Annotated in this window: 105 protein-coding genes (2 of these 105 running past the window's edge); 38 read left to right on the top strand and 67 right to left on the bottom strand. The window is 55.9% G+C overall.

The genetic code is table 11. From position 1 onward, the window contains the following. The 4 genes from tusC to fkpA all read right to left on the bottom strand — a co-directional run. On the bottom strand, positions 1–87 hold the beginning of the coding sequence (gene tusC / locus ACVV26_RS01885) for a sulfurtransferase complex subunit TusC (protein ID WP_474799750.1). Its footprint begins 276 nt before the window's first position; the window shows 87 of its 363 coding nt (coding positions 1–87); it begins with the start codon at positions 85–87; its stop codon lies off the left edge, out of view. After that, positions 87–473, bottom strand: coding sequence for a sulfurtransferase complex subunit TusD (gene tusD, locus ACVV26_RS01880; RefSeq protein WP_474799749.1), 387 nt, complete (start codon positions 471–473; stop codon positions 87–89). Before tusD ends, tusC begins: the two co-directional genes overlap by 1 nt. After that, positions 473–1,201 carry a helix-turn-helix transcriptional regulator gene (locus ACVV26_RS01875; RefSeq protein WP_474799748.1) on the bottom strand — a complete coding sequence of 243 codons (729 nt, stop codon included), beginning with the start codon at positions 1,199–1,201 and terminating at the stop codon, positions 473–475. The genes tusD and ACVV26_RS01875 overlap by 1 nt, the downstream gene beginning before the upstream one ends. Before the next feature lie 230 nt (positions 1,202–1,431). After that, on the bottom strand, positions 1,432–2,253 hold the full coding sequence (fkpA, locus tag ACVV26_RS01870; protein WP_312981848.1) for an FKBP-type peptidyl-prolyl cis-trans isomerase: 822 nt from the start codon (positions 2,251–2,253) through the stop codon (positions 1,432–1,434). Between the two features lie 224 nt (positions 2,254–2,477). Between fkpA and ACVV26_RS01865 the strand changes: the two genes are divergently transcribed. Further along, the gene (locus ACVV26_RS01865; RefSeq protein ID WP_474799747.1) at positions 2,478–2,696 is read left to right on the top strand and encodes a protein SlyX; all 219 of its coding nucleotides are present in this window, start codon (positions 2,478–2,480) and stop codon (positions 2,694–2,696) included. A gap of 47 nt (positions 2,697–2,743) precedes the next feature. On the opposite strand, the gene slyD is transcribed toward ACVV26_RS01865, so the two are convergent. From slyD to kefG, 4 genes are all read right to left on the bottom strand, one after another. Next, complete coding sequence (gene slyD / locus ACVV26_RS01860) at positions 2,744–3,331, bottom strand: peptidylprolyl isomerase (RefSeq protein WP_144131595.1); 588 nt, start codon at positions 3,329–3,331, stop codon at positions 2,744–2,746. Between the two features lie 94 nt (positions 3,332–3,425). Then, complete coding sequence (locus tag ACVV26_RS01855; protein WP_312981853.1) at positions 3,426–3,620, bottom strand: YheV family putative zinc ribbon protein; 195 nt, start codon at positions 3,618–3,620, stop codon at positions 3,426–3,428. Positions 3,621–3,635: 15 nt separating this feature from the next. Further along, complete coding sequence (gene kefB, locus ACVV26_RS01850; RefSeq protein ID WP_474799746.1) at positions 3,636–5,441, bottom strand: glutathione-regulated potassium-efflux system protein KefB; 1,806 nt, start codon at positions 5,439–5,441, stop codon at positions 3,636–3,638. Then, positions 5,441–5,992: a glutathione-regulated potassium-efflux system ancillary protein KefG gene (gene kefG, locus ACVV26_RS01845; RefSeq protein WP_474801693.1), complete on the bottom strand. Its 552-nt coding sequence runs from the start codon at positions 5,990–5,992 to the stop codon at positions 5,441–5,443. Before kefG ends, kefB begins: the two co-directional genes overlap by 1 nt. Positions 5,993–6,198: 206 nt before the next feature. Here kefG and ACVV26_RS01840 point away from each other — a divergent pair, with 206 nt between their 5' ends. From ACVV26_RS01840 to ACVV26_RS01825, 4 genes are all read left to right on the top strand, one after another. Further along, positions 6,199–8,103, top strand: coding sequence for an ABC transporter ATP-binding protein (locus ACVV26_RS01840; RefSeq protein WP_474799745.1), 1,905 nt, complete (start codon positions 6,199–6,201; stop codon positions 8,101–8,103). Between the two features lie 63 nt (positions 8,104–8,166). Continuing rightward, positions 8,167–9,183: a hydrolase gene (locus ACVV26_RS01835; RefSeq protein WP_474799744.1), complete on the top strand. Its 1,017-nt coding sequence runs from the start codon at positions 8,167–8,169 to the stop codon at positions 9,181–9,183. Further along, complete coding sequence (locus ACVV26_RS01830; protein WP_125292526.1) at positions 9,180–9,398, top strand: YheU family protein; 219 nt, start codon at positions 9,180–9,182, stop codon at positions 9,396–9,398. The genes ACVV26_RS01835 and ACVV26_RS01830 overlap by 4 nt, the downstream gene beginning before the upstream one ends. 109 nt (positions 9,399–9,507) lie before the next feature. Continuing rightward, entirely contained in the window at positions 9,508–10,374 is an 867-nt protein-coding gene (locus tag ACVV26_RS01825; RefSeq protein ID WP_474799743.1) for a phosphoribulokinase, read from the top strand. A gap of 26 nt (positions 10,375–10,400) precedes the next feature. On the opposite strand, the gene ACVV26_RS01820 is transcribed toward ACVV26_RS01825, so the two are convergent. Beyond that, the gene (locus tag ACVV26_RS01820; RefSeq protein ID WP_161659793.1) at positions 10,401–10,805 is read right to left on the bottom strand and encodes an OsmC family protein; all 405 of its coding nucleotides are present in this window, start codon (positions 10,803–10,805) and stop codon (positions 10,401–10,403) included. Positions 10,806–11,108: 303 nt separating this feature from the next. Here ACVV26_RS01820 and crp point away from each other — a divergent pair, with 303 nt between their 5' ends. Continuing rightward, complete coding sequence (crp, locus tag ACVV26_RS01815) at positions 11,109–11,741, top strand: cAMP-activated global transcriptional regulator CRP (protein WP_000242758.1); 633 nt, start codon at positions 11,109–11,111, stop codon at positions 11,739–11,741. 47 nt (positions 11,742–11,788) lie between these two features. Further along, a complete protein-coding gene (locus ACVV26_RS01810) occupies positions 11,789–13,885 on the top strand; it encodes a YccS/YhfK family putative transporter (protein WP_474799742.1) in 2,097 nt (698 codons plus the stop codon). Here the strand turns inward: ACVV26_RS01810 and argD are convergent. The 5 genes from argD to ppiA form a co-directional block, all read right to left on the bottom strand. Further along, a complete protein-coding gene (gene argD, locus ACVV26_RS01805; RefSeq protein ID WP_474799741.1) occupies positions 13,875–15,092 on the bottom strand; it encodes a bifunctional acetylornithine/succinyldiaminopimelate transaminase in 1,218 nt (405 codons plus the stop codon). The genes ACVV26_RS01810 and argD overlap by 11 nt on opposite strands. A gap of 85 nt (positions 15,093–15,177) precedes the next feature. Continuing rightward, the gene (pabA, locus tag ACVV26_RS01800) at positions 15,178–15,741 is read right to left on the bottom strand and encodes an aminodeoxychorismate synthase component 2 (protein ID WP_474799740.1); all 564 of its coding nucleotides are present in this window, start codon (positions 15,739–15,741) and stop codon (positions 15,178–15,180) included. Positions 15,742–15,771: 30 nt separating this feature from the next. Next, the gene (locus tag ACVV26_RS01795) at positions 15,772–16,374 is read right to left on the bottom strand and encodes a putative adenosine monophosphate-protein transferase Fic (protein ID WP_474799739.1); all 603 of its coding nucleotides are present in this window, start codon (positions 16,372–16,374) and stop codon (positions 15,772–15,774) included. Beyond that, on the bottom strand, positions 16,364–16,534 hold the full coding sequence (locus tag ACVV26_RS01790; protein WP_312981870.1) for a YhfG family protein: 171 nt from the start codon (positions 16,532–16,534) through the stop codon (positions 16,364–16,366). The genes ACVV26_RS01795 and ACVV26_RS01790 overlap by 11 nt, the downstream gene beginning before the upstream one ends. Positions 16,535–16,639: 105 nt before the next feature. After that, positions 16,640–17,212 carry a peptidylprolyl isomerase A gene (gene ppiA, locus ACVV26_RS01785; RefSeq protein WP_312981872.1) on the bottom strand — a complete coding sequence of 191 codons (573 nt, stop codon included), beginning with the start codon at positions 17,210–17,212 and terminating at the stop codon, positions 16,640–16,642. Between the two features lie 277 nt (positions 17,213–17,489). Between ppiA and tsgA the strand changes: the two genes are divergently transcribed. Further along, positions 17,490–18,674 (top strand): MFS transporter TsgA, encoded by a 1,185-nt coding sequence (gene tsgA / locus ACVV26_RS01780; protein WP_474799738.1) that lies wholly within the window; start codon positions 17,490–17,492, stop codon positions 18,672–18,674. 15 nt (positions 18,675–18,689) lie between these two features. On the opposite strand, the gene ACVV26_RS01775 is transcribed toward tsgA, so the two are convergent. After that, a complete protein-coding gene (locus ACVV26_RS01775; RefSeq protein WP_474799737.1) occupies positions 18,690–19,988 on the bottom strand; it encodes a cytosine deaminase in 1,299 nt (432 codons plus the stop codon). 238 nt (positions 19,989–20,226) lie between these two features. Here ACVV26_RS01775 and nirB point away from each other — a divergent pair, with 238 nt between their 5' ends. The 9 genes from nirB to ACVV26_RS01730 all read left to right on the top strand — a co-directional run bounded on the left by nirB (position 20,227) and on the right by ACVV26_RS01730 (position 30,695). Next, the gene (gene nirB / locus ACVV26_RS01770) at positions 20,227–22,773 is read left to right on the top strand and encodes a nitrite reductase large subunit NirB (RefSeq protein WP_474799736.1); all 2,547 of its coding nucleotides are present in this window, start codon (positions 20,227–20,229) and stop codon (positions 22,771–22,773) included. Beyond that, positions 22,770–23,096: a nitrite reductase small subunit NirD gene (nirD, locus tag ACVV26_RS01765; RefSeq protein ID WP_474799735.1), complete on the top strand. Its 327-nt coding sequence runs from the start codon at positions 22,770–22,772 to the stop codon at positions 23,094–23,096. Before nirB ends, nirD begins: the two co-directional genes overlap by 4 nt. A gap of 190 nt (positions 23,097–23,286) precedes the next feature. Next, positions 23,287–24,096 (top strand): nitrite transporter NirC, encoded by an 810-nt coding sequence (gene nirC, locus ACVV26_RS01760; RefSeq protein ID WP_474799734.1) that lies wholly within the window; start codon positions 23,287–23,289, stop codon positions 24,094–24,096. 11 nt (positions 24,097–24,107) lie between these two features. After that, positions 24,108–25,472: a siroheme synthase CysG gene (gene cysG / locus ACVV26_RS01755; RefSeq protein WP_474799733.1), complete on the top strand. Its 1,365-nt coding sequence runs from the start codon at positions 24,108–24,110 to the stop codon at positions 25,470–25,472. A gap of 338 nt (positions 25,473–25,810) precedes the next feature. Then, positions 25,811–27,148: a fructoselysine/psicoselysine transporter FrlA gene (gene frlA / locus ACVV26_RS01750; RefSeq protein WP_474799732.1), complete on the top strand. Its 1,338-nt coding sequence runs from the start codon at positions 25,811–25,813 to the stop codon at positions 27,146–27,148. Between the two features lie 21 nt (positions 27,149–27,169). After that, positions 27,170–28,192: a fructoselysine 6-phosphate deglycase gene (gene frlB / locus ACVV26_RS01745; RefSeq protein WP_474799731.1), complete on the top strand. Its 1,023-nt coding sequence runs from the start codon at positions 27,170–27,172 to the stop codon at positions 28,190–28,192. Between the two features lie 54 nt (positions 28,193–28,246). Continuing rightward, positions 28,247–29,077, top strand: a complete 831-nt coding sequence (gene frlC / locus ACVV26_RS01740) for a fructoselysine 3-epimerase (RefSeq protein WP_474799730.1) — start codon at positions 28,247–28,249, stop codon at positions 29,075–29,077. Next, positions 29,074–29,859 carry a fructoselysine 6-kinase gene (frlD, locus tag ACVV26_RS01735; RefSeq protein ID WP_474799729.1) on the top strand — a complete coding sequence of 262 codons (786 nt, stop codon included), beginning with the start codon at positions 29,074–29,076 and terminating at the stop codon, positions 29,857–29,859. The genes frlC and frlD overlap by 4 nt, the downstream gene beginning before the upstream one ends. Before the next feature lie 101 nt (positions 29,860–29,960). Continuing rightward, positions 29,961–30,695, top strand: a complete 735-nt coding sequence (locus ACVV26_RS01730) for a GntR family transcriptional regulator (RefSeq protein ID WP_312981890.1) — start codon at positions 29,961–29,963, stop codon at positions 30,693–30,695. 42 nt (positions 30,696–30,737) lie between these two features. On the opposite strand, the gene trpS is transcribed toward ACVV26_RS01730, so the two are convergent. From trpS to ACVV26_RS01670, 12 genes are all read right to left on the bottom strand, one after another. Then, the gene (gene trpS / locus ACVV26_RS01725) at positions 30,738–31,742 is read right to left on the bottom strand and encodes a tryptophan--tRNA ligase (protein WP_312981892.1); all 1,005 of its coding nucleotides are present in this window, start codon (positions 31,740–31,742) and stop codon (positions 30,738–30,740) included. Then, on the bottom strand, positions 31,735–32,496 hold the full coding sequence (gene gph / locus ACVV26_RS01720; RefSeq protein ID WP_474799728.1) for a phosphoglycolate phosphatase: 762 nt from the start codon (positions 32,494–32,496) through the stop codon (positions 31,735–31,737). The genes trpS and gph overlap by 8 nt, the downstream gene beginning before the upstream one ends. Continuing rightward, complete coding sequence (rpe, locus tag ACVV26_RS01715) at positions 32,489–33,166, bottom strand: ribulose-phosphate 3-epimerase (protein WP_002436417.1); 678 nt, start codon at positions 33,164–33,166, stop codon at positions 32,489–32,491. The genes gph and rpe overlap by 8 nt, the downstream gene beginning before the upstream one ends. A 40-nt stretch (positions 33,167–33,206) precedes the next feature. Beyond that, the gene (dam, locus tag ACVV26_RS01710; protein WP_312981896.1) at positions 33,207–34,022 is read right to left on the bottom strand and encodes an adenine-specific DNA-methyltransferase; all 816 of its coding nucleotides are present in this window, start codon (positions 34,020–34,022) and stop codon (positions 33,207–33,209) included. 63 nt (positions 34,023–34,085) lie between these two features. After that, a complete protein-coding gene (gene damX / locus ACVV26_RS01705) occupies positions 34,086–35,375 on the bottom strand; it encodes a cell division protein DamX (RefSeq protein ID WP_474799727.1) in 1,290 nt (429 codons plus the stop codon). A gap of 88 nt (positions 35,376–35,463) precedes the next feature. Then, entirely contained in the window at positions 35,464–36,552 is a 1,089-nt protein-coding gene (gene aroB / locus ACVV26_RS01700; RefSeq protein WP_474799726.1) for a 3-dehydroquinate synthase, read from the bottom strand. A gap of 56 nt (positions 36,553–36,608) precedes the next feature. After that, positions 36,609–37,130, bottom strand: coding sequence for a shikimate kinase AroK (gene aroK / locus ACVV26_RS01695; protein ID WP_002436422.1), 522 nt, complete (start codon positions 37,128–37,130; stop codon positions 36,609–36,611). Positions 37,131–37,430: 300 nt separating this feature from the next. Further along, positions 37,431–38,681 carry a DNA uptake porin HofQ gene (gene hofQ, locus ACVV26_RS01690; RefSeq protein WP_474801691.1) on the bottom strand — a complete coding sequence of 417 codons (1,251 nt, stop codon included), beginning with the start codon at positions 38,679–38,681 and terminating at the stop codon, positions 37,431–37,433. Next, entirely contained in the window at positions 38,617–39,009 is a 393-nt protein-coding gene (locus tag ACVV26_RS01685) for a HofP DNA utilization family protein (RefSeq protein ID WP_474799725.1), read from the bottom strand. Before ACVV26_RS01685 ends, hofQ begins: the two co-directional genes overlap by 65 nt. Beyond that, positions 38,999–39,475 carry a HofO family protein gene (locus ACVV26_RS01680; protein ID WP_474799724.1) on the bottom strand — a complete coding sequence of 159 codons (477 nt, stop codon included), beginning with the start codon at positions 39,473–39,475 and terminating at the stop codon, positions 38,999–39,001. The genes ACVV26_RS01685 and ACVV26_RS01680 overlap by 11 nt, the downstream gene beginning before the upstream one ends. Then, a complete protein-coding gene (locus ACVV26_RS01675) occupies positions 39,459–40,007 on the bottom strand; it encodes a PilN domain-containing protein (RefSeq protein ID WP_474799723.1) in 549 nt (182 codons plus the stop codon). Before ACVV26_RS01675 ends, ACVV26_RS01680 begins: the two co-directional genes overlap by 17 nt. Beyond that, the gene (locus ACVV26_RS01670; protein WP_474799722.1) at positions 40,004–40,792 is read right to left on the bottom strand and encodes a hypothetical protein; all 789 of its coding nucleotides are present in this window, start codon (positions 40,790–40,792) and stop codon (positions 40,004–40,006) included. Before ACVV26_RS01670 ends, ACVV26_RS01675 begins: the two co-directional genes overlap by 4 nt. Positions 40,793–40,910: 118 nt before the next feature. Between ACVV26_RS01670 and mrcA the strand changes: the two genes are divergently transcribed. Next, entirely contained in the window at positions 40,911–43,463 is a 2,553-nt protein-coding gene (gene mrcA / locus ACVV26_RS01665) for a peptidoglycan glycosyltransferase/peptidoglycan DD-transpeptidase MrcA (RefSeq protein ID WP_474799720.1), read from the top strand. Between the two features lie 50 nt (positions 43,464–43,513). Here the strand turns inward: mrcA and nudE are convergent, their stop codons facing one another. Next, entirely contained in the window at positions 43,514–44,074 is a 561-nt protein-coding gene (gene nudE / locus ACVV26_RS01660; protein WP_312981911.1) for an ADP compounds hydrolase NudE, read from the bottom strand. A 321-nt stretch (positions 44,075–44,395) separates the two neighbouring features. Between nudE and ACVV26_RS01655 the strand changes: the two genes are divergently transcribed. The 5 genes from ACVV26_RS01655 (at position 44,396) to pckA (ending at position 50,569) form a co-directional block, all read left to right on the top strand. Further along, positions 44,396–46,534 (top strand): intracellular growth attenuator family protein, encoded by a 2,139-nt coding sequence (locus ACVV26_RS01655; RefSeq protein ID WP_474799719.1) that lies wholly within the window; start codon positions 44,396–44,398, stop codon positions 46,532–46,534. 63 nt (positions 46,535–46,597) lie between these two features. After that, positions 46,598–47,311 (top strand): GMP/IMP nucleotidase, encoded by a 714-nt coding sequence (gene yrfG / locus ACVV26_RS01650; protein ID WP_474799718.1) that lies wholly within the window; start codon positions 46,598–46,600, stop codon positions 47,309–47,311. Further along, entirely contained in the window at positions 47,289–47,690 is a 402-nt protein-coding gene (hslR, locus tag ACVV26_RS01645; RefSeq protein ID WP_474799717.1) for a ribosome-associated heat shock protein Hsp15, read from the top strand. Before yrfG ends, hslR begins: the two co-directional genes overlap by 23 nt. Before the next feature lie 24 nt (positions 47,691–47,714). After that, positions 47,715–48,593 carry an Hsp33 family molecular chaperone HslO gene (gene hslO / locus ACVV26_RS01640; protein ID WP_312981917.1) on the top strand — a complete coding sequence of 293 codons (879 nt, stop codon included), beginning with the start codon at positions 47,715–47,717 and terminating at the stop codon, positions 48,591–48,593. A gap of 356 nt (positions 48,594–48,949) precedes the next feature. Further along, on the top strand, positions 48,950–50,569 hold the full coding sequence (pckA, locus tag ACVV26_RS01635; RefSeq protein ID WP_474799716.1) for a phosphoenolpyruvate carboxykinase (ATP): 1,620 nt from the start codon (positions 48,950–48,952) through the stop codon (positions 50,567–50,569). 76 nt (positions 50,570–50,645) lie between these two features. Here the strand turns inward: pckA and envZ are convergent, their stop codons facing one another. Together envZ and ompR are read right to left on the bottom strand one after the other, a co-directional pair. Continuing rightward, positions 50,646–51,998, bottom strand: coding sequence for a two-component system sensor histidine kinase EnvZ (gene envZ, locus ACVV26_RS01630; protein WP_312981919.1), 1,353 nt, complete (start codon positions 51,996–51,998; stop codon positions 50,646–50,648). Then, positions 51,995–52,714 (bottom strand): osmolarity response regulator transcription factor OmpR, encoded by a 720-nt coding sequence (ompR, locus tag ACVV26_RS01625; RefSeq protein ID WP_006177890.1) that lies wholly within the window; start codon positions 52,712–52,714, stop codon positions 51,995–51,997. Before ompR ends, envZ begins: the two co-directional genes overlap by 4 nt. Before the next feature lie 548 nt (positions 52,715–53,262). Between ompR and uxuA the strand changes: the two genes are divergently transcribed. The 3 genes from uxuA (at position 53,263) to uxuR (ending at position 56,907) form a co-directional block, all read left to right on the top strand. Further along, a complete protein-coding gene (gene uxuA / locus ACVV26_RS01620) occupies positions 53,263–54,447 on the top strand; it encodes a mannonate dehydratase (RefSeq protein ID WP_474799715.1) in 1,185 nt (394 codons plus the stop codon). Between the two features lie 82 nt (positions 54,448–54,529). Beyond that, a complete protein-coding gene (locus ACVV26_RS01615) occupies positions 54,530–55,999 on the top strand; it encodes a fructuronate reductase (protein WP_474799714.1) in 1,470 nt (489 codons plus the stop codon). Between the two features lie 134 nt (positions 56,000–56,133). Further along, positions 56,134–56,907 (top strand): Uxu operon transcriptional regulator, encoded by a 774-nt coding sequence (gene uxuR / locus ACVV26_RS01610; RefSeq protein WP_474799712.1) that lies wholly within the window; start codon positions 56,134–56,136, stop codon positions 56,905–56,907. 36 nt (positions 56,908–56,943) lie between these two features. On the opposite strand, the gene greB is transcribed toward uxuR, so the two are convergent. Beyond that, positions 56,944–57,432, bottom strand: coding sequence for a transcription elongation factor GreB (gene greB, locus ACVV26_RS01605; RefSeq protein ID WP_474799711.1), 489 nt, complete (start codon positions 57,430–57,432; stop codon positions 56,944–56,946). Positions 57,433–57,567: 135 nt separating this feature from the next. On the opposite strand from greB, the gene ACVV26_RS01600 reads away from it, so the two are divergent. The 4 genes from ACVV26_RS01600 (at position 57,568) to feoC (ending at position 63,152) form a co-directional block, all read left to right on the top strand. Beyond that, positions 57,568–59,886, top strand: a complete 2,319-nt coding sequence (locus tag ACVV26_RS01600) for a Tex family protein (protein ID WP_474799710.1) — start codon at positions 57,568–57,570, stop codon at positions 59,884–59,886. Between the two features lie 452 nt (positions 59,887–60,338). After that, positions 60,339–60,563: a ferrous iron transporter A gene (feoA, locus tag ACVV26_RS01595; protein WP_312981931.1), complete on the top strand. Its 225-nt coding sequence runs from the start codon at positions 60,339–60,341 to the stop codon at positions 60,561–60,563. 24 nt (positions 60,564–60,587) lie between these two features. Continuing rightward, positions 60,588–62,906, top strand: coding sequence for a Fe(2+) transporter permease subunit FeoB (feoB, locus tag ACVV26_RS01590; protein ID WP_474799709.1), 2,319 nt, complete (start codon positions 60,588–60,590; stop codon positions 62,904–62,906). A 9-nt stretch (positions 62,907–62,915) separates the two neighbouring features. Beyond that, entirely contained in the window at positions 62,916–63,152 is a 237-nt protein-coding gene (gene feoC / locus ACVV26_RS01585) for a [Fe-S]-dependent transcriptional repressor FeoC (RefSeq protein WP_474799707.1), read from the top strand. A 57-nt stretch (positions 63,153–63,209) separates the two neighbouring features. Here feoC and ACVV26_RS01580 read toward each other — a convergent pair whose 3' ends face one another. Both ACVV26_RS01580 and bioH read right to left on the bottom strand, forming a co-directional pair. Beyond that, positions 63,210–63,479, bottom strand: a complete 270-nt coding sequence (locus ACVV26_RS01580; RefSeq protein WP_474799706.1) for a YdgH/BhsA/McbA-like domain containing protein — start codon at positions 63,477–63,479, stop codon at positions 63,210–63,212. A gap of 114 nt (positions 63,480–63,593) precedes the next feature. Then, positions 63,594–64,379 carry a pimeloyl-ACP methyl ester esterase BioH gene (gene bioH, locus ACVV26_RS01575; RefSeq protein ID WP_474799705.1) on the bottom strand — a complete coding sequence of 262 codons (786 nt, stop codon included), beginning with the start codon at positions 64,377–64,379 and terminating at the stop codon, positions 63,594–63,596. Positions 64,380–64,413: 34 nt separating this feature from the next. Between bioH and gntX the strand changes: the two genes are divergently transcribed. Then, positions 64,414–65,097 carry a DNA utilization protein GntX gene (gene gntX / locus ACVV26_RS01570; RefSeq protein WP_474801689.1) on the top strand — a complete coding sequence of 228 codons (684 nt, stop codon included), beginning with the start codon at positions 64,414–64,416 and terminating at the stop codon, positions 65,095–65,097. A 58-nt stretch (positions 65,098–65,155) separates the two neighbouring features. Next, positions 65,156–65,731, top strand: a complete 576-nt coding sequence (nfuA, locus tag ACVV26_RS01565) for a Fe-S biogenesis protein NfuA (RefSeq protein WP_002436473.1) — start codon at positions 65,156–65,158, stop codon at positions 65,729–65,731. 64 nt (positions 65,732–65,795) lie between these two features. Here the strand turns inward: nfuA and malQ are convergent, their stop codons facing one another. After that, entirely contained in the window at positions 65,796–67,904 is a 2,109-nt protein-coding gene (malQ, locus tag ACVV26_RS01560; RefSeq protein WP_474799704.1) for a 4-alpha-glucanotransferase, read from the bottom strand. Positions 67,905–67,913: 9 nt separating this feature from the next. Next, positions 67,914–70,316, bottom strand: coding sequence for a maltodextrin phosphorylase (gene malP, locus ACVV26_RS01555; protein ID WP_474799703.1), 2,403 nt, complete (start codon positions 70,314–70,316; stop codon positions 67,914–67,916). 492 nt (positions 70,317–70,808) lie between these two features. On the opposite strand from malP, the gene malT reads away from it, so the two are divergent. Beyond that, on the top strand, positions 70,809–73,514 hold the full coding sequence (malT, locus tag ACVV26_RS01550) for an HTH-type transcriptional regulator MalT (protein ID WP_312981946.1): 2,706 nt from the start codon (positions 70,809–70,811) through the stop codon (positions 73,512–73,514). Between the two features lie 24 nt (positions 73,515–73,538). Here the strand turns inward: malT and ACVV26_RS01545 are convergent, their stop codons facing one another. The 3 genes from ACVV26_RS01545 to glpE are packed head-to-tail and all read right to left on the bottom strand — an operon-like array spanning position 73,539 to position 75,528. Then, a complete protein-coding gene (locus tag ACVV26_RS01545; protein ID WP_313083664.1) occupies positions 73,539–74,297 on the bottom strand; it encodes a DeoR/GlpR family transcriptional regulator in 759 nt (252 codons plus the stop codon). Positions 74,298–74,321: 24 nt separating this feature from the next. Next, complete coding sequence (glpG, locus tag ACVV26_RS01540; protein ID WP_474799702.1) at positions 74,322–75,152, bottom strand: rhomboid family intramembrane serine protease GlpG; 831 nt, start codon at positions 75,150–75,152, stop codon at positions 74,322–74,324. A gap of 46 nt (positions 75,153–75,198) precedes the next feature. Then, a complete protein-coding gene (gene glpE, locus ACVV26_RS01535) occupies positions 75,199–75,528 on the bottom strand; it encodes a thiosulfate sulfurtransferase GlpE (protein ID WP_312981950.1) in 330 nt (109 codons plus the stop codon). A gap of 217 nt (positions 75,529–75,745) precedes the next feature. Here glpE and glpD point away from each other — a divergent pair, with 217 nt between their 5' ends. Further along, positions 75,746–77,251: a glycerol-3-phosphate dehydrogenase gene (glpD, locus tag ACVV26_RS01530; RefSeq protein ID WP_474799701.1), complete on the top strand. Its 1,506-nt coding sequence runs from the start codon at positions 75,746–75,748 to the stop codon at positions 77,249–77,251. Between the two features lie 43 nt (positions 77,252–77,294). On the opposite strand, the gene glgP is transcribed toward glpD, so the two are convergent. The 6 genes from glgP to asd all read right to left on the bottom strand — a co-directional run bounded on the left by glgP (position 77,295) and on the right by asd (position 88,116). Continuing rightward, positions 77,295–79,742 carry a glycogen phosphorylase gene (gene glgP / locus ACVV26_RS01525; RefSeq protein WP_474799700.1) on the bottom strand — a complete coding sequence of 816 codons (2,448 nt, stop codon included), beginning with the start codon at positions 79,740–79,742 and terminating at the stop codon, positions 77,295–77,297. A gap of 19 nt (positions 79,743–79,761) precedes the next feature. Next, positions 79,762–81,195 (bottom strand): glycogen synthase GlgA, encoded by a 1,434-nt coding sequence (glgA, locus tag ACVV26_RS01520; RefSeq protein ID WP_474799699.1) that lies wholly within the window; start codon positions 81,193–81,195, stop codon positions 79,762–79,764. A gap of 92 nt (positions 81,196–81,287) precedes the next feature. Then, entirely contained in the window at positions 81,288–82,571 is a 1,284-nt protein-coding gene (gene glgC, locus ACVV26_RS01515; RefSeq protein WP_474799698.1) for a glucose-1-phosphate adenylyltransferase, read from the bottom strand. Between the two features lie 15 nt (positions 82,572–82,586). Continuing rightward, positions 82,587–84,569, bottom strand: coding sequence for a glycogen debranching protein GlgX (glgX, locus tag ACVV26_RS01510; RefSeq protein ID WP_474799697.1), 1,983 nt, complete (start codon positions 84,567–84,569; stop codon positions 82,587–82,589). Further along, positions 84,566–86,752, bottom strand: a complete 2,187-nt coding sequence (gene glgB, locus ACVV26_RS01505) for a 1,4-alpha-glucan branching enzyme (RefSeq protein WP_474799696.1) — start codon at positions 86,750–86,752, stop codon at positions 84,566–84,568. The genes glgX and glgB overlap by 4 nt, the downstream gene beginning before the upstream one ends. 257 nt (positions 86,753–87,009) lie before the next feature. Beyond that, entirely contained in the window at positions 87,010–88,116 is a 1,107-nt protein-coding gene (gene asd / locus ACVV26_RS01500; RefSeq protein WP_312981963.1) for an aspartate-semialdehyde dehydrogenase, read from the bottom strand. 175 nt (positions 88,117–88,291) lie between these two features. Here asd and ACVV26_RS01495 point away from each other — a divergent pair, with 175 nt between their 5' ends. Further along, complete coding sequence (locus tag ACVV26_RS01495; RefSeq protein ID WP_002436499.1) at positions 88,292–88,885, top strand: YhgN family NAAT transporter; 594 nt, start codon at positions 88,292–88,294, stop codon at positions 88,883–88,885. Positions 88,886–88,931: 46 nt separating this feature from the next. Here the strand turns inward: ACVV26_RS01495 and gntU are convergent, their stop codons facing one another. The 4 genes from gntU to ACVV26_RS01475 form a co-directional block, all read right to left on the bottom strand. Beyond that, positions 88,932–90,272: a gluconate transporter gene (gene gntU / locus ACVV26_RS01490; protein ID WP_474799694.1), complete on the bottom strand. Its 1,341-nt coding sequence runs from the start codon at positions 90,270–90,272 to the stop codon at positions 88,932–88,934. Continuing rightward, positions 90,269–90,802 carry a gluconokinase gene (gene gntK, locus ACVV26_RS01485; protein WP_312981965.1) on the bottom strand — a complete coding sequence of 178 codons (534 nt, stop codon included), beginning with the start codon at positions 90,800–90,802 and terminating at the stop codon, positions 90,269–90,271. The genes gntU and gntK overlap by 4 nt, the downstream gene beginning before the upstream one ends. Before the next feature lie 145 nt (positions 90,803–90,947). Beyond that, positions 90,948–91,943 (bottom strand): gluconate operon transcriptional repressor GntR, encoded by a 996-nt coding sequence (gene gntR / locus ACVV26_RS01480; RefSeq protein ID WP_312981966.1) that lies wholly within the window; start codon positions 91,941–91,943, stop codon positions 90,948–90,950. A 144-nt stretch (positions 91,944–92,087) separates the two neighbouring features. Continuing rightward, on the bottom strand, positions 92,088–92,783 hold the full coding sequence (locus ACVV26_RS01475; protein WP_312981967.1) for a pirin family protein: 696 nt from the start codon (positions 92,781–92,783) through the stop codon (positions 92,088–92,090). Between the two features lie 342 nt (positions 92,784–93,125). Between ACVV26_RS01475 and yhhY the strand changes: the two genes are divergently transcribed. Further along, positions 93,126–93,626, top strand: a complete 501-nt coding sequence (yhhY, locus tag ACVV26_RS01470; RefSeq protein WP_474799693.1) for an N-acetyltransferase — start codon at positions 93,126–93,128, stop codon at positions 93,624–93,626. Positions 93,627–93,651: 25 nt separating this feature from the next. Here the strand turns inward: yhhY and ACVV26_RS01465 are convergent, their stop codons facing one another. Beyond that, on the bottom strand, positions 93,652–95,274 hold the full coding sequence (locus ACVV26_RS01465; protein WP_474799692.1) for a methyl-accepting chemotaxis protein: 1,623 nt from the start codon (positions 95,272–95,274) through the stop codon (positions 93,652–93,654). Positions 95,275–95,469: 195 nt separating this feature from the next. After that, positions 95,470–97,209 carry a gamma-glutamyltransferase gene (ggt, locus tag ACVV26_RS01460; RefSeq protein WP_474799691.1) on the bottom strand — a complete coding sequence of 580 codons (1,740 nt, stop codon included), beginning with the start codon at positions 97,207–97,209 and terminating at the stop codon, positions 95,470–95,472. A gap of 122 nt (positions 97,210–97,331) precedes the next feature. Between ggt and ACVV26_RS01455 the strand changes: the two genes are divergently transcribed. Then, complete coding sequence (locus ACVV26_RS01455; RefSeq protein WP_474801687.1) at positions 97,332–97,808, top strand: DUF2756 family protein; 477 nt, start codon at positions 97,332–97,334, stop codon at positions 97,806–97,808. On the opposite strand, the gene ugpQ is transcribed toward ACVV26_RS01455, so the two are convergent. The 12 genes from ugpQ to livK form a co-directional block, all read right to left on the bottom strand. After that, a complete protein-coding gene (gene ugpQ / locus ACVV26_RS01450) occupies positions 97,805–98,545 on the bottom strand; it encodes a glycerophosphodiester phosphodiesterase (protein ID WP_474799690.1) in 741 nt (246 codons plus the stop codon). The genes ACVV26_RS01455 and ugpQ overlap by 4 nt on opposite strands. After that, a complete protein-coding gene (locus ACVV26_RS01445; RefSeq protein WP_474799689.1) occupies positions 98,542–99,609 on the bottom strand; it encodes a sn-glycerol-3-phosphate import ATP-binding protein UgpC in 1,068 nt (355 codons plus the stop codon). Before ACVV26_RS01445 ends, ugpQ begins: the two co-directional genes overlap by 4 nt. A gap of 1 nt (position 99,610) precedes the next feature. Continuing rightward, the gene (ugpE, locus tag ACVV26_RS01440; protein WP_474799688.1) at positions 99,611–100,456 is read right to left on the bottom strand and encodes a sn-glycerol-3-phosphate ABC transporter permease UgpE; all 846 of its coding nucleotides are present in this window, start codon (positions 100,454–100,456) and stop codon (positions 99,611–99,613) included. Then, positions 100,453–101,340 carry a sn-glycerol-3-phosphate ABC transporter permease UgpA gene (gene ugpA, locus ACVV26_RS01435; RefSeq protein WP_474799687.1) on the bottom strand — a complete coding sequence of 296 codons (888 nt, stop codon included), beginning with the start codon at positions 101,338–101,340 and terminating at the stop codon, positions 100,453–100,455. Before ugpA ends, ugpE begins: the two co-directional genes overlap by 4 nt. Positions 101,341–101,400: 60 nt before the next feature. Beyond that, a complete protein-coding gene (gene ugpB / locus ACVV26_RS01430; RefSeq protein WP_474799686.1) occupies positions 101,401–102,714 on the bottom strand; it encodes a sn-glycerol-3-phosphate ABC transporter substrate-binding protein UgpB in 1,314 nt (437 codons plus the stop codon). A gap of 281 nt (positions 102,715–102,995) precedes the next feature. Next, positions 102,996–103,400, bottom strand: coding sequence for a type II toxin-antitoxin system death-on-curing family toxin (locus ACVV26_RS01425; RefSeq protein WP_474799685.1), 405 nt, complete (start codon positions 103,398–103,400; stop codon positions 102,996–102,998). Beyond that, positions 103,397–103,618 (bottom strand): type II toxin-antitoxin system Phd/YefM family antitoxin, encoded by a 222-nt coding sequence (locus ACVV26_RS01420; protein ID WP_474799684.1) that lies wholly within the window; start codon positions 103,616–103,618, stop codon positions 103,397–103,399. The genes ACVV26_RS01425 and ACVV26_RS01420 overlap by 4 nt, the downstream gene beginning before the upstream one ends. 88 nt (positions 103,619–103,706) lie before the next feature. Then, positions 103,707–104,420, bottom strand: a complete 714-nt coding sequence (gene livF / locus ACVV26_RS01415; RefSeq protein ID WP_161661104.1) for a high-affinity branched-chain amino acid ABC transporter ATP-binding protein LivF — start codon at positions 104,418–104,420, stop codon at positions 103,707–103,709. 1 nt (position 104,421) lies between these two features. Beyond that, a complete protein-coding gene (gene livG / locus ACVV26_RS01410) occupies positions 104,422–105,189 on the bottom strand; it encodes a high-affinity branched-chain amino acid ABC transporter ATP-binding protein LivG (RefSeq protein ID WP_474799683.1) in 768 nt (255 codons plus the stop codon). Continuing rightward, positions 105,186–106,463: a high-affinity branched-chain amino acid ABC transporter permease LivM gene (locus ACVV26_RS01405; protein ID WP_474799682.1), complete on the bottom strand. Its 1,278-nt coding sequence runs from the start codon at positions 106,461–106,463 to the stop codon at positions 105,186–105,188. The genes livG and ACVV26_RS01405 overlap by 4 nt, the downstream gene beginning before the upstream one ends. Beyond that, positions 106,460–107,386 carry a high-affinity branched-chain amino acid ABC transporter permease LivH gene (gene livH / locus ACVV26_RS01400; protein WP_125292609.1) on the bottom strand — a complete coding sequence of 309 codons (927 nt, stop codon included), beginning with the start codon at positions 107,384–107,386 and terminating at the stop codon, positions 106,460–106,462. The genes ACVV26_RS01405 and livH overlap by 4 nt, the downstream gene beginning before the upstream one ends. A 48-nt stretch (positions 107,387–107,434) precedes the next feature. Further along, positions 107,435–108,544 carry a high-affinity branched-chain amino acid ABC transporter substrate-binding protein LivK gene (gene livK, locus ACVV26_RS01395; protein ID WP_474799681.1) on the bottom strand — a complete coding sequence of 370 codons (1,110 nt, stop codon included), beginning with the start codon at positions 108,542–108,544 and terminating at the stop codon, positions 107,435–107,437. A gap of 418 nt (positions 108,545–108,962) precedes the next feature. On the opposite strand from livK, the gene panM reads away from it, so the two are divergent. Then, positions 108,963–109,346: an aspartate 1-decarboxylase autocleavage activator PanM gene (gene panM / locus ACVV26_RS01390; RefSeq protein ID WP_183170468.1), complete on the top strand. Its 384-nt coding sequence runs from the start codon at positions 108,963–108,965 to the stop codon at positions 109,344–109,346. A gap of 189 nt (positions 109,347–109,535) precedes the next feature. Here panM and ACVV26_RS01385 read toward each other — a convergent pair whose 3' ends face one another. The 5 genes from ACVV26_RS01385 to ftsE form a co-directional block, all read right to left on the bottom strand. Next, a complete protein-coding gene (locus ACVV26_RS01385) occupies positions 109,536–110,639 on the bottom strand; it encodes a branched-chain amino acid ABC transporter substrate-binding protein (protein WP_474799680.1) in 1,104 nt (367 codons plus the stop codon). A 259-nt stretch (positions 110,640–110,898) separates the two neighbouring features. Continuing rightward, positions 110,899–112,158, bottom strand: coding sequence for a 4-aminobutyrate--2-oxoglutarate transaminase (locus ACVV26_RS01380; RefSeq protein ID WP_474799679.1), 1,260 nt, complete (start codon positions 112,156–112,158; stop codon positions 110,899–110,901). A gap of 891 nt (positions 112,159–113,049) precedes the next feature. Next, the gene (rpoH, locus tag ACVV26_RS01375; RefSeq protein WP_125292615.1) at positions 113,050–113,907 is read right to left on the bottom strand and encodes an RNA polymerase sigma factor RpoH; all 858 of its coding nucleotides are present in this window, start codon (positions 113,905–113,907) and stop codon (positions 113,050–113,052) included. Positions 113,908–114,161: 254 nt separating this feature from the next. After that, positions 114,162–115,217 (bottom strand): permease-like cell division protein FtsX, encoded by a 1,056-nt coding sequence (ftsX, locus tag ACVV26_RS01370; protein WP_312981993.1) that lies wholly within the window; start codon positions 115,215–115,217, stop codon positions 114,162–114,164. Next, positions 115,210–115,343 carry the final stretch of a cell division ATP-binding protein FtsE gene (ftsE, locus tag ACVV26_RS01365; protein WP_125292617.1) on the bottom strand. Its footprint extends 535 nt past the window's final position, so only the last 134 of its 669 coding nucleotides appear in the window; the start codon falls outside the window, past its right edge — the gene reads right to left on this strand; the stop codon is at positions 115,210–115,212. The genes ftsX and ftsE overlap by 8 nt, the downstream gene beginning before the upstream one ends.

The following is a 115,343-nucleotide window of genomic DNA, read 5'->3' as shown; positions in this document are numbered from 1 at the left end:
CGATGTCGCTAACAGCGCATCCAGGCCTTCGCGCCCTGCTGAAGAGCCATGTGGGGCAGTGGCAAAAACAAACGCGACACGTTTCATTAGAATTGCACCATACGATCGCTGGTCAACGCCGCCTCAGCCAGTGCGCCAAGACCACTTAACCGAAACCCCGGCTGAAGGTTCGCGCCCGGCAAATTAAGCTGCTGCGCCTGTTCTTCGTCGGTAATGCCGCGCCGCAACGCCGCTGCGACGCAAATATGCAGCGCAACGCCGCGCTCTTCGCTTAAACGCTGCCAGGCGCGCACTATATCGAATTCGTCGCTGGCAGGAGACGTCAGTTGGTTCGCGTTGTATACGCCTTCCCGATAAAAGAAGACGCTTTCCACGCTGTGCCCTTCGTCGAACGCTGCCAGGGCAAACTGATAAGCGCTGCTGGCTTGCTGTGTGCCATACGCCGGGCCAGTGACCATAAGCGCAAAACGCATTAGCGGTCTTGCCCGGTAAAGTCGCCGCTCTTGAACTGGCGAATATAGAGGTAAACCGTGTGCTTGGAGATGTTCAACCGATCGGCGACCTGGTTGATGGCGTCTTTAATATCAAAAATGCCTTTCTCATAAAGGTTCAGCACAATCTGGCGGTTCTTGGCGTTGTTGGAGACGTTGCGATCGGCATTGACCTCTTCAATGGTGAACTCCAGCGTCTGCATCACAAGGTCTTCCACCGAGGAAGCGAAGTTAACCGAGGACGGCACTTCCTGGTCCTGGGTTTCCGGCGGCACAAAGGTACTCATAATCTGTGAGAACGGCACGTCAAGGTTCATATTGATGCACAACAGGCCAATCACCCGCTGATCGCGGTTACGAATAGCAATCGTCACCGACTTCATCAGTACGCCGCTTTTGGCGCGAGTGAAATAGCACTTCGACACGCTGCTGTCGGCGCCGGTCATATCATGCAGCATACGCAGCGCCAGATCGGTAATTGGCGATCCAATTTTTCGCCCGGTGTGTTCGCCATTGGCGATGCGGATGGCGGAGCATTTCAGGTCCTGCAATGAGTGCAACACGATTTCGCAATGTGAGCCAATCAGCATGGCTAACCCGTCCACTACCGCTTCGTAGGATTTAAGGATATCGAAATCAGTTTGATCAAAAGGACGCTGATCCAGTAAATCGAGTTCACTGGTCTCGTTGGTCAAAAGCGAATTGGACATGAAAGAATACCACCCTATACATAGAGCCTGTCGTATTTAGGTGTCAGGGCAGACTCATCACTCAGTTGTTACGCAAACAGATAAAGTAATACAGCGTCAGACGTGTTTGCCAGTTTTAATTATACCGTTATCTTTCAGGTTGCGTGCGCCCTGGTCCGAAACATAACGGACAGCTCCCGTCTGGCAAATAAAAAACCGCCGCCTGGCAGGCGGCGGTTTCAAACGGTTGCTTACTTCTTAGCGTCGTCGCCAGCAGCTGCTTTGCCCTCTGCCGCAGCTTCCGGCGCGGCATCCGCTTTCGAGGCCGGCTTGATATCCAGCAGTTCTACGTCAAAGACCAGCGTAGAGTTGGCAGGAATACCCGGTACGCCGTTTTTACCGTAAGCCAGCTCCGGTGGGATAACCAGCTTGATTTTACCGCCTTTCTTGATGTTTTTCAGGCCTTCAGTCCAGCCCGGGATCACACCGTCAAGACGGAAGGAGAGCGGTTCGCCACGGGTGTAAGAGTTATCAAACTCCTTTCCGTCGACCAGCGTGCCTTTATAGTTAACCACGACGGTATCGCTGTCTTTCGGCGCATCGCCAGTACCGGCTTTTTCTACTTTATACAGCAGGCCAGTAGAAGAGGTTTTCACGCCTTTCTCTTTGGCGAAAGTATCACGATAGGCTTTGCCTTTATCGGCATTTTCTTTCGCGTCTTTTTCCATCTTCTCTTGCGCGGATGCTTTCACACGGGCTTCAAACGCCTGGAGAGTCTGCTCGATTTCCTGATCGGAAAGTTTGCTCTTATCTGCAAATGCGTCTTGAACACCGGCAATCAGCTGTGCTTTATCTAATTTGATGCCCAGCTTTTCTTGTTCTTTTAAGGAGTTTTCCATGTAACGACCCAGCGAAGCACCCAGCGCATAAGCTGATTTCTGGTCGTCGTTTTGGAATGCTGATTTGCTCTCAGCAGTTGCAGCAGGCGCGGCCGCAGGAGCAGCAAACGCAGGTGCATTCAGAGCAACGGCCATGGTGGTCGCCAACAGCGTGACTTTAAACAGTGATTTCATCCATTTCTCCAGAACCGAGGCCTCTCACCCCGGTTTAATATCAGCAAAGAGGCTTACTATAACGTCGCGGAAGAAATCTACACAATCTTCGGGACCGTTATAGGATCAAAATGAGACTATTTTTGTGTGCAGAAGTTTCATCCGCGGCAAATCACCGCTGCAAGCGCTCTGTTTTTTCGCGTAAAATCACAAAATATGTTTAAACGCTGTCAGAGAGGGTAGTCATGCAGCATCAATCGACCGAACAACGGCTGGCAGAACTTGAAAGTCGTCTTGCATTTCAGGAAATTACCATCGAAGAGTTAAACCAGACGGTAACCGCGCACGAACTGGAAATGGTTAAGCTGCGCGAGCATTTACGGCTGTTAGTGGATAAGCTGAAAGCCACACAACCTTCGATGGTTGCGCCGCAGTCTGAAGAAACGCCCCCGCCGCACTATTAATTCCGACCAATAAAAAAGGCAGCCAGGCTGCCTTTTTCGTTTAGCGCTTAGTGGCAGCCGCAGCCGCCGTTGCCGCCGCAACCGCCTTTGCCATGCTCATGACCGTGGTCATGGCCGTGGCCACCGCAGCAGCCGTCGTGACCATGGTCGTGATCGTGGTCATGACCATGCGCACCGTGAACGTGGCCATGAGCCAGTTCTTCTTCGGTCGCTTCGCGGATCGCAACAACTTCCACATTGAATTTCAGATTCTGGCCAGCCAGCATGTGGTTGCCATCAACAACAACGTGGTCGTCTTCCACTTCAGTGATTTCAACCGGAACCGGGCCCTGGTCAGTTTCAGCCAGGAAACGCATGCCAACCTGCAGCTCGTCAACGCCCATGAACACGTCTTTCGGTACGCGCTGTACCAGATTTTCGTCATACTGACCGTAAGCGTCATTCGCGCCAACAGCAACGTCGAATTTATCGCCGACGTCATGGCCTTCCAGCGCATTTTCCAGACCGGAAATCAGTGAGCCATGACCATGAAGATAGTCCAGCGGTGCACTCACCGGAGACTCATCCACCAATACACCGTCTTCTGTACGTACCTGATAGGCCAGGCTGACCACCAGGTCTTTTGCTACTTTCATGATATCTCCTGAGCGTGGAAAAATTTCTGGCGCCGATTGTAACGGAAATCGACGCCTGTGTACCCCTAAGCTTAAAAAAAGCTGGTGGATCGCGCTAGTCGGGATGGAAAATCCCTATCACCTGTTCTTGCTCGCGCACATGCGGCTGGGCGGATTTATCCGCTTCGCGCATCTGATGCCCGCACTTAACGCATTCAACTATATCGACATTGTTTTCGCGCCACATCGCCAGCGAATCTTGCGCCTGGCAGGACGGGCAGACCGCCCCGGCTATAAATCTTTTTCGCACTGCGGTACCTCGTTGTTACTCAAACTCATCCCAACCATCAAACTGCCGCCGCTCCTGCTGCATTTCGCGCTGGAAGATCTCTTCCAGTTCGCGGCGGGCTTCGCGCACGCGGGATATCTGCGCGGTATCGGTATGGATCGGCATTAATTCCCGCAGCATCCGCATATCCAGCCGACGAAAATGAAGCTGCGCGCGCTGGGCCTGATGGGGATGCAGCCCCACCGATATTAACGCTTTGCGGCCAAGCTCAAGCGCACTGGAGAACGTCTCGCGAGAAAACTGCGTGACGCCCGCCTGCAACAGCTCATGCGCTTCAACGCGCCCCCGCGCACGGGCCAGAATCGCCAGATGAGGGAAATGCTGTTGGCAAAGGTGCACAATCTTTAGGGTATCTTCCGGCTCATTGCTGGTGATGACAATGGATTTTGCTTGTTCCGCCCCGGCAGAACGCAAAAGCTCGAGTTGTGTCGCATCCCCGTAGTAAACCTTATAGCCATATTTGCGCATCAAATTGACGCTGCTAATATCGCGCTCCAGCACCGTAATACGCATCTTATTGGCCATCAGCAAGCGTCCGATCACCTGACCGAAGCGCCCAAAGCCCACGACGATCACCTGCGGCTTATCATCCTCCACCCAAGGTTGCTCATCACCCTCCTCAGGTTCGTTGAACCGGCGTGCCAGATGCTTATCAATGCGCTTCATTAATAGCGGCGTCGTCATCATTGATAGCGTCACGGTGACCAGCAGCAGCGCCATTTGGTCCCCCTGAAACAGCCGTTGCGATGACGCCGTCGAAAACAGCACAAACGCGAATTCGCCGCCCTGGCTGAGCACGCCGGAAAACTGCAACCGTTCCGAATTACGCAACCCATAGAGATGGGCGAGGCCGTAAAGCACCGCCATTTTCACCGCCACCAGAATTGCGACGCCTGCCACCACCAGCAGAATATGGGTATAGAGCACGCCGAGATTAAGCGCCATGCCGACGGAGATAAAAAACAGTCCCAGCAATAAGCCTTTGAAGGGATCGATAGCGATTTCCAGCTCATGGCGGTACTCGCTTTCCGCCAACAGGATCCCGGCGATAAATGTCCCCAGCGCCATCGACAGGCCTAACGCGTCCATAAACAGCGCCGAACCCAGCACCAGCAGCAGCGTCGCGGCAGTAAATACCTCGCGGACGCCGGAGCTGGCAATAAAGCGAAACACCGGGCGCAGCAGATAGCGGCCGCCAATCAGCATCCCGGCGAACGCCAGCACCTTCAGGCCGACTTTAGCCCAGTCGAGATGCTCATCGGCATTGCCCGCCAGCAGCGGCACCAGGGCCAGCGCCGGGATCACCGCCAAATCCTGAAACAGCAGCACAGAAAAACCCAGTTGCCCGGACTCGCTACGGTTCATGCCTTTTTCACGCATTAGCTGTAGTGCCATGGCGGTAGAGGACATCGCCAGACCAATCCCGCCGACAATCGCCGCCTGCCAGGAGAATTTCGTCAGTATCAGTAACACCGCTAAGATACCTGCGCTGAGCAACACCTGCGCCGCGCCCACGCCGAATATCGAGCGCCGCAGTTGCCACAGTTTGGCCGGGTTCAGTTCCAGCCCGATGATAAACATCAGGAACACCACGCCCAGCTCAGAGAAGTGAAGGATCTCATCGACGTCGCTGATAAAACCCAGGCCCCACGGGCCGATGGCAATCCCCGCCAGCAAATAGCCTAACACCGCGCCAATGCCCAGCCGCGCCGCCAGCGGCACGGCCACCACCGCAGCGAATAAAAACAGCACGCCCGCTAACAACAGATCCGCGCCTTCCATTATCGGCCTCCCGGAATGCGCGGCGACGCCAGCCATTCGCCATAGGCTTTGGCGTGGTTTTCTAATTCCGCCAGCGCCTGGCGACGCGCCCAGTAGACGATCATCGGCGATAGCCACTGCATATGGCACATGGCCGCCGTCAGTTCGAAGGGACGAAGAATTTCATTGAGAGAGTAGCGATTAAAACCATCACCGCGATAAGCGCCTTCCGGCTCGCCGGTGGTGATCACGCTACGCCAGTACTTTCCCGCGAGCTGATTCCCTCCCGGTCCGCTGGCAAAGCCGCGGCTGAGTACCCGGTCGAGCCACTCTTTAAGTAATGCGGGGCAACTGTAGGTATAAAGCGGGTGTTGAAACACAATGACGTCGTGCGCCAACAGCAGTTCCTGTTCGCGGGGGATATCGATAAAAAAGTCTGGATAGTGTGCATAGAGATCGTGCACGGTAACATTTGCAAGTTGCGAAGCCGGCTTAAGCAGAACCCGGTTAGCCACCGAGTCCTGGGATTCCGGATGGGCATACAGCAGCAACACTTTCGCTGTGTCTGACATCATTCCCCTCCCGGGCGTATTACTTTTCTCTTTCTGACGGGCACGCAACAGCCTGCGCCGCCGATCTTCTTGCCGCGATGGCGCAGCCAGAATGATTTTGTGTATCGTCTTCTTTTTGGGCTACCATTGCGGCCCGGTGCGGCAAATCGCCCACACCTTACATTATCATAATGACAAATTAACATAGTCAGAACATACGGCGCTCTATGATTGTATTCTCCTCGTTGCAAATTCGTCGCGGCACACGCGTACTGCTGGATAACGCGACTGCTACCATCAACCCCGGCCAAAAAGTGGGGCTGGTGGGTAAAAACGGCTGTGGTAAATCCACCCTGCTGTCGCTGTTGAAAAGCGAAATCACCGCCGACGGGGGGAGCTACACCTTTCCGGGCAACTGGCAGCTCGCCTGGGTAAACCAGGAAACCCCTGCCCTCGCCGTCCCGGCCATTGAATACGTGATCGACGGCGATCGCGAATACCGCCAGTTTGAGCGCGAGCTTAACGACGCCAACGTCCGCAATGACGGGCATGCCATCGCTACCGCGCACGGCAAACTCGACGCCATAAACGCCTGGACGATCCGCGCCCGCGCCGCCAGCCTGCTGCACGGCTTAGGCTTCAGCAACGAGCAGCTTGACCGCCCGGTCAGCGATTTCTCCGGTGGCTGGCGGATGCGCCTTAACCTGGCGCAGGCGCTGATCTGCCGTTCCGACCTGCTGTTGCTCGATGAACCCACCAACCACCTCGACCTGGACGCGGTTATCTGGCTGGAAAAATGGCTGAAAAGCTATCAGGGGACGCTGATTTTGATTTCCCACGACCGTGACTTTCTCGATCCGGTGGTGAATAAAATCATTCATATCGAGCAGCAGACGATGTTCGAATACACCGGCAACTACAGCTCGTTCGAGCGCCAGCGCGCCACGCGCCTTGCGCAGCAGCAGTCGATGTATGAAAGCCAGCAGCAACGCGTGGCGCACCTGCAAAGCTTTATCGACCGTTTTAAAGCCAAAGCCTCCAAAGCGAAGCAGGCCCAGAGCCGCATCAAAATGCTTGAGCGCATGGAGCTGATTTTGCCGGCGCACGTCGACAACCCGTTCCACTTTAGTTTTCGCGCCCCGGAAAGCCTGCCCAACCCGCTGCTGAAAATGGAAAAAGTGAGCGCTGGCTATGGCGATAAAACGATTCTCGACTCAATTAAACTCAACCTGGTGCCGGGCTCGCGCATCGGTTTGCTGGGCCGTAATGGCGCGGGTAAATCAACGCTGATCAAACTGCTGGCGGGCGAACTGGCTCCGATGCAGGGCGAAATCGGTCTGGCGAAAGGCATTAAGCTGGGTTACTTCGCCCAGCACCAACTGGAGTTTTTGCGTGCCGATGAGTCGCCGCTCCAGCATTTGGCGCGTCTTGCGCCGCGTGAACTGGAACAACAGTTGCGCGATTATCTCGGCGGATTCGGTTTCCAGGGCGATAAGGTTAGCGAGAATACCGAACGCTTCTCCGGCGGCGAAAAAGCGCGCCTGGTGCTGGCGCTGATCGTCTGGCAGCGCCCTAACCTGCTGCTGCTTGATGAACCGACCAACCACCTCGATCTGGATATGCGCCAGGCATTGACCGATGCGCTGATTGAATTTGAAGGCGCGCTGGTGGTGGTCTCGCATGACCGCCATTTACTGCGTTCCACCACCGATGATCTGTACCTGGTGCATGACGGCAAAGTGGAAGCCTTCGACGGCGATCTGGAAGATTACCAGAAGTGGTTAAGCGACCTGCAAAAGCAGGAAAGCCAGCCGGCAGAAGCCGCAAAAGACAACGCCAACAGCGCCCAGTCGCGTAAAGATCAGAAGCGCCGTGAGGCAGAGCTGCGCACCCTGACGCAGCCGCTGCGCAAAGAGATTATGCGTCTCGAAAAGCTGATGGAAAAACTCCAGCAGCAGCTTGCCGATGTGGAAGAACAGCTTGGCGACAGCACACTGTACGATCAAAGCCGTAAGGCCGACTTAACGGACTGCCTGCAACGCCAGGCCAAAACCAAAGGCGACCTGGAAAACTGCGAAATGGAATGGCTGGACGCTCAGGAGCAGTTGGAGCAACTGCTTCAGGAGCCATAATCACCGATGCCCTTCTTCGGCCAGCATCACGGGAAGGGCGAATACTCACGATGAACCTGTGCTATGGCTGAAATTACTCCTGCGGATTTAACCGAGAACGAAGAGACGTCGCGCCATTTTCGGCCTATGCCGGGCGCGCGCAATCCCCATCTGCAAACCATGCTGCCGCGCATCCTGCGGCGGCGGCTCCAGTTCACCCCGGTATGGCAGCGGCTGAATACGCCCGATGGCGATTTTGTCGATCTGGCCTGGAGCGAAGATCCAGAACAGGCGCGCCATAAGCCCCGGCTGGTGATTTTCCACGGTCTGGAAGGCAGCCTGAACAGCCCTTACGCCCACGGTCTGATCCAGGCGGCGAAAGCCCGCGGCTGGCTGGGGGTGGTAATGCATTTTCGGGGATGCAGCGGTGAACCGAATCGCATGCACCGCATTTACCATTCCGGCGAAACCGAAGACGGCCGCTGGTTTCTGGAGTGGGTCGCGCAACAGTTTGGCGAGCAGCCCACCGCGGCGGTAGGTTTTTCTCTCGGCGGCAATATGCTGGGCTGCATGTTGGCGAAGTATCCGCAACTGCCGGTCAACGCGGCGGTGATTGTCTCCGCGCCGTTTGTGCTGGAACACTGCTGCTACCATATGGAACAAGGCTTCTCCCGGGTTTATCAGCACTACCTGTTGAATTTGCTTAAGGCCAATGCCTCGCGCAAGCTGCTGGCTTATCCCGGTACGCTGCCGGTGGATATGGCCCAGCTGAAAGGGATCCGCCGCCTGCGCGAATTCGACGATTTGATCACCTCAAAAGCCCACGGTTTTGACGACGCCATCGATTATTACCGGCGCTGTAGCGCAATGCCGCTACTGGCGTCAATTACCCAGCCTACACTTATCATTCATGCGCAGGACGACCCGTTTATGGATAGCCACGTTATCCCGGATATCGCCCAGCTACCGGCCAATATCGAATACCAGTTGACCGAATATGGCGGGCACGTGGGATTCGTAGGCGGTACCGCCCTGCGTCCGAAAATGTGGCTTGAAGCGCGCATTCCCGACTGGCTCACACTTTATCTGGATAAACCATGATTATTCCCTGGCAATCCCTCGACCCGGAAACGCTTGAAAACCTCATTGAAGCTTTTGTCTTGCGGGAAGGCACCGATTATGGTGAACATGAACGCTCGCTCAGCGATAAAGTCTCTCAGGTAAAGCACCAGCTGGAACGCGGCGACGCGGTTCTGGTGTGGTCGGAACTGCATGAAACGGTCAACATCATGCCGCGCGATCAGTTTCGGGGGTAAGACCGCTCGCTGAACAATAAAAACCACTGGCGGCTGATCAGACCGCCAGAACTCATTCGCCTTGCACGGGTCTTATTTGCACGTCGCTACCCTAAGGAGTTGTTCCGCTATGTCTGCCCAACATCCGATCATCGCCGTTACCGGCTCCAGCGGGGCCGGGACCACCACCACCAGCCTCGCTTTTCGTAAGATTTTCGCCCAGCTCAACCTGCATGCCGCCGAAGTGGAAGGGGACAGCTTTCATCGCTATACCCGCCCTGAAATGGATATGGCGATCCGCAAAGCGCGCGACGTGGGCAGGCACATCAGCTATTTCGGGCCGGAGGCCAACGACTTTGGCCTGCTGGAACAGACTTTTAATCAGTACGGGCAAACCGGTACCGGGCAATCGCGTAAATATCTGCATACCTATGACGAAGCCGTACCCTGGAACCAGGTACCGGGTACTTTTACCCCCTGGCAACCGTTGCCCGAACCCACGGACGTGCTGTTTTACGAAGGGTTGCATGGCGGCGTGGTGACGCCCCATCATGATGTCGCGCGCCATGTGGATTTGCTGGTGGGCGTGGTGCCGATCGTCAACCTGGAATGGATCCAGAAGCTCATCCGTGACACCGGCGAACGCGGGCACTCCCGGGAAGCGGTGATGGATTCGGTCGTGCGTTCGATGGAAGACTACATCAACTTCATCACGCCGCAGTTCTCGCGTACCCATATTAACTTCCAGCGTGTCCCCACCGTTGACACATCAAACCCGTTTGCCGCGAAGGCAATTCCCTCGCTGGATGAGAGCCTGGTGGTGATTCACTTCAGGAACCTGGAAGGGATAGATTTCCCCTGGCTGCTGGCCATGTTGCAGGGCTCATTCATTTCCCACATCAATACATTAGTGGTGCCAGGCGGGAAAATGGGGTTGGCGATGGAGCTGATCATGCTGCCGCTGGTAAAAAGAATCATGGAAGGGCGAAAAATTTAAGGCGGCAACGCCGCCTTATTAAGCACTTATCCTTCAATCACTTCGTAGGAATGGGTGACGTTCACCGCTTTTTCCAGCATCAAGGCAACTGAACAATATTTCTCTGCCGACAGATCCACCGCACGGGAAACCGCCGCGTCTTTTAACGCTTTACCGGTCACGATGAAATGCAGGTTGATGTGGGTAAAGTAGCGCGGCGCTTCTTCACGGCGCTCGGAGGTCAATTTCACCTCGCAGTCGGTGATGTCATGACGTCCTTTCTGAAGGATCGACACCACATCAATGGCGCTGCAACCGCCCGCCGCCATTAATACCATTTCCATCGGGCTGGGCGCTTTGTCACCGGAGTTGCCGTCCATTAAAACCTGGTGTCCGGAAGCGGACTCACCGAGAAAAGTTAACCCTTCTACCCACTTCACTCTTGCCTGCATTTTGGTTACTCCAGTGTTTCAAAATTACTGACAGATTACGCGGCTGTAACAAAACGCGCAACGGATGAGAGCCAGGTCAAGCTGAAACGAGACAATAGGAGACACTCACGTAAAGCTATGCTAAAACAGTCGGATGCTACAGCGATACATTGATGTAATGCATGTGTGCATACGACCACACCTATTACAGGCCACAGGACGTTAAAGGCCCCTTCTCCGGCCAGGAGAAGAGACGATTGCAAAAACCCAGAGGGTTATTATTGTTGCTCTCTGGAGTCAGCTTAAAACAGAGGATAACCGCGCATGGTGCTTGGCAAACCGCAAACAGACCCGACTCTCGAATGGTTCTTGTCTCATTGCCATATTCATAAGTACCCATCGAAGAGCACGCTGATTCACCAGGGTGAAAAGGCGGAAACGTTGTATTACATCGTTAAAGGCTCCGTGGCAGTGCTGATTAAAGATGAAGAGGGCAAGGAAATGATCCTCTCTTATCTGAATCAGGGCGATTTCATCGGCGAACTGGGATTGTTCGAAGAAGGTCAGGAACGCAGTGCCTGGGTTCGCGCCAAAACGGCGTGTGAAGTGGCAGAAATCTCTTATAAAAAATTCCGTCAGCTAATTCAGGTTAACCCTGACATCCTGATGCGTCTTTCTTCGCAGATGGCGCGCCGTCTGCAAGTGACGTCAGAGAAAGTGGGCAACCTCGCCTTCCTTGATGTGACTGGCCGCATTGCACAAACGCTGCTGAATCTGGCTAAACAGCCGGATGCCATGACCCACCCGGATGGTATGCAGATCAAAATTACCCGTCAGGAGATCGGCCAGATCGTCGGCTGCTCCCGCGAAACCGTTGGCCGCATTTTGAAAATGCTTGAAGATCAAAACCTGATCTCCGCCCACGGTAAGACCATTGTGGTTTACGGTACCCGCTAAACCCTGCGAAACGGCGTGGCTACACGCCGTTTCATCCGATCTCACCCATGTGGCGACGCCTGATCTACCACCCCGAAATCAACTACGCACTTCGTCAAACCTTGGTGTTGTGTTTGCCTGTGGCGGTGGGTCTGGTTCTGGGCCATCTGCAACAAGGCCTCCTTTTTTCCCTCGTTCCCGCCTGCTGCAACATCGCTGGCCTGGACACCCCGCACAAGCGCTTCTTTAAACGCCTGGTTATCGGCGGGTCGCTGTTTGCCCTTAGCAGCCTCGCGGTGCAGTTATTACTGCTTAATTCCGTGCCGCTGCCGTTGGCGCTCTCCGGGCTGGCACTGATCCTGGGCGTCACGGCGGAAATCAGTCCGCTTCATGCTCGCCTGCTCCCGGCGTCGCTTATTGCAGCGATATTCACACTCAGCCTGGCGGGCTCTATGCCGATGTGGGAACCGCTGCTGCTGTATGCCCTGGGCACGCTATGGTACGGGTTATTTAACTGGTTCTGGTTCTGGGTGTGGCGCGAACAGCCGCTGCGCGAAACCCTGAGCCTGCTGTACCGTCAGTTGGCGGAATATTGTGAAGCCAAATACAGCCTGCTGACCCAGCATACCGATCCGCAAAGCGCGCTGCCGCCGCTGCTGGCGCGCCAGCAAAAAACCGTCGACCTGATTACCCAGTGTTATCAGCAGCTACACATGCTGTCGACCGGTAAGCATCACGGCTATAAACGCCTGCTGCGCACTTTTCAGATCGCGCTGGATTTGCAGGAGCATATTTCCGTCAGCCTGCATCAGCCCGAAGAGGTGCAGAAGCTGGTGCGCGAAAGCCACGCCGAGGCGGTGATCCGCTGGAATGCCCAGACGGTGGCGGCCCGCCTGCGGGAACGCGCCGACGATATCCTGTATCACCGTTATCCGAAGCGCTTTGAAATGGATAAGCAGATTGGCGCGCTGGAAAAAATTGCCCGCCAGCACCCCGATAACCCGGTGGGACAGTTCTGCGAATACCATTTCAGCCGTATCGCCAGAGTGCTGAAATCCCAGCGTCCACTGTATTCGCGCGATCTGATGGAAGATAAGCAGCGCCGCCTGCCCGTGCTGCGCGCATTGAAAAGCTATCTGTCGTTGAAGTCCACCGCCCTGCGCAGCTCCGCCCGTATTGCGGTGATGCTGAGTATTGCCAGCCTGGTGGGTAGCGCCCTGCACCTACCGAAACCCTACTGGATTTTAATGACCGTGATGTTCGTGACCCAGAACGGCTATGGTGCCACGCGGGTGCGCATTCTCCACCGAGCGGGCGGCACCATGGCCGGGCTTATCATCGCCGGGATCACCCTGCACTATCACGTTGCCGATGGTTACACCCTGCTGGCGATGCTGGTCATCACCATCGTGAGCTATCTCATCATCCGCAAAAATTACGGCTGGGCGACGATCGGCTTTACCGTCACGGCGGTGTATAGCCTGCAACTGCTCTCCCTGAGCGGGGAGCAGTATATTCTGCCGAGGCTGATTGATACCTTGATTGGCTGCCTGATCGCCTTTGGCGGCATGGTGTGGTTGTGGCCCCAGTGGCAAAGCGGCCTGCTGCGTAAAAACGCCCACGATGCGCTGGAGGCGGACCAGAAAGCGATACGCTTGATCCTCAGCGACGACCCGCAGCCGACGCCGCTGGCCTGGCAGCGAATGCTGGTCAACCAGGCGCATAACGCGTTATACAACTCGCTGAACCAGGCAATGCAGGAACCGGGATTCAATAGCCACTATCTGGAAGAGATGAAGCTGTGGGTGACCCACAGCCAGTTTATCGTCGAGCACATTAATGCCATGACCACCATGGCGCGAGAACACACCATGCTGACGCCGGACCTGGCGCAGCGCTATTTGCAGTCCTGCGAAATTGCGCTCCAGCGCTGCCAGCAGCGGCTGGAATATGACGAGCCGGGGGAAACCAAAGACGCGGTGATCCTGGATATGCCGGAAGCCCTGTCCCAGGGACCGTTAAGCGTGCTGGAACAGCATCTCCAGCGGATACTCGGCCACCTCGATACCATGCACACCATTTCGTCTGTAGCATGGCGTCAGCGGCCGCATCATGGGATCTGGCTAAACCGGCGGCTAAATAATCCGAAAGCGGTTAACGACTGACTTTCGCAACGGCCTGCGCGAAGCGCGTCATGCCTTCATCGATATCGGCACTATCAACCACCAGCGATGGCGCGAAGCGCATCACATCCGGGCCAGCGTTCAGCACCATCACGCCCGCTTCTGCCGCCGCGTGCAAAAACTCACGCGCACGGCCTTTGTACTGCGGTTTAAGCTCGGCGCCAATCAGTAGCCCCATGCCGCGAATGTCGCTGAACACGTCGTACTGCGCGTCGATCTGCTCAAAATGCTTCACGAACTGGGCACGTTTTTGGTTCACGCCAGCCAGTACATCCGGGGTGTTGATGATATCGAACGCCGCGCCGGCTACCGCACAGGCTAACGGGTTGCCGCCGTAGGTAGAGCCGTGGGAGCCCACATGGAACACCGAGGCGATATCCTGAGTGGTCAACATTGCGCTGATCGGGAAACCGCCGCCCAGGGCTTTGGCGCTGGTGAGGATATCCGGCGTCACGCCGTAATGCATATAAGCGAACAGATCGCCGGTACGGCCCATGCCGCACTGCACTTCATCAAACACCAACAGCGCCTGATGTTTGTCGCACAGCTCGCGCAGGCCCTGTAAGAATTCCGGGGTCGCCGCCGTCACGCCGCCTTCGCCCTGAATCGGCTCCACCACAATGGCGCAGGTGTGATCGTCAATCACCGCTTCCACCGCATGCAGATCGTTAAACGGCACGTGGATAATATCTGCCGGTTTCGGTCCGAAGCCGTCAGAATATTTCGGCTGCCCGCCAACCGACACGGTAAACAGCGAACGGCCATGGAAAGCGTTATGGAAGGCGATGATTTTGGTTTTATACGGGCTGTGGCGGGTAGAGGCGTAATAGCGCGCCAGTTTGAACGCGGTCTCATTGGCTTCGGTGCCGGAGTTCATAAACAGCACGCGCTCGGCAAAGGTCGCGTTGATAATTTTGCGGCCCAGGCGCAGCGCTGGTTCATTGGTAAACACGTTGCTGGTGTGCCACAAGGTTTCACCCTGGGTTTTTAATGCCTCCACCAGCACCGGATGGCAGTGACCCAGCGCCGTGACCGCAATCCCGCCGGCAAAATCAACGTATTCTTTACCCTGCTGATCCCATACGCGGCTGCCCTGCCCTTTTACCGGGATAAACTCAGCCGGTGCATAGACTGGCAGAATAACGTCGTCAAAAGTCGCCCGGGTAATTGCAGTCTGTTCATTTGCCATCTTATGCCCATCCGTTTATGCAAAATCTTAATTGAAAAGATAAGCACAAAATATGCATAAAAAATCAATTAATGGCAATAGAAAATCAGCGGCGTAAAAAGTTGGCAAGCAGTGCATGGCCCTGTTCGCTGAGAATGCTTTCGGGATGAAACTGCACGCCCTCCAGATCCCACTCGCGATGGCGAATGCCCATGATTTCATCCTCCGCGCTCCAGGCGGTGACATCAAACGCGTCGGGCAGCGTTGCCGGTTCAATCAGCAGGGAGTGATAGCGCGTCACGGTGAGCGGGTTATTCAGCCCGTGAAACACGCCGCTACCGTTATGGCGAATCGCTGAGGTTTTGCCGTGCATCACCTGACGGGCGCGAATAATCCGTGCGCCAAACGCCTGGCCTATGGCCTGATGCCCAAGGCAGACCCCGAGGATTGGCAGCTTACCCGCATAATCACGAATCACATCCAGAGAGATGCCCGCTTCATTAGGGGTGCAGGGGCCGGGGGAAATGACAATTTTTTGCGGCGCGAGCGTGGCGATGTCGGCAACGCTGATTTCATCGTTGCGCTTAACCACCACCTCTGCGCCGAGTTCGCAGAAATACTGGTACAGGTTCCAGGTGAACGAATCGTAGTTATCAATCAGCAGTAGCATGGCGGCTCCGAAAAAATGAACCGCGCTATTCTACTCACTTTCCCGTGCTTCACTCACCACTTTGCTGAATATCGAGACCAGCGGTTCCAGATCGCCCATCGCGCCAGCCTGGTTCGCCTCGCGCCAGAACTGCGGGTCGATATCGCGCCAGTCGAGGCTATACCCGGCATGGATCGCCAGTTGCTCAAAGAAAATGCGCTGGCTCAGGCCAGAACCCAGGCGGAACGGGTGCAGCACATTAATCTCGCAATAGTAGTGCGCCAGCCGCTGGATAAATTCCGGCGCGGCCAGCCCTGCCAGATACCCTTCGTCTTCCAGATCCTGGAACAGGTCGTTGCCCTCTTTCTCGATATAGCCGAAATGGCAGAAGCGGGTATCGCCCTGGTAAATATCCACTTCACGCAACTCGCCCGCCCAGTCGAACACGTCCTGGAACAGGTGACGGTGGATAGCGCAGAGATGGGGCAACCCGCGTGGGATCGGCCCCAGCGGCAACGTGGCGGCACGCAGCGCAATCAGTTCCAGCATCGCGGTATCCAGACGCTGTGCCTGGCGGATAGTAAGGCGGTTTTTCAGGACATCCAGACCGGCATAGAGATACGGATCGCGCCCGTCGCCAAATTTATCGCTCATATTGCCCCCTGACTTCCTGAAGGCGTTGCTCGGCTTCGTCTGTGGTTAACTCGATTAACGGGATATCGCGTCCCTCCAGGCGCAGGCTGGCCTGAAAGTTACCGTTTCGCTTTTGCTCCCAGAGACGGGATTTCTGTTTATCGGTGAGTTTTTTAGACATAGCGCCTCCCTGATCGTGACCGTATTTGCCACAAGTATAAGCAGCAAATCACAGACACGCCGGGAGGCGGCAAACGCGGGTTAAGCGAACCCGCGCAAAAAGCGGTTAAGGCAGGACTTTAGCGGACAGGATAACTATCGGTTTTGACGGGACATTTTGGTAAGGACCCACGTCGTGAGTCTGGGCCTGGGCAATTTTATCGGCAATGTCCATCCCTTTCACAACTTTACCAAATACCGCATACCCGAAATCGCGCTGGCCGTGGTCGAGAAACGCGTTGTCAGCCACGTTGATAAAGAACTGGCTGGTGGCGCTGTCTTTATCTGCGGTGCGTGCCATCGAAATGGTGCCACGGGTGTTGCGCAGGCCATTATCGGCTTCGTTTTTAATCGGCGCGTTGGCTTGCTTTTGCTGCATATCAGACGTGAACCCGCCGCCCTGGACCATAAAGCCTGGGATCACGCGATGGAAAATGGTGTTGTTGTAGTAGCCGCTATTAACGTAATCAACGAAGTTTTTCGAAGAGATCGGCGCTTTCTGGCTGTTTAACTCCAGTTCGATATTGCCGGCAGAGGTCGTCAACAGTACGCGAGGGTCGCCTTTGGCAGCCAGCGCCGCGGGAGAGAGAGCGGAAAGAGCGAACACAGCTGCAACAGCCGCCAGAGTTGATTTGAGCATGAAGCATTCCTTACGAAAACAGGGTTAAAAGCGAGTGGCTTGATTCTAAAGACCGTAACCGCATCGTGCCAGACATTTACCTGGTTTTACGATGCCTGGCTAACATCCAGGATTTTTAGCTGGAAAGTATAGGAAATATATGTGATTAAACTCACATCGAATCGTGTGTTTTGCAGCAAATAAGTTCCTAAATGTTTATATGCATCACAAAAACACATAAACTGCCCGCGATTTCAGCGTCCCCAGGATGCTTTACCTTTCTCTTCACAGGATCTTCATGACTAACAGCAATCGCATTAAGCTCACATGGATCAGTTACTTTTCCTACGCCCTGACCGGCGCGTTAGTGATTGTCACCGGGATGGTGATGGGCAATATCGCCGACTACTTCGGCCTGCCGGTTTCCAGCATGAGCAATACCTTCACCTTCCTGAACGCCGGCATTTTAATTTCAATCTTTCTGAATGCCTGGCTGATGGAAATCGTCCCGCTAAAAACCCAACTGCGCTTTGGCTTTGTAATGATGGTGCTGGCGGTGGCGGGCCTGATGCTCAGCCATAGCCTGGCGCTGTTTTCCGCCTGTATGTTCGTACTGGGCGTGGTGAGCGGCATTACCATGTCCATCGGCACCTTCCTTGTTACCCAGATGTACGAAGGCCGCCAGCGCGGCTCGCGTCTGCTCTTTACCGACTCCTTCTTCAGCATGGCGGGCATGATTTTCCCAATGCTGGCGGCCTGGCTGTTGGCGCGCACCATTGAGTGGTATTGGGTTTACGCCTGCATCGGCCTGGTCTATGTGGCGATTTTTATCCTGACCTTCGGCTGCGAGTTCCCGGCGCTGGGCAAACACGCTAAACAGAGCAACACCCCTGTCGAGAAAGAAAAGTGGGGTATCGGCGTGCTGTTCCTGTCGGTGGCGGCGCTGTGCTACATCCTCGGCCAACTGGGCTTTATCTCCTGGGTGCCAGAATACGCCAAAAGCCTCGGCATGAGCCTGAACGACGCCGGGAAGCTGGTCAGCGATTTCTGGATGTCGTACATGTTCGGCATGTGGGCGTTCAGCTTTATTCTGCGTTTCTTCGATCTGCAACGCATTCTGACCGTGCTGGCGGGCCTCGCCACGGTGCTGATGTACTGCTTTATTTCCGGCGAACCGCAGCATATGGCGTGGTTTATTCTGACGCTGGGCTTCTTCTCCAGCGCCATTTACACCTCGATCATCACTCTTGGTTCGCTGCAAACCAACGTGCCGTCGCCTAAGCTGGTTAACTTTATTCTGACCTGCGGCACCGTCGGCACCATGTTGACCTTTGTTGTCACCGGCCCGATTGTTGCCCACAGTGGCCCTCAGGCGGCGCTCAATACCGCTAACGGTTTGTACGCTGTGGTGTTCGTCATGTGCCTGGTATTAGGCTTTGTGACGCGCCATCGCCGTCACAACGCTACCTCCGCAGCGCATTAATACTCAACGCGCCCTTTACTCTGCTGAAGGGCGCGTAAAGTAAATCTCCTCCCCGCCGTTATCCATTTTCACCCAGGTTTGCGACAGTTGCGTGGTGGCAATCACTTTGCCGTGACGCACCGACCAGCGCACTGGCACCTGGCGACGCACCGCTTCAAAGCCGTTCTCCGTCGGTAAAATAATCACGTTAGCCGGGTTGCCCTCTTCAATGCCGTACTCAGCAATACCCAGGGTTCTGGCACTGTTGTGGGTGATCAAATCCAGGCTCTGGTTAATCTGCTCGTAGCCCATCATCTGGCAAACGTGCAGGCCCATATGCAGCACCTGCAGCATGTTGCCGGTGCCCAGCGGATACCACGGATCAAAGACGTCGTCATGCCCGAAGCAGACGTTTATGTCTGCCGCCAGCAGCTCCTTTACCCGGGTAATGCCGCGCCGCTTCGGATAATCATCAAACCGTCCCTGCAAGTGGATATTCACCAGCGGATTGGCGACAAAATTAATCCCGGACAGCTTCAGCAGGCGGAACAGCCGCGAGGTGTAGGCGCCGTTGTAGCTGTGCATGGCGGTGGTATGGCTGGCGGTAACGCGCGGGCCGATATTTTCCCGCAGCGCCAGCGCCGCCACGGTTTCCAGAAAGCGCGACTGCTCGTCGTCGATTTCGTCGCAGTGAATATCCAGCGGCCGGTCATATTTCTTCGCCAGCGCAAAGGCGATATTCAGCGATTCGACGCCGTATTCGCGCGTGAATTCGAAATGTGGGATCGCGCCTACGACGTCTGCGCCGAGCTTCAGCGCCTCTTCCAGCAGAGCTTCGCCGTTGGGATACGAAAGAATTCCCTCCTGCGGAAACGCCACCAGTTGCAAATCAACCCAGGGTGCGACTTCCTTCTTAACTTCCAGCAGCGCCCGGAGCGCCGTCAGCGTCGGGTCGGAGACATCAACATGGGTTCGTACATACTGGATGCCCTGCGCCATCTGCCATTTCAGGGTTTGCCAGGCGCGTGCTTTGACATCCTCATGGCTCAGCGTCGCCTTGCGCTCGGCCCAGCGCTCGATCCCTTCAAACAGCGTCCCGGAAAGGTTCCAACTGGGCTCTCCGGCGGTTTGCGTAGTATCCAGATGAATATGCGGCTCGATAAACGGCGGTATCGCTAACCCACCGCGCGCGTTAAGCACATCAAGACTGCTGTGAACACCGTTTTTCATCGGCGTGATAGCACCAAATCGGCCCTTATCGATGGGAATTTGCCACAATCCTTCCCGCCCCGGTAAACGCACATTCTGGATTAACCATAAAGACGTTGAAGACATACTCCCTCCGCTGTAAGCCCTTTTTACAGAGTGATACCACATTCCGCCTGGCCTGACCCGAATTTGTTTAAAAAGCGCGCAAAATCGAAAACTGAATCAATTCCGCCACTTATAAAAACCTACAAAAATCAAGGATATACCCATTAAGGGGTATATAGGGCGGAAATTGATCTGAATCAAGAAGGGGCTTTGCTGAATCGTTAAGGTAAGCAGTAATAGAATAGAAATTGAGGCAAAAATGAGCAAAGTCAAACTGGCTATAATCGGTAACGGGATGGTAGGCCATCGCTTTATTGAGGATCTTCTCGATAAAGCTGACGCCAGCCAGTTCGACATTACCGTATTTTGTGAAGAGCCACGTATCGCCTACGATCGTGTTCACCTCTCCTCTTACTTCTCTCACCATACTGCTGAAGAACTCTCTTTAGTGCGCGAAGGTTATTATGAGAAGCACGGCGTGAATGTGCTGATGGGCGAACGCGCCATCACCATTAACCGCCAGGAAAAAGTGATCCACTCCAGCGCCGGGCGTACCGTCTATTACGACAAACTGATCATGGCGACCGGTTCCTACCCGTGGATCCCGCCAATTAAAGGGTCTGAAACCCAGGACTGCTTCGTCTACCGCACCATTGAAGATCTTAACGCCATTGAAGCCTGCGCCCGTCGCAGCAAACGCGGCGCAGTGGTCGGCGGTGGTCTGTTAGGCCTGGAAGCGGCTGGCGCGCTGAAAAACCTCGGCGTAGAAACCCACGTTATCGAATTCGCGCCGATGCTGATGGCTGAACAGCTCGATCAGATGGGCGGCGAGCAACTGCGTAAGAAAATCGAAAGCCTGGGCGTGAAAGTTCACACCAGCAAAAATACCCAGGAAATCGTGCAGACCGGCAAAAGCGCGCGTAAAACCATGCGCTTCGCCGACGGTAGCGACCTGGAAGTCGACTTCATCGTGTTCTCAACCGGTATTCGCCCGCGCGACAAACTGGCGACCCAGTGCGGTCTGGCCGTTGCGCAGCGCGGCGGTATTGTGATTAACGACAAATGCCAGACTTCTGACCCGGATATCTACGCTATCGGCGAATGCGCCAGCTGGCACAATCGCGTGTACGGCCTGGTGGCGCCGGGCTACAAAATGGCTCAGGTGGCGGTTGACCATATCCTCGGCAACTCCAACGCTTTTGAAGGTGCCGACCTCAGCGCCAAGCTGAAGCTGCTGGGCGTAGACGTGGGCGGCATCGGCGATGCGCATGGCCGTACCCCGAAATCCCGCAGCTATGTGTTCCTGGATGAGAGCAAAGAAACCTATAAACGCCTTATCGTCAGTGAAGACAACAAAACCCTGCTGGGCGCGGTGCTGGTGGGCGACACCAGCGATTACGGCAACCTGCTGCAACTGGTGCTGAACCAAATCGAACTGCCGGAAAACCCGGACGCGCTGATCCTGCCGCCTCACGCCAGCCAGGGCAAACCGGCTATCGGCGTGGATAAACTGCCGGACAGCGCGCAAATCTGTTCCTGCTTCGACGTGACCAAAGGCATGCTGATTTCCGCCATTAACAAAGGCTGCCACACCGTTGCGGCGTTGAAAGCGGAAACCAAAGCCGGTACTGGCTGCGGCGGGTGTATCCCGCTGGTGACTCAGGTGCTGAACGCCGAACTGGCGAAACAGGGTATCGAAGTCAGCCACAACCTGTGCGAACACTTCGCGTTCTCCCGTCAGGAGTTGTATCACCTGATCCGCGTGGAAGGCATCAAAACCTTCGACGAACTGCTGGCAAAATACGGTAAAGGCTACGGCTGTGAAGTGTGTAAACCCACCGTGGGCTCGCTGCTGGCGTCCTGCTGGAACGAATACATCCTGAAACCGAAGCACACCCCGCTTCAGGACACCAATGACAACTTCCTGGCTAACATCCAGAAAGACGGCACCTACTCGGTGATCCCACGCTCTGCTGGCGGGGAAATCACCCCGGAAGGGCTGATGGAAGTGGGCCGTATCGCCCGCGAGTTTAACCTGTACACCAAAATTACCGGCTCTCAGCGTATCGGCCTGTTCGGCGCGCAGAAAGACGACCTGCCGGAAATCTGGCGTCAACTGATTAAAGCAGGCTTTGAAACCGGCCATGCCTATGCCAAAGCGCTGCGTATGGCAAAAACCTGCGTGGGCAGCACCTGGTGCCGCTACGGCGTAGGCGACAGCGTCGGCTTCGGCGTCGAACTGGAAAACCGTTACAAAGGCATCCGCACCCCGCACAAAATGAAGTTCGGCGTATCCGGCTGTACCCGTGAATGTGCCGAGGCGCAGGGTAAAGACGTAGGTATCATCGCCACCGAAAAAGGCTGGAACCTGTACGTGTGCGGTAACGGCGGCATGAAACCGCGCCATGCGGATCTGCTGGCGGCGGACCTCGATCACGATACCCTGGTGCGTTATCTGGACCGCTTTATGATGTTCTACATCCGCACCGCCGACAAACTGACCCGCACCGCACCGTGGCTGGATAACATGGAAGGCGGCATCGACTACCTGAAAAGCGTGATCATCGACGACAAACTGGGCCTGAATGCCCAGCTTGAAGCCGAAATGGCCCGCCTGCGTGACGCCGTAGTCTGCGAGTGGACCGAGACGGTGAACGATCCGGCTGCCCAGGTTCGCTTCCAGCACTTTATTAACAGCCCGCTTCGCGACCCGAATGTTCAGGTGGTTTCCGAGCGTCAGCAACATCGTCCGGCTACGCCGTATGAACGTATCCCGGTCACCTTTGTGGAGGAGGAAACCGTATGAGCCAGTGGATAACTATCTGCCCGATCGACAAGATCCTGCCCGCTACCGGCGTGTGCGCCCTGCTGAACGACCAGCAGGTGGCGATCTTCCGCCCTCACCAGTCTGACGACGTGTACGCCATCAGCAATATCGACCCGTTCTTCGAGGCCAGCGTGCTGTCGCGCGGTTTAATCGTCGAACACCAGGGCGAACTGTGGGTAGCCAGCCCGCTGAAGAAACAGCGCTTCCGCCTGCGCGATGGTTTGTGCATGGAGGATGAAAGCCACTCCATTGCCCATTACGAAGCCCGCGTAAAAGACGGGCAGGTGCAGCTCAAAGCGTAATGCCCCTGGGCGAGGTTCCTCCTCGCCCTTTTTTAATTTTTCCGTCCCCGGCCTCTTTGCACGCAAAGATGTGCGGTAAACCGTGGGCGTTTTGCGTGAGGCATCGCGATAAAAACAGACCGGAAATCATTCCGGCCGCGAAAGCCAGCGCAGCCAAATTTATTATTTTCAATCTATTAGGATAACCAACATGTTTACAGACACCATTAATAAGTGCGCAGCCAATGCGGCGCGTATCGCCCGGCTCTCTTCCGGTAATCCGTTCGGGTTTTGGGTCAGCTCCGCGATGGCGGGTGCCTATGTCGGGCTGGGGATTATTTTGATTTTCACCCTCGGCAACCTGCTCGACCCGTCGGTGCGTCCGCTGGTGATGGGGGCGACCTTCGGCATCGCGTTGACCCTGGTGATCATCGCCGGTTCCGAGCTGTTTACCGGTCACACCATGTTCCTGACCTTTGGCGTTAAAGCGGGCACCATCAGCCACGGCCAGATGTGGGCGATCCTGCCGCAAACCTGGCTGGGCAACCTGGTGGGCTCGGTGTTTGTTGCGCTGCTGTACAGCTGGGGCGGCGGTAGCCTGCTGCCGGTAGACAGCAGCCTGGTGCATACCGTGGCGCTGGCCAAAACCTCTGCGCCAGCGATGGTGCTGTTCTTCAAAGGCGCGCTGTGTAACTGGCTGGTTTGCCTGGCGATCTGGATGGCAATCCGCACCGAAGGCGCAGCGAAATTCCTGGCGATCTGGTGGTGCCTGCTGGCGTTTATCGCTTCCGGCTACGAACACTCCGTTGCCAACATGACGCTGTTTGCCCTCTCCTGGTTCGGTCACCACAGCGATGCCTACACGCTTTCCGGCATCGGTCATAACCTGTTGTGGGTAACCCTCGGCAATACCTTCTCCGGCGCGGTGTTTATGGGATTAGGTTACTGGTATGCTACGCCAAAAGCGGAGCGTCCGACTCCTGCACACATCGCAACCGTTGCGGCGAAAGCCAGCCACTAAGAGGTCATGTCGTGGATCACCTGCCGATATTTTGTCAGTTAAAACAGCGCCCCTGCTTATTAGTCGGTGGCGGGGATGTAGCAGAACGCAAAGCGCGCCTGCTGATGGAGGCAGGAGCCCTGGTGACGGTGAACGCGCTGACGTTCACCCCGCAGTTTCAGGTCTGGCGCGACGAAGGCGCATTAACGCTGGTTACGGGTCCGTTTGACGCCAGCCTGATGGACAATTGCTGGCTGGTGATTGCCGCTACGGATAACGACGCGGTGAACGCACAGGTCAGCGAGGCCGCCGAAGCACGCCGCATCTTCTGCAACGTGGTGGATGCGCCGCAGCAGGCCAGCTTTATCATGCCGTCGATTATCGACCGCTCGCCGCTGATGGTAGCGGTCTCCTCCGGCGGCACCTCCCCGGTTCTGGCGCGCTTGCTGCGTGAGAAACTCGAATCCCTGTTGCCCCAGCATCTCGGGCAAATCGCCCACTACGCCGGAAAGCTACGCCGCCGCGTGAAGAACACTTTCGGCAGCATGAGTGAGCGCCGTCGCTTCTGGGAAAAGCTGTTTGTGAATGACCGCCTGGCGCAGTCACTCGCCAATCAGGATGAGCAGAACGTCGCGATACTCACCGAAACTCTGTTCACCGAACCGCTGGATAACCGTGGCGAAGTGGTGCTGGTGGGTGCCGGTCCGGGCGATCCGGGCCTGCTGACGCTGAAAGGCCTGCAACAAATCCAGCAGGCGGATATCGTGGTTTATGATCGGCTGGTATCCGATGAAATTATGAATCTGGTGCGCCGCGACGCCGATCGGGTGTTTGTCGGCAAACGCGCCGGTTACCACTGCGTACCCCAGGAAGAGATTAACCAAATCCTGCTGCGCGAAGCCCAACGTGGCAAACGCGTAGTGCGGCTGAAAGGCGGCGATCCGTTTATCTTCGGGCGCGGCGGCGAGGAGTTAGAAACGCTGATCGGCGCGGGCATTCCTTTCTCCGTGGTGCCCGGCATTACCGCCGCGTCCGGCTGTTCCGCCTATGCAGGTATCCCGCTCACCCACCGCGATTATGCCCAGAGCGTGCGGTTAATCACCGGCCACCTGAAAAGCGGCGGCGAGTTTGACTGGCATAACCTGGCAGCAGAAAAACAGACGCTGGTGTTCTATATGGGCCTCAACCAGGCGGCAACCATCCAGCAAAAACTGCTGAAGCACGGTATGGATGCCGATATGCCGGTGGCGCTGGTGGAAAACGGCACCAGCATTAAACAACGGGTGGTCAACGGCACGCTGACGCAGCTCGGCGAGCTGGCGCAGCAGGTCGAAAGCCCGAGCCTGATTTTTGTAGGCCGGGTAGTGGCGCTGCGCGAAAAGCTACGCTGGTTTTAATTATCCCGGGCAGCCTCAAAGCCTGCCCGCTCATTTTGCCTTCCTACTCTTTCTCTTCCTGTCAGTTATCGTCCTCTCGTGCTCTGCCTATTATAAATCTCTTATTTTCAATCGATTAACGAATTAACTCGTAACAACCTGCTCACAAATGGCGATTTTGTGATCTACTTCGCCAATACAATTCATCATATGTTGTTATATTCATTATGCGTCATCTCATAATGAAAACAGCAAAGCGATACCCCGCGATCACCCCTCCAGATCGTGCGGCGACCTGCTGCCTTCATTCAGGCGCACTGAACCCTACAACTCCATTTGATAATTAAAAAGGTAACGATATGGAAGGCCAGGAACTCCAACGCAAGCTCGGCTTTTGGGCCGTGCTGGCCATTTCCGTCGGAACGACCGTCGGTTCCGGTATTTTCGTTTCGGTTGGTGAAGTAGCAAAAGCGGCAGGCTCTCCGTGGCTCACGGTGCTTGCTTTCGTGATTGGCGGGCTGATTGTGATCCCGCAGATGTGCGTTTACGCGGAGCTGTCCACCGCGTATCCCGAAAACGGCGCGGACTATGTGTATCTGAAAAACGCCGGTAGCCGTCCGCTGGCGTTTCTCTCCGGTTGGGCCAGCTTCTGGGCCAACGACGCGCCGTCACTCTCGATTATGGCGCTGGCGATTGTCAGTAATCTGGCCTTCCTGGTGCCGATCGATCCGTTTGCCGGTAAGTTCGTCGCCACCGGTCTGATTCTGGTGTTTATGCTGCTGCACCTGCGTTCGGTTGAAGGCGGCGCGACCTTCCAGACGCTGATCACCATCGCCAAAATCATTCCGTTTGCCATTGTGATTGGCATCGGCGTGTTCTGGCTAAAAGGCGATAACTTTAGCGCGCCGGCGACCGCCACCACCAGCGCGGCGGCAGGGATTATGGCGCTGTTGGCCGGGATCTCCGCCACCAGTTGGTCCTACACCGGTATGGCATCTATTTGCTATATGACCGGCGAAATCAAAAACCCCGGCAAAACCATGCCGCGTGCGCTGATCGGCTCCTGTTTACTGGTGTTGGTGCTCTATTCGCTGCTGGCGCTGGTGATCACCGGGCTGATGCCGTTCGACAAGCTCGCCGCCTCGGGAACGCCCATTTCCGACGCGCTTACCTACATTCCGGCGCTCGGCAGCGTGGCGGGCATTTTTGTCGCCATCACCGCCATCATCGTGATCCTCGGCTCGCTTTCCAGCTGCGTGATGTACCAGCCGCGCCTCGAGTACGCGATGGCGAAAGATAACCTGTTTTTCAAAAGCTTCGGGCACGTTCATCCGAAATACAACACGCCGGATGTCTCTATCATCCTGCAGTGCGCCCTCGGCATCTTCTTTATCTTCGTCTCTGACCTGACCAGCCTGTTGGGCTACTTCACGCTGGTGATGTGCTTCAAAAACACCCTGACCTTCGGCTCGATTATCTGGTGCCGCAAACGCGAGGACTACAAACCGCTGTGGCGCACCCCGGCGTTCGGCCTGATGACCTTTGCCGCTATCGCCTCGAGCTTAATTCTTGTGGCCTCCACCTTCGTGTGGGCGCCAGTCCCGGGGCTGGTCTGCGCCCTGATTGTTATCGCCACCGGCCTGCCCGCTTATGCCTTCTGGGAAAAGCGCAACCGCCGTCTGGCTCATATTTCTTAACCCTGTCTGGAGAGTTGTTGCATGTTGAATATTGATAAAAACACGGTGGATTTCCTGGTAACCGAAAACATGGTCAAGGAAGTGGAGAAGGTTCTCGAGAAAGACGTTCCCCGCGTGCATGCCATTGTTGATGAAATGATCGGGCGCGGCGTGGATCGCATTTACTTTGTCGCCTGCGGTTCCCCGCTGAATGCGGCGCAGACGGCAAAACATCTGGCGGATCGTTTCTCCAGCCTTCAGGTTTACGCGCTTTCCGGCTGGGAGTTCTGCGATAACACCCCGCACCGCCTGGATTCGCGCTGCGCGGTGATCGGCGTCTCTGACTACGGCAAGACCGAAGAAGTGATTAAGGCGCTGGAGCTGGGCGCGGCGTGCGGCGCGCTGACCGCCGCCTTTACCAAACGCCCGGACAGCCCGATTACTCAGGCCGCTGAACATGTGGTGGCGTATGAGGCTGACTGCATCTGGGAAATCCATTTGCTGCTGTGCTACAGCGTGGTGCTGGAGATGATTACCCGCCTCGCGCCACATACCGAAATCGGCAAAATCAAAAACGATCTGCGCAAGCTACCGCAGGCGCTCGGGCATCTGGTGCGCACCTGGGAAGACAAAGGGCGTCAGCTTGGCGAGCAGGCCTCACAGTGGCCGATGATCTATACCGTTTCCGCCGGTCCGCTGCGTCCGCTGGGTTACAAAGAGGGGATCGTCACGCTGATGGAGTTCACCTGGACCCACGGCTCGGTGATTGAGAGCGGCGAATTCCGCCACGGCCCGCTGGAAATCGTTGAGCCGGGCGTGCCGTTCCTGTTCCTGCTCGGTAACGACGAAAGCCGTCACACCACCGAGCGCGCCATCCGTTTCGTGCGCGAGCGTACCGATAACATCATCGTGATCGACTATGCCGAGATCGCTCAGGGGCTGCACCCGTGGCTCGCGCCGTTCCTGATGTTCGTACCGATGGAATGGCTCTGCTACTACCTCTCTATCTACAAAGACCACAACCCGGACGATCGCCGTTACTACGGCGGCATCGTCGAGTATTAATTCCCTCGCCCGGCCTCCATGCAGGCCGGGCATCACACAGCAAGGAGCAGACAGATGAAAACGGGTATGTTTACCTGCGGGCATCAGCGTTTACCGCTGGAACACGCGTTTCGCGACGCGCATGAGTTAGGGTATGACGGGCTGGAGCTGTGGGGCGGTCGCCCCCATGCTTATGCGCCGGACCTCAACGCGGGCGGCATTAAGCACGTTAAAGAACTGGCACGGGTGTATCAGATGCCGATTATCGGCTACACGCCAGAAACCAACGGTTATCCGTACAATATGATGCTGGGCGATGAGCGGATGCGCCGCGAAAGCCTGGATATGATCAAGCTCGGTATGGATATGGCGAAAGAGATGGATGCCGGATTCACGCTGATTTCCGCCGCTCACGCCGGCTATCTCACACCGCCCGACGCCATCTGGCAGCGGGTGGCGGATAATCTGCGCGAACTCTGCGATCACGCAGAAAACATCGGCATGGATCTGTTGCTGGAGCCGCTGACGCCGTATGAGTCCAACGTGGTGTGCAATGCCAACGATGTGCTGCGTGCGCTGGCGCTGGTGCCTTCGCCGCGCCTGTTCAGCATGATTGATATCTGCGCCCCGTTTGTTCAGGGCGAGCCGGTGATGAGCTATTTCGATAAGCTGGGCGACAAGCTGCGCCATCTGCATATTGTCGACAGCGACGGTGCCAGCGACAGCCACTACATTCCGGGCGAAGGCAAAATGCCGCTGCGTGAGTTAATGCGCGATATTATCGACAGTGGATACAAGGGCTACTGCACGATTGAGCTGGTGACGATGTATATGAACGAGCCACGGCTTTATGCTCGTCAGGCGCTGACGCGTTTTCGCGAGCTGCTGCCCCAGGAGGCGCAATGAAACGGCTGGCAACGGTAGGCGATAACTGCGTGGATATTTATCCCCAGTTGGGCAAAGCGTTTTCCGGCGGCAACGCCGTTAATGTGGCAGTCTACAGCACGCGTTACGGGATGCAGCCCGCCTGCGTCAGTTGGGTGGGTGAAGACGATTACGGTGCCATGCTGCGCCGCGACCTGGCACAGCATGGCGTGGATATTTCCCACCTGCGGGTGATGCCCGGCGTAACGGCGCAAACCCAGGTGGAACTGCGTAATAACGATCGCATTCTCGGCGACTATACCGAAGGCGTGATGGCGGATTTCAGCGTCGGCGAGCAGGAACTTGCATGGCTCAAAGAATTCGACATTATCCATTCTGCCATCTGGGGCCATGCGGAGTCCGCTTTCCCTGCGCTGAAGGCGGCGGGCAAAATCCTGTCGTTCGATTTTGCCGACAAATGGGAAAGCCCGCTGTGGCGCACGCTGCCGGAACATCTTGATTATGTTTTTGCCTCGGCAAATGACGATAATCCGTGGCTGCGCGACCGGCTGCAAACCGTGGTGCAATGCGGCGCGGGGGTGGCGATCGCCACGCTTGGCGAAAACGGCAGCCTGGCGTGGGACGGCACGCAGTTCTGGCAGATGCCGCCGCAGCGCGTCGACGTGGTGGATACCATGGGGGCCGGGGATTCCTACATCGCCGGGTTCCTGTGTGCTATCGCTAACGGCTTGCCGCTTCAGGACGCCATGAGACAGGGCACCGAGTGCGCCGCACGCACCATTGGCTATCATGGTGCCTGGTGAGGGTCGGCGTTGGCGTGACATTACACACGCCAACGCCTGTTACTCATCCAGAAACGCTCATATAATCAACCCCACTCCTCTTACAACTTCAGGGTCGATTCATGCCAGCTACGGAGCGCTACTCACATCAACTCCTTTACGCCACCGTGCGCCAACGCCTGCTTGATGATATCGCGCAGGGGGTTTACCGGGCGGGTCAACAGATCCCGACTGAAAGCGAGTTATGCACGCTCTATAACGTCAGCCGCATCACCATTCGCAAAGCGATCAGCGATTTGGTCAACGACGGCGTGCTGCAACGCTGGCAGGGGAAAGGCACGTTCGTGCAAAGTAAAAAGGTTGAAAACGCGCTGCTGACGGTTAGCGGTTTTACCGATTTTGGCGTGTCTCAGGGTAAGCCGACCCGGGAAGAAGTCATTGAACAGGAGCGCATTAACGCCGATCCGTTCTGCGAGAGGTTGAATATCCCCGGCGGCAGCGAGATTTTTCGCCTGATGCGGGTCATGTATCTCGACGATGAACCGCTGTTTATCGACAGTTCCTGGATCCCGCTTTCCCGCTACCCGGCGTTTGATGAAATTTATACCGCAGGCGCATCCACCTATAAGCTGTTCCAGGAAAAATTCGACACCCGCGTGGTGAGCGATAAAAAGACCATCGATATCTTTATGGCCACCAAAGCCGAGGCCCAGAGGCTGAAATGCGAACTGGGCGAGCCGCTGTTCCGCATCAGCAAAATCGCTTTCGATCAGAACGCGAAACCGGTGCACTATTCCGAACTGTTCTGCCGCGCCAACCGCGTCAGCCTGACTATCGATAATCAGCGCCAGAAATAAAAAAGAGGGCCGAAGCCCTCTTAACGTTTTTCGCAGCCAGACTTACGGCTGAGCCACAAAGCCAATCACTTCATACACATGCTTCAGCGTTTCGCTGGCGCGGGCGCGGGCTTTCGCCGCACCGTCTTTCATCACGCTCTGAAGGAAAGCTTCGTCGTTACGATAGCGGTGATAGCGCTCCTGAAGCTCGGTCAGCATACCGGAAACCGCCTCCGCCACTTCGCCTTTCAGATGACCGTACATTTTGCCTTCAAAATGCTGCTCCAGTTCCGGAATGCTCTGGCCAGTCACGGCGGAAAGAATATCCAGCAGGTTAGACACGCCCGCTTTATTCGCCACGTCGTAGCGCACGACCGGCGGCTCGTCGGAGTCAGTCACCGCGCGTTTGATTTTCTTCACCACCGACTTCGGATCTTCCAGCAGGCCGATCACGTTGTTGCGGTTATCGTCAGACTTGGACATCTTTTTGGTCGGCTCAAGCAGCGACATCACGCGCGCGCCGGATTTCGGAATAAACGGCTCCGGCACTTTAAACACGTCGCCATACAGAGCGTTAAAGCGCTGGGCGATATCGCGACTCAGCTCAAGATGCTGTTTCTGGTCTTCGCCCACCGGAACCTGGTTGGTTTGATACAGCAGAATATCTGCCGCCATCAGCACCGGGTAATCAAACAGGCCGGCGTTGATGTTTTCTGCGTAGCGCGAAGATTTATCTTTGAACTGGGTCATACGGCTCAGTTCGCCGAAATAGGTATAGCAGTTCAGCGCCCAGGACAACTGCGCGTGTTCCGGCACGTGCGACTGAACGAAGATAGTGCTTTTTTCCGGGTCGATACCGCAGGCCAGATACAGGGCCAGGGTGTCCAGGGTGGCTTTGCGCAGTGCAGCCGGATCCTGGCGAACGGTAATGGCGTGCTGATCGACGATGCAATAGATGCAGTGGTAGTCATCCTGCATGTTGACCCACTGACGGAGCGCACCCATGTAGTTGCCGATAGTCAGTTCACCTGAGGGCTGTGCGCCACTAAATACGATGGGCTTACTCATTTGTTAATTCCTGATTTTCACTGTGGGGGAGCCCAAGTGCGGGCAGAATGTCTTTGAAGTGATGGAACACCACGTCAGGGTTGCTCAGTTCAATCGCTTCGCCGTAGTTGTAGCCGTAGGTCAGGCCAACGGAACGGCAGCCTGCGGCGGCCGCAGCCAGAATATCATTGCGCGAATCGCCGACAAACAGCAGTTCACCTGGCGCCAGGCCTAATTTTTCCGCCACCCGCAGCAGCGGCTCCGGGTGCGGTTTTTTATTCTTCACATCGTCACCGCCGATCACCACGGTAAAGTGTTTGGCGATATCCAGCGCTTCCAGCAGCGGCGCGACGAACGGCGTCGGCTTGTTGGTCACCAGCGCCATCGGGATGCCGTTTTCCGCCAGCGCGCTCAGCGTCGCGGCCACATCCGGGAACAGCGCGCTGCCTTCATCTACTGCATCAGCATAGAAACGGTCAAACAGCTTACGCAGGATCCGCACCCGATCGGCATGCGGAATATCCGCGTCGTCAATCGCCGGTTTGCCCGACGCCGCACGCTGAATATCGCGCTCCTGGCGTGCCCAGGTCAGGGCGCGTTCCACCAGCACATCAGCGCCGTTGCCGATCCAGGTAATCACCCGCGCTTCACCGGCCTGGGGCAGCTCCAGCGCATACAGCGCCATATCCACCGCCGTGGCCAGACCCGGCGCGCTGTCGACCAGCGTACCGTCCAGATCGAACGCCACACCGCGAATAGTGCTAAACTTATCCATGACTTACCTTTGCCAGTTCACGACGCATCTCGTCGATAACCGCTTTGTAATCCGGGGCGTCGAACACCGCCGAGCCCGCAACAAACATATCCGCGCCCGCTGCGGCGATTTCACCGATGTTGGAGGCTTTTACGCCGCCGTCGACTTCGAGGCGAATATCATAGCCTGAGGCATCAATGCGCTGACGCACTTCACGCAGTTTATCCAGCGTGTGTGGAATGAAAGACTGGCCGCCGAAACCGGGGTTGACCGACATCAGCAGGATCACATCCAGCTTATCCATCACATGATCGAGATAGCTGAGTGGGGTCGCCGGGTTAAACACCAGGCCCGCTTTGCAGCCGTGCTCTTTGATCAGTTGCAGGGAACGATCCACATGCTCGGAGGCTTCCGGGTGAAAGGTGATATAGCTGGCACCCGCCGCGGCAAAATCAGGAATGATGCGATCCACCGGTTTCACCATCAAATGCACGTCGATTGGCGCGGTGATCCCGTATTTGCGCAGCGCCTTCAACACCATCGGGCCGATGGTTAAATTTGGCACATAGTGGTTATCCATCACGTCGAAATGGACGACATCGGCACCGGCGGCCAGCGCAGCGGCAGTGTCTTCACCCAGACGGGCAAAATCGGCCGACAGAATCGAGGGGGCAATCAAAAACTGTTTCATCCGCTTCTCCATAAGTGTGTTGTGCGGCGGGCGAAACGGCTCAGGCGGAATAGAGCGCCAGCAGTTCGTCCACTTTTTTACGGGTGCCGCCATTGCTGCTAATGCTACGTCGCGCCCGCACCACGTGCAGGTCATCAGCTTGCCGATACCACTGGCGGGTAAGTTCGGTATCGTGGTTTGAAATCAACACCGGAACCTGGCTGACTTTAAGCCCATGAGCCAGATCGGCGAGATGCTGTTGCTGTTCGAAATTAAAACTGTTGGTGTGGTACGCCGTGAAATTCGCGGTGGCCGACAACGGCGCATAAGGCGGATCGCAATACACCACCGTGCCCTGCTGCGCGCGCGCCATGCTGCTGGCGTAACCTTCGCAAATAAATAACGCATTACGCGCCCGCTCCGCGAAGTGATACAGCTCATCTTCCGGGAAATAGGGTTTACGGTAACGCCCAAACGGGACGTTAAATTCGCCGCGCAAATTATACCGACACAGGCCATTGTATCCATGACGGTTGAGATACAGAAACAGCAGCGCACGCCGGAACGGGTCCTGGCTCTGATTAAATTCTTCACGAAACTGGTAGTAAACGTCGGACTGGTTTGACTCCGGCGTGAATAAATCCCGCGACTGCTGCACATATTCATCGGTTTGCGTCTTTACGATGTTGTACAGGCTAATCAGATCGCTGTTAATGTCTGCAAGAATATAGCGCGAATAGTCGGTATTGAGGAAAACCGAACCTGCTCCGACGAACGGTTCTATCAGACAGTCACCCTGAGGAAGGTGCTTTTTGATTTCATCCAGCAGGGGGTATTTCCCCCCTGCCCATTTAAGAAAAGCGCGTTTTTTTTTCATGCTGTGTGACTGCTTAGCCTTCTCCCGTTAAGGAGAAGGCGCCTGGAGCATCCTGCGCTTTAATCATTGCTTAAGATCGGCCTGAACCTGATGGATCGGTTTCGCCCACGGGTTTTTAGCCTGTACGTCAGCCGGTAATGCCGACACGGCGCGTTTTGCGTCTTCTTTTGAGGAATAGACGCCGCTTACCAGCACATACCAGGGCTGCCCGTTACGGGTTGTCTGATAAACCACGTAGTTTTTCAGGCTCTCTTTCTTCGCCCAGGCGTTCAGATTGTTGTAGTTCGAGGAACTGCTCAACTGAAGCGTGTAGTGGCTGGAAGGCGCAGACTTGAGCGAACCGACGTTGCCGCTGGACGCGCCTGCGCTGGCAGCCGGTGCGGATGCGGTCGCTGTCGCGGCTGGCGCGGTGGTGGTCGCTTTCGGCGCAGTTGTCGTTGCCGTCGGCGCTTTAACCGGTGCGCTGGCACTGCCGGAATTCGTCGCAGGCGCGGTTTGCTTCACGGTCGCCGTCGGTTTGGTTTCAGTCGCTTTCGGCGCCGCTGGCTGGCGAGCCGGTGCGGTTTGCGTGGTCTGCGTTTTACGCGGAGCAGGCTCAATCACCGTCTGCTTACGTTCAGTACGCGCAGGCTGCGCTTCGCCGCTTGCAGCCTGGCGGCTGGCATTGCTGCCGGTAGACGCCACGGTTGCCGGTTCGGTCGGCAGCGTAGAGTGAGTGACTGCCGCATCGATCTGGCCCTGTTGGGCGGTCAGCGCATTATTCAGGTCGCCCTGCACTTCCACGCGCTGTTGACCTTCAGGCGTCGCCGTTACCTGGCCCTGAGTCGGAGTAGAAGAAACTGGCGGTAAAGAGATGTCCTGACCGTTGGAAGGATTCTCAGCGGAGGTCGCGCCCGGCGCGGGCTGAGTGCCATTGGCCTGATTAGCCGCCGAGTTGTCGCCGCCGTTAAGACTAATGCTCTTCTCGGCTGGCGGGTTCTGTGCGGTAGTCGAGTCCGACGACGGTGCTTTAAGCGCGGAACCGATGCCGATAATCAGCAGCAACAGCACCAGAATACCCACGCCCATCATCATATGCTGGCGAGAAACCGGGCCTTTGGCTGGCGCTTTTTTGCGTTTGCGCGGACGGCGTTCAACGTCAGCATCATCCGCAACGTCGTTTTCCGCTTCGTAATCTGCGTCTTCGTCACGGGCACGGCGCGCGCGCGTTGGACGGCGATCTTCTGCCTCAACATCGACATCGTCGATATTCAGCTGCGGTTCGTTGTCGAACTCGGAAGATTTACGGGAACGACCAGTACGACGATCGCTGGGATCGGGTTTCAGCTCGTCTTCTGGTTTAAATTCATCCATTTCACACCCCACTAAAAGGCTTATGTCAGTACAACTGCCACGTCACCTGAATTAAACATCGCCTGACGGCGAAACACCTTTTTAATAGTTACGCTTGCTGACAATCCGCAATCGCGCTGAGTACCAGGTCGTGCGACACGCCACTGCGTACCTCACTTTTACCTATTGCCAACGGCAGCACCAGACGGAGCTCGCCAGCCAATACTTTTTTATCGCGCATCATGTGCGGCAAATAGGCGGCAGGCGACATGCTCTGCGGGCCAGTGACCGGCAACCCTGCACGTTTAAGCAGCGTGATGACGCGCTGAATATCCTGTTCGTCAAACTGTCCCAACCGCTGGGCGGTGCGGGCCGCCATCACCATACCGGCCGCGACGGCTTCGCCATGCAGCCAGTTGCCGTAGCCCATTTCCGCCTCGATAGCATGGCCGAAGGTATGACCAAGATTGAGTAAAGCACGTAAGCCGCTTTCGCGCTCGTCTGCTGCCACAACTTCCGCTTTCAGCTCACAACAACGGCGAATGCAGTACGCCATAGCCGTGGTATCAAGCGCCATCACCGCATCCAGATTGGCTTCTAACCAGTCAAAGAATTCAGCATCCAGAATAATGCCGTATTTGATGACTTCGGCCAGGCCGGAGGAGAGTTCGCGGGGGGGAAGGGTTTTTAAGCAATCCAGATCGACCACAACCGATGCAGGCTGGTAAAACGCGCCGATCATGTTTTTGCCGAGCGGATGGTTAACGGCAGTTTTGCCGCCGACCGAGGAGTCAACTTGCGAAAGCAGCGTCGTCGGCACCTGGATAAAACGTACGCCGCGCTGATAACTGGCCGCGGCGAAACCGGTGAGATCGCCAATCACGCCGCCGCCGAGCGCGACGAGCGTGGTATCCCGACCGTGGGGTTTTTCTAATAACGCACTGAAGACGGTTTCCAGCACGGCGAGGCTTTTATGCTGCTCGCCATCAGGAAGAATAACCTGATCGACTTTTACACCCGCCTGTTCGAGCACCTGACGGACGTTATCAAGGTACAACGGTGCCAGCGTTTCATTGGTGACCAACATCGTCTGGTCACCCGCGCGCAAAGGCCAAAATGAAGCCGGCTGGTTGAATAAGCCGGCAGCGATGGTGATAGGGTAACTGCGTTCCCCGAGAGTGACTGTTAACTGCTCCATGACGCTCAACACCTTCTGTTGCTTGTACCCGCGGGCGAGTGTTTATTTAGCCAGAATCAGTTGTTTTCCAGCATATGAATAATCTGGTTTGCCACAACTTTCGCGCTTTGGTCGTCAGTGCGAATGGTTACGTCGGCAATCTCTTCATACAGCGGATTGCGTTCACCGGCCAGCGCTTCCAGAACTTCGCGAGGCGGGGTTTCAACCTGCAACAAAGGACGCTTTTTATCGCGCTGGGTACGAGCCAGTTGTTTTTCGATGGTTGTCTCAAGGTAAACCACGACGCCGCGAGCGGAGAGACGGTTACGGGTTTCACGAGATTTTACAGAGCCGCCGCCGGTTGCCAGGACAATGCCTTGCTTCTCGGTGAGTTCATTGATGACTTTTTCTTCTCTGTCACGGAAGCCTTCTTCGCCTTCAACGTCGAAGACCCAACCTACATCAGCGCCGGTTCGTTTCTCAATCTCTTGATCAGAATCGTAAAATTCCATATTGAGCTGTTGAGCTAACTGACGCCCAATCGTGCTTTTGCCAGCACCCATCGGCCCAACCAGAAAGATATTGCGTTTCTCTGCCATTTTTTTGGTACTACTAAGACAATTCGTTGATGGTAAACCCGCTGCGCGACATGTTTGCGTTACGGATAATGAACTGAAACCTCTTTATGCGATAGTGCGAGAGTCAGACCAAAAATTATCTCAACACTCAAGGTGGTTTGGCAACCGAATAAATTACCGCGCCCGATGAGCTGGCGGGAAAAACGCCATCGGGAGTACCGAATTGGGCTGACACTCAAATCGGTACTCCTTGTATGCTAATTCGAGTCTGACGTCAAACGCCCGACCGAATAAAAACGTGAAATCGACAATATAAGAACGCTAAGACTTTGGCGCGATTAGCCGTGGCGTGATGAACACAACGAGTTCCCGCCGCTCATCATCTTTCCCGTCATAGCTAAACAGGCCGCCTATCAGCGGGATGTCTCCCAGTAAGGGCACCGTGTCTTTACCGCCTTTACGTTTCTGCTGGAAGATGCCGCCGAGGGCGATGGTCTCGCCGTCTTTTATTTCCACCTGAGTTTCAATTTCCTGCTTATCAATCGCCATCACTTCACCATCCGCCTGCTTCAGCACCTGTCCTGGCATATTCTGGCTGATGCGCAGCTTCATCCTGATCCTGCCGTAGGGCTGAATGGTCGGCGTCACTTCCATCCCTAGCACTGCCTCTTTAAATTCAATCGACGTCGCGCCGCTTTCGCCACTTGAGACCTGATAAGGGATCTCGCTGCCCTGCTTGATGCTCGCGGGCTGCTGATGCGAGGCCAGCAAACGCGGGCTGGCGATAATTTCCAGCTTATGTTTCTGCTCCAGCGCCGAGAGCTCAATATCAAGCATGTTGCCGTTAATCCGCCCGACGTTAAAACCAATCCGCGTGGAGGCGTTCGGCACTGACAGGTCCGCGGATATTGCGCTGGGGCGATAAAGCCGCTCTTTGCCCTCGCCCTCCGCCGAACTCCACTTCACGCCAAGTTCGCGCAGGCTGGTTTGATTGATGGTGACAATATGCGCCGAGAGTTCAACCTGGCCCACCGGGATATCCATGCTGGCAATCCAGCTGTCTATCTTTTTCAGCGCCGCGCTGTTGTCATCGATCAGCAGCCGGTTGGTGCGTTTATCCGCCATCACGCTGCCTTTCGGGCCCAGTAACTTGTCACCCTGCGCCGTTATTGCTGCCGCCAGTTCTGCCGCATCGGCGTAACGCAGCGACACCATTCGGGTGTTCAGCGGTTGGTTAGTGAGCCGCTGTAAACGGGCCCGCTCCTGTTCCTGCTGCTGGCGCTGTTGCCATTCCGCCGGATAAACCCGCAGGATATTGCCTTCCTTACGCCAGTGGAGCTGACTGATATCTACTACGGTCTGAAAGGCCACCTGCCAGGAAACGTTCACCAGATGCAGCGTCACGTCGCCCGCGACGTCAGGCGCGATAATCACGTTTTGCTTTTCTGTTTCCGCCAGCGCCTGCAAAACCTGGCGGACAGGTACGTCATCAACCACCAGAGAAATATTATTTGCCGGTTTTACGGCCAGCGCGCTCAGCGGGAGCAGCATCAGCCCGGCTAATCTGCACATCCTTGCCATTGAATTTTTCCTTGCGTTGCCAGCGAATCTCGCCTTTATCACACGCGGCAGGGATGGCTATAACAATAGCGGCCGCAGTGATCTCCTTAACCTGTAACTCTGACGATAAGGTCTGGCCGGGGCTCACCCGCAGCCATTTACCTTCCGGGCTTTCAATCAATGCTTTGATAGACGATGCGTTTCCCACTGCCCCGTGAAAGCGCCATGTCTCCCATTGCGCATACGGGCAGTTATTAATGGGGGCCTGAAAGGGATCGCGGGGCGCAGCGTCCACCGCCAGGCAACACATCAGCAACATCGCCGCGAAGCTATTTTTCATGGTCCGCCTCCAGCCGCAGCGTGACGTTCAGTACGCCGCTCCCTGACGTCAGGGAGAAGCTTTTTAAGCGGGCGTCGGTGCGGGACAAGGCATGAAACAGCGCAGGGACAGCAAGCCACTGGCTGCACAGCACCAGCTCGGCGAATTCGCCTTCGGGCTGCCACTTTTCCAGCGTTATGCCGGGTAATTTCCCTGTCGTCATCGCAGAGAAATTCACTGATACCAGAGCCGGCAAATTGCGTTGCGCCGCATTGAGTTGCCTGTCGAGCGCACGTTTTTGGCGCTGTTGTTCTTTTATTGCCTGCTCGCTGGCGGCCAGGCTGATGCGCTGCTGCTCAAGCGCCTGATAGCCAGGACGGATGACCCCTAACCCGCACAGCGCCATCAACAACAGCATCGCAGCCGCCCACGTGGCGATACGCAGCCTGGCCTCAGCCGTCAGCCACTGCTCAATGAGTCGGCGCATCGTCAGGCTCCAGCGTTAGCGTCCAGTGAAATTGCCAGGCGCCGTCGCCGTCGCGCGTCGTCGCGCCCTGACGCAATACACCCGAGCCTGGCAGCGTTTTTAGCGTCTCCGCCCACTGGCTTAACGCCTCCGCCGATAAAGACTTACCGGTGATGTCCAGCCTCCCGGCTTCAAAACGCAGCGCATTGAACCAGATTGCATCAGGTAGGTCAGAGGCGAGCTGTTCCAGCCGCTGCCCCCAGCGCTGAAAAATGGCCTGATGCTGAAGCACCGCCAGCCGTTGTTGATGCACAGCCGCCAATTCTTTCAGCCGCTTGCGTTGCCGGGCATTGTCACCGCGTAGCGTTTGCAACTGTTGGGGTGAGGGTTGCGCTATCCGCAACTGCACGAGGCGGTGTCCGATATACCCGCGCCAGACGCCGCATGCCGCCACCATACTGATGATGCCCGCCAGAAACAGGCTGGCCCAAAATATTGCCCGCTGTTTTAACCGTTGCGCGCGCCAGGGAAGAAGGTTGATCAGCCCGTTCATAAGGGATAGCTCCCCATCGCCAGGCCGAGCGCCACGGCAAAACGCCATTCGTCAGGCGCTTTTGGCGGATGTACCCATGTCAGCCAGCGCCAGGGTTCGCAGGAAGCTACGCCGTCTTGCGGTTCGCCGTTGCAGCAAAGCCACTGCGACGGGGGAACAGAAAGCGTCTCAACCAGACTGCCGAGACCGCCTTCAGGCTGGCATCCCCAGCGTTCCCGCGTCGCCCAGAGCCACTGCTCGCCGTCACAGGCGGCAATGCCCTGAATGTGCGGCGCGGCATAAGGGAAAAAGCTGGTTAATGCGCAGGCATCGGGGGTGAGCGTGTAATGAGAAAATCCGGCGCGTTCCACCAGCGCTATGACATCCGTCACGTCCTGACGATGCGCCGCCGTGACGAAGAGCGTCTTGCGCGCTGCGTCTGGGTAGTAATCGGAGAACAAGCTGTCTGGTGCCATCTGCAATGCTTTTGCCGTCGCCGCGGTGACATAGCCCTGGCACTCAGACTCGCAAAGATGGCCAGGCAACGGCATGGTGCGTTGCAAGGTGCGCCTGGCCGGAAACGCGACGTGCATATGGTGCTGCGCCGGCAGTTCGGCACGCAGCATCTGTAGCGCCTGAATTAACGGCTCGCTGCTGATGATTACGCCGTGATAATCGGTGGCAGTGACAAGGGGGAAATACCACCACTTTTTGAGCTGCCAGCCGCCCCGGCGGCGCTGCACCGCAACGGCCCTTACGCCATCCTGTTGAAAATGAAGACCAATTTTCCATACGCGACTCACCATAACGCACTCCTTGCAGGCCCTGTTAATGAAAAGGACATATCAATGCTTCTGGCTTGCCTTTATACTACCGAGCTGTTGTTTATAAACTGCCCAATTGAAATCTGGTGAGAAATCCTCGGTGAAGTTCGTAAAGTATTTATTCATCCTTGCAGTGTGTTGCATCCTGCTGGGAGCAGGCTCGATTTATGGTTTGTACAAATATGTTGAGCCGCAACTGCCCGACGTCGCGACGCTGAAAGACGTACGCTTGCAGATCCCCATGCAGGTTTACAGCGCGGATAATGAACTTATTGCGCAGTTTGGCGAAAAGCGCCGTATCCCGTTAACGCTCAACCAAATTCCGCCTGAACTGGTTAAAGCGATTATCGCGACCGAAGACAGCCGCTTTTATGAACATCACGGCGTCGACCCGGTGGGGATTTTCCGTGCCACCAGCGTGGCGCTGTTTTCAGGGCATGCCTCACAAGGGGCCAGTACCATTACCCAGCAGTTGGCGCGTAACTTCTTCCTGAGCCCTGAGCGCAAATTAATGCGTAAAATCAAAGAGGTGTTCCTCGCGATCCGCATTGAGCAGTTGCTGAACAAAGACGACATTCTTGAGCTGTATCTCAACAAGATTTATCTCGGCTATCGCGCCTATGGCGTCGGGGCCGCCGCCCAGGTCTATTTTGGTAAAACCGTCGATCAGCTGACCCTCAGCGAGATTGCGGTGATTGCCGGGCTACCGAAAGCGCCATCAACCTATAACCCGCTGTATTCATTGGATCGCGCCACCGCGCGCCGTAATGTGGTGCTGGCGAGGATGCTGAACGAAGGCTATATCACGCAGCAGCAGTACGACACGGCGCGTAGTGAAGCCATTGACGCCAACTATCACGCGCCGGAAATCGCGTTCTCCTCCCCTTACCTTGCTGAACTGGTGCGCCAGGAGATGGTGAGCCGCTACGGCGAGAAAGCCTACGAAGACGGTTACAAGGTTTACACCACCGTTAAGCGCAAAGATCAGCAGGCCGCGCAGCAGGCGGTACGCGATAACGTTCTGGCCTATGACATGCGCCACGGCTACCGCGGCCCGGCTAACGTGCTGTGGAAGGTCGGCGAAGCGGCGTGGGATCAGAAAAAAATTATCGATTCCCTGAAAGGCCTGCCCGGCTATGGCCCGTTGCGCGCCGCCGTGGTGACGCAGGCAAGCGCTGAGGAAGCCACCGCGCTACTGGCTGATGGTTCCAGCGTGTCGCTGAAAATGGCGGGGGTGCGCTGGGCGCGTCCTTACCGTTCCGATACTGCCCAGGGGCCAACGCCACGCCGGGTCACCGATGTGCTCCAGGCGGGCCAGCAAATCTGGGTACGCCAGGTCGATGAAAGCTGGTGGCTGGCGCAGGTGCCGGATGTGAATTCCGCGCTGGTGTCGCTCAACCCGCGCGACGGCGCAGTGCTGGCGCTGGTGGGCGGCTTCGACTTTAACCAGAGCAAGTTCAACCGCGCTACCCAGGCGCTGCGTCAGGTCGGTTCGAACATCAAACCGTTCCTCTACACCGCCGCGATGGATAAAGGACTCACCCTGGCGAGTATCCTTAACGATGTGCCGATTTCTCGCTGGGATGCGGGCGCTGGCTCTGACTGGCGTCCAAAAAACTCCCCGGCGGAATATGCCGGTCCGATTCGTTTGCGTCAGGGTTTAGGCCAGTCGAAAAACGTGGTGATGGTGCGCGCCATGCGTGCCATGGGCGTGGATTATGCGGCGGAATATCTGCAACGCTTCGGCTTCCCGGCGCAAAACATTGTCCATACTGAATCGCTGGCGCTGGGCTCCGCGTCCTTTACGCCGATGCAGGTGGCGCGCGGTTATGCGGTGATGGCCAACGGCGGCTTCCTGGTGGATCCGTATTTCATTACCAAAATTGTTAATGAGCAGGGGGACAATATTTTCGAAGCCAGACCGAAAATCGCCTGTCCGGAATGCGATTTGCCGGTGATTTATGGCGAAACCCCGAAATCGAACGTGCTGGATAATAACAATGTCGAAGATGTCGCCGTGTCTCAGGAGCAGCAAAACGCCACCGTGCCGATGCCGCAACTGGAGCAGGTGAACCGTGCGCTGGTGGCGCAAAGCCAGCCGCAGGAATATGCGCCGCACGTAATCAATACGCCGCTGGCGTTCCTGATGAAAAGCGCACTGAATACCAACATCTTTGGCGAGCCCGGCTGGCAAGGCACTGGCTGGCGTGCGGGCCGCGATCTCCAGCGTAAGGACATCGGCGGTAAAACCGGCACCACCAACAGCTCCAAAGATGCCTGGTTCTCCGGGTACGGTCCTGGCGTAGTGACGTCAGTGTGGATTGGCTTTGACGATCACCGCCGCGATTTAGGCCGCACCACCGCATCAGGCGCGATCAAAGATCAGATTTCCGGCTACGAGGGAGGCGCGAAAAGCGCACAGCCTGCCTGGGATGCGTTTATGAAATCGATTCTGGAAGGCGTACCGGAAGAGCCGCTAACGCCGCCGCCGGGCATTATCAGCGTCAATATCGATCGCAGCACGGGGCAACTGGCGAACGGCGGCAACAGCCGCGAAGAGTATTTCATTGAAGGGACGCAGCCGACACAGCATGCGATCCATGAGGTGGGGACAACAATCATCGACAACGGTGAAACCCACGAGCTGTTTTAAACGGCGGCACTAAAAATTAAGGCCCTTTTCAGGGCCTTATCATTTGCAGGCTACATCCTTCCCTGCGCCTTCAACCATTCACGCACCAGGAACAGCGCGCTAACGTTACGCGCCTCGTTGAAATCAGGATCGTCGAGCAGCGCCATCATCTCATTTAACGGCCAGTACACTTTTGGCAGCGGCTCCGGCTCGTCCCCTTGCAGGGATTCCGGGTAAAGATTCTCCGCTACCACGATATTCATTTTGCTGGAGAAGTAGGACGGTGCCATGGTCAGCTTTTTCAGAAATGTAAGCTGGTGCGCGCCAAACCCTACCTCTTCTTTCAACTCGCGGTTCGCGGCTTCAAAAACCGTCTCGCCCGGATCGATAAGCCCTTTCGAGAAGCCCAGTTCGTAAGACTCCGTCCCCACCGCGTATTCCCGGATCAGTACCAGACTGTCGTCAATAATCGGTACGATCATCACCGCCTCGCGCGTGGAGGGTCGCATCCGTTCGTAAACCCGACGCACGCCGTTGCTGAATTCCAAATCTACCGTTTCGACATTAAACAAGCGCGAACGAGCGACGGTTTCAACACGCAAAATAGTGGGTTTTTGTAGTGGTTTACTCATCGTATGGAGAATGAAATAGGGAGAATGACAATATTGTGCGATATCCAACACAGTTTGAGCAATGTTAATTGTTTGTTATTTACACTTTTGTCATTTTCCTGCGGGTATCATCCAGAATGACGATGTCGCCAGGTTTGAAATCCTGCTAAGAATTTGCTGATAATTCAGCGCTGCTATTGCTGTTATTCTTAATCGTCGCGGCAGGGCCTGCAAAAAGGACTGTTTGCGCTACAGTCGTCGATAAATACTCACTGGCAACAATTTTTGTTACAGTTCACCTTCGCGCGTGAAATTGAATAATTTTTTGGTTATGGGGAACGCATGGGCACCTTATTGACGGTTTTAGTGATGGTGCTGGTTTTAGGGATAGCTGTCGGTTTGATTTTCAGGCATCGCCTGGGGCAACGCCGTACGTTGCCGTTGCTGCAGGCCTTTGCTGGCGCGGCCTCGCGTAAGCTTACGCCGGAAGAGCGCAGCGCCGTTGAAAACTATCTGGAGTCCCTGACCCAAACGGAAAGTGCGCCCGCCCCGACAGGCTCCAGTAAGTCGCCCGGCACGCTAACGCTAACGCCGCAAAGCAACACCGTGTATGCGGTGACGCGCGCCATCACCCGCTATGGCTTATCCACCGATGATCCGAACAAGTGGCGGTACTACCTCGACTCGGTGGAAGTGCATTTGCCCCCGTTCTGGGAGCAGTACATCACCGATGATAATAACGTCGAGTTTATTCGCACCGAAACTCGCCCGCTGGTGATCTCGCTGAATGGCCACACGCTACTGAACTCTCATCAGGATACCGGCAGCTATGCGCTTGAACGCGTAACCGGTACCCAGGCGTCTATTCGCGGTGAAGAAAGCGAGCAGATCGAATTACTGAACATTCGCCAGGAAACCCGTGAAGAGTACGCCCTGAGCCGCCCGGACGGCCTGCGCGAAGCCCTGTTGATTGGCATCTCTTTCTTTTTCTTTTTCAGCGGCCTGGTGGCACCGGATGTATTAATTCCCTGGCTTGCCGGCGGCGGCGTTCTGCTACTGGCTGCGGGGCTGTGGGGATTATTCGCGCCGCCCGCCAAAAATACGCTACGCGAAATTCACTGCCTGCGTGGTACGCCGAAGCGCTGGGGGTTGTTCGGCGAATCCGATCAGGAACAGATCAACAATATTTCGCTGGGCATCGTCGATTTGGTGTATCCGCCGCACTGGCAGCCCTTTACGCATTACGACTTAGGCCAGAAAACGGATATCGATATTTATCTCGATCGCCGCGTCGTTCGTCAGGGGCGCTTTTTATCGCTCCATGAGGAGGTGAAAAACTTCCCGCTGCAACACTGGCTGCGTAGCCTGATACTGAGCGGCGCGGCTTTTCTGGTCCTGATGATGCTGCTGTTCTGGGTACCGCTGGATATGCCGATCAAACTCACCGTCTCATGGCTGAAAGGTGCCCAGACGGTTGAAGCCACCAGCGTGGAGCAACTGCAAAAATCAGGGTTAAAAGTGGGCGACACGCTGAAAGTGTCTGGCACCGGCATGTGTAATATCCACGTGCCCGGCACCTATTCTCCGCGCCAGAACTACCCGTTTATGCCGTTCGATTGCTCACAAATTATCTGGAACTCCGCACGACCGTTACCGCTGCCTGAATCGGAGATCGTCAATAACGCCACGGCGCTGACCGAAGCGGTTAACCGCCAGCTTCATCCACAGGAAAATGATTCCAAAGTGAATCCGCAGTTGCGCTCTGCGATTCAAAAATCCGGCATGGTGTTGCTGGATGACTTCGCGGAAATCGTGCTGAAAACTCAGGCGTTGTGTACCGCAGACGATGAGTGCATTCGGCTTAAAAATGCGCTGATCAACCTGGGCAATACCAAAGACTGGGAAGCGCTGGTTAAACGCGCCAGCAGCGGAAAACTGGATGGCGTGAACGTACTGTTACGCCCGGTAAGCGCCGAATCGCTGGATAATCTGGTCACTACCTCTACCGCGCCGTTCTTTATCCGTGAAACCAACCGCGCGGCCCAGTCGCTGAACAGCCCGGCACCCGGCGGCTTTATGATTATCAGTGAAGAAGGCGGCGATTTAGTCGATCAGCCGCTGCCGCCGATGTCGTTATACGATTACCCGGCCCACCAGCAGTGGAAAGAATTTCAGCGGCTGGCGGAGATGCTGATGCAGACCCCGTTCCACGCGGAAGGGGTGATCACTAGCATCCGTACCGACGCCAACGGCACCGAACATGTTTCGCTGCACCGCATCCCGGACAGCGCAGGGTTATGGCGTTATGTCAGCACTACGCTGCTGCTGTTCGCCATGATTATTTGTACGCTCTATAACGGCGTGCAGGCGATCCGTCGCTGGCAGCGCCAGCGCTCCCGGCTGGCGGACATCCAGCAGTATTACGCGAGCTGTTTCAACCAAGAGCTGGTTCCCTCTACCGAAGTGCAGCATCTCCCCTGAGTAATAGAGTGGCGACGGGTTTATGCTACCCTGTCGTCACTTTTTGATAGGCTGAGATGACCCATGCATAAAGATATCGCCTGGCCAGATGTCGATACCGTGTTACTGGACATGGACGGCACGCTGTTGGATTTAGCGTTCGATAACCATTTTTGGCAGCACCTGGTGCCAGAAACCTTAAGCGATCTGCGCGGCATCACGCTGGAAGAAGCGCATCAGTATATTCGCCAGGAATATCACGCCGTCCAGCATACGCTAAACTGGTACTGTCTGGATTACTGGAGCGAGCGGCTTGGCCTCGATATCTGTGCGATGACAACACAGCAAGGCCCGCGCGCAGTATTGCGCGACGATACGGTGCCTTTTCTGGATGCACTCAAAGCCTGCGGCAAACGCCGTATTTTGCTGACCAACGCCCATCCCCATAATCTGGCGGTGAAGCTGGAGTACACGGGGCTGGCTTCGCACCTTGATTTATTACTTTCCACCCACACATTTGGATATCCGAAAGAGGATCAGCGGCTGTGGGAAGCCGTCAAAGCGCATACCGGTCTCGATCCGGCGCGAACGTTGTTTATTGACGACAGCGAACCGATTCTGGATGCGGCTGCGCAGTTTGGCATTCGTTATTGCCTCGGCGTAACCAATCCTGACTCTGGCGTGGCGGAGAAAGCGTATCAGCGCCACGCCGCGCTGAATGACTACCGTCGGTTAATCCCCGCATTGCACCCTCATTGCAAAACAGGTGACGACCATGAAAGAGAAAGCGCCGTCTGAGGTACGCCTGGACAAATGGTTATGGGCGGCCCGTTTTTATAAAACCCGCGCGATAGCGCGTGAAATGATTGAAGGCGGAAAGGTGCATTACAACGGACAACGCACCCGCCCCAGCAAAAACGTGGAACTGGACGCAGAGATTGTTCTGCGTCAGGGCAACGATCAGCGCACCGTTATCGTAAAAGGGATCACCGACCAGCGTCGCCCGGCGAGTGAAGCCGTGCTGCTGTACGAAGAGACGGCGCAAAGCGTGGAAAACCGCGAAAAGCTGGCGCTTGCCCGCAAAATGAATGCGCTCACGATGCCGCATCCGGAACGCCGCCCGGATAAAAAAGAGCGTCGTGATTTGATAAAATTTAAATACGGTGACGACGAATAACCGTCGCCCGCAAGAGAGACTATTATGGCCCAACACGACCAATTACATCGCTATCTGTTTGAAAACTATGCCGTGCGCGGCGAGCTGGTTACCGTTTCAGAAACCTGGAAGCAGATTCTGGAAAACCACGACTACCCTCAGCCGGTTAAAAACGTGCTGGGCGAGCTGTTGGTAGCGACCAGCCTGCTGACCGCCACGCTGAAGTTCGCAGGTGATATTACTGTGCAACTCCAGGGCGATGGTCCGATGAACCTGGCCGTTATTAACGGTAATAACGATCAGCAAATGCGCGGCGTTGCCCGCGTACAGGGCGAGGTGCCAGCCGATGCCTCTCTGAAAACCCTGGTGGGCAACGGTTACCTGGTGATCACCATCACGCCTGCCGAAGGCGAGCGTTATCAGGGCGTAGTAGGCCTGGAAGGCGATACCCTGGCGGAATGCCTGGAAGATTACTTCCTGCGTTCCGAGCAGTTGCCGACGCGGTTGTTTATTCGCACCGGTGACGTTGATGGCCAGCCTGCGGCGGGCGGCATGCTGCTTCAGGTTCTGCCCGCGCAGAATGCCCAGGCGGACGATTTTAATCACCTGGCAACGCTGACTGAAACCATCAAAGCGGAAGAGCTGTTTACTTTACCGGCTAACGACGTGCTGTGGCGTCTGTATCACGAGGAAGAAGTGACACTTTACGATCCGCAGGATGTGGAATTTAAGTGCACCTGCTCTCGCGAGCGTTGCGCTGGCGCGCTGAAAACCCTGCCGGATGAAGAGATTGAAACCATTCTGGCGGAAGATGGCGAGATCGACATGCACTGTGATTACTGCGGTACGCACTATCTGTTCGATGCCATGGATATTGCCGCGATCCGCAATAACGCCTCACCGGCGGACCCGCAAATCCACTAAAACCACTTCGAGCGCCTGTGGCATCAGGCGCTCGCTATTTTCCACTCCCCTCGCCCCTGATTGCAAAATCGATTCGTCCATAAAAACGCTCTTATCTTTCATAAAATTTACTTTTGAGAAAGCGCTTACACTCACAAATTGTCATATTACTGCTTCCGTTCATTAACATAATCAGAACATTTTCCTCTTTCCGTTATACACTCCTCCGCTACTCTATCCCGCGTCGTGAGCTGAATCACAGTATTTTCCGCTGTCTTAAAAGCGTCGATACGTAAATCTATGAAGCACGTCCCGGTTAACATGTTACAAACAACCCTACAATTTCAGGCAGTACAAATTGGCTAAGGAGAAGTGATATGCGCGTTAAAGGTTTAACCCCGCAAGATCTCAAGGCTTATGGTATTAACGACGCCCAGGACGTGGTCTACAACCCTGATTACGATACGCTTTATCGTGAAGAGCTTAATCCAGAACTGGAAGGCTACGAGCGTGGCGTATTGACTAATCTGGGAGCCGTTTCAGTCGATACAGGCATCTTTACTGGCCGTTCGCCAAAAGATAAATATATCGTCCGCGACGACACGACACGTGACACCCTGTGGTGGGCGGATAATGGCAAAGGAAAAAATGACAACAAGCCGCTGTCGCCTGAAACCTGGCAACATCTCAAAGGGTTAGTTACCCGCCAGCTATCCGGTAAGCGCTTGTTTATCATCGATGCGTTCTGCGGCGCGAATGCCGACACCCGACTTTCGGTGCGTTTTATCACCGAGGTGGCCTGGCAAGCGCACTTCGTCAAAAACATGTTTATCCGCCCCACTGACGAAGAGCTGGAAGGTTTCGAACCCGATTTCGTGGTAATGAATGGCGCGAAGTGCACTAACCCTGACTGGAAATCGCAAGGGCTGAACTCGGAGAACTTTGTCGCGTTCAACCTGACGGAGAGGATGCAGCTAATTGGCGGCACCTGGTACGGCGGCGAGATGAAAAAGGGGATGTTCTCGATCATGAACTACCTGCTGCCGCTGAAAGGCATCGCCTCGATGCACTGCTCGGCGAACGTGGGTGAAAAAGGCGATGTTGCGGTGTTCTTCGGCCTTTCCGGCACCGGTAAAACCACGCTGTCTACCGACCCGAAACGCCGTCTGATTGGCGATGACGAACACGGCTGGGACGACGACGGGGTGTTTAACTTCGAAGGCGGTTGCTACGCCAAAACCATTCGTCTGTCTGAAGAAGCAGAACCGGATATTTATCACGCCATCCGCCGTGACGCGCTGTTAGAGAACGTCACCGTCGGCGAAGACGGGGTGATTGATTTTGACGATGCCTCGAAGACCGAAAACACCCGCGTGTCGTACCCGATCTACCACATCGAAAACATCGTTAAGCCAGTCTCCAAAGCGGGCCATGCCACTAAAGTGATTTTCCTCACCGCCGATGCCTTTGGCGTGTTGCCGCCGGTATCGCGCCTGACCGCTAACCAGACTCAGTACCACTTCCTGTCTGGCTTTACCGCCAAACTGGCCGGCACCGAGCGCGGCGTGACCGAGCCGACGCCAACCTTCTCTGCCTGCTTTGGCGCAGCATTTCTGTCGCTGCATCCGACGCAGTACGCGGAAGTGCTGGTGAAACGTATGCAGGCCGCTGGCGCGCAGGCGTATCTGGTTAATACCGGTTGGAACGGTACCGGCAAACGCATCTCGATTAAAGATACCCGCGCGATTATCGACGCCATTCTCGATGGTTCCCTCGATGACGCCGAAACCTTTAATCTGCCGATGTTTAACCTGGCGATCCCCACCACGCTGCCGGGCGTCGATACCCATATTCTCGACCCGCGTAATACCTACGCCTCACCGGAGCAGTGGCAGGAAAAAGCCACTCAGTTGGCGAAGCTGTTTATTACTAACTTCGAGAAGTATACCGACACGCCTGCTGGCGCAGCGCTGGTGAGCGCAGGGCCGAAACTGTAAGTTGAGTCTGCTCTAAAACAAAAAACCACCCTGGGTGACCGAGGGTGGTTTTTTTATGCAGGCCATTTGCCGGGAACTAACTTTCTCTCACCGGATGCGCAATCCGCGCTACGGGCACCGGTAGCCAGGCTCGTATCCGCAACCCGCCACGCTCACTACGACCAATATCCAGCACGCCGTTGTGATTATCAACAATACGCTGAACGATGGCTAAACCGAGGCCAGTACCGCTGGTGCTGCGGGCGCTGTCGCCGCGCACAAACGGCTGGAACAGATGCTTAAGCTGCTCGGGCTTGATGCCGGGGCCATCATCTTCGACCTGAAACCAGGCGCGGTTAAGCTCGGTGCCGCTGCTCACCTTAATCCATCCGTTACCATAGCGCGCCGCGTTAACTACCATATTGGCTACCGCGCGTTTAATGGATAACGGGTGAATATTCACCATAATCACGCCGTGCTGGAGATCGGTTTCGATCTCGCGCTCATAGCCGCTTTCCGCCGCGATCACTTCGCCCAGCACACCATTCAGATCCGACAATTCCAGCGGCATCTCCTGGCCAGTACGAAGATAATCGATAAACTGCTCGATGATGGCGTTGCACTCTTCGATATCTTTGTTGATCGACTCCGCCAGATAACCATCTTCCGCGCTCATCATTTCCGTCGCGAGACGAATGCGCGTCAGCGGCGTGCGTAAATCATGGCTGACGCCCGCCATCAGCAGGGTGCGGTCGTCGGCTAACTGCTTCACACCTGCCGCCATATGGTTAAAGGCCCGGGTCACCGAGCGCACCTCCGACGCGCCATACTCGCGCAGCGGCGGCGGAATAATGCCCTTACCCACCTGAAGCGCCGCGTGTTCAAGGTCTACCAGCGGTCGGTTCTGAATACGGATAAACAGCCACGCGCCGCCTATCGCCAGCAGCATAATTGCCAGGGTGTAGCGGAACAGCGGGGAGAAATCGCCCTGATGGATTTCCGTCAGCGGGACGCGCACCCAGATGTTGGGCGAAAGCCAGGTCTTGAGCCACACCACCGGCGAGCTCTTATTAACCTCAACGCGCACTTCCGTCGGGCCGCCCAGCTGCTGCGCCATCTGCTGGCTTAAGAATTCGTAATGCTGGGCCCAACGCAGGCCAGCGTCTTCCGCCGCTTCATTGGAGTACAGCGAGATCCCCAACTCACGATAAATCTCACGCCGAAACGCAGGCGGCACTACCAGTTGCGTACCGTCTTCCAGTTGCAGCTTGTCGGTCATCAGCATACGCACTTCGTACGCCAGGACTTTATTGAACTGCTGCAAACTTGGCAGAATGGCGAAATTCAGCACCACTAAATAGGTCGTCACCAGGCTGACGAACAGCAAGGTGACGATGAGCAACAGGGTTCTGGCAAACGAGCTACGCGGCGAGAAGCGCAGTCGCTTCATGCTTTAGCGCCATCCGGAACAAAGACGTAGCCTAACCCCCAGACGGTCTGGATGTAGCGCGGGTGGGCCGGATCTTCTTCCACCATGCGGCGCAGGCGGGAAATCTGCACGTCGATGGAGCGTTCCATGGCGGAATACTCGCGACCGCGCGCCAGGTTCATCAGCTTATCGCGGGACAGCGGTTCGCGCGGGTGGCTCACCAGCGCTTTCAGCACCGCAAATTCACCGCTGGTCAGCGGCATCGGCTCATCTTCGCGGAACATCTCGCGGGTGCCGAGGTTGAGTTTGAATTTACCGAAGGCGATAACCGCCTCTTCCTGGGATGGCGCGCCTGGCAGTTCGTTCGCCTGGCGACGCAGTACCGCACGGATACGCGCCAGCAGTTCGCGTGGGTTAAAGGGTTTCGGGATATAATCGTCAGCGCCGATTTCAAGGCCCACAATACGATCGACCTCTTCCCCTTTCGCCGTCACCATAATGATCGGCATGGGGTTACTCTGGCTGCGCAGACGGCGGCAAATAGACAGGCCATCTTCGCCCGGCAGCATTAAATCCAGCACCATCAGATGGAAAGATTCACGGGTAAGCAGGCGATCCATCTGTTCAGCGTTCGCCACGCTACGAACCTGGAAGCCTTGCTCGGTAAGATAACGCTCAAGCAATGCGCGCAGGCGCATGTCGTCATCCACTACCAGAATTTTATAATTCTCTTGCATCGATTTAACTCCCAAAGGTTCGAATACTCATATCGGCAAAACGGACACGCGTGTTTACACGATGAAGCCATTTTTAACTACACGTATTCTAAAAAAGGCTGCGCTGACCACCAGACTTAACTGGTATATATTCTAGTCGAAATTGTTACAAAGCATATTTAACAGCAGGTTATCTGCCTATTTCATCACAATTTCGTCACCTCTCGCTGCCATCACGCCACTGTTTTTAGCAAAAGTAACGCAATTCAGATTCAGTTTAGACCTTAACGGCTCCTAAAATTGGTTGACCAATATTCAGTAACGCGGTGCCGATCGGCTTTTTTACTGGTGTAACACACGCTTAACATGACCCTTCAAACTGTGACACGGTTAACCAATTCATCGCCGCGCATTGACTTTTTGTGGTTTTTAGACGAAGTTGTATGCCAACAAAGAGAGTTGTTACACCACTATGTCGGCACAGACAGATTAACTCGCCCTGGTGGTCAACCAATATATCCCTGGCGAAATGCCTTGACGGCATCCCGAAGACTGAGCAGAGGTAAAGCATGAAGCAGACATGGCGCTGGTACGGCCCCAACGATCCGGTAACGCTTTCAGATGTCCGACAAGCTGGCGCGACAGGCGTGGTCACCGCCCTTCACCATATTCCCAACGGCGAAGTCTGGACGGTTGACGAGATCCTCAAGCGAAAAACCATCGTGGAAGAGGCTGGACTGGTGTGGTCCGTGGTGGAAAGCATTCCTATCCACGAAGACATCAAAACCCACAGCGGCCAGTACGATTTGTGGATCAAAAACTACCAACAGTCGATCCGCAATCTGGCTGAATGCGGGATCTATACCGTCTGCTACAACTTTATGCCGGTGCTGGACTGGACCCGTACTGACCTGGAATATGTGCTGCCGGACGGCTCCAAAGCCCTGCGCTTCGATCAAATCGAATTCGCTGCGTTCGAAATTCACCTGCTGAAACGCCCTGGCGCGGAAGCAGACTACACCACTGAAGAAGTTGAGCAGGCGAATGCCCGCTTCGCCGCCATGAGCGATGAAGACAAAGCGCGCCTGACCCGCAATATCATCGCTGGCTTGCCGGGCGCGGAAGAAGGTTACACCCTTGAGCAGTTCAGCAAACACCTCGAACGCTACGCGGATATTGATAAAGCCAAACTGCGTGAAAACTTCGCTTACTTCCTGAACGGCATTATCCCGGTCGCCGAACAGGTAGGCGTGCGTATGGCGGTGCATCCGGACGATCCGCCGCGCCCGATCCTCGGCCTGCCGCGCATTGTTTCCACCATTGAAGACATGCAATGGATGGTGGATACCGTCGCCAGCATGGCGAACGGCTTTACCATGTGCACCGGCTCCTATGGCGTGCGCGCCGACAACGATCTGGTGGATATGATCAAACAGTTCGGCCCGCGTATTTACTTCACTCACCTGCGTTCAACGATGCGCGAAGATAACCCGAAAACGTTCCACGAAGCCGCGCACCTGGCTGGCGATGTGGATATGTACGAAGTGGTGAAAGCTATCGTTGAAGAAGAGCATCGTCGTAAAGCCGAAGGCGTGGAAGACCTGATCCCGATGCGTCCGGATCACGGCCACCAGATGCTGGATGATTTAAAGAAAAAGACCAACCCCGGCTACTCCGCCATTGGCCGCTTAAAAGGCCTGGCAGAAGTACGCGGCGTAGAACTGGCAATCCAGCGCGCTTTCTTTAGCAACTAAATCTCTTCAGGGCGCGGCATCCGCTGCGCCTTGTCTCTTCTTCAAATTTGCATTCAGGCAGGCCCACTGCCCGGAGTTTAAAATGGAACCGACTATTGCTAACAGCACGCTGCCCGTGGCGCGTCCGCTGTGGGATAACGCACGTCTGTCATCCCGGATTGTTCACCTTGGCTGCGGCGCGTTTCACCGTGCGCATCAGGCGTTGTATACCCATCATCTGCTGGAGCAGTCCGACAGCGACTGGGGCATCTGCGAAGTTAATCTGATGCCTGGCAACGACCAGGTACTGATCGAAAACCTGAAAAAGCAAAACCTGCTGTATACCGTGGCGGAAAAGGGCGCGCAGCGCACCGAGCTGAAAATTATCGGTTCGATGAACGAAGCGCTGCACCCGGCGATTGACGGCTGCGCAGGCATTCTGGCGGCGATGGCGCGCGAGCAAACCGCCATTGTCTCGCTGACCGTGACGGAAAAAGGTTACTGCACCGAGGCCGCCAGCGGTGAACTCGATCTTAACAACCCGCTGATCCAGCACGATCTGGCCCAACCCGACCAGCCAAAATCCGCTATCGGTTATATCGTTGAAGCGCTGCGCCTGCGCCGCGAACAGGGGCTGAAGGCGTTTACCGTGATGTCCTGCGATAACGTGCGGGAAAACGGCCACGTGGCGCGCGCCGCCGTGCTTGGGCTGGCGAAAGCGCGCGACGCGGCGCTGGCCGACTGGATTGAAACCCACGTCACCTTCCCGTGCACCATGGTTGACCGCATCGTTCCTGCCGCCACGGCGGAGACGCTGGACGACATCGCCAGCCAGTTGGGTGTTTACGACCCGTGCGCCATTGCCTGCGAGCCGTTCCGCCAGTGGGTGATTGAAGATAACTTCGTTAACGGTCGCCCGGAGTGGGACCGTGTGGGCGCGCAGTTTGTCGCAGACGTCGTGCCGTTTGAAATGATGAAACTGCGGATGCTCAACGGCAGCCACTCCTTCCTCGCGTATTTAGGTTATCTGGGTGGCTACGAGACTATCGCCGACACCATGACTAACGCGGATTACCGCGACGCGGCGCTGGCGCTGATGTTGCGCGAACAGGCACCGACGCTTTCCATGCCGCAAGGCACCGATCTGGACGCCTATGCCCATTTGCTAATCGAGCGCTTCAGCAATCCGTCGCTGCGCCACCGCACCTGGCAAATCGCCATGGACGGTAGCCAGAAGCTGCCGCAGCGTATGCTTGACCCGATCCGCCGCCATCTGGCCGAGGGTAATGACTGGTCGCACCTTGCGCTGGGCGTGGCGGGCTGGATGCGCTACGTGGCAGGCGTGGATGAGTACGGTAACGCCATTGATGTGGTGGACCCGCTGCTGGCGGACTATCAGGCTGTCGCTGCTCATGCCAGCGCCGAACAGCGCGTAGAGGCACTGCTCGGTTTGAGTGCGATTTTCGGTCAGGATTTACCGGCGAATCCCGCGTTTGTTGCCGCCGTTGTGGCTGCGTTGCAGCAACTGAACGCCAACGGCGCGCGCGCGGCGGTTGCAGCATTGAATAAGTAAGCCTTCAACAGGCCCGTCGGCTTACTGACGCGGCCTGTTTCTTCACTGACTCAGTAGGTTGATATGCTATAGTCAGGCCAATTACGGACGGTTTTCGACGCCGTTCGCCACCGAATCATTCTGACAGTAACGCAATGAAATCAAATACCACTCAACAGCGCCCTTATCAGGAAGTCGGCGTGATGCTGCGCAATATGATTGAGCAGAAACAGTACGCTATCGGCGAGCGGCTGCCGCCGGAACGGGAAATTGCCGACATGCTCAACGTGACGCGCACCGTCGTGCGTGAAGCGTTGATCATGCTGGAAATCGAAGGGCTGATTGAGGTGCGGCGCGGCGCAGGCATATTTGTCATTTCTACGCCTACCGCGCCAGCAAACACCCCTGCCGCTGCGGCGCAGTGCAACGATGCCGGGCCGTTTGAACTGCTCCAGGCGCGCCAGCTGCTGGAGAGCAATATCGCCGAGTTCGCCGCGCTACAGGCAACCCGGGAAGATATCGTTAAAATGCGCCAGGCGCTGCTGCTGGAAGAACAGGAACTGGCATCCGATGCGCCGGATGAAACCGAGAGCGGCGATATGCAGTTTCACCTGGCGATTGCCGAAGCCACCCATAACAGCATGCTGGTGGAGCTGTTCAAACAATCCTGGCAATGGCGCGAGAATAACCCGATGTGGAGCCAGCTTCACCGCCATCTGGATAACACCCACTACCGCAAAGAGTGGCTGTCGGACCATAAACAGATCCTGGCGGCGCTGATCAAGAAAGACGCCAAAGCCGCCAAGCTAGCAATGTGGCAGCACCTGGAAAACGTCAAACTGCGGCTGCTGGAGTTCTCCAACGTGGATGATATCTACTTTGACGGTTACCTGTTTGATTCATGGCCGCTGGATAATGTGAACGGTTAACATCAATACCTGGAGTTCATCCTCCAGGTATCTGCATTACTGCACTTCCCCTTTCTCATAGCGAATACTGTTCACAAACCACATCTTTTCCCCTTCCGGGGTTTTTACCACAAACTCTTCATCGACCTGTTTTTTCAGGATGGCGCGCGCCATCGGTGAGTCGATGGAGATGTAATCTTTGCGCTCGCCGTAAATCTCTTCCGGGCCGACGATGCGGAAGGTTTTCACATCCCCCGCTTCGTTTTCAATTTCCACCCAGGCACCAAAGAACACCCGGCCTTCCTGCTGGGGTGAATAATCAACGATTTGCAGCTGCGGCATCAGTTTGCGCAGGAAGTGCACCCGCCGGTCAATCTGGCGTAGGATGCGCTTATTAAAGGTGTAATCAGCATTTTCGGAGCGATCGCCGAGGCTCGCCGCCCAGGAGACGATTTTGGTGATTTCCGGGCGTTTCTCGTTCCAGAGATAGTCATGCTCTTGCTTAAGCTTGTTATACCCTTCGCGGGTAATCAGTTTGGTCGCCACGCGTTCACTCTCGGTTAATTAAACATAAACGGAACAGTCCGAATCCAGGGCAGCATCATGCGGCGACTGGCATTTTCGTCCGGCAATCCGTATAACTGTGCCCTGAAATTTTCGCATCCAACAGATGAAATTGCCATGATGAATGATTCACTCAGCCGTATTATCGCCGGTGAACTTCAGGCCAGAGCCGAACAGGTCGCCGCCGCCGTTCGCCTGCTTGATGAAGGGAACACCGTACCGTTTATCGCCCGGTATCGTAAGGAAGTGACCGGCGGTCTGGACGACACGCAATTGCGTCAGCTTGAGACGCGTCTGGGCTATTTGCGCGAGCTGGAAGAACGCCGCCAGTCGATTATCAAATCGATTGACGAACAAGGGAAACTGACCCCGGAACTGGCCTCCTCCATCAACGGCACGCTCAGCAAAACCGAGCTCGAAGATTTATATCTGCCGTATAAACCCAGGCGCCGCACCCGTGGGCAAATCGCCATTGAAGCGGGCCTTGAGCCGCTGGCAGACCTGCTGTGGAACTCGCCGTCTCACGATCCTGAGACCGAAGCCGCGAAGTTTATCGATGCTGATAAAGGCGTCGCTGACAGCAAAGCCGCACTCGACGGCGCGCGCTATATTCTGATGGAGCGCTTCGCCGAAGACGCCGCATTGCTGGCGAAAGTACGCGACTATTTGTGGAAAAACGCCCATCTGGTGGCGAACGTGGTCAGCGGCAAGGAAGAAGAAGGTGCGAAATTCCGCGATTATTTCGATCATCATGAACCGATTTCCACTGTGCCTTCACACCGCGCGCTGGCAATGTTCCGTGGCCGCAACGAAGGCGTGCTGCAACTGGCGCTGAATGCCGATCCGCAGTTTGATGAACCGCCGCGTGAAAGCCACTGTGAACAAATCATTATCGATCACCTCGGTTTACGCCTGAACAACGCCCCGGCAGACGGCTGGCGTCGCGCCGTAGTGAGCTGGACCTGGCGTATTAAAGTGCTGATGCACCTGGAAACCGAATTGATGAGCACCGTGCGCGAACGCGCCGAAGAAGAAGCCATCAACGTGTTTGCCCGTAACCTGCACGACCTGCTGATGGCAGCACCTGCCGGGCTGCGCGCCACTATGGGTCTCGATCCTGGCCTGCGCACCGGGGTAAAAGTGGCGGTTGTTGACGGCACCGGCAAACTGGTCGCCACCGATACCATTTATCCTCACACCGGCCAGGCAGCCAAAGCCGCCGTGGCGGTTGCCACGCTGTGCGCCAAACACAACGTGGAGCTGGTGGCGATCGGCAACGGCACCGCGTCCCGTGAAACCGAACGTTTCTTTCTCGACGTGCAGAAGCAGTATCCGCAAATCACCGCTCAGAAAGTGATTGTCAGCGAGGCAGGCGCATCGGTTTATTCCGCCTCCGAGCTGGCGGCGCTGGAGTTCCCGGATCTGGATGTGTCGCTGCGCGGCGCGGTTTCTATCGCCCGTCGTTTGCAGGACCCGCTGGCGGAGCTGGTGAAAATCGATCCGAAATCCATCGGCGTCGGCCAGTATCAGCATGACGTCAGCCAGTCACAGCTGGCGCGCAAACTGGATGCGGTGGTGGAAGACTGCGTAAACGCCGTGGGCGTGGATCTGAATACTGCATCGGTGCCGCTGTTGACCCGCGTGGCCGGGCTGACGCGCATGATGGCGCAGAATATCGTTAGCTGGCGCGATGAAAACGGCCAGTTCCAGAACCGCCAACAGTTGTTGAAAGTCAGCCGCCTGGGGCCGAAAGCCTTTGAACAGTGCGCAGGCTTTTTGCGTATCAACCACGGCGATAACCCGCTGGACGCTTCTACCGTTCACCCGGAAGCCTATCCGGTGGTTGAACGCATCCTGGCCGCCACCCGGCAGTCGTTGCGCGATTTGATGGGCAACAGCAATGAATTGCGTAATCTGAAAGCGGTGGATTACACCGACGAGCGTTTCGGCGTGCCGACGGTGAGCGACATCATCAAAGAGCTGGAAAAACCGGGCCGCGATCCGCGTCCTGAGTTTAAAACCGCGCAGTTCGCCGAAGGAGTCGAGACCCTTAACGATCTGACGCCAGGCATGGTGCTGGAAGGCGCGGTGACTAACGTGACCAATTTCGGCGCTTTCGTGGATATCGGCGTCCATCAGGACGGACTGGTGCATATCTCTTCGCTGTCGGACAAGTTTATCGACGATCCGCATAAGGTGGTGAAAGCGGGTGATATCGTGAAGGTCAAAGTGCTGGAAGTGGATTTGCAGCGTAAGCGCATTGCACTGACGATGCGGCTTGATGAGCAACCGGGCGAAAGTACGCCGCGCCGCAGCGCAGGCGGCCCTGTCTCCCGCCCGGCGCAGCAGCAAAAACCCCGGGCGCGCGATAATAAGCCTTCGGGCAATAGCGCTATGGGTGATGCCCTCGCCGCCGCTTTGGGTAAAAAACGTTAAAAAAAACAGGCCGGGAAACCGGCCTTTTATTGCAGATGTCATATTTCGCAATATGAGAAAAGAGGCTTGTTTTCGATTATTGATTTTATTGAATTTACCTGCACCGATTATCATAAAATAAACGCGCCATTCTCATTTTAATAACAAAAAAATGATCTCAGCAACCTTTATCACGTTATTACTCGCGCACCCGACTTTAACCCAATTCATTGAAAATATTAATTTTTCTTAATATAGACTCATTTCAAGCGTTTATTTTTCATTCTTTGCGCCAAAACAACGAATGGTTAAATATTGTATTTAGCAACACATTCTGCATTGAAGATAAAAACCATTCTCATTATCATACCTTTCCATCAAGATTATTCTTTTCCGCAAATGAATCTGGTTTTCCATGTCTGCCCTCCAGACAGGGAAATCGTGTTTCCGCTTACGAAAGATAAGAAGGCTTTATGCACTTTTGCGCTAACAGTACCTGGAAAATCACCGGCTTTGCCCGGGAAATTAGCCCGGCTTACCGTCAAAAATTACTTTCGTTAGGTTTACTTCCCGGCTCCTCGTTTGACGTGGTGCGCGTCGCCCCGCTGGGCGATCCGATCCATATTTCCACTCGCCGGGTAAACCTTGTATTACGCAAAAAGGATTTGGCGCTGGTACAGGTTGAAGCAACGTCCTGATCATTTCTTGAGTTCAGACTGAATATGAAAAAGCTAACTATTGGATTAATCGGCAACCCGAACTCAGGGAAAACCACCCTGTTTAACCAGTTAACCGGCTCCCGGCAGCGGGTGGGCAACTGGGCAGGGGTGACCGTTGAACGCAAAGAGGGTTTCTTCGCCACACCAGAGCATCAGGTCACGCTGGTGGATTTACCCGGCACCTACTCCCTGACAACGATCTCCTCCCAAACCTCGCTCGATGAACAAATCGCCTGTCATTATATTTTGAGCGGCGATGCTGATCTGCTGATTAACGTGGTGGATGCCTCTAACCTTGAGCGCAACCTCTATCTGACACTGCAACTGCGCGAGCTGGGCATCCCCTGCATCATCGCCCTGAACATGCTGGATATCGCTGAGAAGCAGCAGATCCGCATTGATGTTGATGCGCTGGCGAACCGCCTCGGCTGCCCGGTGGTGCCGCTGGTCTCCACGCGCGGACGCGGCATCGATACCCTGAAGCGGATTATCGACCGCGACCATCAGGCGCAAAACGCTATCGACGTGCATTACGCCGAACCGCTTTGCCGTGAAGCGAACGCGCTGGCGGACCTGATGCCCGGTGAAATGCCGTTTACCCAACGCCGCTGGCTGGGTTTGCAGATGCTGGAAGGCGATATTTACAGCCGCGCGTTTGCGGGTGATGCCGCACAAAAGCTGGGCGTTTCCCTGGCACGCCTGAGTGAAGAGATGGACGATCCGGCGCTGCATATCGCCGACGCGCGCTATCAAAGCATTGCCGCTATTTGCGACAGCGTCAGCAACAGCTTAACGGCAGAGCCCCATCACTTAACCACCGCGCTGGATAAAATCGTTATCAACCGTTTTCTCGGCATCCCGGTGTTTTTGCTGGTGATGTATCTGATGTTCCTGCTGGCGATTAACATTGGCGGCGCATTGCAGCCGCTGTTTGACGTAGGTTCGGCGGCGATCTTTATCCACGGTTTGCAGTGGGTTGGCGCAACGTTCCACTTTCCGCAATGGCTAACTATTTTCCTCGCCCAGGGTATTGGCGGCGGTATCAATACCGTTCTGCCGCTGGTGCCGCAAATCGGCATGATGTATTTGTTCCTCTCGTTTCTTGAGGATTCCGGCTATATGGCGCGCGCGGCGTTCGTGATGGACCGCCTGATGCAGTCCCTCGGTCTGCCCGGCAAATCCTTCGTGCCGCTGATCGTCGGTTTCGGCTGCAACGTGCCGTCGGTAATGGGCGCGCGCACTCTGGATGCGCCGCGTGAACGTCTGATGACCGTGATGATGGCACCGTTTATGTCCTGCGGCGCGCGGCTGGCGATTTTTGCGGTCTTCGCTGCCGCCTTCTTTGGCCAGCAGGGTGCGCTGGTGGTGTTTTCGCTGTATCTGTTAGGCATCGTGATGGCGATCCTCACCGGCCTGATGCTGAAGCACACCATCATGCGCGGCGAAGCAACGCCGTTCGTGATGGAACTGCCGGTTTATCACGTGCCGCACCTGAAAAGCCTGGTGCTGCAAACCTGGCAGCGCCTGAAATCCTTCGTGATGCGTGCCGGTAAAGTGATTGTGATAGTCAGTATTTTCGTCGGGGCGTTAAACAGCTTTTCCTTTAGCGGCAAGCCGGTGGACAACATTAATGACTCTGCGCTGGCATCGGTGAGCCAGGTACTTACCCCGCTGCTGAAACCCATCGGCGTACAGGAAGATAACTGGCAGGCTACGGTCGGTCTGTTTACCGGCGCGATGGCGAAAGAAGTGGTGGTCGGTACGTTAAACACCCTGTACACCGCAGAAAATATCCACCAGGAAGAATTTGACGCCGCCAGCTTTAGCCTGATCGACGAACTGGGCGGCGCAGTAGAAGAAACCTGGCAGAGCCTGAAAGACACTTTCAGCCTGAGCGTGCTGATGAACCCGATTGAAGCCAGCAAAGGCGACGGTGAGATGGAAAGCGGCACTATGGGCGTGATGAGCGCGAAATTCGGCAGCAGCGCCTCGGCGTACAGCTACCTGATTTTTGTGCTGCTGTACATTCCGTGCATTTCAGTGATGGGCGCTATCGCCCGCGAAACCAGCCGTAGCTGGATGGGTTTCTCCATTCTGTGGGGGCTGAATATCGCCTACTCGCTGGCGACGCTTTACTACCAGACCGTGACATTCCACCAGCATCCGCAATACAGCCTGACGTGCATCGTGGCGGTGGTGTTGTTTAACGTACTGGTGCTGACGTTATTGCGCCGGGCCCGTAGCCGCGTCGACCTCGGAGTGCTGGGGCAGCGCAAGGCGGCGGAAGTCTGTTGTGAAACGTCATCCAGCCACTGTCATTAAGGTGAAAGCATGACGACGCTGATACAGGTACGGGATTTGCTGGCATTACAGGGGCGTCTGGAGGCCAGCCAGATGAGCGAGCTGCTCGCGACTCCGCGTCCAATGATTGACGCCATGCTGTCGCGGCTGGAGGCGATGGGCCGGGCAAAGCGCGTAACGGAAGATTTGAGCGGGTGTTTATCAGGCAGTTGTAAACGCTGCCCTGAAGGAAATGCTTGCCAAAAAACGTTCTGGACGCTTCAATAGCAAAACAAAAAAGAAAGGCAGTGGCACTAAAAAAGGCGGGTTACCCCGCCTTTTTCATTATTTGTAGACGTCTGCTGTCGCGCGGATATCCTGTGATTTCTTATCAGCGCTGGTGATAACGTAATAAGTGCCGCCCATCTCATCGGCTTTTTTCGACAATTCTTCTCTGGCATCCATCGGCGCAGATTCATCACTGGTGGAGATCGTGCCAATCTTGGTCAGATTCATTCCTGCCACTTTATCTTTCTCAAGCTCCTTCGCTGCAAACACACCGAAAGAAAGCGAGCCGATTACCAAAGAAGTAACAATGCCAGTAACTAATTTCATCGCTTCACACTCCTTAGAAAGGTTTATTGTTTTGTGATGCCTGGCGGGGGCGACTCAGCGCCGAAAAATAAAAATTGCCCGTAAGGACAACCACTTTCTAAGTATTGACCGTTTTTATACTTTTGCCACAGCCTGACCCAGGCTAAATAACAGCTCGCAGAACATTTCAGAATTATTGATAAAAGGTGCATGAGCCGCTTTATCAAACATTACCGACGGGCTATCCGGATAGCGTTCGTCCAGCAACCCGGCCACTTTACGCGGCACCAGCCCATCCAGCCGGCCATACAAACGCCAGAATGGCATCGTCAACGACGCCAGATCGGCGCGCAAATCAGTGGACTTTAGGATTTCCAGCCCGCCGTTTAGCACCTCAACGGAAGGCATCGGCGCATCCAGCACCACGGCTTTAAGGCGACGGGCATCCTGCCGGGCGCTTTCCGTGCCCAGGGTTTGCAGCGCCAGGAAGCGCTCGACGGTACGTTGAAAATCTTCGCTTAACTGCTGTTGAAAGCCAGCCAGCACGGAAGGCTTAATCCCCGGCCACTGCTCTTCTTCACGGGCGGTGAAACAGGGAGATGACGCGACGGTCACCAGCGCATCAACCCGTTCCGGATGCGTTAAGGCGATCTTACTCGCCACCAGCCCACCCAGGCTCCAGCCCAGCCAGATGGCTTTATCCGGTGCCTGGCGCAGTACGCATTTCGCCAGTGCGTCAAGATCCATCGCCCCGAAACCGGTGCTGCGGCCATAGCCCGGTAAGTCGACAAGATGCAGAGTAAATTGCGAGGCTAATTGCTCGCTAATGCAATCCCATACGCCGGTATTCAGTCCCCATCCGTGCAACAGCACAAGATGAACATTTCCCTCTCCCCGGGTCTGCCACCAGATGTCATTCATTCGCTAAAGTCTCTTTTTTGTCAGGAAGACCATGATGCTAACAGTACCCGCCTTGTGTTGGCTATGCAGGATGCCGCTTGCCGTTTCCCATTGGGGAATATGTTCCTGCTGTTACGCGGCGCTGCCCGCCCCTCTGCCCTGCTGCCCGATTTGCGGGTTGCCCGCTGTGGTCACCACCTTGCCCTGTGGACGCTGTTTGGGAAAGCCTCCGCCGTGGCAACGGCTCCTGTACGTGACGGATTACTGCCCGCCGTTAAGCACGCTGGTGCAGGCGCTAAAGTTTTACCGGCAAACCGGCCTGGCCCAGCCGTTGGCGCGGCTGATATTGCTGCGCCAACGCCAGGCACAGCGGGAATGGGCATTGCCAGTTCCCGATTTAATTATCAGCGTCCCGCTACACCGACGGCGGGCCTGGCGTCGGGGGTTTAACCAGAGCGCGCTGTTGGCGAAACCGCTCGCACGCTGGCTGGGTTGCCGCTATGAAGCACGGGCGCTGCGGCGCGTCAGGAATACGCCGGTTCAACACCATCTCAGCGCGCGATTACGTAAAAAGAACCTGCGCACGGCTTTTCGTCTTGAATTACCCGTACGCGATCTCCATATCGTTATTGTGGATGACGTCGTTACAACGGGCAGTACGGTCGGAGAAATTGCCAAACTATTGCATCGCCATGGCGCGGCGACTGTCCAGGTATGGTGCCTGTGTCGAACCTTGTAGAGGGTCGATGATGGGCGTATTATAACCAGGTAAAATAGTCAACTATTAGGCCATTGCTATGATTCGTATTTCCGATGCTGCCCAGGCGCACTTTGTCAAACTTCTGGCTAACCAGGAAGAAGGCACCCAAATCCGCGTGTTCGTGATCAATCCAGGTACGCCGAATGCAGAATGCGGCGTGTCGTACTGCCCACCGGATGCGGTTGAAGCCAGCGACACGGCGCTGACCTTTGAACATCTCACCGCTTACGTGGACGAGTTAAGCGCTCCGTATCTGGAAGACGCGGAAATCGACTTTGTCACCGACCAGTTAGGTTCGCAACTGACGCTGAAAGCGCCGAACGCCAAAATGCGTAAAGTGTCCGATGACGCCCCGCTGATGGAGCGCGTGGAGTATCTGCTGCAATCGCAGATTAACCCGCAGCTGGCAGGCCACGGCGGTCGCGTATCGCTGATGGAAATCACCGACGAAGGCTTCGCCATTCTGCAATTTGGCGGCGGCTGCAACGGTTGCTCCATGGTAGACGTAACGCTGAAAGAAGGGATCGAGAAGCAACTGCTGAACGAGTTCCCGGAACTGAAAGGCGTTCGCGACCTGACCGAACACCAGCGCGGCGAGCACTCTTACTACTAATGTGCTGAGCGTTGCAGACAAAAAAGCCGCTGATGTCGTTCAGCGGCTTTTTTATGTCTGCCGTTTATTTCGCTTTAAGCACCTCACGCTTGCGCGAAGCCGCGCGGCGTCGCTTATCCAGATCCTTGATCAGCTTGTTGACGCCTTCGTCGGCGAACATTTTCTCAAGGGGCGCGGATAATTTACGCCGCCAGTTTTTGTACTGATAGCTTGTGCCAGGAATATTCACCGGGTCCGCCATATCCAGCCAGTCTTCCGGCTGTAAGCCCAGCAAGGCGCAGTGCGTATCGGCGATATAACGCTGCATGGCCCGGTTGAGCAGCGGCGTCATTTTCATCCCTCTCGCTTTACGCCCCACGCTTTTCGGCAGGCAGTTGTACTGATGCAGCGCGTCCAGTAGCCCCTGTTTGGCGCGTTCGCGATCTTCATACAACCCGCGCAGCACGATTTCATCCGGGTACAGGCCCAGCGTTTTCCCGAGGGTTAAATCGCCGCTTTCCCAGTAGCCGCGCAGAGTCGGTAAGTCGTGGGTCGTCGCCACCGCCATCGCCTGCTCAGGCCAGGCCTGCGGCGCGCGATAGTGCTTGCGGGAGTCGTTTTCGAAATAGAGCACTTTGTAGGAGTAGACGCCGTTCTGGCGTAGTTTGCCGACGATTTCCACCGGCACGGTGCCCAGATCTTCGCCAATCACCATGCACTGGTGGCGCTCGCTTTCCAGCGCCAGGATCGCCAGTAAATCATCCACCGGATAATGCACATAAGCGCCCTGATCCGCCGTCTCGCCGTAAGGGATCCACCACAACCGCAGCATTGACATCACGTGGTCGATACGCAACGCGCCGCAGTGGGTCATATTGGCACGCAATAGCTGGATAAACGGCTCATAGCCGCGCGCGGTCATCACGTGCGGGTCCATCGGCGGCAAGCCCCAGTTTTGACCGAGCGGCCCGAGGATATCCGGCGGTGCGCCGACCGATGCTTTCAGGCAGTACAGCTCCCGGTCGCACCAGGTTTCCGCGCCGCCTTCCGCTACGCCTACCGCCAGATCGCGATACAGGCCGACCGGCATGCCGTGTAACTGGCTGGTTTCCCAGCATTCAGCGAACTGTTTCCAGGCCAGCCATTGCAGCCACAGGTAAAAGTTAACCTCGTCCGCATTCTCTTTGCAGAAGACTTTCACCTGCGGGCTGTCGATAGACTGATATCCCTCGGGCCAGACAGGCCAGCCCCAGCGCAGTTCATCTTCTTTTACCTGTTCCGCATGCAGCGCGTCGAACGCAGCCTGCCAGTAAAGGCTTTCGCCTTCGCTGTCGACAAAATCACGGAAGCCGCGAACCTGTTCGTCATCTTCGCCGCGCAGCGAAAATTGCTTCCAGGCCAGACGCAGGCCCGCCATTTTCAGGGCAGTGACCGCAGAATAGTCGACCCATTGCGCATCCCGAGCCGCTTTCAGGGATTGCTGAGTGGTGGGCATTTCCCACCAGCTGCGCGCCTCTTCGCTTTGCTGGAAATCGTCGATAGCGTTCACGTCGATATAAATCACGTTCATCCAGCGGCGCGACGACGGGCTATAAGGGCTGGCGCTTTCCGGATTCGCAGGATAGAGCGCGTGGATCGGGTTCAGACCGATAAAGCTGCCGCCCCGTTGCGCCACGGACACCAGCATCCGCTTCAGATCGCCGAAATCGCCAATCCCCCAGTTAGTGCGCGAGCGCAGGGTATAAAGCTGAACGCAGGCTCCCCAGATTTTTTCGCCTTTAACGATGGTTTCCGGTTCAAAGCAGCGTTTCGGCGCGACGATCAACCGGCATTCCCACTGCTGGGATTTCTGTTTCAGCGTCAGGGTGTGGTAACCCCGAGGCAATTTGGCGGGAAGCCGCAGGCTGTCGCCGCCGGTCGCGCTTCCCTTATGCTGCTTGCCCGCTTCCGTGGTCAGCAGCCATTCAAATTCGCCTTTGCCTTCAAGGGCAATCGCCATGCGGGTACTTGAACGCAGCACCTTTACGCCGGGGATCGGCGCCGCAGCCGGTTTTTTAACCGCATGAGTGCGGTTCATCGCTTCCAGCAGGCGGCGCTTGGTTTCTGTACCAATCGCCTGAGCTTTGCCGTGAGCATTAATGTAATTAGCGCTAATACCCGCCTCGAGGGCGGCATTATTCAGGCGTTTATCCATGGCATATCCTTAACGTTTGGCCTGCCAAATACGGGTCTGGTAGTCGCGAATTGAGCGGTCAGAGCTGAACATGCCGCAACGCGCGGTATTCAGGATAGCAGCTCGCGTCCAGGCTTCCTGGTCGCGGTACAGTAAATCCGCCTGTTTCTGCGCCGCCACGTAGGAGGCGAAGTCGGCCATCAGCAAATACGGGTCGCCGCCCGCCTTGCCGATGCTTTGCAGCATGGGATCGAAAGCGTGCTTGTCGCCATCGGCGTAAACACCCTTCTCCAGCTCTTTCAGCACACCATCCAGCAGCTTGTCTTTCTTGCGCCATTTCACCGGGTCATAGCCTTTGGCTTTCAGCACTTTGACTTCGTCGACCGTCAGGCCAAAGATGAAAATGTTCTCTACGCCCACTTTCTCGGCGATTTCGACGTTCGCGCCGTCCAGGGTGCCGACGGTCAGCGCGCCGTTGAGCGCCAGCTTCATGTTGCCGGTGCCGGAGGCTTCTTTACCGGCAGTAGAAATTTGCTCGGAAATATCCGCCGCCGGGATCATTTTCTCCGCCGCCGAGACGCAGTAATCCGGCAGGAACACCACTTTCAGTTTGTCGCCTACCAGCGGATCGTTGTTGATCGCATCGGCCACTTTGTTGATCGCGTAGATGATGTTCTTGGCGAGGTAATATCCCGGCGCGGCTTTCGCCCCAAACAGGAACACGCGCGGTACGCGGTCAGCTTGCGGGTTTTCGCGGATCGCTTTGTACATCGCCAGAATCTGCAATAGGTTCAGGTGCTGGCGCTTATATTCGTGCAGGCGTTTGATCTGGATATCGAACAGGGCTTCCGGGTTAATTTCAATGCCGGTGCGCGCTTTCACGAAAGCAGCCAGCTTAACCTTGTTGCGCTGTTTGATGGCGCGGTATTCCTGACGGAAATCGGCGTCATCGGCATATTTTTCCAGATCCGCCAGTGCGTCTAAATCGTTTACCCACTCTTTGTTCAGCGTTTTGTCGATAAGCGCCGCCAGTTCCGGGTTGCACTGCTTGATCCAGCGACGCGGCGTAATGCCGTTAGTCACGTTGTGGAATTTGGTCGGCCACAGCTGGTGATATTCCGGGAACAGATCTTTCACGATCAAGTCCGAGTGCAGCGCCGCCACGCCGTTGACGGCGAAGCCGCTGACTACGCACAGGTTCGCCATGCGTACCTGTTTGTCATACACCACCGCCAGTTTGGCCCAAACCGCCTCGTCGCCCGGCCAGGTCTTGTCTACCAGCACTTTGAAGCGCGCGTTAATCTCTTTAATGATTTGCATATGGCGCGGCAGCAGCGTGCGGATCAGCCGCTCGTCCCAGCACTCCAGCGCCTCAGGCATTAGGGTATGGTTGGTGTAGGCAAAGGTTTTACTGGTGATGGCCCAGGCCTCGTCCCAGCTCATCTGGTGCTCGTCGATCAGCACGCGCAGCAGTTCAGGAATGGCGATGGTCGGGTGGGTGTCGTTAAGCTGAATCACTTCATAATCCGGCAGTTCGTTAAGCGAACGGCCCAGGTAGTGATGGCGGCGCAGAATATCGGCAATCGAGCAGGCACACTGGAAATACTGCTGCATCAAACGCAGTTTTTTACCGGCCTGATGGTTGTCGTTCGGATAGAGCACTTTGGTGAGCTTATCCGCATCAATGCCCTGCTGTTCGGCGCGCAGGAAGTCGCCGTCGTTGAATTTGGTGAGGTTAAACGGATGCGCGTGAGTGGCCTGCCATAAGCGCAGCGGCTGCGCCACGCCGTTCTGGTAACCCAGCACCGGCAAATCCCAGGCCTGGCCGGTGATGGTAAAGCCCGGTTCCCAGACCTGCTGGCTACCGTTTTTCACCAGTTTGCCGCCAATGCCTACCTGCACATCCAGCGCGTCGTTGTGGCTGAACCACGGATAGCTTTCGCGATGCCAGTTATCCGGCGCTTCCATCTGCTTGCCGTCTTCGAACGACTGGCGGAACAGGCCGTACTGATAGTTCAGGCCATAGCCGGTGGCCGCCTGGCCGACCGTCGCCATAGAATCCAGGAAGCAGGCCGCGAGACGCCCCAGACCGCCGTTGCCCAGCGCCGGGTCAGTTTCCGCTTCCAGCAGATCGGTAAGATTGACGTTATGGCTGCTCAACGCGTCGCTTACCGCCTGGTACCAGCCCAGATTGAGCAGGTTGTTACCGGTGAGGCGGCCAATCAGGAATTCCATCGAGATGTAGTTAACATGGCGCTGGTTTGCGTCAGGCTGAACCATCGGCTGCGCGCGCAGCATTTCCGCCAGCGCGGCGCTGACGGCATGCCACCACTGGCGAGATGTCATCTCGCTGGCGGCAGATAAACCAAAACGTCGCCACTGACGCGTCAGGGCGGCCTCAAACTGGGTGTTGTCAAACGTCGTCTGTGACATAGAAACAGGGTCCTGTAAAAAAGTAATGGCATTAGCGCTAGTGTGCCTGGCAGCCACCGCGAATTCCTCATCCTGGCGGGGATTAGACAGGGAGGAGTAGCGGGGAGTAGGCAAAACTGTGATCCCTGACACTCAACACCTTCTCAAATTACTTTTCTGCCGCTTTCTGTAAATCTCAGTAGCGATAACAATCTGTAAACACCGATGTCTACACAGGCTCATAAGCCATAATGTGAATATTTACATTAGCGATGAGTCCCAAAAAAGCGCGGCACCCACTCCAACCCCCTTACAAGCCGCTCCTCACCTCACCCGAATGTCGTAGCGATCGTTCATAATAGTTATCGAAATGTGACTTAGTGCAACTTTACCCGCTATTAAAATCGACATAACTTGCAATACTTCATAGGGTGTCCGACCCTACATGCCTGTATTAATTACGAGGCGCAAAATAAATCATTCGGCCTGGATTACACAGTGAAGTGACCATCTATGTTGATACCGTCTAAATTAAGTCGTCCGGTTCGCCTGGAAAATACCGTTCTACGTGAACGGCTTCTGGCGAAACTGAGCAGCGCACATCACTATCGGCTGGCCCTTGTCACCAGCCCGGCGGGCTATGGCAAAACCACGCTGGTTTCCCAGTGGGCTTCCGGTAAACAAGATTTAGGATGGTTTTCTCTTGATGAAGGGGATAACCAGCAGGAACGCTTTGCGATTTATTTGATTGCGGCGATCCAGCAGGCCACCGGCGGGCACTGCGCGACCAGCGAAGTGATGGCGCAAAAACGCCAGTACGCCAGCCTCAACTCCCTGTTTGCCCAGCTGTTTATCGAACTCGCCGACTGGGAACGCCCGCTGTATCTGGTCATTGACGACTATCATCTCATCACCAACCCGGTGATCCACGATGCAATGCGTTTCTTTTTGCGCCATCAGCCCGAAAATGTCAGCCTGGTGGTGCTATCGCGTAATCTGCCGCAACTTGGCATTGCCAACCTGCGGGTGCGCGACCAACTGCTGGAGATCGGCAGCCAGCAACTGGCTTTCACTCACCAGGAAGCCAAACAATTTTTTGATTGCCGCCTGAATGTGCCTATCGAACCCGCTGAAAGCAGCAAGATGTGCGATGACGTCGCCGGATGGGCGACCGCGTTGCAGCTTATCGCGCTCTCTGCACGCCAGAACAATACCTCAGCGCACCAGTCCGCTCGCCGCCTGGCGGGGATCAACGCCAGCCATCTGTCCGATTATCTGGTGGATGAAGTGCTGGATAACATCGACGTCGATGTGCGCAAGTTTCTGCTGAAAAGCGCCCTGCTGCGCTCGATGAACGATGCGCTGATCGTGCGCGTCACCGGCGAAGAAAACGGCCAGATGCGCCTCGAAGAGATTGAGCGTCAGGGGCTGTTCCTGCAACGCATGGACGATAGCGGCGAGTGGTTTAGCTATCATCCGCTGTTCGGCAATTTTCTCCGCCAGCGCTGCCAGTGGGAACTGGCGACGCAGCTGCCGGAAATTCATCGCGCCGCCGCCGAAGGCTGGATGGCACAGGGCTTCCCCGGCGAAGCCATTCATCACGCGCTGGCGGCAGGCGATGCCGCGATGCTGCGCGATATCCTGCTGAACCACGCCTGGGGCTTGTTCAACCACAGCGAACTGACGCTGCTTGAAGAGTCGCTGAAAGCGCTGCCCTGGGAGAGCCTGCTGGCGAACCCGAAACTGGTGCTGTTGCAGGCCTGGCTGATGCAAAGCCAGCATCGCTACGGCGAAGTGAATACCCTGCTCGCCCGCGCCGAGCAGGAAATGAACGGCGAGATGGACGAAACCTTGCAGGGTGAATTTAACGCGCTGCGCGCCCAGGTGGCGATTAACGATGGCGACCCGCAAGAGGCGGAGCGGCTGTCGATTATCGCGCTGGAGACCCTGCCGCTGGCCAGCTATTACAGCCGCATCGTCGCGACGTCGGTACACGGCGAAGTGCTGCACTGCAAAGGAGAACTGAGCCAGTCGCTGGCGGTGATGCAGCAAACCGAAATGATGGCTCGTCGCCATGACGTCTGGCATTACGCGCTGTGGAGCTTGATCCAGCAAAGCGAAATCCTGTTTGCCCAGGGCTTTTTGCAGGCCGCCTGGGAAACCCAGGATAAAGCCTTCACCCTGATCCGCGAACAGCATCTTGAGCAGTTACCGCTGCATGAATTTTTGCTTCGCATCCGGGCGCAGTTGTTGTGGGCCTGGGCGCGCCTGGACGAGGCGGAAGCCTGCGCCCGCCAGGGTATCGAGGTGCTGGCAAACTACCAGCCCCAACAGCAGCTACAGTGCCTGGCCCTACTGGTACAAAGCTCGCTGGCGCGTGGGGCGCTGGATAATGCCCGCAGTCACCTGAACCGTCTGGAAAACTTGCTGGGCAACGGCCCCTATCACAGCGACTGGGTATCGAATGCCGACAAAGTTCGGGTGATCTACTGGCAAATGACCGGCGATAAAACCGCGGCCGCCAACTGGCTGCGCCAGACGCCGAAGCCGGGATCGGCGGACAACCACTTCCTGCAAAGCCAGTGGCGTAATATCGCCCGTGCGCAAATTCTGCTGGGGGATTTCGATCCGGCGGAAATGGTGCTGGAAGAGCTCAACGAAAACGCGCGCAGCCTGCGCCTGATGAGCGATATCAACCGCAACCTGCTGTTGTTGAACCAGCTTTACTGGCAGTCAGGCCGCAAAAGCGACGCCCAGCGCGTGCTGCTGGAGGCGCTCACGCTCTCTAACCGCACCGGGTTCGTCAGCCATTTTGTGATTGAAGGCGAAGCGATGGCGCAACAGCTGCGTCAGCTGATTCAACTCAACACGTTGCCGGAGCTGGAGCAGCATCGCGCCCAGCTGATCCTGCGTGAAATTAACCAGCATCACCGGCACAAGTTCGCCCATTTTGACGAGAATTTTGTCACCCGTTTATTAACCCATCCTGAAGTGCCGGAACTGATCCGCACCAGCCCGCTTACCCAGCGCGAATGGCAGGTGTTGGGGCTGATTTATTCTGGCTACAGCAACGATCAAATCGCCGGCGAGCTGGATGTGGCGGCGACCACCATCAAAACCCACATCCGCAATCTGTATCAAAAACTCGGCGTGGCGCATCGCCAGGCGGCGGTGCAGCATGCCCAGCAGTTGCTCAAAATGATGGGGTACGGCGTTTAACACACCCGGCAAAGCCGGGTGCGATCAGCACAGTTCCAGTTGGATGTTATGCTCGCGGATCACCTGCAACACGCCCGCAGGCGGTGCGGTATCGGTGTAAACCGCATCCACCAGGCTGATGCTGCCTAAGTTCACCATGGCGTTACGGCCAAATTTCGAATGGTCCACCACCAGCATCACATGGCGCGAGTTTTCAATAATCGCGCGTTTGGTGCGCACTTCATGATAATCAAACTCTAACAGCGAGCCGTCGCTGTCGATGCCGCTGATGCCGAGAATGCCGAAATCGAGCCGAAACTGAGAGATAAAATCGAGGGTCGCTTCGCCGATAATCCCGCCATCGCGGCTGCGCAGTTCACCGCCCGCCAGGATGATGCGGAAATCGTCCTTCACCATCAGCGTATTCGCGACGTTGAGGTTGTTGGTCACGATGCGCAGGTTTTCATGGTTTAGCAGCGCGTGGGCCACGGCTTCCGGCGTCGTGCCGATATCGATAAACAGCGTGGCCCCGTTAGGGATTTGGCTGGCGACGCGCTGGGCGATACGCGCCTTCTCTGTGGTCTGGGTGGCTTTACGGTCGTGCCACGAGGTGTTGACTGAACTGGACGGCAATGCCGCGCCGCCGTGATGGCGCAAAATCATGTTCTGATCGGCCAGATCGTTTAAATCGCGGCGAATGGTCTGCGGGCTAACAGAAAACTGTTCAACCAGCTCTTCAGTGCTGACATATCCTTGTTTTTTAACAAGTTCAATAATGGCGTCATGACGCTGTGTTTGCTTCACTCTTTTCTCCTGCACTGCACTGAATTATGTTCGTTTTCGCAAATAAAGGCAGTCAACGAACGCCATTACCAGCCCTACCAGCAACCCGGTCAGGTGCGCGGCATTGGCAATTGAGAACCCAAACAGATCGAACCAACCGGCGATCAGCCACAGCAACGCAAACACCATTAAACCACGCGGCATCACAATACCGCTTTCGGGATCGCGCTCGCCGCGCAGCCAGACGTAACCCATCAGCGCGTACACCACGCCAGACAAGCCGCCAAACCAGGCACCGCTGAATTTATGCTGCACGTAGCCGCTTAACAGCGCGGAGACCAACGTCAGTACAATCAGCTTGCCGCTGCCGAGCCGTTTTTCCACCGGCCCGCCGAGATACCACCACCATAACAAATTAAAGGTGATATGCATGATCGAGAAATGAAGCAGCGCATGGGTAAAGTAGCGCCAGAATTCGAAATCGAGACTTGAGTCATAAGGCCAGGCGAGCCAAATCATTACCGCCTGGTCCCCCACTGCCAGCATCAGCACATATACCGCGATACAAACGATGGCAAGCCCAATGGTGAACGGCCCGGCGCGCTCGCGCAGCGTCGCCATAAACGGGTAGCGGCGATAGTGCAGGCCGCTGTCGGTATGGCCGGTACGCCAGCTGGCGGCCAGATAGCGCGGATCGTTGGGGTCTTCGAGAAAGTGTGCCAGTTCTGCCTGCACCCGGTCGGCCTGTTGATCGTCAGCAAGCCAGACATCGGTCTGGCTGTGCTGCTGAATGGTCAGAACAACGCCCTGCGTGGCCATGTAATCCACAAAGGCCTGAGCCATTCGCGGATTGGCAAAAGTCGTAATCAGTACCATCAATAAACGCCATTTTCCACACAAAGAAAGGGAGTATATACGCTAATTAACCCAGCTTATAAGCCACTTCGGCGGGAAAATGCCGATGCCAGGCATCAAAGCCGCCATCCACGCTATACACATTTTCATAGCCCTGTTGCAGCAGGTATTGCGCTGCACCTTTACTGCTGTTGCCGTGATAGCACATCACCATTACCGGCGTGTCGAAATCGGTTTCCTGCATAAAGTTGTTCAGCGTGTCGTTGGTTAAATGAAACGCGCCGGGCGCATGACCAATCGCATAACTTTGCGGGTCGCGGATATCCACCAGTACGGCGGTGCCGCGTTGCATTTTCTGGTGCGCTTCTTCCACACCAATACATTCAAAGTGATCCATGGTCGCTCTCGTTTTCTACAGTGATTCACATTACCCGGCGTTGAGCCGGTGAGTTCGGGTTTACCGTTTAAGTGTACGTGCTGAGCAGGGCGGCGCGCCATATTGTTATGTGTATCACGCGAAATTGTTTTTTTCTTGTTACCAAACGACCGGAAGATTTGCTATTATGAGCGATAACGAACATTTATGAGCTTTAACGAAAGTGCAAGAGGCAAGCATGGAAACCAAAGATCTGATTGTGATAGGCGGAGGCATTAACGGCGCAGGCATTGCGGTGGATGCAGCCGGGCGCGGTTTATCGGTGCTGATGCTGGAAGCGCAGGATCTGGCCTGTGCCACCTCATCGGCAAGTTCAAAGCTGATCCACGGCGGCTTACGTTACCTGGAACATTATGAATTCCGTCTGGTCAGCGAGGCGCTGGCAGAGCGTGAAGTGCTGCTGAAAATGGCCCCGCATATTGCGTTCCCGATGCGTTTCCGCCTGCCGCACCGCCCGCATTTACGTCCGGCCTGGATGATCCGCGCTGGACTGTTTATGTACGATAACCTCGGCAAGCGCACCAGCCTGCCGCGCTCGCACGGTTTGCGCTTTGGCGCGGATTCGGTACTGAAACCGGAGATTGTGCGCGGTTTCGAATATTCTGACTGCTGGGTGGACGATGCGCGCCTGGTGCTCGCGAACGCGCAGATGGTGGTGAAGAAAGGCGGCGAAGTGATGACCCGCACTAAAGCCACCTCCGCCCGCCGCGAAAACGGCCTGTGGGTAGTGGAAGCAGAAGATATCGATACCGGAAAAACCTACACCTGGCGCGCACGCGGCCTGGTGAATGCTACCGGCCCGTGGGTAAAAAACTTCTTTGATGACGGGCTGAAACTGCCGTCGCCGTACGGCATCCGTCTGATTAAAGGCAGCCATATCGTCGTGCCGCGCGTTCATCAGCAGAAGCAGGCGTACATCCTGCAAAACGAAGATAAGCGCATCGTGTTTGTGATCCCGTGGTTGGACGAGTTTTCGATTATCGGCACCACCGACGTGGAGTACAACGGCGATCCGAAACAGGTGGCGATTGATGAGAGCGAAATCAACTACCTGCTGAAGGTTTATAACCTGCACTTTAAAAAGCAGCTTAACCGCGACGACGTGGTGTGGACCTACTCCGGCGTGCGTCCGCTGTGCGATGACGAATCCGACTCGCCACAGGCTATTACCCGCGACTATACGCTGGATATTCACGATGAAAATGGCCAGGTGCCGCTGCTGTCGGTATTCGGCGGTAAGCTGACCACTTACCGTAAGCTGGCGGAACACGCGCTGGAAAAACTGGCTAACTACTACCCGTCTATGGGCCCGGCCTGGACCAAAAGCTGTATTCTGCCTGGCGGTGAACTGAACGGCGACCGCGATGACTACGCCGCGAAACTGCGCCGCCGCTATCCGTTTATCAGCGAATCGCTGGCGCGCCACTATGCGCGGACTTACGGTTCAAACAGCGATCTGATTCTGGGCAACATCAGTCGTCTTGAGGAATTAGGCGAAGATTTCGGTCATGAGTTTTATGAGGCGGAACTGCGCTACCTGGTGAACCACGAGTGGGTGCGCCGTCTGGATGATGCGGTATGGCGTCGTACCAAGACAGGCATGTGGCTAAATGCCGAGCAGGAGTCGCGCATTGCGGCCTGGCTCGCTAAATACACGAAACAAGAGCTTTCGTTAGCCTCTTAAAAGAAAAACGGCGGAGGATCTCCGCCGTTTTTTTATGGCCGATTTACAACCGTACTGGCTTGATATTCCAGATATTTTCGGCGTACTCCTGGATCGTCCGGTCGGACGAGAAATACCCCATATTGGCAATATTCTGCATCGCGCAGGTAGACCAGGCTTCCGGTTGGCGATACAGCTCATCCACTTTATCCTGGGTATCCACGTAGCTGCGGTAATCCGCCAGCACCTGATAGTGGTCGCCAAAGTTGATCAGAGAATCGAGCAGATCGCGGTAACGGTTTTTATCTTCCGGGCTAAAGACGCCGGTGCCGATCTGGGTTAACGCCAGATGCAGCTCTTCATCCTGCTCGTAGTACTCGCGCGGCTTGTAACCTTTGCGGCGCAATTCCTCGACCTGTTCCGCCGTGTTGCCGAAGATAAAGATGTTCTCCGCGCCAACGTGCTCCAGCATTTCGACATTTGCGCCGTCCAGCGTGCCGATAGTCAGCGCACCGTTGAGAGCGAATTTCATGTTGCTGGTGCCAGACGCTTCGGTGCCCGCCAGGGAGATCTGTTCGGAAAGATCCGCCGCCGGGATAATCACCTGCGCCAGGCTGACGCTGTAGTTCGGGATAAACACCACTTTCAGATGGTCGCGCACATCGGGATCGTTGTTGATCACCTCAGCCACATCGTTGATCAGGTGAATAATGTGTTTCGCCATGTAATATGCCGACGCGGCTTTACCGGCGAAGATATTCACGCGCGGCACCCAGTCGGCATTCGGGTCGGCCTTGATGCGGTTATAGCGGGTAATCACGTGCAGGACATTCATCAACTGACGTTTGTACTCGTGAATACGCTTAATCTGCACATCAAACAACGCTTTCGGGTTGACCACCACATCCAGCTGCTGGGCAATGACATTTGCCAGCCGCTTTTTGTTTTCGAGCTTGGCCTGACGCACCGCCTGGTTTACCAGCGGATAGTCGATATGCTGCTTGAGTTCGCTTAACTGGCTTAAATCGGTGCGCCAGTTGCGGCCAATGTGATCGTCCAGCACTTCAGACAGCGCCGGGTTTGCCAGCGCCAGCCAGCGGCGCGGCGTCACGCCGTTGGTCACGTTGCAGAAACGCATCGGGAAGATGCGCGCGAAATCGGCGAACAGCGATTGCACCATCAGGTTTGAGTGCAGTTCCGATACGCCGTTAACTTTATGGCTCACCACCACCGCCAGCCAGGCCATACGCACTTTACGACCGTTGGATTCGTCGATAATTGAGGTGCGGCTAAGCAATGCTGTGTCGTTCGGGTACTGCTCCTGAACGGTTTTCAGGAAGTAGTCGTTGATCTCGAAAATGATTTGCAGATGGCGCGGCAGGATTTTGCCCAGCATATCTACCGGCCAGCTTTCCAGCGCCTCGCTCATCAACGTGTGGTTGGTGTAAGAGAACACCTGGCAGGTGACTTCAAACGCTTCATCCCAACCAAACTTGTGCTCGTCGATCAGCAAGCGCATCAATTCCGGAATCGACAGCACCGGGTGGGTGTCGTTCAGGTGAATCGCAATTTTATCCGCCAGATTGGCATAGGTTTTATGCATCTGGTAATGGCGGCTCAGGATATCCTGGATGGTAGCCGACACCAGGAAGTACTCCTGACGCAAACGCAGCTCGCGCCCGGAATAGGTCGAGTCATCCGGATACAGCACGCGGGAGACGTTTTCCGAGTGGTTTTTATCTTCCACCGCCGCGAAGTAGTCGCCCTGGTTGAATTTACCGAGGTTGATTTCGCTACTCGCCTGGGCATTCCACAGGCGCAGCGTGTTGGTGGCGTCGGTATCGTATCCGGGGATAATCTGGTCATAGGCGACGGCCAGGATCTCTTCGGTTTCAATCCAGCGGGTTTTCTTGCCTTCCTGCTGAATACGTCCGCCGAAGCGCACTTTGTAGCGGGTGTTGTGGCGTTTAAATTCCCACGGGTTACCGTATTCCAGCCAGTAATCAGGGGACTCTTTTTGACGGCCATCGACAATATTTTGCCGGAACATACCGTAGTCGTAGCGAATTCCATAACCACGCCCCGGCAGCCCTAAGGTCGCCAGAGAGTCCAGGAAACAGGCGGCGAGACGCCCGAGGCCGCCGTTACCGAGGCCGGGGTCATTCTCTTCATCGATCAGTTCTTCCAGATCGAGGCCCATCTCTTCGAGCGCGTCTTTGACGTCATCGTAAATACCCAGCGACAGTAGGGCGTTAGAGAGGGTGCGACCAATCAGAAACTCCATCGACAGGTAGTAAACCTGACGCATTTCCTGGGAAAGCTGCGCGCGATTGGAGCGCAACCAACGCTCCACCAGACGATCCCTTACCGCAAACAGCGTTGCGTTCAGCCATTCATGCTTGTTGGCAATAGCCGGATCTTTACCGATGGTAAACATCAGCTTATAAGCAATGGAATGCTTTAGCGCCTCAACGCTGACGGTGGGGGATGAATAGGAAAAGGGTGCATTCATACATGTGATTCCTGGATAGTTACATCAAGCGTTGATAAAGTTCGCGGTAAGACTTCGCCGCAACATGCCAGCTAAAATCCATGCCCATCGCCTGACGCTGAACAAACCGCCAAAGTGATGGACGCGACCACAACACGAAAGCACGCCGAATCGCACGTAGCAGCGACCAGGCATTACTATCTTCAAACACGAAACCACTGGCCATTCCATCGGCTAAATTCTCCAGCGAGCTATCTGACACGGTATCGGCTAAACCACCGGTGCGGCGCACCAGCGGCAGCGTGCCATATTTCAAACCATAGAGTTGCGTTAATCCGCACGGCTCAAACCGGCTGGGGACCAGGATCACATCCGCGCCGCCCATGATGCGGTGGGAAAACGCCTCGTGATAACCAATCTGTACCCCGACCTGGCCCGGATGTTCGGCAGCGGCGGCAAGGAAACCTTCCTGCAACACCGCATCACCCGCGCCAAGCAGTGCCAACTGCCCGCCCTGCTCCAGCAGGCCCGGCAGCGCTTCCAGCACCAGGTCGAGACCTTTCTGGCTGGTAAGTCGGCTCACCACCGCAAACAGCGGGACTTTGTCATTCACCTTCAGTCCCATGGCAATTTGCAACTGGCGTTTGTTTTCCGCTTTCTCTTCTAACGTATCGCGGTTATATCGTGCAGACAAGAGCAGGTCCGTTGATGGGTCCCAGATATTCTCATCCACACCGTTGAGGATGCCGGATAGCCGGCCTTCGCGATGGCGCTGCTGTAACAGCCCTTCCATACCGTAGGCGAACTGCGGCTCGGTGATTTCACGGGCATAGGTCGGGCTGACCGCCGTGATATGGTCGGCGTAGTAAAGCCCGGCTTTTAAGAAGGAAATCTGGCCGTTGAACTCCAGGCCGTTGATGTCGAAGAACCACCACGGCAGACCAATTTCGCTCATGTGATGGGCGTAGAACATGCCCTGATACGCCAGGTTATGGACCGTGAAGACTGATTTCGCCGGATTACCGCGCGCCGCGAGGTAGGCAGGCGCCAGTCCGGCATGCCAGTCGTGGGCGTGAACCACATCCGGCTTCCAGAAGGGGTCGAATCCGCACGCCATTTCACAACCCGCCCAGCCCAGCAGCGCAAAGCGGATAACGTTATCCGGGTACGCGTACTGATTGGTGTCGTGATAAGGGCTACCCGGACGGTCATACAAATCCGGGGCGTCAATCATATAGATACCGACGCCGTTGAAATGCCCGAACAGCAACGTTACCGGCCCGGCGAACGTGTCGCGGTGCGCAACCTGCTGGGCATCAGTGACGCCGCGTCGAATATCAGGGAATGCGGGCAACAGCACGCGGGTATCCACGCCATCGGCAATCTGCGCGGCGGGCAACGCCCCAATCACATCCGCCAGACCACCTGTTTTCAGCAGCGGAAACATTTCAGAACAAACGTGTAAAACCTGCATTATGGCTCCCGTTCAATTACCCGGCGCGAAAATGCGCGCCAAACGCGAAATTCAACCGCGCGACCTGCGCCGCGCGGTTATTCCCTGCGCAATTACCCTTCCAGTTTCCTGAGCATCTCGCGCGTAACCAAGACAATCCCTTCTTCGGAGCGATAGAACCGGCGAGCATCTTCTTCCGCATTTTCGCCAATCACCATACCTTCAGGGATCACGCAGGCACGGTCAATAATGCAGCGACGCAGACGGCACGAACGGCCAATCCAGACGTCTGGCAACAAGACAGAAGAATCAATATTACAGAATGAATTTACCCGTACCCTGGGGAACAGCACCGACTGAACCACCACGGAACCGGAAATAATGCATCCGCCGGACACCAGCGAGTTCAGGGTCATCCCATGACTGCCGGATCGGTCCTGTACAAATTTAGCAGGCGGTAGCGGTTCCATGTGAGTACGAATTGGCCAATCGCGATCGTACATATCCAGCTCCGGGGTCACGGAGGCGAGATCGAGGTTGGCTTTCCAGTAGGCTTCCAGCGTCCCGACATCGCGCCAGTAGGGCTCGGAATCTGGATCGGACTGCACGCAGGAAAGCGGGAACGGGTGGGCATAGGCTTCCCCTGCCGCCGTCAGTTTCGGGATAATATCTTTGCCGAAATCGTGGCTGGAATTCGGATCGTTGTCATCCTCCTCCAGCAACTCATACAAATATTCAGCGTCGAAAATGTAAATCCCCATACTGGCCAGCGATTTGGTCGGGTCGTTTGGCATCGTCGGCGGATCGGCAGGTTTTTCAACAAAATCGATGATTTTGTCGTGTTCATCCACATCCATTACGCCAAACGCCGTCGCTTCCGCCTTAGGAACCGGCATACATGCCACCGTACAGCGCGCGCCTTTTTCCACGTGGTCGATCAACATGCGCGAATAGTCTTGTTTGTAGATATGGTCCCCCGCCAGAATCACGATGTATTCGGCTCCGTAGCGCCGGATAATATCGAGGTTCTGGGTCACGGCATCAGCGGTACCGCGATACCAGTTTTCGCCGTGTACGCGCTGCTGCGCGGGAAGCAAATCGACAAACTCGTTCATCTCTTCGCTGAAAAACGACCAACCGCGCTGGATATGCTGCACCAGAGTATGAGACTGGTACTGGGTGATCACCCCAATCCGGCGGATGCCCGAGTTAATACAGTTGGATAATGCAAAGTCGATGATGCGGAACTTCCCGCCAAAGTGAACGGCAGGTTTTGCACGGGTAGTGGTTAAATCTTTGAGGCGCGTGCCGCGGCCACCCGCCAGTATTAAAGCGACAGATTTTATAGGCAGTTGTCGCGCTAACATCAGAGGATCGTTCTTTTCAAACCTAACCATGACTGACTCCTTTTATTATGACTTTTGGAATACGCACACTCCGTGCGCGGGCCCATGCCATACAGCCATTACTACCGGATTGTCCTCTCCGGCAAATGGGGGGATAGCACGCCATTCCCCTTGGGGTAAGACGATCTCTGACACCACATCGGTTGCATTGATCGCAATAAGCCAACGCTCAGAAAGCTGGATCTGCAAAAAGCGCGGTCCACCTTGCCACTCATCAGCCCGGAGAGGTTGACCCTCTCGATTCAACCAGCGAACGTTGTTATCACCTTCATCCCACCAGCGATTCTCGGTCAGCGCCGGGATCGTCTTGCGCAGGTGAATTAACGCCGCTGTAAATGTCGTTAACCCGTCATTGCTATGGGCCCAGTCGAGCCAGGTCAGTTCGTTGTCCTGGCAGTAGGCATTATTATTGCCGTGCTGGCTATGACCGTGTTCATCACCGGCCAGCAGCATCGGGGTGCCCTGAGAAAGCAATAACGTCGTTAGCAGCGCATGAATACTGTCGCGCCGCCGCTCTTTAATATGTTGCCCCGCCTCCAGCCCTTCAAAACCGTAGTTATTGCTGAAGTTGTGGGTGGTGCCGTCACGATTGTCTTCGCCGTTGGCTTCGTTGTGCTTATTGTTAAAGCTTACGCAGTCACGCAGCGTAAAGCCGTCGTGGGCGGTGATTAAATTAATACTGGCGGACGGCGGGCGGCCATCATCACGAAAGACGTCGCTGGATGCGGCAAACCGGCAGGCGAATCCCCCTAACGAAAGATCCTGCTGTAGCCAGAAGCGCCGCATACCGTCACGGTAATGGTCGTTCCACTCCGCGAATAAAGGCGGGTAGTTCCCTACCTGGTAGCCGCCAGCCCCAATATCCCAGGGCTCGGCGATCAGCTTCACTTTTGACAGCACCGGATCCTGGCGGATTGCCTCAAACAGCGGTGCATCCTGGCGGAATTCCGGGGTGCGCCCCATTACCGACGCGAGATCAAAGCGGAAGCCGTCGACATGGCACTCTTCTACCCAGAACTTCAGGCAGCCGATGGCGAAATCCACCACGCCGGGGCTGCTGAGGTTCACGGTATTGCCGCACCCGGTCCAGTTATAGTCATCGCCGTTGTCCTGTAACCAATAATAGCTACGGTTGTCGATTCCGCGCATCGAAAAGGTCGGTCCTTCCTCATCAATCTCCGCCGTGTGGTTGAGAACGATATCCAGGATCACTTCGATTCCGGCACGATGCAGCGCTTTCACCGCATCGCGGAACTCGTCCACAGCGGCGGTAACATCATGATTAATGGCATAACGTGGCGACACGCACCATAATGCGAACGGGTTGTATCCCCAGTAGTTGGTTAACCCCAGGCGCTGCAAACGCGGCTCGTTGGCGAAATGGGCAATCGGTAGCAATTCCAGCGCCGTGATCCCCAGGCGCTTGAAATAGTCGATCATCACAGGGTAGCCCAGCGCGGCATAGGTGCCCCGCATCGCGACGGGGATTTTCGGATGTAACTGCGTCAGGCCGCGCACATGGCCTTCATAAATCACCGTCTCGCCCCAGGGCGTATACAGCAATTCATCGTCTTCCCAGTCGTAGTCATCCTGAATCACCACGCCTTTCGGCGCGATGGGCGCGCTGTCGCGATGGTCAGGTTCCTGATAGCCGCCGTGCAGCAGCGGTGAATCTTCGACATCGCCGTCAACCGCACGCGCGCACGGGTCGAGCAGTAATTTGGCGGGGTTGAAGCGATGCCCCTGGCGCGGTGCCCAGGGGCCGTGAACCCGGTAACCGTAACGCTGCCCGGGGCGAATATTGGCTAAATAACCGTGCCAGACATCCCCGGTACGCGCCGGTAAATCATAGCGATGTTCATTACCCTGTTCGTCGAACAAGCACAGCTCGACTTTTTCGGCATTAGCGGAAAACAGCGTGAAATTCACGCCTTTCCCGTCAAAGTGCGCACCGAGCGGCGTGGGGTTCCCTGTAGCCAGCAGGCTCATTCCCCCTCCCGGACTAACCAGATGGTCGCCAGCGGCGGGATGGTAATGCACAGTGAGTTGTCGCGCCCATGGCTTGGGATCGCATCGGTCTGCACGACGCCGCCATTGCCGGTGTTGCTGCCGTGATAGTGCATGGAGTCGGTATTCAGTTCTTCGCGCCAGCGCCCCGGTTGATTAACGCCAAAGCGGTATTCATGACGCGGCACCGGCGTAAAGTTAGCGGCGACGATGATTTCGTTGCCCTCGCGGTCACGGCGCACAAAGACAAACACCGAATTCGCTTTGTCCTCTACGACCAGCCATTCAAAGCCATTAGGATCGAAATCCAGTTCATGCATGGCTTTATGGTGGCGATAGGTATGGTTCAGGTCGCGTACCAGCCGCTGAACGCCGTGATGCCAGTTATCGCCGCCTTCCAGCAGGTGCCAGTCGAGGCTGGAGTCGTGATTCCACTCGCGGCCCTGGGCGAATTCGTTGCCCATAAACAGCAGTTTTTTACCCGGGAATGCCCACATCCAGCCGTAGTAGGCGCGCAGGTTAGCGAATCTTTGCCATGCATCGCCCGGCATACGGTCCAGAATCGATTTTTTACCGTGCACCACTTCATCATGCGAGAGCGGCAGCACAAAGTTTTCGGTGTAGTTGTACAGCATCCCGAAGGTCATCTTGTCGTGATGGTACTGGCGGTGCACCGGATCGAGCTTCATGTAGTCGAGGGTGTCGTGCATCCAGCCCAGGTTCCACTTAAACCAGAACCCCAGGCCGCCCGCTGAAGGGGGGCGCGACACGCCAGGAAAATCGGTGGACTCTTCCGCCATGGTCACCGCGCCATGCACCTGCTCGCCCAGCACGCGGTTGGTATTGCGCAGGAACTCAATCGCTTCGAGGTTTTCACGGCCGCCGTATTCATTGGGGATCCACTCCCCTTCAGCGCGGCTGTAATCGCGATAAATCATCGATGCCACCGCGTCCACGCGCAGGGCGTCAATGCCGAAACGCTCTGTCCAGTAGAGGGCGTTGCCCACCAGATAGTTGCTGACTTCACGGCGACCATAGTTATAGATCAGCGTGTTCCAGTCCTGGTGATAACCCTCGCGCGGGTCACTGTGCTCATAAAGTTCGGTGCCGTCAAAATTCGCCAGGCCAAATTCATCGCTGGGGAAATGGCCGGGCACCCAGTCGAGGATGACGTTCAAGCCGGCGGCATGGGCGGCATTAATAAAGTATTTAAAGTCGTCACGGGTGCCGAAGCGGCGGGTCGGCGCATACAGCCCCAGCGGCTGGTAGCCCCAACTGCCGTCGAAAGGATGTTCGTTAATCGGCAGCAGTTCGATATGGGTAAAACCCATGCCTTTGACATACGGCACCAGCTGTTCGGCGAGCTCACGATAGCTCAGCCAGAAGTTGTTCTCGGTATGGCGTCGCCAGGAGCCTAAATGCACTTCATAAATGGAGATCGGCGCGTCCATATGGTTGGCTTTTTGCCTTGCCGGACTGATGGTCGTTTTTTCCGGCAGATCGCAAATCATCGATGCCGTTTCCGGGCGCATCTGCGCCTCAAACGCGTAAGGGTCAGCTTTAATACGCAGGTTGCCATTGGCATCAATCATTTCGAATTTATAGAGCTGACCGTTATGCGCGCCGGGGATAAACAGTTCCCAAATCCCGCTCTCTTTACGAAAACGCATCGGGTGACGCCGTCCATCCCAGTAGTTGAACTGGCCGACCACGGAAACGCGGCGCGCGTTGGGAGCCCAGAGCGTAAAGCGGGTGCCGGTAACGCCATCCATGGTTTGCGCATGGGCGCCCAGGGTTTCGTATGGGCGCAGATGTGTGCCTTCCGACAGCAGCCACGCGTCCATTTCCTGCAATAGCGGACCAAAGCGATAAGGATCGTCAATTAAGTTCTGCTGGCCGTGCCAGATGACCGCCAGTTGGTAGCGAAAAAAGTTTTTACGGCGAGCCAGCACGCCGCTAAAGAACCCTCGGGAATCAAGGCATTCCAGCTTGCCGACCTTACGACCGGTTTTCGGTTCGATAACCCACACTTCGGTGGCGTCCGGTAACAGCGCACGGACTTCCAGCCCGGCTTCGGTTTTGTGCATGCCTAGTACGGAAAAAGGATCCGCAAAATGGCCCGCGATAAGCGCATTAATCACGTCTCTATCGATGCGATCAGACATGGTTTCGTCATCCTGTTTTTATGTATCGCCCTACGCATAAGCGTCTGGTCGTGATACTTCTTTTGACCTGAACGAGCAGCCACTTCGTCATCCTCTGGCCGATCGTTCCCACCTACAAGTTTCAGCGGTAAAACCACCCGAACCTTAAGCATAGCCAACGCGCTATCTGACTCCTCAGAAAAATTGCAACAAACTGGTTTACATTCGCCTGTGCCAAAAAAAAAGGAGCGCTTACGCACTCCCGTTATGATTTCCTGTTACGCCAACTGCCGTAACATACGACGCAGCGGCTCGGCGGCACCCCACAATAACTGGTCGCCAACCGTGAAGGCGGACAGATATTCCGGGCCCATATTGAGTTTACGCAGGCGGCCTACCGGGGTTGCCAGCGTGCCGGTCACCGCCGCCGGGGTCAGTTCACGCACGGTGATGTCGCGGTCGTTCGGCACTACGTTCACCCAGTCGTTATGGGTCGCCAGCATTTCCTCGATAGAGGAAAGCGAAACATCTTTTTTCAGTTTAATGGTGAATGCCTGGCTGTGGCAGCGCAGCGCGCCGACGCGGACGCACAGACCATCTACCGGGATCGCGGAGGAGGTGCCGAGGATTTTGTTGGTTTCCGCCTGGCCCTTCCACTCTTCGCGGCTCTGGCCGTTGTCCAGCTGTTTGTCGATCCACGGGATCAGGCTGCCCGCCAGCGGTACGCCGAAGTTATCAACCGGCAACTGGCCGCTACGGGTCAGGGCGGTAACTTTACGTTCGATATCCAGAATAGCGGAAGCCGGATCGGCCAGCTCGCTCGCCACCCCGTTATACAGTTGGCCCATCTGCGCCAGCAGTTCGCGCATATGGCGCGCGCCGCCGCCGGACGCCGCCTGATAGGTCGCCACGGACACCCACTCCACCAGGTTCTGCGCGAACAGGCCGCCCAGTGACATCAGCATCAGGCTGACGGTGCAGTTGCCGCCGACAAACGCCTTCACACCCTTGTTTAAGCCTTCGGTAATGACATGTTGGTTGACCGGATCCAGAATAATGATGGCGTCATCTTTCATACGCAGCGACGAGGCGGCGTCGATCCAGTATCCTTGCCAGCCGCTTTCACGCAGCTTTGGATAAATTTCGTTGGTATAATCGCCGCCTTGGCACGTGACGATAATATCCAGCGCCTTCAGTGCGTCGATAGAATACGCGTCCTGAAGCGTGCCGCCCTGGTGGCCGCCAAAAGACGGTGCAGCCTGCCCAAGCTGGGAAGTGGAAAAGAAGACGGGACGAATGGCGTCAAAATCGCGCTCTTCAACCATGCGTTGCATGAGTACGGAGCCAACCATTCCGCGCCAGCCGATAAAACCAACATTTTTCATAGCGAATCATTCCTGCGAGGTGTGTGCGTGTTGTGCGTGCCGGGGAAAGCCGGACATCCTTTCACCTTACAAAATGCAGCTAAAGTCGCAAGTGAAATAAATCAATGATCGCGCGATCATCAGTAAAGCAACTTATTTAAGCGGGCAGTGGACCCGATTTACAGGAAATGCGTACATGAATGACATTATCTCCGCCGCCGTTTTGCTGATCCTCATTATGGATCCCTTAGGCAATCTGCCCATTTTTATGTCGGTTCTAAAACACACCGAACCGAAGCGGCGGCGGGCGATTATGATTCGCGAGCTGTTGATCGCCCTGCTGCTGATGCTGATTTTCCTGTTTGCCGGTGAAAAAATACTCGCGTTTCTGAATTTGCGCGCCGAGACGGTTTCCATCTCTGGCGGGATTATTCTGTTCCTGATTGCTATTAAAATGATTTTTCCCAGCCAGGAGGGGAACGCCAGCGGCCTGCCCGCCGGGGAAGAGCCGTTTATCGTACCATTGGCGATCCCGCTGGTGGCCGGCCCGACGATTCTGGCAACGCTGATGCTGCTGTCACACCAGTATCCTAATCAGATGGGGCATTTGGTTATCGCGCTGCTGATTGCCTGGGGCGGTACGGTGGCGATCCTGTTGCAGTCATCGCTATTTTTGCGCCTGCTCGGTGAGAAAGGGGTCAATGCGCTGGAACGGTTGATGGGGTTGGTGCTGGTGATGCTCTCCACCCAGATGTTCCTGGACGGTATTCGGGCGTGGATGAAGGGGTAACGGGTCAGGAAACTGGCGTGCGGCAGGCACGCCAGTGGGTTAACGCTTAGCTGACTATCGCAAACGCGATCATTCCGACAATCGCGCCAACCGTTCCGAGGATGGTTTCCATCAGCGTCCAGGTCTTCAGGGTTTGCCCTTCAGTCGCGCCGGTAAACTTACCGAACAGCCAGAACCCAGCGTCGTTAACATGGCTCACCACAATCGACCCGCCCGCGATGCAAATCGACAGCGCTGCCAGCTGTGCGCCGGAGTAATGCAACTGCTCGATCACCGGCATTACCAGCCCAACCGCCGTCAGGCAGGCGACCGTGGCGGACCCCTGGATAATACGCACCGCCGCCGCCAGCACAAAGCAGGTAATGGCAATCGGCAGACCCATACCGGTTAACGCTTCGCCCAGCGCCGGGCCCACGCCGGAATCTACCAGCACCTGTTTAAATACGCCGCCTGCGCCAATCACCAGCAGGATAATCCCGGCAGGTTGTAGCGCATGACCGCAAATTTCCATCACCCGCTCGCGCGGCATTCCGCGACGCATCGCCAGGCCGTACATCGCCACCAGGCAGGCAATCAGGATGGCGGTAAACGGATGACCGATAAACTGTAGCCATTCATAAAGCTGCGAGCCCTGTTCGGTAAAGCGCGCGGCGATGGTTTTCAGGCCTACCAGCACCAGCGGCAGCAGGATCAGCGACAGGCTAAAGCCGAAAGACGGAAGTTTGCCCTCACCTAAATGCGGCTCGCTGATGTCATCCGGAATATGCAGTTCGACGTGCTTGCTGATGACGTTGCCGAACAGCGGCCCGGCGATCAGCATACTGGGTATCGCGGCGCACAGGCCAATCAGGATCATCCAGCCAAAATCAGCGTGCATCTGGGAGGCCAGCAGCATCGGCGCAGGCCCGGGCAGCAAAAAGGCCGCCGCCGCCGCTACGCCGGCAAACAGGGGGATCACCAGCTTCACCAGGTTAGTGCCGGTGTGGCGCGCCATCGAAAACGCCACGCTTATCAGCAGGACAATCGCCACTTCAAAGAACAGCGGCAGTGCGCAGATCAGACCCGCGAGACCAATGGCGTAGTGCGCTTTGCTGTGCCCGAAGGATTTGAGCATCCTGACGGCAATCTGGTCGACTGCGCCGGTTTCATGAAGGATCTTGCCAAACATGGCGCCCAGCGCCACCACGACCGCCAGAAAACCCAGCGTGCCGCCCATCCCCTTTTCCATGGTTGCCGCAATCTTATCGAGCGGCATACCAGAGAAAAGTCCTGCACCAATAGACACCACCATCAACGCGACGAAGGCGTGCATACGGGCCTTCATCACTAAAAACAGCAGTAACAGCACGGAGCCGACTGCTGTTAACACCAACGTTAAAGTATTCACGCCGCCTTGCCTTCTCCAATTGCAGCGATGGTGCTTTCCACCACGCCTTCCAGCGGCTGATCGATATCAATAACGATGACGTCGGTCTCGTCGGCTTTCGGTTCTTCCAGGGTCTGGAACTGCGTTACCAGCATCTGCGGTTTGAAAAAATGCCCTTTACGCGCTTTCAGACGCCCTTCGATCACCTCAGATTCCCCTTTCAGATAGATAAAGGAGAGGTTTGGGTTACCGTCGCGTAGCTGGTCGCGGTAGTCTTTTTTCAGGGATGAGCAGACGATCAGCGACACTTTATTGGTGCGCTGCATGGCAAAGGCCGCGTCGTTCAAGGCTTTCAGCCACGGTTTGCGATCGTCATCGTTCAGCGGCTCGCCGGACGCCATTTTCATAATGTTGCTGCGCGGATGCAGAAAATCGCCATCCAGAAAAGCCGCTTTCAGGCGGTGCGCCACTTCGCTGGCTACGGCGGATTTACCGCTGCCGGATACGCCCATTAAGACGTAGATGTGGTGATCATGATTAGTCGTGCTCATCGCGTTGCTCCACTGGCACAAAACGTTAGAAGGGAAATGTTACGGGTAACAGTTATCGGTAACATTGTCATGCGGCGCTGTGGGCGACGCAATCACCGCGCGTCGCCAGAGTTAATAAGTGTGAGCTAGTTCAAATTTGGCGAGGTTAAATCGAGCCGCCTGGCGATAAAGTGAAACCTAAATCTAACAACTTCGGCGTCACAATTTCGCCACGGATACGCGCTAACAGGCGTTCCGCGCCAATTCGCCCCATACGTTCACGCGGCGTCAGCACGCTCGCCAGCCGGGGTTCCATCACCTGCCCAATATCGTGACCGTGGAAACCGGCGATCGCCATATCTTCAGGAATACGCAGGCCCAGCCGCTGGCACTCGAATGCCGCGCCGATAGCTAAATCGTCATTGGTGCAGAAGATACTGTCAAGTTGAGGGAATTCGCGCCGCGCCTGGCGCAGCAGTTCAATACCGGTGGAATAAGAAGAGGATTGTTCGACCATCACGCTGTACGGCGTCAGGCCCGCATCGCGCATCGCCTGTTCGTAGCCGCGCTGCTTTTGAATGGTACGTTCGTCAAGACGCGCGCCCAGATAGGCCACATGCGTATGACCACGCGCAATGATTTCCGCCGTCATCTGGCGCGCCGCTTCAAAATTATTGAAGCCGACGGCGATGTCCAGGCAAGGTGAAACGCTGTCCATCAGCTCGACCACCGGAATGCCCGCCACTTCGATCATTTTCAGGGTACGCGGTGTGTGGGTGCGTTCGGTGAGGATCAGCCCGTCGATATTCCAGGAGAGCATCGACTCCAGGCGCTCCTCTTCCAGCTCGGGCTTATAGCCATAGTGCGCCAGCATGGTCTGGTAGCCATGGGCATCAATCACGCTTTCGATACCGCGCAGCACTTCTGCGAACACCTGGTTAGTGAGCGACGGCAGCAGTACGCCGATGGCGCGGCTGGTGGCGTTGGAAAGAATATCGGGTGCACGGTTGGGAATGTAGCCCAGCTCATCCAGCGCGGTGGCGATTTTACCGCGCAGCGCCTCGGACACCTGCTCGGGATTACGCAAGAAACGGCTGACGGTCATTTTCGTCACGCCTACGCGATCAGCCACATCCTGTAGTACCGGTCTTTTCTTTTTCATCGTCTCGAAGGCGCAAAATTGATCTGTTAAGTGAGTTTATCACGGACGACGCCCGGGCTTCCTCTGTAACAGTGGAAGCCCGGGAAAAAGCACAGTTTTTTGAACACAGCGCACTGCCTGGGCGGTGCGCTGTTAAGACAGAGATCAGACCGGCGGCAGATCGAACAGCAGAATTTCGCTGTCGCTATCGGCGTGAATCGAGAGCGCTTGCTCGTCGCGGATCGCCAGGCCGTCGCTGGTCGTGGCGTTGGTGCCGTTAATGGTCACGTTGCCTTTCACGACCTGGATCCAGACATTGCGGTCGGCGGCAATCGGATAGACGCCTTGCTCATCTTTCAACAGCGCCCAGCGCGACAGTTCCATATCCTGGTTCACTTTCAGCGAACCATCACGGGCATCCGGCGACAGCACCAACTGGCGGCCCTGTACGGCGTCGAAACGACGCTGCTCATAGCGCGGCTCAATGCCATTTTTTTCCGGGATGATCCAGATTTGATACAAGTGCAGACGCTCGGTTTCGCTGGGGTTGTACTCGGAGTGACGCACCCCGGTTCCGGCGCTCATAATCTGGAACTCGCCCGCAGGCACCTGCTCTTTATTGCCCATGCTGTCCTGATGCTCAACCGCGCCTTCCAGCACATAGGTCAGGATTTCCATGTCTTTGTGCGGGTGAGTACCGAAGCCCTGACCAGCGTCGATCACATCATCATTAATCACGCGCAGGGCGGAAAAGCCCATAAAATTTGGATCGTAATAGTTGGCAAAAGAGAAGGTATGCCATGAGTCTAACCAGCCGTGATTGGCATGACCGCGTTCGGCTGCTTTGCGTAAGTAAATCATTGTGTACCCCCAGTTCGTTTGCGATGGAAGTAGTGTGGACCGGAAGCGCTGTTGATGATAGAGGGCGAAAATTGACGCCTCTGTTCAAAAAATGTGAATGAGTTTACGGGGCCAGATTCAGGACAAAAAAAAGCCAGCGCGAGGCTGGCTAAGAAATACTGGAAGCAATGTGAGCAATGTCGTGCTTTCAGGTTTACACCGTTGGGGTCTCCCTGAACGCATGACAATAATAATCATTATCATTCGCATGTGTCCAGCTTTTTTTTGAAAAAAAACAGATTGACCAAAATTAAAAAGTCAATGATGTTTAAGGGGTTTTGTAACGTATTGAGGGTAAAAGGGATGAGTGAGATTGTGATACGGCACGCCGAACCATCAGATGTGGAGGCGGTACATCGCCTGTTCACCCAACCGGAGGTCTTTTACAACACGCTACAGGTTCCTCATCCCTCCCTGACGATGTGGCAGGAGCGCATGAATTTTAAAACGCCCGGCCATTACCACCTGGTTGCCATTGTGGATGACCAGATCGCCGGGCATCTGGTTATTGCTGCCGAAACGCGTCCGCGCCGCAGCCACGTTGCCAGTTTCGGTATCTGTGTCGATTCCGCGCGCAATAACCAGGGCATCGCCACCGCCCTGCTGCGCGAGATGATTGCCATGTGTGACAACTGGCTGCGTATTGAGCGCATCGAACTCACGGTGTTTGTCGATAACGCCCCGGCCATCGCGGTGTACCAAAAGCTGGGCTTTGAAATCGAAGGCACCGGCAAGCAGTACGGTTTGCGCGATGGCGAGTACGTTGACGCTTATTTTATGGCTCGCCTGCGCCCACCGCGTTAATTTACCTCAGCCCTCGCAACCACGATTAAAACGCCGCCCACGCCGTCTGCGTCCCTGATTGCGGTTTTTGCTCCACCGCAACGGGCGCATGGCCTCCCAGACGGAAGTGCTCAACCGACTGCTGCAACTCCGCCGTTTGCCGCTCCAGGCTGGCGGCGGCGGCAGATACCTGCTCCACCAGCGCCGCGTTGTGCTGCGTCACGCTATCCATCTGGGTGATAGCCACGCCCACCTGGGCAATGCCTTTGCTTTGTTCGTCGGTCGCCGAGGCGATCTGCTGCATAATCGCGGTCACCTGCGCCACGGCATCAACGATTTCCGCCATTGTTATGCCCGCCTGATTGACCAAATCCGCGCCCTTTTCCACCCGGTTAACGGAATCGGCAATCAGCGTTTCAATCTCTTTCGCCGCCTGCCCGCTGCGGCTGGCCAGGTTGCGTACTTCGCTGGCTACCACGGCGAAACCGCGCCCCTGTTCGCCTGCACGCGCCGCTTCAACGGCGGCGTTGAGCGCCAGAATGTTGGTCTGGAAGGCGATGCTGTTAATCACCGTGGTGATATCGGCGATTTTCTTCGAACTGCCGGAAATGCCGTTCATGGTGGCGACGACATCACCCACCAGTTTCCCGCCCTTGCTGGCGGTTGCCGACGCTTTCTGCGCCAGTTGGCTGGCTTCGTGGGCGTTATCGGCGTTGTGCTGAACGGTGGCGGTCAGTTCTTCCATGCTGGCGGCGGTTTCTACTAACGCCGACGCCTGCTCTTCGGTCCGGGTCGAGAGATCCTGGTTACCGGCGGAGATATCCCGCGCGCCGTGCCAGATATGCTCGCTACCCTGGCGGATGGCGCTAACGGCATCGCGCAGGCTGTCCTGCATCGCGGTCAGCAACGGCACCAGTTTACCGACGCAGTTGCGGCTGGCTTTAAGCGGCACCGGCTGGCTGAGATCGCCGTTGGCGATAAGCTGGAAGTGGTCGCGCACCCGATTCAGCGGACGCACCAGCATCGTCACCAGATAGCGGTCGGCGAGGATCAGCATTAGCACGCCCAGCGCCACGCTGGCGATAATGATGATGCGGGTGAGCGAGGTCTGGTTATCCACCGTCACGCGGGTGTCATCCAGCATCCGGCCCGCACTGGCGTTGAATTCCTCAGCGCTGGCACCGAACGCGCGGCTCAGCGCAGGGGTAATGTTATTCGCATGGGCGCGAAACGCATCGATATCGCCCTGCTGGGCCAACTGGAACTGGCGGGTAACGCCCTCATCAAGCAGCTTTTGCCAGTTGGTGATGACGTTATCCGACGTGGCTTTATCCATCGGGCCCGATGACAGCGCCTTAAAATTAGCCAATTCCTGCGCCATGTTCTCCAGCGCTTTCTGCACCGGTTTCATTACCGTCGGATCGGGCACCGCGCCCGGTTTTGTTCCTTCCATCACGCGCGCAAGCCGGGTAACGAAACGGAAATACTGATCGTTGCCTTTACTGAGCACCGTCATCTGGCGCACCAGGTGCCGATCCACATCATTTCCCTGGCTCATCTGGTTCAGCGAGAACACGCTAAACAGCCCGGCACCGCTCCACAACAAGCACAGCAGCCCCAGGATGGCGACCATGACGGAACGGATGGTGAAATGTTGAAGTAAACCCATAACTATTTCCTTTGTATACAAGGTGGATTTTCCACCAGATACAGCAGTTATCGGCAGGATGGACAAAAGGTATACAAGCGAGGCGGGTAAATTCACGTTTAAATCATAAAAAAGGGGTAAGTCTTATACCCATTAATTATAAGGAGAAATGATAACCGGGCAGAATTTAACCGCCCGGTCTGGGGCGTATAGAGATTAATATCCCGCCGTCAAATCATCTACCGAGCGCGGATCGGAAGCGCCATACAATGCGCCATCTGGCCCGACGACGATGCTTTGCGTGCTGCCCATCGCTTCTTTCACCGCCACGTTCTGGCCTTTGTCTTTCAGCAGCTTCAGGGTATCCGGGCTAAAGCCTTTCTCGACCCACAGCTCATCCGGTAGCCATTGATGATGGAAACGCGGCGCATTAGTGGCTTCGGCGATGTTCATGCCAAAATCGACGCTGTTAACCACCATCTGCAACACAGTAGTGATAATTCGGCTGCCGCCGGGGCTACCCGTGACCAGCCAGGTTTTCCCGTCTTTTACCACGATGGTAGGCGACATGGATGACAGTGGGCGCTTATTCGGCCCTACCGCGTTCGCTTCGCCGCCGACCAGGCCGTAGACGTTTGGTACGCCCGGCTTCGCCGAGAAGTCGTCCATTTCGTTATTCAGCAGAATACCGGTGTCCCCAGCGACAATCCCGCTGCCGAAAGTGGTGTTCAGGGTATAGGTCACCGCCACCGCGTTACCGTCTTTATCCACCACCGAGAAATGGGTGGTTTGATTACTTTCATAAGGCGCGAGGTTGCCGGGTTTGATCTCTTTCGACGGGCGCGCCTTCGCCAGATCGATCTGGTCCGCCAGGGTTTTGGCGTAGGCTTTATCCGTCAATGCCTGCCAGGGCACCTTCACAAAATCCGGGTCGCCCAGGTATTCCGAACGGTCGGCATAGGCGAATTTCTCCGCTTCGGCCATGATTTGCATGGTGTCGGCACTGCCAAAGCCATATTTCTTCAGGTCGAAGTTTTCCAGGATATTAAGGATCTGCACGATATGGATCCCGCCAGAGGACGGCGGCGGCATGGAGAATACCTGGTATCCACGGTAGTCACCGCTGATTGGCGTCCGCTCTACCGCTTTGTAGTTGGCTAAATCTTCCTTGCTAATCAATCCACCGTTCTTTGCCATCTCGTCGGCAATTTGATCGGCAATCGTGCCTTTATAAAACGCATCTGGCCCGATTTCGGCAATCATCTCCAGTGATTTGGCGAGATTGCTTTGCACCAGCTTGTCACCTTTTTGTAGCGGGTTGCCATCGGTTTTCCAGAAGATGGCTTTACTGCCGGGATGATTAGGCAGCGTTTCGCTGCCGTAGGTTTTGAGATCGTCCGCCAGCGCGTCGTTGACCACAAACCCATCACGCGCCAGCAGGATCGCTGGCTGCACCACCTGGTTTAACGGTAGGGTGCCGTATTTTTGCAGCGCCAGCGCGAAGCCCGCCACGGTACCCGGCGTACCGGTAGCGAGATGGGAAGTCAGGGATTTTTTACTGTCGGCGTTACCGGCAGCATCGAGGAACATATCTTTGGTGGCTTTTTGCGGGGCCATTTCACGGAAATCAATGGCGGTGGTGTTGCCGTCTTTAGTGCGCAGCATCATAAACCCGCCGCCGCCGAGATTACCGGCCTGCGGATGCGTCACCGCCAGGGCGAATCCCACCGCGACGGCGGCATCCACCGCGTTGCCGCCTTTTTTCAGGATATCGACACCCACTTTTGTGGCGGTGGCGTCCACGGAGGCGACCATCCCCTGCTGCGCGCGAACGGGATGGAACACATCCTCTTCCACGCCATAGGAAACGGGGGCGGCTGTAGGGGGCGGCGCGGCAAACGCCGACAGACACAGACCCATGAGTAATGCAGGCAGGGCTTTCCACATCATCTTCATTGTTGTTCTCCGGGTTTAACGGGGCTCGTCCCCCGCTTAAGCCTGGTTCACAACTCTTAAAAAAGCATCGTCACGCCGGAAAGCGAGTAAACTTAAAAGATCCTTCACGAGGAGGAATGATGATGAAAAAACTGTTAATTCTGGCGGCGCTCTTGTCGCCCTGTAGCTTTGCACAGCCGATTAATGTGTTGAATAACCCGAATCAGCCGGGGTTCGTCAATCCAAGCGAGCAGCGGATGCAAAACCAGATGCAAAGCCAGCAAATCCAGCAGAAAGGGATGCTGAACCAGCAATTGCAAACCCAGACTCGGGTTCAGCAGCAGCATCTGGAATCGCAGATCAACACCAATAATCAGCGCATCAGAGAGTCCGCGCCGGGCGAGCTGAACCCGCAAACCCAGCAGATCCTGCCCAACACTGGCGGCAGTATGCTGAACAATGGCTCATCCAGCCAGGACCGGATGTTGAATAATCAGCAGCATATGTTGCCCAGCCAAACCAACGGCGACATGCTGCGGCCCAATAACGGCACCCTGAGTAATCAGGGGGTGACCACCATGCCGCAGCCCAATATCCCGCTGAAAACTATCGGTCCTTAAGCGGTAAAATGCGGGCCGATCTCGTCGATGCGATCGGTGCAAATGCTATCCACTCCCCAGCGCAGCAGCGTGGCGGCGCGCTGGGGAGTGTTAACGGTGTAAACCAGGATTTTTAGCCCCGCCGCCTTCAGCGCCGCAACCCGCGCTTCGTCCAGCAGTCTGTGATTCAGGTGAATCGACACGCAACCGAGGCGTGACGTTAACTCACGCCAGTCGCTGCGCCATTCATCCAGCAATAATCCGCGCGGCAGTTCCGGCGCAGCCTGTTGAGCGGCTTCCAGCGCCGCCACGGAAAACGACGACAGCAGCGGCGGCGTCATGCCCTGCCATAACTCACGCGCCGCCAGCGCCACCACTTTCCCGGTTTGCGCGTCAACGCCGGTGGTGGGTTTGATTTCTATGTTCGCCATCATACCGTGCTCGCGACAGCGCGCGGCGACGTCCTTCAGCAGTGGCAGCGCTTCGCCTTTGAATTCGCCGCTGTACCAGCTACCGGCATCGACTTTCAGCAGGTCGTCCCAGTCGAGATTGCCGGCAATACCCCAGCCGTTGCTGGTGCGCTCAAGCGTGTCGTCATGCAGTAGAAAGATCTGCCCGTCTCTGGAAAGCTTGGCGTCAAACTCAATCATGGTATGCCCATAACGCGCCCCCACATCGATAGCCGCCAGGGTATTTTCGGGAGCCAGCTTGCCGCCGCCCCGGTGGGCGACAATCGCAGGGTAAGGCCAGTTATTCATAGACGTTGTCCTGTTTCACCATCGAAAAAGTGCAGATGCTCCGGCGATAAATGCAGCCAGAGCGTCGCGCCCGCCGCAGGCCGGTGCTGATGCGCAAGACGCACAATCACTTTTTGCTCGCCAAAACGCCCGTGGGCCAGGTTATCCGCGCCCAGCATTTCCAGGGTTTGCACCATGAGCGGCACGCCGCCTGCGGCCTGTGAGCTTAACGCAATATGCTCGGGGCGGATACCCAGCGTCACCACGCGCCCGGCCAGCCCCAGATGACGCGCGCCCAGCGGCAGGCTGAGCGTATCGGCGTCAAAATGGGTGCCCTGGGCATTGACGCGCCCCTCCAGCAAGTTCATTGCCGGAGAGCCAATAAAGCTCGCCACAAAGCGCGACGCGGGGCGTTCATAGACCTCAACCGGCGTACCGATTTGCTCGGCGACGCCCTTATTCATCACCATCACACGTTGGGCCAGCGTCATGGCTTCAACCTGATCGTGGGTAACGTAAAGACTGGTGGTTTTCAGGCGGCGATGCAGTTGCTGTAACTCAAGGCGCATTTGCACCCGCAGCTTAGCGTCGAGGTTGGAAAGCGGTTCGTCGAACAGGAACACTGCCGGATCGCGCACGATAGCACGGCCCATCGCCACGCGCTGGCGCTGCCCGCCGGACAGCTCGCGGGGGCGGCGTTTCAGTAAGCCATCCAGCTCCAGAATACGCGCCGCTTCATTGACCCGCGCCTCGATATGGCTCTTACCCATCCCGCGAATTTTCAGGCCCCACGCCATATTCTCTTCGACGTTCATGTGCGGATACAGCGCGTAGTTCTGGAATACCATGGCGATGCCGCGCGCTTTTGGCTCCAGTTCGGTGACCCGCTGGTTATCAATCCAGATATCGCCGCTGGTCACGCGCTCCAGCCCGGCCACCATACGCAGCAGCGTGGATTTTCCGCAGCCCGACGGGCCGACCATCACGATAAATTCACCGTCCGCCACGTCCACGGTCAACGGCTTAATCACCTGGGTTTTGCCGTCCCAGCTTTTGGATACTGCCTGTAGCTTTAATCCAGCCATGTTATTTCTCACTGTCCACTAAGCCGCGCACGAACGCGCGCTGCATCACTAATACAATCACTACCGGCGGGATCAGCGTCAGCAGCATCGCCGCCATTACATGGTTCCATTGGGTGCTGCCCTCACCGGTTGAAATCATCCCTTTAATACCCGCGACGGCGGTGCCCAGATTGACGTCGCTGACGATCAGCAGCGGCCACAGATACTGGTTCCAGCCATAGATAAAGGTGATGACGAACAGCGCCGCCAGGTTGGTGCGGGAGAGGGGCAACACGATGTCGCGGAAAAAGCGCATCGGCGATGCGCCGTCAATGCGCGCCGCCTCAATCAGCTCATCCGGCAGGGTCATAAAGAACTGGCGGAACAGGAAGGTGGCGGTCGCAGACGCTATTAGCGGCAGGGTCAGCCCGGTATAACTGTCGAGCAGCTTCAGGTTGGCGATCACGTCCACCGTCGGGAAAATACGCACTTCCACCGGCAGCATCAGGGTGATGAAAATCATCCAGAAGCAGAGATTGCGCAGCGGGAAGCGGAACCAGACGATGGCGAACGCCGACAGGATCGACACCGCGATTTTGCCGACCGTGATGGTCAGCGCCATCACCAGGCTGTTAAACAGCATCAGGCCGAACGGCGCGCTGTTGGCTCCCACGCCGTGTTGCCAGATATGGCTGAGGTTTTCCCACAGATGACCGCCGGGGATCAGCGTCATTGGGGTCTCGAATACCGCTTTGTTGTCCAGCGTGGCGGCCACAAAAGCCACGTACATTGGAAACAGGATCACGGTGATACCGAGGATCAACATGCAATGGCTGAAGATATCCAGCCCGCGACGGTGTTCTATCATTGGTATCGCACCCTTTTTTCAACGTAGCGGAACTGCACCACCGTCAGCACAATCACCAGCGCCATCAGCACCACCGACTGCGCCGCCGATGCCGACAGATCCAGCCCGGCAAAACCTTCGCGGTAGATTTTGTAGATAAGCGTGGTGGTCGCCTGCACCGGCCCACCGGCGGTAGCGGCGTCGATCACCGGGAAGGTGTCGAAGAAGGCATAAACCAGATTCACCACCAGCAGGAAGAAGCTCACCGGGGCAATCAGCGGCAGCGACAGTTTAAAGAACCGGCGCACCGGCCCGGCGCCGTCAATGGCCGCCGCTTCGACCAGCGAACGGGGGATCGACTGCAACGCGGCGAAGAAAAACAGGAAGTTATAGCTGATCTGCTTCCACACCGAGGCGAATACCACCAGGAACATCGCCTGGTCACTATGCTGGGCGTGATTCCACTGATAGCCCATCAGCTCCAGCCAGTGGGTAATCAACCCGCGTCCGGGGTTAAACAGAAAGATCCACAGCACGGCGGCAATCGCGGGGGCGACGGCGTAGGGCAGCAGCATCAGGGTCTGATACAGGCGGCTGGCGCGCACCACGTAATCCACCAGCGCGGCAAAAAACAGCGAGCTGACCAGACCGAAAAACGTCACCATGGCGCTGAATTTCATGGTGGTCCAGAACGAGTCCAGGTAGTAGCTGTCGTTCAGCAACTGGCGGAAGTTATCCAGCCCGACAAACTCACTGGATAAACCAAACGGATCGACGCTTTGCACCGAATACCAGAGCGCTTCCCCGGCGGGCCAGATAAAAAACACCACCGTGATAGCAAGTTGGGGCAATAACAGCAGATACGGCAACCAGCCTGACTGGAATACCGGGCGTGATGAGGACATAGCGTTACTCAATAAAAACCCCTCACCCGGCGCGCGGCCAGTGTGAGGGGCGAATTTTTATCAGGATTTTGTGGATTGTTCGAAGCGGCGCAACAGCTGGTTGCCACGCTCAACGGCGGCGTCCAGCGCTTGCTGAGGCGTTTTCTTGCCGGTCCAGACGCTTTCCAGTTCTTCATCCACCACGGTGCGGATTTGCGGCATATTGCCCAGACGCAGCCCTTTGGTGTAGTCCAACGGCGGCTTGTTCAGCATCTGACGGGTAGCGATATCCGCGCCAGGGTTTTTATCGTAGAAGCCCTGCTCGCGGGTCAGATCATAGGCCGCTTTGGTGATCGGCAGATAACCGGTTTTCTGGTGCCATTCGGCAGCGTTTTCCGGCTTCGCCAGGAAGTCGAGGAACGCCGCGACGCCTTTATAGGTTTCTTTGTCTTTGCCCTGCATAACCCACAGGCTGGCCCCGCCGATAATGGCGTTTTGTGGCGCGCCTTTGGCGTCGGCGTCGTACGGCATCATCCCCACGCCATAGTTGAATTTGGCGTAGTGACGGATGTCCGCCAGCGAGCCGGAAGAGGCAGTAGTCATCGCGCAGTCGCCGTTATAAAACTTCTCGGTGGATTCATCCTTACGGCCGAAGTAGGTGAAATCCCCTTTCTTGTTCAGCGCTTGCAGCATGGCGATATGCTTTACCTGCTCCGGCTTGTTGAATTCCAGCACCGCGTGAGTGCCGTTAAAGCCGTTATTCTCGGTGGCGACCGGCAGGCCGTGCCAGGCGCTGAAGTTTTCAATCTGGATCCAGCCCTGCCAGCCACTGGCGTAGCCACACTTCATCCCGGCGGCTTTCAGCTTCGCGGTGTAGTCCGCCAGGTCCTGCCAGGTTTTCGGCGGCTGCTCCGGGTCTAAACCGGCTTTTTTGAAGGCGTCTTTGTTGTAGTACAGCACCGGGGTGGAGCTGTTAAACGGCTGCGACAGCAAGTGGCCGCTTTTCGCGTCGGTGTAATAACCGGAAACCGTCGGCACAAACTGGGATTCGTCAAACGTGATGCCCGCATCGCTGAACACTTCGTACACTGGCTTGATGGCTTTCGACGCCATCATGGTCGCGGTACCGACTTCATACACCTGCAAAATCGCCGGGGCATTACCGGTGCGGAACGCCGCGATCCCGGCCGCCAGGCTCTGTTCGTAGTTGCCTTTATAAACCGGGGTAATCTGGTAATCCGGGTGGGTCTGGTTAAAGCGTTGCGCTAAGGACTCCACTTCTTTACCCAGTTCACCTTCCATGGAATGCCAGAACGGAATAGTGGTAGCAGCGAAAGACTGACTGGCAAACGCCATCCCAATCGCCAGAGCTGAAGCTGTACGTAACGATGTCATGCGGTTATCTCTCTTGTTGTGCCGGATGCGCGAAATCACGCGTTTTATGCTCGCGAGCTAACATGACACGCGCGAATGACAGAAAAATAACCTTTAGATTACAAAACGGTGACAGCAAGATGCCGGGAAGATGAAGGAAAGATGACGAGGAGACGATACGCCGCTTTTATTCAACAGATTGAAGCACCGCTGGAAAATATCTAAGGACACAACCGCTCAAGGGATGTTAAGCCAGAATGGGAATAAAGGTAACGCAACCGCGACTACTGACGTCGGCTTAGCTATCCGGGTAAGGGCATTGGGATTTTCTTATAACCTGATGACTGTAACTTTAAGGCAATGTCTTCCAGCGTGAGCTGGCCTGCTGCCGCTGAGACGGTTAGCCCGACGAATGCCGGATTGGCCGATAGCGCTATCCTGTTACGCTTCAGGAAAAGTAACGTAATAAACAATGCCGTCCGCTTATTACCGTCATTGAAGATATGACCTCTGGAAATGGCTAACAGATGCATCGCCGCCAGCAGCCAGATATCCTCAACGCCTTCATATTGGTATTTATTTAGCACGCGATATAACAGCGCCTCCGCTCTTCCGGGATCGGCCATCCCAGCCACGCCAGGCGTGACAGATAACAGCCTGTCATGAAAACGGATTATCTCTTCCGCTGAGATAAAATGAATCGTCATTTATCTGCCAGTTCCCTAATTTCATTGCCGTGAATCGCCATAATGGCCGCGAATTCCGCGTCCATCTTCGCAGATTGATAACGCTCGAATTCTTCGGCGCTAATAATTACCGCAGGTTTATGCCCCCGCCGGGTAATGGTGACGGGCGTTCCCTGCACAGCGCTTTCAAGAGCGGCGGCGAGATTTTGACGTGCTTCGCTGTAATTCATCGTTTGCATAGCTCCTCCTTATACGTACAAATCAATTGTACAAGTGATACGTACAAAAAAGGAGCCTTTCAGCTCCTTTCTCTGCGGTTCTAAAACCTCATCCACCCAAATAGGCGCTACGCACCGCTTCGTTCGCCAGCAGCGCGTCACCGGTATCTTCCAGCACCACGTGGCCGTTTTCCAGCACATAGCCGCGATCGGCGAGTTTCAGCGCCTGGTTGGCGTTCTGCTCCACCAGGAAGATGGTCATCCCCTCTTCGCGCAGCTGTTCGATGGTATCGAAAATCTGCTGGATGATGATCGGCGCGAGGCCCAGCGACGGTTCGTCCAGCAGCAGCAGACGCGGCTGGCTCATCAGGGCGCGGCCAATCGCCAGCATCTGCTGTTCACCGCCGGACATGGTGCCCGCGCGCTGAATACGCCGCTCGTGCAGGCGAGGAAACAGCTGATACACCCGCTCGATGCGCTCGTGATACTGCTGGCGATCGGCAAAGAAGCCGCCCATCGCCAGGTTCTCTTCCACCGTCATCCGGGAAAACACGCGGCGTCCTTCCGGCACAATCGCCACTGCTTCACGCATGATTTTCGCGGTATGCCAGTCGGTAATATCTTTACCGTCAAACACAATGCGCCCGCTGGTAGCGCGCGGATCGCCGCACAGGGTACCGAGCAGCGTGGTTTTACCCGCGCCGTTGGCCCCGATCAGGGTGACGATTTCACCCTGCTTAATCTGCAAACTGACATCGTGCAGCGCCTGGATTTTGCCGTAGTGGGCGCTGACTTTGTCAAAAGACAACATGACTTTTTCCATCTTATGCCTCGCCCAGGTATGCGCGGATAACATCAGGGTTATTACGGATCTGCTCCGGCGTGCCGTTGGCCAGTGGCGTCCCCTGGTTTACCACGTAAATGCGATCGGAAATCCCCATCACCAGTTTCATATCATGCTCAATCAGCAAAATGGTGGTGTTGTGGTGATCGCGCAACTCGACGATCAGTTCATCCAGCTCTTTGGTTTCTTTGGGGTTTAGGCCCGCCGCGGGTTCGTCCAGCATCAGGATTTCCGGCTGGGTCACCATGCAACGCACAATCTCCAGACGGCGCTGATCGCCATAGGCGAGGTTACTGGCCTGGCGGTTGGCGTGCGCCAGCAGCCCGATGCGGTCGAGCCAGGTCGCCGCGCGGTCCAGCGCTTCGCTGTGGGTGCGGCGAAACGCCGGGGTTTTCAGCAGGCCGGAAAACAGACCGGTTTTTAACTGCTGATGTTGCGCCACCAGCAGGTTTTCAATCACCGTCATTTCACGGAACAGGCGCACGTGCTGGAAAGTACGCACCACACCCATGCGCGCAATTTGTTGGCCCGGCAGCCCTTCCAGATGCTTGTCACGCAGCTTGATGGTGCCGCCGGTCGGCTTATAAAAGCCGGTCAGGCAGTTGAACACCGTGGTTTTACCCGCGCCGTTCGGGCCGATTAACGACACAATCTCATGCTCGCGCAGTTCCAGAGAGACATTGTTGACCGCCAGCAGGCCGCCAAAACGCATCATCAGGCCTTCAACGCTTAAAAGTGGCTGACTCATGCTTTCTCTCCTTCAACGTGCCCATTCTTCAACTTCAACTGCGGACGCGTCATTGGCAGCAGCCCTTGCGGACGCCAGATCATCATCAGCACCATCAGACCGCCCAGCATTAACATGCTGTATTCGTTGAAATCACGCATCAGCTCACGCGATACCACCAGCAGGATGGCCGCCAGAATCACCGCGAACTGCGAGCCCATCCCGCCCAGTACCACAATCGCCAGCACAAACGCCGACTCGGCGAAGGTGAAGGATTCCGGGCTGACAAAGCCCTGGCGCGCGGCGAACAGCGTCCCGGCGAAACCGGCAAACGCGGCGCTGATGGTAAATGCGGTCAGCTTGATGCGCGTCGGGTTCAGGCCCAGAGAACGGCAGGCGATCTCATCTTCGCGCAGCGCTTCCCAGGCGCGGCCCAGCGGCATACGCAGCAGGCGGTTAATCACAAACAGGGTGATCACCACCAGCAGCAGCGCCACCAGATAAAGGAAAATAATGCGGTCGCTGGGGTCGTACTTCATGCCGAAGAAATTGCTGAAGGTATCCCAGCCCCCTTCGCGCGGCGTGCGGCTAAACTCCAGGCCGAACAGCGTCGGTTTGGGGATCTGGCTGATGCCGTTGGGCCCACCGGTCACTTCGGTATTATTGAGCAGCAGAATACGCACTATCTCGCCAAAGCCTAAGGTGACAATCGCCAGATAGTCGCCGCGCAAGCGCAGCACCGGGAAGCCCAGCAGGAAACCTGCCGCCGCAGCCACCAGGCCCGCCAGCGGGAGACAGGTCCAAAAGCCGAGCCCGTAATAGTGGTTCAGCAGCGCAAAAGTGTACGCGCCGATGGCGTAGAAGCCGCCGTAACCCAGCACCAGCAGGCCAGACAGCCCCACCACCACGTTCAGGCCCAGGCCGAGGATCACGTAAATCATGGTCAGGGTGGCGATGTCTACCGTACCGCGCGACACCATAAACGGCCAGGCCACCGCCAGTACCAGCAGCGCCACCAGGAAAAGTTTCTGTTTAGGCGTAGAGCCATCAATGGCGGGCAGAATAAACTTTGGCCCGGAGACTTTTTTAAAGCTTTTCTGGAAGAAAGGACGCAGCAGCTGGAATAAGAACACTACTGCCGTGCCTACCGCAATCCACTCCCAGCGGATCGCAGAGGCGGTATCCACCACCAGTTTGGTGCCGGACAGGCTTAACTGAACGCCCATCATTACGCCTGCCAGTACGAAAAACATCACGGCAGACAGCAGCGCCATGGCAAAATGCATCGGTTTCATACTTTCTCTACCTCCGGACGGCCCAGAATACCGGTAGGCATGACAAGCAGGACGCCAATCAACAGGGCGAAAGAGACCACATCTTTGTACTCGGTACTCAGGTAGGCAGAAGTCAGCGCTTCGGTCAGGCCGAGGATCAGGCCGCCGATCATCGCGCCCGGAATGCTGCCGATGCCGCCCAGCACCGCGGCGGTAAAGGCTTTCATCCCCGCCATAAAGCCGATGTACGGGTTAATCACGCCGTAGAACTGGCCCAGCAGCACCCCGGCGACTGCCGCCATCGCCGCGCCGATCACGAAGGTCAACGAGATGACGCGATCGGTATTAATACCGAGCAGGCTGGCCATTTTCAGGTCTTCCGCGCAGGCGCGGCAGGCGCGGCCCATGCGGGAATAACGAATGAAAAGGGTCAGCGCCAGCATCGCCAGGAAGGTGACGATCCAGATAACCAACTGCATGGTGGTGATGGTGGCAGTGAAGTTTTCACTGCTGCCCACCAGCCACTGACCGTTAAACAGGCTCGGTAGCGCCACATCGCGCGAGCCCTGGGTCAGGCTGACGTAGTTTTGCAGGAAAATGGACATCCCGATGGCGGAAATCAGCGCGATCAGGCGCTTGGAGCTACGCACCGGCCGATAAGCGACCCGCTCGATACTCCAGCCGTAGGCGCTGGCGATCACAATCGCCCCGATAAAGGCCGCGCCCACCAGCAGCCAGCTGGCGTCGATACCCATCATCATCAGCGCCGCGACGATCATAAAGGAGACGTAACTGCCGATCATGTACACCTCGCCGTGGGCGAAGTTAATCATACCGATAATGCCGTACACCATGGTGTAGCCGATGGCAATCAGCGCGTAGGTACTCCCCAGCGTGACGCCATTAAACATTTGCTGCAAAAAATAGAGAAACTGCTCGGACATAACGTAACCTTTTATCACTCGTTCAGGTCAGCGATCCACGGTGCGCATTTATTTCGCCACGCTGGACGACCCGTCGGCATGCCACTGGAATACACCAAATTCAAATCCCTTCAGATCGCCTTTTTCATCCCAGTTCAGCGGCCCAATCACGGTATCAGCCCCGTGTTGTTTCAAGTCCTTAATCAAATCAGCGGGTTCTTTTGAACCGCTTCTGTCCATCGCAGTCGCCAGTGACTGTACGGCGGCATAGGTGATCCACACATACGGGCCGCTGGCATCTTTTTTGTCGGCTTTAAGGGCGTCCACGATAGCCTTGTTGGAGGCCTCCTGGTCATAGCGTTTCGGCATCGTCACTAACATGCCTTCGCCCGCATCGCCCGCAATATTGGAAAGTGACGCATTACCTACGCCTTCCGGGCCCATAAACTGGGTTTTCAGGCCAGTGGCGCGTGCCTGGCGCAGCATCTGGCCCATTTCCGGGTAGTAGCCGCCGTAATACACGAAATCGATATTTTCTTTTTGCAGGCGCGCCAGCAGTGCGGAGAAATCTTTCTCACCCGCGGTAATGCCGTCAAAGAACACCACATTCGCGCCGCCTTTTTTCAGGCCGTCCTGAACGGAGCGCGCCAGGCCTTCGCCGTATTGTTGTTTGTCATGGATGATGGCGATACGCTGCGGCTTAACGGTTTCCAGAATGTATTTGGCTGCCGTTGGGCCCTGTGCCGAATCCAGCCCGGCGGTACGCATGATCATCTGATAGCCACGCTGGGTCAGTTCTGGGTTGGTGGCACCTGGAGTGATCATCAGGATGCCTTCGTCTTCGTAGATATCGGACGCTGGCTGTGTAGAAGAGGAGCACAGGTGGCCGATCACGTATTTAATGCCGTCGTTAACGATTTTGTTAGCCACCGCAACGGCCTGTTTCGGGTCGCATGCGTCGTCATACTCCACGCCCACCAGGGTATCGCCTTTGATGCCGCCTTTGGCGTTAATGTCTTTAATCGCCTGGCGCGCGCCGTTGAATTCCATATCACCCCACTGGGCAACCGGACCGGACATCGCACCCACGACCGCGACCTTAATCTCTTGCGCTGCTGCTGTGTGAGTCAGTGCCAGCGCGACCATCCCTGCGAGTAGTGTTTTCGCGTTGTATTTCATTCCGTGCATCCCCATTCGTGCCAGTTGTAAATTTCTGGTTTTATTATGGTTAAAAAATGTTCTGCTGTTTTTGTAAACAACACTATTTTTACCTGTCTCTTTAATGAGTTAGCGCTAAATTTCGCTATTCAACAGGCTAAAACGTCTATATATCATGACATTAAGCAAAGATAATATTCTGGATTCAGCCAGAGTTAAACAAAAAAAAGCAGATATTTCAGCATAAAATATTGGTGCATTAAGCCGAATAAATCACTACCTGTCAGAGTAAAAACCTGGTTAAATTTCATTCCCGGAATATTCGCACTGCTTTTGATACGTGATAAAAACTATTCAACTGCTGAATCAGTTAAAAAAGAGCAGGCGTTATGGTCAATAATTTGGATACACTCCGACAAACTGCCTTCGGGATGCCACTATGAAACTCACTATTATTCGTTTGCAGACTTTCACGCCACAGGACCATATCGACCTGGGCAAAATTTGGCCGGAATACTCCAGCGCATCGTTGAAGATTGATGAAGGCCACCGGATTTACGCCGCGCGTTTTAACGAGCGGCTGCTGGGCGCAGTCCGGGTGACGCTGACCGGCGATCAGGGCGCGATGGATTCATTGCGGGTACGGGAAGTGACGCGCCGACGCGGCGTCGGGCACTATTTGATTGAAGAAGTTATCCGTGATAATCCCGCGATTAACCACTGGTGGATTTCCGACGTCGGCGTCGAAGACCGCAATGTGATGAATGCGTTTATGCAGGCGCTGGGGTTTTCTATCGAGGAAGGCGGTTGGGAGAAGCGCTAAAAAAACCCCGGTCGCTGGCTATCAGCTGCCGGGGTTTTCTACGGCGTGAAAGACAATGTACTCTTTGCCCGAGCATTTCACGTTGTAGCAAGGCGACAAGTTCGAAAATTCCCGGGAGCTTACATCAGTAAGTGACCGGGGTTTTCGAACACAGTCAACGCCGCTACGGCGTGAAAGGCGACAGGCAAATTATTTGGCGTCGGTCGCCGTGCCGTTCGCATGCCACGTGAACACGCCGAACTCAAACCCTTTCAGATCGCCCTTCTCATCCCATGACAGCGGACCCATCACGGTTTCAACAGAGTTCGCTTTCAGGTATTTGGCAATTTCAGCCGGATCGTCAGACTGGTTCAGGCCCGCCTGCAACGATTGTAGCGCTGCGTAGGTGGTCCACACAAACGCGCCGCTCGGATCCTGTTTCTTGGCTTTGATCGCGTCCACAATCGGTTTGTTCGCCGGAACCTGATCGTAGTTTTTCGGCTTGGTGACTAACATGCCCTCGGCGGATTCGCCGGCGATGTTAGACAGCGACACGTTTGCCACGCCTTCCGGGCCCATAAACTGGGTTTTCAGGCCTGCCGCGCGCGACTGGCGCAGGATCTGGCCCATTTCCGGGTGGTAGCCGCCGTAGTATACAAAGTCGATGTTTTCTTTCTTCAGGCGTGCCACCAGGGTAGAGAAGTCTTTCTCGCCTGCGGTGATACCGTCAAAGAATACCACGTTAGCGCCCGCTTTCTTCAGGTTATCCTGCACGGAACGCGCCAGGCCTTCGCCATACTGCTGTTTGTCGTGGATCACCGCGATGCGCTGCGGTTTCACTTTCTCAGCAATGTATTTTGCGGCGGTCGGGCCCTGGTCGGAGTCCAGGCCGGTGGTACGCAGCACCAGCTGATAACCACGCGCGGTCAGCTCCGGTGCGGTCGCTGCGGGTGTAATCATCAGAATGCCTTCGTCTTCGTAGATATCAGACGCAGGCTGTGTAGAAGAGGAGCACAGGTGGCCGATAACGTATTTGATGCCGTCATTAACCACTTTGTTCGCTACCGCTACCGCTTGTTTCGGGTCGCAGGCGTCATCGTATTTGGTCACAACCAGTTTGTTGCCTTTAATGCCGCCCTTAGCGTTAATATCAGCAACCGCTTGCTCTGCGCCAGTAAACTCCTGGTCTCCATACTGCGCAACCGGGCCGGACATTGCGCCGACGACAGCGATCTTAATATCTTCTGCCATTCCCGCGCTGCTCATCGCCAGAGCGATACATCCCGCCAGTAACGCTTTACCCGTCATTTTCATCCTGAGGATCCCCATTGTTGTGGTTGTTGAAGTTGTTTTGTTGTTTTGATTTGGCACATTATATCGCTATCGCACTTAGGCGCAGCATTAGATAGTAGAAAGGAGGGATGCCACCGGTGCCTGAGCAGCATACTCTGCTAAAACATACCCCATTTTTATGATTTTGGAACAACAATTTTGTGGGGTGAATAACAGAAAGTGAGCGCGACGGGGTCTGATTGCAACATTAGTGCAACAACAACACCCCGCCGCATCTGGCTTAGCGCGGTAACACCTGTTTAAGAATGTTTAGCGCCTGGGTGAATTGGGCTTGTGGGATTGTCAGCGGATACAGGAAACGGATCACATTGCCATATACCCCGCAGGTGAGTAATAGCAGCCCCTGTTCCAGCGCGGCCTGTTGCACCTCACGGGTTATTTCCGGCGACGGTTTACTGGTTTGCGGGTCGTTAAACTCCACGGCAATCATCGAACCCAACCCGCGCACCTGTGCCACGGCTTTGCTTTGCGACTGCTCCAGCACTTCTTTCAGTTGCGCGCCGAGTTCATTCGCACGCTGGCACAGATTTTCATCGTCAATCACATCCAGTACAGCATGGGCCGAGGCAATCGCCAGCGGATTACCGGCATAGGTGCCGCCCAGCCCACCCGGCGCAGGCGCATCCATCACTTCAGCGCGTCCGGCCACGGCAGACAGCGGCATCCCGCCCGCCAGGCTTTTCGCCATGGTGATCAGATCGGCTTTCACCGGGTAATGCTCCATAGCGAATAGTTTGCCGGTACGCGCAAAACCGGTCTGCACCTCGTCGGCAATCAGCAGGATGCCGTGCTGGTCGCAAATCTGCCGCAGCGCGCTGAAAAACGCTGGCGGCGCGACGTTAAAACCGCCCTCGCCCTGGATGGGCTCCAGCACAATCGCCGCGACTTGATCCGGTGCTATATCGGCTTTAAAAATGTATTCGAGGCTTTCCAGCGCCTGCTCCACGCTAACGCCATGCAGGTCGTTAGGATAACGGGCGTGGAACACCGAACCGGGGAACGGCCCAAAGCCAAGCTTGTACGGGGCCACTTTGCCGGTGAGCGCCATGGTCATAAAGGTTCGGCCATGGAACGCGCCGCTAAAGGTAATAATGCCGGGGCGCCGGGTGCTGGCCCGGGCGATTTTCACGGCGTTTTCCACCGCTTCCGCGCCGGTAGTAAAAAACGCGGTTTTCACCGGGCCTTCAATGGGGGCGCGTTCGTTGATGCGCTCCGCCAGCGACACATACCCCTCATAAGGTACAATCTGGTAGGCGGTGTGAGTAAAAGCGTGGAGCTGTTTTTCAATCGCCTCGACAATGCGCGGGTGGCGATGCCCGATATTCAACACCGCAATCCCGGCGGCAAAATCGATCACTTCCCGGCCTTCCACATCCCACAAGGTCGCGTTTTCCGCTCGCTCAGCGTAAAACCCACACATCACGCCGATACCGCGCGGCGTTGCATTCTGACGGCGTTGATTTAGTTCTGAATTCTTCACTTTCGTCTCTCCGCAGCTCTTTTACGTTGATGCAACAAGTACACTACATTGTGTGATTATTTAGCGCGCTTTAGGGTTTTAAGCCAGTAGGATTTTTAGATGGTTGCGGGCAGCTCATGTTTTTTTGATAGGGTTAAAATTTTTGTGATTTGCGCTGCAAATAGACTGTCCTGTAAATTTAAGCTGTATATTTTTCCACAATTACCACGCTTTATTATGCTTAAAAATATGCCGAAAAATCGATGATTCAGTAGCTGTAAAAACGTGAACTTCAGCTAAGTATTTGTATTTAAAAAGCACAAAATAAATAACGTTATTTTATGGCCGTTAATTATTTTTAGGTAAGGTAAATAATATGACAAATGTATTCATAGAGCCGCAACCAACCGGAAGACCCGAAGGTACAAAGATTACCCATTACATGCTGGAATATTCTCACGGAAGAAGCGTTGATGATAAGGAGCACGCCACGCAAGAAAGCGCGATCCAATCAGCTAAGTCACGAGGCTTTAACCCGCTTATCGCAAGGGTAAGAAATACCAATAAAGGAAACCCGGATCATTGGCGGCCAGCCTAATTTCTAATTAAGGATTATTTATGAGTTTAATTAAACCCGGCCCTAAACCAAAACGGGATGATGGACAAGACGATAGAAGGCATCATGTAAATCCACCGACAAAACCCAAGCATCCTACTTTGCCGGTACATAAAAATAAGTAAATTCAATCTCGCAGAAATAAATAATATTTATTCAGACAAACCTAAGCCATAAATAACGAAACTTCTATGTCGAGAGTCAATCCAGACTAACTTTTATTCAGACATTAACCATTGGTTAAAACAAAAATACCCCATGATTTCTCACGGGGTATTTTTTCTCGCCAGGACTTATCAGGCTTCGATAGCGGCGCGCAGTTTCTTCATTGCATTCTTTTCAAGCTGGCGCACACGTTCAGCGGAGACGCCATAACGGTCGGCCAGTTCCTGCAATGTGGTTTTGCTGTCTTCATCCAGCCAACGGGCACGAATAATGTGCTGGCTGCGTTCGTCCAGCCCCTGCATCGCATCAGACAGTTTGTCCGCCGCGTGCTCTTCCCAGTTATCATCCTCAATGCCGTCGGCAAAGTTCGAGGATTTATCCTGTAGGTAGAGAACCGGGGCCATCGGCTGTCCGTCCGGCGCATCGTCGTCCGGCGACATGTCAAACGTCATGTCCTGGGCCGCCATACGCGACTCCATTTCACGTACGTCTTTGCTGGTAACGCCCAGCTCGCGAGCCACCATTTCCACTTCATCCTGGTTAAACCAGCCCAGACGCTGCTTGGTTTTACGCAGGTTAAAGAACAGCTTACGCTGCGCTTTGGTGGTTGCCACTTTCACGATACGCCAGTTACGCAGCACGTATTCGTGAATTTCCGCTTTGATCCAGTGAACCGCGAAGGACACCAGACGCACGCCGACTTCAGGGTTGAAGCGACGCACGGCTTTCATGAGGCCGATATTACCTTCCTGAATCAGATCCGCCTGCGGCAGGCCATAGCCCGCGTAGTTACGAGCGATATGAACAACAAACCGCAGGTGAGACAGGATCAGCTTTTTCGCTGCTTCCAGATCGCCCTGGTAATGCAGCTTTTCAGCAAGTGTCCGTTCTTCCTCAGCCGATAACATCGGCCAGGCGTTGGCGGCCCGGATATACGATTCCAGGTTGCCTACCGGAGCGAGCGCTAAAGTTTGCATTTCTTTGGTCATTCAAATCCTCTCAATCATTATCAGACTGGCGGTGCGTTGTCCCCATCAGGCAACAACCGGGCCAGTTCTTATGAGCAACGAGAATATCATCCACTCTTTCTTCAGACAGTGATTTTATCCACAAGTTCCATGTCGGTTTGTGAATAGTTTACACACAGAGTGTGACAACGCTATGAAAAAGCGCGGCAGGGATCGTGATACTGCTCCCCTGCGGACGGGAACTCGTAGCAGGGGAGAAGTATACCAAACTTTTTTTAATCGGGGGTAAAGTGACGTAAATGTTGCACAGTGGCAAGCCAGGCTGCCAGCCAGCCGATCATCGAGCACACCAGCAGGAGCAGCAGACACTCATCGAAGGATAAGCCGTTGAGATCAAAAGAAGTCCCGAACACGCGCGCCACGTCGGTTACGGCGGAAGACAGACGCATCACCAAAATTTCTGAAAGAATCAGTGACAAAAATGCACCGCTAAAACCGAGCAATGCGCCGCCATACAGGAACGGACGCAGGATGAATCCGTCGGTCGCGCCAATCAGCTTTTGCACGTTGATGGTGTCGCGACGGGCGAAAATACTCAGCCGCACGCTGTTGCCGATCACCAGGAACACCGCAGCGACCATCAGTACCCCGATCATCGCCGCCACACGCCCCACCAGCCCGGTTAAGGCTGCGAGACGGGCAAACCAACTGTCGTCCATGCGCACTTCATCTACGCCCTGCACGCGCGCAACCCGGTCGCGCAGCGTATTCAGCGATTCAGTGCCCTGGAAATCGAGCTTCGGAACGATCACCGCCACGGCGGGCAGCGGGTTCTCTTCCAGCATATCCAGCGCGCCGCCAAAGCCCGACCAGTTGCGGAACTCGCCTAACGCCTCTTCCCGCGACAGGTAATTCACCTTCTCAACGCCCTGCTCGGCCTGTAACTGCCCGACCACCTGTTGAGCCGCATCGTCGTCCAGCGCCTTATCAAGATAAACGGTGATCTGCGGGGAAGGATAATACTGGGTCGCCGCCTGGTTGACGTTTTTATAAACCATATAACAGACGCTCGGCAGCGTCAGAGAAATGGCGATAACCATAATGGTTAAAAAGGTAGCAAACGGTTTGCTTTTCAGATCCTGAAGCGCCCCGTTCCAGGCGTAGCGGAACTGTTCGTTAACGCCGCCCTTGCGGGATTTCGCTTTGGTGGGCTGGCCTTTAGCGCGTTTGGGCGGCTGACGGTTGCTGTCGCCGCCCATCTTCTGCCGGGTAAAACCGCTGAGCTTGTTGCCAAAGCGCTTCATTTCATTCAGCGCATCACGTTTATTCACCGGGGCGGCCTCCATGCAAATGCCCTTCGCTCAGGGTCAACATCGGATAATGGCGGCTGGAAATCAGCCCCATATCATGCGTAGCCATCAGTACCGTAACGCCCACGCGGTTAAACTCTTCGAACA

The sequence above is a fragment of the Atlantibacter sp. MEI4A-1023 genome (assembly GCF_056155425.1).
This window is presented reverse-complemented; position numbering and strand designations above follow the sequence as displayed.

Bases quoted from the DNA above. Each gene is read 5' to 3' on its own strand.
- feoA (WP_312981931.1), top strand. From the start codon at position 60,339: ATGCACTTTTGCGCTAACAGTACCTGGAAAATCACCGGCTTTGCCCGG.
- glpE (WP_312981950.1), bottom strand. From the start codon at position 75,528: ATGGATCACTTTGAATGTATTGGTGTGGAAGAAGCGCACCAGAAAATG.
- hofQ (WP_474801691.1), bottom strand. From the start codon at position 38,681: ATGTGCAGATTAGCCGGGCTGATGCTGCTCCCGCTGAGCGCGCTGGCC.
- livF (WP_161661104.1), bottom strand. From the start codon at position 104,420: ATGGAAAAAGTCATGTTGTCTTTTGACAAAGTCAGCGCCCACTACGGC.
- ACVV26_RS01425 (WP_474799685.1), bottom strand. From the start codon at position 103,400: ATGACGATTCATTTTATCTCAGCGGAAGAGATAATCCGTTTTCATGAC.
- pabA (WP_474799740.1), bottom strand. From the start codon at position 15,741: ATGCTACTGCTGATTGATAACTACGATTCGTTCACCTGGAACCTGTAC.
- tusD (WP_474799749.1), bottom strand. From the start codon at position 473: ATGCGTTTTGCGCTTATGGTCACTGGCCCGGCGTATGGCACACAGCAA.
- ACVV26_RS01875 (WP_474799748.1), bottom strand. From the start codon at position 1,201: ATGTCCAATTCGCTTTTGACCAACGAGACCAGTGAACTCGATTTACTG.
- uxuR (WP_474799712.1), top strand. From the start codon at position 56,134: ATGAAATCAAATACCACTCAACAGCGCCCTTATCAGGAAGTCGGCGTG.
- nirD (WP_474799735.1), top strand. From the start codon at position 22,770: ATGAGCCAGTGGATAACTATCTGCCCGATCGACAAGATCCTGCCCGCT.
- ACVV26_RS01405 (WP_474799682.1), bottom strand. From the start codon at position 106,463: ATGAAACCGATGCATTTTGCCATGGCGCTGCTGTCTGCCGTGATGTTT.
- ACVV26_RS01385 (WP_474799680.1), bottom strand. From the start codon at position 110,639: ATGAAAATGACGGGTAAAGCGTTACTGGCGGGATGTATCGCTCTGGCG.
- ACVV26_RS01475 (WP_312981967.1), bottom strand. From the start codon at position 92,783: ATGATTTACTTACGCAAAGCAGCCGAACGCGGTCATGCCAATCACGGC.
- slyD (WP_144131595.1), bottom strand. From the start codon at position 3,331: ATGAAAGTAGCAAAAGACCTGGTGGTCAGCCTGGCCTATCAGGTACGT.
- dam (WP_312981896.1), bottom strand. From the start codon at position 34,022: ATGAAAAAAAAACGCGCTTTTCTTAAATGGGCAGGGGGGAAATACCCC.
- ACVV26_RS01795 (WP_474799739.1), bottom strand. From the start codon at position 16,374: ATGAGCGATAAATTTGGCGACGGGCGCGATCCGTATCTCTATGCCGGT.
- ACVV26_RS01675 (WP_474799723.1), bottom strand. From the start codon at position 40,007: ATGAACGGGCTGATCAACCTTCTTCCCTGGCGCGCGCAACGGTTAAAA.
- ACVV26_RS01465 (WP_474799692.1), bottom strand. From the start codon at position 95,274: ATGGGTTTACTTCAACATTTCACCATCCGTTCCGTCATGGTCGCCATC.
- trpS (WP_312981892.1), bottom strand. From the start codon at position 31,742: ATGAGTAAGCCCATCGTATTTAGTGGCGCACAGCCCTCAGGTGAACTG.
- aroB (WP_474799726.1), bottom strand. From the start codon at position 36,552: ATGGAGCAGTTAACAGTCACTCTCGGGGAACGCAGTTACCCTATCACC.
- hslR (WP_474799717.1), top strand. From the start codon at position 47,289: ATGAAAGAGAAAGCGCCGTCTGAGGTACGCCTGGACAAATGGTTATGG.
- panM (WP_183170468.1), top strand. From the start codon at position 108,963: ATGAAACTCACTATTATTCGTTTGCAGACTTTCACGCCACAGGACCAT.
- ugpQ (WP_474799690.1), bottom strand. From the start codon at position 98,545: ATGAATAACTGGCCTTACCCTGCGATTGTCGCCCACCGGGGCGGCGGC.
- ACVV26_RS01655 (WP_474799719.1), top strand. From the start codon at position 44,396: ATGGGCACCTTATTGACGGTTTTAGTGATGGTGCTGGTTTTAGGGATA.
- argD (WP_474799741.1), bottom strand. From the start codon at position 15,092: ATGGCAAATGAACAGACTGCAATTACCCGGGCGACTTTTGACGACGTT.
- livG (WP_474799683.1), bottom strand. From the start codon at position 105,189: ATGAGTCAGCCACTTTTAAGCGTTGAAGGCCTGATGATGCGTTTTGGC.
- gntX (WP_474801689.1), top strand. From the start codon at position 64,414: ATGCTAACAGTACCCGCCTTGTGTTGGCTATGCAGGATGCCGCTTGCC.
- malQ (WP_474799704.1), bottom strand. From the start codon at position 67,904: ATGGATAAACGCCTGAATAATGCCGCCCTCGAGGCGGGTATTAGCGCT.
- ACVV26_RS01775 (WP_474799737.1), bottom strand. From the start codon at position 19,988: ATGTCTTCAACGTCTTTATGGTTAATCCAGAATGTGCGTTTACCGGGG.
- aroK (WP_002436422.1), bottom strand. From the start codon at position 37,130: ATGGCAGAGAAACGCAATATCTTTCTGGTTGGGCCGATGGGTGCTGGC.
- nudE (WP_312981911.1), bottom strand. From the start codon at position 44,074: ATGAGTAAACCACTACAAAAACCCACTATTTTGCGTGTTGAAACCGTC.
- ACVV26_RS01865 (WP_474799747.1), top strand. From the start codon at position 2,478: ATGCAGCATCAATCGACCGAACAACGGCTGGCAGAACTTGAAAGTCGT.
- crp (WP_000242758.1), top strand. From the start codon at position 11,109: ATGGTGCTTGGCAAACCGCAAACAGACCCGACTCTCGAATGGTTCTTG.
- yrfG (WP_474799718.1), top strand. From the start codon at position 46,598: ATGCATAAAGATATCGCCTGGCCAGATGTCGATACCGTGTTACTGGAC.
- glpG (WP_474799702.1), bottom strand. From the start codon at position 75,152: ATGGTACTGATTACGACTTTTGCCAATCCGCGAATGGCTCAGGCCTTT.
- kefG (WP_474801693.1), bottom strand. From the start codon at position 5,992: ATGTCAGACACAGCGAAAGTGTTGCTGCTGTATGCCCATCCGGAATCC.
- ugpB (WP_474799686.1), bottom strand. From the start codon at position 102,714: ATGACATCGTTACGTACAGCTTCAGCTCTGGCGATTGGGATGGCGTTT.
- envZ (WP_312981919.1), bottom strand. From the start codon at position 51,998: ATGAAGCGACTGCGCTTCTCGCCGCGTAGCTCGTTTGCCAGAACCCTG.
- ACVV26_RS01820 (WP_161659793.1), bottom strand. From the start codon at position 10,805: ATGCAGGCAAGAGTGAAGTGGGTAGAAGGGTTAACTTTTCTCGGTGAG.
- livH (WP_125292609.1), bottom strand. From the start codon at position 107,386: ATGTCCGAGCAGTTTCTCTATTTTTTGCAGCAAATGTTTAATGGCGTC.
- glgB (WP_474799696.1), bottom strand. From the start codon at position 86,752: ATGTCTGATCGCATCGATAGAGACGTGATTAATGCGCTTATCGCGGGC.
- ACVV26_RS01810 (WP_474799742.1), top strand. From the start codon at position 11,789: ATGTGGCGACGCCTGATCTACCACCCCGAAATCAACTACGCACTTCGT.
- glgP (WP_474799700.1), bottom strand. From the start codon at position 79,742: ATGAATGCACCCTTTTCCTATTCATCCCCCACCGTCAGCGTTGAGGCG.
- ACVV26_RS01420 (WP_474799684.1), bottom strand. From the start codon at position 103,618: ATGCAAACGATGAATTACAGCGAAGCACGTCAAAATCTCGCCGCCGCT.
- ACVV26_RS01615 (WP_474799714.1), top strand. From the start codon at position 54,530: ATGGAACCGACTATTGCTAACAGCACGCTGCCCGTGGCGCGTCCGCTG.
- glgC (WP_474799698.1), bottom strand. From the start codon at position 82,571: ATGGTTAGGTTTGAAAAGAACGATCCTCTGATGTTAGCGCGACAACTG.
- tsgA (WP_474799738.1), top strand. From the start codon at position 17,490: ATGACTAACAGCAATCGCATTAAGCTCACATGGATCAGTTACTTTTCC.
- kefB (WP_474799746.1), bottom strand. From the start codon at position 5,441: ATGGAAGGCGCGGATCTGTTGTTAGCGGGCGTGCTGTTTTTATTCGCT.
- ACVV26_RS01600 (WP_474799710.1), top strand. From the start codon at position 57,568: ATGATGAATGATTCACTCAGCCGTATTATCGCCGGTGAACTTCAGGCC.
- gntR (WP_312981966.1), bottom strand. From the start codon at position 91,943: ATGAAAAAGAAAAGACCGGTACTACAGGATGTGGCTGATCGCGTAGGC.
- rpe (WP_002436417.1), bottom strand. From the start codon at position 33,166: ATGAAACAGTTTTTGATTGCCCCCTCGATTCTGTCGGCCGATTTTGCC.
- ACVV26_RS01455 (WP_474801687.1), top strand. From the start codon at position 97,332: ATGAAAAAACTGTTAATTCTGGCGGCGCTCTTGTCGCCCTGTAGCTTT.
- ACVV26_RS01840 (WP_474799745.1), top strand. From the start codon at position 6,199: ATGATTGTATTCTCCTCGTTGCAAATTCGTCGCGGCACACGCGTACTG.
- asd (WP_312981963.1), bottom strand. From the start codon at position 88,116: ATGAAAAATGTTGGTTTTATCGGCTGGCGCGGAATGGTTGGCTCCGTA.
- pckA (WP_474799716.1), top strand. From the start codon at position 48,950: ATGCGCGTTAAAGGTTTAACCCCGCAAGATCTCAAGGCTTATGGTATT.
- ACVV26_RS01445 (WP_474799689.1), bottom strand. From the start codon at position 99,609: ATGGCTGGATTAAAGCTACAGGCAGTATCCAAAAGCTGGGACGGCAAA.
- malT (WP_312981946.1), top strand. From the start codon at position 70,809: ATGTTGATACCGTCTAAATTAAGTCGTCCGGTTCGCCTGGAAAATACC.
- ugpA (WP_474799687.1), bottom strand. From the start codon at position 101,340: ATGTCCTCATCACGCCCGGTATTCCAGTCAGGCTGGTTGCCGTATCTG.
- rpoH (WP_125292615.1), bottom strand. From the start codon at position 113,907: ATGACCAAAGAAATGCAAACTTTAGCGCTCGCTCCGGTAGGCAACCTG.
- yhhY (WP_474799693.1), top strand. From the start codon at position 93,126: ATGAGTGAGATTGTGATACGGCACGCCGAACCATCAGATGTGGAGGCG.
- damX (WP_474799727.1), bottom strand. From the start codon at position 35,375: ATGGATGAATTTAAACCAGAAGACGAGCTGAAACCCGATCCCAGCGAT.
- nfuA (WP_002436473.1), top strand. From the start codon at position 65,156: ATGATTCGTATTTCCGATGCTGCCCAGGCGCACTTTGTCAAACTTCTG.
- frlB (WP_474799731.1), top strand. From the start codon at position 27,170: ATGTTGAATATTGATAAAAACACGGTGGATTTCCTGGTAACCGAAAAC.
- nirB (WP_474799736.1), top strand. From the start codon at position 20,227: ATGAGCAAAGTCAAACTGGCTATAATCGGTAACGGGATGGTAGGCCAT.
- ACVV26_RS01835 (WP_474799744.1), top strand. From the start codon at position 8,167: ATGGCTGAAATTACTCCTGCGGATTTAACCGAGAACGAAGAGACGTCG.
- ompR (WP_006177890.1), bottom strand. From the start codon at position 52,714: ATGCAAGAGAATTATAAAATTCTGGTAGTGGATGACGACATGCGCCTG.
- malP (WP_474799703.1), bottom strand. From the start codon at position 70,316: ATGTCACAGACGACGTTTGACAACACCCAGTTTGAGGCCGCCCTGACG.
- glgA (WP_474799699.1), bottom strand. From the start codon at position 81,195: ATGCAGGTTTTACACGTTTGTTCTGAAATGTTTCCGCTGCTGAAAACA.
- bioH (WP_474799705.1), bottom strand. From the start codon at position 64,379: ATGAATGACATCTGGTGGCAGACCCGGGGAGAGGGAAATGTTCATCTT.
- glgX (WP_474799697.1), bottom strand. From the start codon at position 84,569: ATGAGCCTGCTGGCTACAGGGAACCCCACGCCGCTCGGTGCGCACTTT.
- frlA (WP_474799732.1), top strand. From the start codon at position 25,811: ATGGAAGGCCAGGAACTCCAACGCAAGCTCGGCTTTTGGGCCGTGCTG.
- ACVV26_RS01685 (WP_474799725.1), bottom strand. From the start codon at position 39,009: ATGAAAAATAGCTTCGCGGCGATGTTGCTGATGTGTTGCCTGGCGGTG.
- hslO (WP_312981917.1), top strand. From the start codon at position 47,715: ATGGCCCAACACGACCAATTACATCGCTATCTGTTTGAAAACTATGCC.
- uxuA (WP_474799715.1), top strand. From the start codon at position 53,263: ATGAAGCAGACATGGCGCTGGTACGGCCCCAACGATCCGGTAACGCTT.
- fkpA (WP_312981848.1), bottom strand. From the start codon at position 2,253: ATGAAATCACTGTTTAAAGTCACGCTGTTGGCGACCACCATGGCCGTT.
- ACVV26_RS01730 (WP_312981890.1), top strand. From the start codon at position 29,961: ATGCCAGCTACGGAGCGCTACTCACATCAACTCCTTTACGCCACCGTG.
- ACVV26_RS01830 (WP_125292526.1), top strand. From the start codon at position 9,180: ATGATTATTCCCTGGCAATCCCTCGACCCGGAAACGCTTGAAAACCTC.
- livK (WP_474799681.1), bottom strand. From the start codon at position 108,544: ATGAAATACAACGCGAAAACACTACTCGCAGGGATGGTCGCGCTGGCA.
- gntK (WP_312981965.1), bottom strand. From the start codon at position 90,802: ATGAGCACGACTAATCATGATCACCACATCTACGTCTTAATGGGCGTA.
- frlC (WP_474799730.1), top strand. From the start codon at position 28,247: ATGAAAACGGGTATGTTTACCTGCGGGCATCAGCGTTTACCGCTGGAA.
- nirC (WP_474799734.1), top strand. From the start codon at position 23,287: ATGTTTACAGACACCATTAATAAGTGCGCAGCCAATGCGGCGCGTATC.
- ppiA (WP_312981872.1), bottom strand. From the start codon at position 17,212: ATGCTCAAATCAACTCTGGCGGCTGTTGCAGCTGTGTTCGCTCTTTCC.
- ugpE (WP_474799688.1), bottom strand. From the start codon at position 100,456: ATGATAGAACACCGTCGCGGGCTGGATATCTTCAGCCATTGCATGTTG.
- ACVV26_RS01790 (WP_312981870.1), bottom strand. From the start codon at position 16,534: ATGTCTAAAAAACTCACCGATAAACAGAAATCCCGTCTCTGGGAGCAA.
- ACVV26_RS01670 (WP_474799722.1), bottom strand. From the start codon at position 40,792: ATGGTGAGTCGCGTATGGAAAATTGGTCTTCATTTTCAACAGGATGGC.
- ACVV26_RS01580 (WP_474799706.1), bottom strand. From the start codon at position 63,479: ATGAAATTAGTTACTGGCATTGTTACTTCTTTGGTAATCGGCTCGCTT.
- glpD (WP_474799701.1), top strand. From the start codon at position 75,746: ATGGAAACCAAAGATCTGATTGTGATAGGCGGAGGCATTAACGGCGCA.
- ACVV26_RS01825 (WP_474799743.1), top strand. From the start codon at position 9,508: ATGTCTGCCCAACATCCGATCATCGCCGTTACCGGCTCCAGCGGGGCC.
- frlD (WP_474799729.1), top strand. From the start codon at position 29,074: ATGAAACGGCTGGCAACGGTAGGCGATAACTGCGTGGATATTTATCCC.
- feoB (WP_474799709.1), top strand. From the start codon at position 60,588: ATGAAAAAGCTAACTATTGGATTAATCGGCAACCCGAACTCAGGGAAA.
- ACVV26_RS01495 (WP_002436499.1), top strand. From the start codon at position 88,292: ATGAATGACATTATCTCCGCCGCCGTTTTGCTGATCCTCATTATGGAT.
- gph (WP_474799728.1), bottom strand. From the start codon at position 32,496: ATGGATAAGTTTAGCACTATTCGCGGTGTGGCGTTCGATCTGGACGGT.
- feoC (WP_474799707.1), top strand. From the start codon at position 62,916: ATGACGACGCTGATACAGGTACGGGATTTGCTGGCATTACAGGGGCGT.
- ggt (WP_474799691.1), bottom strand. From the start codon at position 97,209: ATGAAGATGATGTGGAAAGCCCTGCCTGCATTACTCATGGGTCTGTGT.
- ACVV26_RS01680 (WP_474799724.1), bottom strand. From the start codon at position 39,475: ATGCGCCGACTCATTGAGCAGTGGCTGACGGCTGAGGCCAGGCTGCGT.